The 94,093-nt window shown below is 62.7% G+C and carries 67 protein-coding genes and 3 riboswitches; of the genes, 35 read left to right on the top strand and 32 right to left on the bottom strand.

Going from position 1 to position 94,093, the window contains the following annotated elements; all coding sequences use genetic code 11:
• On the top strand, positions 1-276 hold a 276-nt coding region (locus VGE08_RS02150; RefSeq protein ID WP_331066204.1), incomplete at its 5' end, for a hypothetical protein.
• 82 nt (positions 277-358) lie between these two features.
• On the opposite strand, the gene VGE08_RS02145 is transcribed toward VGE08_RS02150, so the two are convergent.
• The 3 genes from VGE08_RS02145 to VGE08_RS02135 all read right to left on the bottom strand — a co-directional run bounded on the left by VGE08_RS02145 (position 359) and on the right by VGE08_RS02135 (position 6,339).
• Positions 359-1,807, bottom strand: coding sequence for an efflux transporter outer membrane subunit (locus VGE08_RS02145; protein ID WP_331066203.1), 1,449 nt, complete (start codon positions 1,805-1,807; stop codon positions 359-361).
• Positions 1,800-4,979 carry a multidrug efflux RND transporter permease subunit gene (locus tag VGE08_RS02140; RefSeq protein WP_331066202.1) on the bottom strand — a complete coding sequence of 1,060 codons (3,180 nt, stop codon included), beginning with the start codon at positions 4,977-4,979 and terminating at the stop codon, positions 1,800-1,802. The genes VGE08_RS02145 and VGE08_RS02140 overlap by 8 nt, the downstream gene beginning before the upstream one ends.
• 133 nt (positions 4,980-5,112) lie before the next feature.
• Positions 5,113-6,339 (bottom strand): efflux RND transporter periplasmic adaptor subunit, encoded by a 1,227-nt coding sequence (locus tag VGE08_RS02135; protein ID WP_331066201.1) that lies wholly within the window; start codon positions 6,337-6,339, stop codon positions 5,113-5,115.
• A 352-nt stretch (positions 6,340-6,691) separates the two neighbouring features.
• On the opposite strand from VGE08_RS02135, the gene VGE08_RS02130 reads away from it, so the two are divergent.
• Positions 6,692-7,375, top strand: a complete 684-nt coding sequence (locus VGE08_RS02130; protein ID WP_331066200.1) for a glutathione S-transferase — start codon at positions 6,692-6,694, stop codon at positions 7,373-7,375.
• A gap of 59 nt (positions 7,376-7,434) precedes the next feature.
• On the opposite strand, the gene VGE08_RS02125 is transcribed toward VGE08_RS02130, so the two are convergent.
• From VGE08_RS02125 to VGE08_RS02110, 4 genes are all read right to left on the bottom strand, one after another.
• Positions 7,435-8,079, bottom strand: a complete 645-nt coding sequence (locus tag VGE08_RS02125) for an FMN-binding negative transcriptional regulator (RefSeq protein WP_331066199.1) — start codon at positions 8,077-8,079, stop codon at positions 7,435-7,437.
• Positions 8,080-8,292: 213 nt separating this feature from the next.
• Positions 8,293-8,931 carry a DUF1287 domain-containing protein gene (locus VGE08_RS02120; RefSeq protein WP_414717440.1) on the bottom strand — a complete coding sequence of 213 codons (639 nt, stop codon included), beginning with the start codon at positions 8,929-8,931 and terminating at the stop codon, positions 8,293-8,295.
• 77 nt (positions 8,932-9,008) lie between these two features.
• Positions 9,009-9,320 carry a putative signal transducing protein gene (locus VGE08_RS02115; protein WP_331066197.1) on the bottom strand — a complete coding sequence of 104 codons (312 nt, stop codon included), beginning with the start codon at positions 9,318-9,320 and terminating at the stop codon, positions 9,009-9,011.
• Between the two features lie 193 nt (positions 9,321-9,513).
• Positions 9,514-10,506, bottom strand: a complete 993-nt coding sequence (locus VGE08_RS02110) for a LysR family transcriptional regulator (RefSeq protein ID WP_331066196.1) — start codon at positions 10,504-10,506, stop codon at positions 9,514-9,516.
• A gap of 182 nt (positions 10,507-10,688) precedes the next feature.
• On the opposite strand from VGE08_RS02110, the gene VGE08_RS02105 reads away from it, so the two are divergent.
• Positions 10,689-11,564: an NAD(P)H-binding protein gene (locus VGE08_RS02105; protein WP_331066195.1), complete on the top strand. Its 876-nt coding sequence runs from the start codon at positions 10,689-10,691 to the stop codon at positions 11,562-11,564.
• Between the two features lie 61 nt (positions 11,565-11,625).
• Here the strand turns inward: VGE08_RS02105 and VGE08_RS02100 are convergent, their stop codons facing one another.
• The 6 genes from VGE08_RS02100 to VGE08_RS02075 all read right to left on the bottom strand — a co-directional run bounded on the left by VGE08_RS02100 (position 11,626) and on the right by VGE08_RS02075 (position 22,358).
• Positions 11,626-13,836 carry a hypothetical protein gene (locus VGE08_RS02100; RefSeq protein ID WP_331066194.1) on the bottom strand — a complete coding sequence of 737 codons (2,211 nt, stop codon included), beginning with the start codon at positions 13,834-13,836 and terminating at the stop codon, positions 11,626-11,628.
• Between the two features lie 341 nt (positions 13,837-14,177).
• Positions 14,178-15,584, bottom strand: coding sequence for a SpoVR family protein (locus tag VGE08_RS02095; RefSeq protein WP_331066193.1), 1,407 nt, complete (start codon positions 15,582-15,584; stop codon positions 14,178-14,180).
• 5 nt (positions 15,585-15,589) lie between these two features.
• A complete protein-coding gene (locus VGE08_RS02090; RefSeq protein WP_331066192.1) occupies positions 15,590-16,786 on the bottom strand; it encodes a DUF444 family protein in 1,197 nt (398 codons plus the stop codon).
• 143 nt (positions 16,787-16,929) lie between these two features.
• Entirely contained in the window at positions 16,930-18,915 is a 1,986-nt protein-coding gene (locus VGE08_RS02085) for a hypothetical protein (RefSeq protein ID WP_331066191.1), read from the bottom strand.
• A 617-nt stretch (positions 18,916-19,532) separates the two neighbouring features.
• Positions 19,533-21,935, bottom strand: coding sequence for an endopeptidase La (gene lon, locus VGE08_RS02080; RefSeq protein ID WP_331066190.1), 2,403 nt, complete (start codon positions 21,933-21,935; stop codon positions 19,533-19,535).
• 18 nt (positions 21,936-21,953) lie between these two features.
• Positions 21,954-22,358, bottom strand: a complete 405-nt coding sequence (locus VGE08_RS02075; protein WP_331066189.1) for an Hsp20/alpha crystallin family protein — start codon at positions 22,356-22,358, stop codon at positions 21,954-21,956.
• Positions 22,359-22,504: 146 nt separating this feature from the next.
• Here VGE08_RS02075 and VGE08_RS02070 point away from each other — a divergent pair, with 146 nt between their 5' ends.
• Positions 22,505-23,092: a class I SAM-dependent methyltransferase gene (locus VGE08_RS02070; protein WP_331066188.1), complete on the top strand. Its 588-nt coding sequence runs from the start codon at positions 22,505-22,507 to the stop codon at positions 23,090-23,092.
• A 67-nt stretch (positions 23,093-23,159) separates the two neighbouring features.
• On the opposite strand, the gene VGE08_RS02065 is transcribed toward VGE08_RS02070, so the two are convergent.
• Entirely contained in the window at positions 23,160-24,122 is a 963-nt protein-coding gene (locus tag VGE08_RS02065) for a LysR family transcriptional regulator (RefSeq protein ID WP_331066187.1), read from the bottom strand.
• A gap of 414 nt (positions 24,123-24,536) precedes the next feature.
• Here VGE08_RS02065 and VGE08_RS02060 point away from each other — a divergent pair, with 414 nt between their 5' ends.
• The gene (locus VGE08_RS02060) at positions 24,537-25,781 is read left to right on the top strand and encodes a lipid A deacylase LpxR family protein (protein ID WP_331066186.1); all 1,245 of its coding nucleotides are present in this window, start codon (positions 24,537-24,539) and stop codon (positions 25,779-25,781) included.
• 95 nt (positions 25,782-25,876) lie between these two features.
• Here the strand turns inward: VGE08_RS02060 and VGE08_RS02055 are convergent, their stop codons facing one another.
• From VGE08_RS02055 to VGE08_RS02045, 3 genes are all read right to left on the bottom strand, one after another.
• Positions 25,877-28,192 carry a YgiQ family radical SAM protein gene (locus VGE08_RS02055; RefSeq protein WP_331066185.1) on the bottom strand — a complete coding sequence of 772 codons (2,316 nt, stop codon included), beginning with the start codon at positions 28,190-28,192 and terminating at the stop codon, positions 25,877-25,879.
• A gap of 108 nt (positions 28,193-28,300) precedes the next feature.
• On the bottom strand, positions 28,301-28,927 hold the full coding sequence (locus tag VGE08_RS02050; protein ID WP_331066184.1) for a DNA-3-methyladenine glycosylase: 627 nt from the start codon (positions 28,925-28,927) through the stop codon (positions 28,301-28,303).
• 256 nt (positions 28,928-29,183) lie between these two features.
• Positions 29,184-29,756, bottom strand: a complete 573-nt coding sequence (locus tag VGE08_RS02045; protein WP_331066183.1) for a hypothetical protein — start codon at positions 29,754-29,756, stop codon at positions 29,184-29,186.
• A 311-nt stretch (positions 29,757-30,067) separates the two neighbouring features.
• Between VGE08_RS02045 and VGE08_RS02040 the strand changes: the two genes are divergently transcribed.
• The 4 genes from VGE08_RS02040 (at position 30,068) to glpK (ending at position 35,833) form a co-directional block, all read left to right on the top strand.
• Positions 30,068-31,807: a M20/M25/M40 family metallo-hydrolase gene (locus VGE08_RS02040; RefSeq protein ID WP_331066182.1), complete on the top strand. Its 1,740-nt coding sequence runs from the start codon at positions 30,068-30,070 to the stop codon at positions 31,805-31,807.
• A 124-nt stretch (positions 31,808-31,931) separates the two neighbouring features.
• Complete coding sequence (locus VGE08_RS02035) at positions 31,932-33,842, top strand: gamma-glutamyltransferase family protein (protein ID WP_331066181.1); 1,911 nt, start codon at positions 31,932-31,934, stop codon at positions 33,840-33,842.
• A gap of 30 nt (positions 33,843-33,872) precedes the next feature.
• Positions 33,873-34,331 (top strand): hypothetical protein, encoded by a 459-nt coding sequence (locus VGE08_RS02030; protein WP_331066180.1) that lies wholly within the window; start codon positions 33,873-33,875, stop codon positions 34,329-34,331.
• Positions 34,332-34,333: 2 nt separating this feature from the next.
• A complete protein-coding gene (gene glpK, locus VGE08_RS02025; protein ID WP_331066179.1) occupies positions 34,334-35,833 on the top strand; it encodes a glycerol kinase GlpK in 1,500 nt (499 codons plus the stop codon).
• Positions 35,834-35,857: 24 nt separating this feature from the next.
• On the opposite strand, the gene ybaL is transcribed toward glpK, so the two are convergent.
• From ybaL to VGE08_RS02010, 3 genes are all read right to left on the bottom strand, one after another.
• Positions 35,858-37,612, bottom strand: coding sequence for a YbaL family putative K(+) efflux transporter (gene ybaL, locus VGE08_RS02020; RefSeq protein WP_331066178.1), 1,755 nt, complete (start codon positions 37,610-37,612; stop codon positions 35,858-35,860).
• A gap of 115 nt (positions 37,613-37,727) precedes the next feature.
• Positions 37,728-40,046, bottom strand: coding sequence for a penicillin-binding protein 1C (gene pbpC, locus VGE08_RS02015; RefSeq protein ID WP_331066177.1), 2,319 nt, complete (start codon positions 40,044-40,046; stop codon positions 37,728-37,730).
• Positions 40,043-45,916: an MG2 domain-containing protein gene (locus tag VGE08_RS02010; protein ID WP_331066176.1), complete on the bottom strand. Its 5,874-nt coding sequence runs from the start codon at positions 45,914-45,916 to the stop codon at positions 40,043-40,045. The genes pbpC and VGE08_RS02010 overlap by 4 nt, the downstream gene beginning before the upstream one ends.
• Positions 45,917-46,113: 197 nt before the next feature.
• Here VGE08_RS02010 and VGE08_RS02005 point away from each other — a divergent pair, with 197 nt between their 5' ends.
• From VGE08_RS02005 to VGE08_RS01970, 8 genes are all read left to right on the top strand, one after another.
• Positions 46,114-46,575: an OsmC family protein gene (locus VGE08_RS02005; protein ID WP_331066175.1), complete on the top strand. Its 462-nt coding sequence runs from the start codon at positions 46,114-46,116 to the stop codon at positions 46,573-46,575.
• Between the two features lie 83 nt (positions 46,576-46,658).
• Positions 46,659-47,309: a hypothetical protein gene (locus VGE08_RS02000; protein ID WP_331066174.1), complete on the top strand. Its 651-nt coding sequence runs from the start codon at positions 46,659-46,661 to the stop codon at positions 47,307-47,309.
• Positions 47,310-47,320: 11 nt separating this feature from the next.
• The gene (locus VGE08_RS01995; RefSeq protein ID WP_331066173.1) at positions 47,321-49,792 is read left to right on the top strand and encodes a glycogen/starch/alpha-glucan phosphorylase; all 2,472 of its coding nucleotides are present in this window, start codon (positions 47,321-47,323) and stop codon (positions 49,790-49,792) included.
• A 106-nt stretch (positions 49,793-49,898) separates the two neighbouring features.
• Positions 49,899-51,797, top strand: a complete 1,899-nt coding sequence (glgB, locus tag VGE08_RS01990; RefSeq protein WP_331066172.1) for a 1,4-alpha-glucan branching protein GlgB — start codon at positions 49,899-49,901, stop codon at positions 51,795-51,797.
• Between the two features lie 97 nt (positions 51,798-51,894).
• Positions 51,895-54,060: a glycogen debranching protein GlgX gene (glgX, locus tag VGE08_RS01985; protein WP_331066171.1), complete on the top strand. Its 2,166-nt coding sequence runs from the start codon at positions 51,895-51,897 to the stop codon at positions 54,058-54,060.
• Positions 54,061-56,253 (top strand): 4-alpha-glucanotransferase, encoded by a 2,193-nt coding sequence (gene malQ / locus VGE08_RS01980; RefSeq protein WP_331066170.1) that lies wholly within the window; start codon positions 54,061-54,063, stop codon positions 56,251-56,253.
• Positions 56,254-56,348: 95 nt separating this feature from the next.
• Positions 56,349-56,729, top strand: a complete 381-nt coding sequence (locus tag VGE08_RS01975; RefSeq protein WP_331066169.1) for a VOC family protein — start codon at positions 56,349-56,351, stop codon at positions 56,727-56,729.
• Positions 56,730-56,864: 135 nt separating this feature from the next.
• Positions 56,865-57,047 carry a hypothetical protein gene (locus VGE08_RS01970; RefSeq protein WP_331066168.1) on the top strand — a complete coding sequence of 61 codons (183 nt, stop codon included), beginning with the start codon at positions 56,865-56,867 and terminating at the stop codon, positions 57,045-57,047.
• An 89-nt stretch (positions 57,048-57,136) separates the two neighbouring features.
• Here VGE08_RS01970 and VGE08_RS01965 read toward each other — a convergent pair whose 3' ends face one another.
• Positions 57,137-57,814 (bottom strand): cytochrome b/b6 domain-containing protein, encoded by a 678-nt coding sequence (locus tag VGE08_RS01965; RefSeq protein WP_331066167.1) that lies wholly within the window; start codon positions 57,812-57,814, stop codon positions 57,137-57,139.
• 319 nt (positions 57,815-58,133) lie between these two features.
• Between VGE08_RS01965 and VGE08_RS01960 the strand changes: the two genes are divergently transcribed.
• From VGE08_RS01960 to VGE08_RS01945, 5 genes are all read left to right on the top strand, one after another.
• Positions 58,134-58,649, top strand: a complete 516-nt coding sequence (locus VGE08_RS01960; RefSeq protein WP_331066166.1) for a hypothetical protein — start codon at positions 58,134-58,136, stop codon at positions 58,647-58,649.
• Positions 58,586-59,089: a type II toxin-antitoxin system RelE/ParE family toxin gene (locus VGE08_RS26465; protein WP_414717439.1), complete on the top strand. Its 504-nt coding sequence runs from the start codon at positions 58,586-58,588 to the stop codon at positions 59,087-59,089. Before VGE08_RS01960 ends, VGE08_RS26465 begins: the two co-directional genes overlap by 64 nt.
• Positions 59,090-59,341: 252 nt before the next feature.
• Positions 59,342-60,115, top strand: coding sequence for a glucose 1-dehydrogenase (locus tag VGE08_RS01955; protein WP_331066165.1), 774 nt, complete (start codon positions 59,342-59,344; stop codon positions 60,113-60,115).
• A 24-nt stretch (positions 60,116-60,139) separates the two neighbouring features.
• On the top strand, positions 60,140-60,562 hold the full coding sequence (locus VGE08_RS01950; protein ID WP_331066164.1) for a hypothetical protein: 423 nt from the start codon (positions 60,140-60,142) through the stop codon (positions 60,560-60,562).
• A gap of 39 nt (positions 60,563-60,601) precedes the next feature.
• Positions 60,602-61,018: a VOC family protein gene (locus VGE08_RS01945; RefSeq protein WP_331066163.1), complete on the top strand. Its 417-nt coding sequence runs from the start codon at positions 60,602-60,604 to the stop codon at positions 61,016-61,018.
• A 107-nt stretch (positions 61,019-61,125) separates the two neighbouring features.
• On the opposite strand, the gene VGE08_RS01940 is transcribed toward VGE08_RS01945, so the two are convergent.
• Positions 61,126-63,153 carry a TonB family protein gene (locus tag VGE08_RS01940; RefSeq protein ID WP_331066162.1) on the bottom strand — a complete coding sequence of 676 codons (2,028 nt, stop codon included), beginning with the start codon at positions 63,151-63,153 and terminating at the stop codon, positions 61,126-61,128.
• Between the two features lie 423 nt (positions 63,154-63,576).
• Between VGE08_RS01940 and VGE08_RS01935 the strand changes: the two genes are divergently transcribed.
• The 8 genes from VGE08_RS01935 (at position 63,577) to VGE08_RS01900 (ending at position 78,122) form a co-directional block, all read left to right on the top strand.
• Complete coding sequence (locus VGE08_RS01935; protein ID WP_331066161.1) at positions 63,577-65,670, top strand: S9 family peptidase; 2,094 nt, start codon at positions 63,577-63,579, stop codon at positions 65,668-65,670.
• The gene (locus tag VGE08_RS01930) at positions 65,667-66,101 is read left to right on the top strand and encodes a response regulator (RefSeq protein WP_331066160.1); all 435 of its coding nucleotides are present in this window, start codon (positions 65,667-65,669) and stop codon (positions 66,099-66,101) included. The genes VGE08_RS01935 and VGE08_RS01930 overlap by 4 nt, the downstream gene beginning before the upstream one ends.
• A 217-nt stretch (positions 66,102-66,318) precedes the next feature.
• Positions 66,319-69,006, top strand: coding sequence for an HD domain-containing phosphohydrolase (locus VGE08_RS01925; RefSeq protein ID WP_331066159.1), 2,688 nt, complete (start codon positions 66,319-66,321; stop codon positions 69,004-69,006).
• A gap of 204 nt (positions 69,007-69,210) precedes the next feature.
• Positions 69,211-69,312: riboswitch (cyclic di-GMP riboswitch) on the top strand.
• A gap of 170 nt (positions 69,313-69,482) precedes the next feature.
• Positions 69,483-70,931 (top strand): fibronectin type III domain-containing protein, encoded by a 1,449-nt coding sequence (locus tag VGE08_RS01920; protein WP_331066158.1) that lies wholly within the window; start codon positions 69,483-69,485, stop codon positions 70,929-70,931.
• Between the two features lie 302 nt (positions 70,932-71,233).
• Positions 71,234-71,319, top strand: a riboswitch (cyclic di-GMP riboswitch).
• 112 nt (positions 71,320-71,431) lie between these two features.
• A riboswitch (cyclic di-GMP riboswitch) is annotated at positions 71,432-71,535 on the top strand.
• Positions 71,536-71,770: 235 nt separating this feature from the next.
• Positions 71,771-73,600: a putative Ig domain-containing protein gene (locus VGE08_RS01915; protein ID WP_331066157.1), complete on the top strand. Its 1,830-nt coding sequence runs from the start codon at positions 71,771-71,773 to the stop codon at positions 73,598-73,600.
• Between the two features lie 327 nt (positions 73,601-73,927).
• A complete protein-coding gene (locus VGE08_RS01910; protein WP_331066156.1) occupies positions 73,928-75,232 on the top strand; it encodes a pitrilysin family protein in 1,305 nt (434 codons plus the stop codon).
• 11 nt (positions 75,233-75,243) lie between these two features.
• Complete coding sequence (locus VGE08_RS01905; protein ID WP_331066155.1) at positions 75,244-76,725, top strand: pitrilysin family protein; 1,482 nt, start codon at positions 75,244-75,246, stop codon at positions 76,723-76,725.
• A gap of 74 nt (positions 76,726-76,799) precedes the next feature.
• The gene (locus tag VGE08_RS01900; protein ID WP_331066154.1) at positions 76,800-78,122 is read left to right on the top strand and encodes an NTP/NDP exchange transporter; all 1,323 of its coding nucleotides are present in this window, start codon (positions 76,800-76,802) and stop codon (positions 78,120-78,122) included.
• Positions 78,123-78,129: 7 nt separating this feature from the next.
• On the opposite strand, the gene VGE08_RS01895 is transcribed toward VGE08_RS01900, so the two are convergent.
• The 4 genes from VGE08_RS01895 to VGE08_RS01880 form a co-directional block, all read right to left on the bottom strand.
• Positions 78,130-79,950 (bottom strand): TonB family protein, encoded by a 1,821-nt coding sequence (locus tag VGE08_RS01895; RefSeq protein ID WP_331066153.1) that lies wholly within the window; start codon positions 79,948-79,950, stop codon positions 78,130-78,132.
• Positions 79,951-79,969: 19 nt separating this feature from the next.
• Complete coding sequence (locus VGE08_RS01890; protein ID WP_203165900.1) at positions 79,970-80,419, bottom strand: chemotaxis protein CheX; 450 nt, start codon at positions 80,417-80,419, stop codon at positions 79,970-79,972.
• Positions 80,409-80,828, bottom strand: coding sequence for a response regulator transcription factor (locus VGE08_RS01885; protein WP_331066152.1), 420 nt, complete (start codon positions 80,826-80,828; stop codon positions 80,409-80,411). Before VGE08_RS01885 ends, VGE08_RS01890 begins: the two co-directional genes overlap by 11 nt.
• 81 nt (positions 80,829-80,909) lie before the next feature.
• A complete protein-coding gene (locus VGE08_RS01880) occupies positions 80,910-83,183 on the bottom strand; it encodes an ATP-binding protein (protein ID WP_331066151.1) in 2,274 nt (757 codons plus the stop codon).
• Between the two features lie 656 nt (positions 83,184-83,839).
• On the opposite strand from VGE08_RS01880, the gene VGE08_RS01875 reads away from it, so the two are divergent.
• The gene (locus VGE08_RS01875) at positions 83,840-84,322 is read left to right on the top strand and encodes a hypothetical protein (RefSeq protein ID WP_331066150.1); all 483 of its coding nucleotides are present in this window, start codon (positions 83,840-83,842) and stop codon (positions 84,320-84,322) included.
• A 33-nt stretch (positions 84,323-84,355) separates the two neighbouring features.
• Positions 84,356-85,312 carry an endonuclease/exonuclease/phosphatase family protein gene (locus tag VGE08_RS01870; protein ID WP_331066149.1) on the top strand — a complete coding sequence of 319 codons (957 nt, stop codon included), beginning with the start codon at positions 84,356-84,358 and terminating at the stop codon, positions 85,310-85,312.
• Here the strand turns inward: VGE08_RS01870 and VGE08_RS01865 are convergent, their stop codons facing one another.
• From VGE08_RS01865 to VGE08_RS01850, 4 genes are read right to left on the bottom strand one after another with little or no spacing between them, the layout of a single operon-like run.
• Complete coding sequence (locus tag VGE08_RS01865; protein ID WP_331066148.1) at positions 85,313-86,155, bottom strand: NYN domain-containing protein; 843 nt, start codon at positions 86,153-86,155, stop codon at positions 85,313-85,315.
• A complete protein-coding gene (locus tag VGE08_RS01860; protein ID WP_331066147.1) occupies positions 86,155-87,138 on the bottom strand; it encodes a magnesium transporter CorA family protein in 984 nt (327 codons plus the stop codon). Before VGE08_RS01860 ends, VGE08_RS01865 begins: the two co-directional genes overlap by 1 nt.
• Positions 87,139-87,187: 49 nt before the next feature.
• Positions 87,188-88,060 (bottom strand): thiol:disulfide interchange protein DsbA/DsbL, encoded by an 873-nt coding sequence (locus VGE08_RS01855; RefSeq protein WP_331066146.1) that lies wholly within the window; start codon positions 88,058-88,060, stop codon positions 87,188-87,190.
• Between the two features lie 36 nt (positions 88,061-88,096).
• Positions 88,097-88,723 (bottom strand): c-type cytochrome, encoded by a 627-nt coding sequence (locus tag VGE08_RS01850; protein ID WP_331066145.1) that lies wholly within the window; start codon positions 88,721-88,723, stop codon positions 88,097-88,099.
• Between the two features lie 85 nt (positions 88,724-88,808).
• On the opposite strand from VGE08_RS01850, the gene yihA reads away from it, so the two are divergent.
• The gene (yihA, locus tag VGE08_RS01845) at positions 88,809-89,402 is read left to right on the top strand and encodes a ribosome biogenesis GTP-binding protein YihA/YsxC (protein WP_331066144.1); all 594 of its coding nucleotides are present in this window, start codon (positions 88,809-88,811) and stop codon (positions 89,400-89,402) included.
• A gap of 528 nt (positions 89,403-89,930) precedes the next feature.
• Here the strand turns inward: yihA and VGE08_RS01840 are convergent.
• Both VGE08_RS01840 and VGE08_RS01835 read right to left on the bottom strand, forming a co-directional pair.
• Entirely contained in the window at positions 89,931-90,452 is a 522-nt protein-coding gene (locus VGE08_RS01840) for an outer membrane beta-barrel protein (RefSeq protein ID WP_331066143.1), read from the bottom strand.
• 175 nt (positions 90,453-90,627) lie between these two features.
• Complete coding sequence (locus VGE08_RS01835) at positions 90,628-91,533, bottom strand: LysR family transcriptional regulator (RefSeq protein ID WP_331066142.1); 906 nt, start codon at positions 91,531-91,533, stop codon at positions 90,628-90,630.
• Positions 91,534-91,646: 113 nt separating this feature from the next.
• Between VGE08_RS01835 and VGE08_RS01830 the strand changes: the two genes are divergently transcribed.
• Complete coding sequence (locus tag VGE08_RS01830) at positions 91,647-93,776, top strand: TonB-dependent receptor (RefSeq protein WP_331066141.1); 2,130 nt, start codon at positions 91,647-91,649, stop codon at positions 93,774-93,776.
• Between the two features lie 53 nt (positions 93,777-93,829).
• On the top strand, positions 93,830-94,093 hold a 264-nt coding region (locus tag VGE08_RS01825), incomplete at its 3' end, for an AMP-binding protein (RefSeq protein WP_331066140.1).

The following is a 94,093-nucleotide window of genomic DNA, read 5'->3' as shown; positions in this document are numbered from 1 at the left end:
GACGATGGCGCGATCCGGTTCACAACGCCGAACGGAAAATCATTCGATAGCACGCTGCCCGACCACACGCAGCCGCTCGGCGATTGGCATCAGTTGGTCGAAACGAACGAAGCGCAGGGACTGCACATTGATCGCCACACGACCGTGCCCCACTTGGATTGGGCCGGTTACGACCACGGAATGGCCGTCGATAACTTGCTACGCCGCTGGCGTGGCAGGCCGTGGAGAGCCCAGCCGAGCAGGCCTCAGGGTTTGACAGTGAAATTGCTGTCGTAGCCCCGGTCCCGTGGTCCGCGATGCGACGATCACTGCGTTTCCGCGGAAACGTCCGGCTTCATGCCTCGGATCTGGCGGCGCTTCAGCGCGCCGCCTGAGCCGGCAGCGGACGGAAGCCGCCGCCGAGTGCCTTGTAGGTCGCCAGCAGCGCTGTCGCCGTCTGCGTCTGGCTGACGGCGAGCTGATCTTCGGCAGTCAGCGCGCTGCGTTCCGCATCCAGCACCGTGAGGAAGTCGGCGACGCCGCTTTCGTAGCGAGCGCGAGCCAACGTCACGGCTTCCAGCGATGCAGTCGTGCTGTCCTGCAGATGAGCCTGCTTCACCTTGGCCTTCACGTAGGCAGTCATGCTCGCGTCGGTTTCCTCCAGCGCTTGCAGTACCGTCTGCTGATAAGTGGCCAAGGCGCGATCCGTGGCGGCTTCGCGCTGTTTCACGCGTTGACGAACGCGGCCGAGGTCGAACGCGGCCCACTGAATGCTGGGACCGAACGCGTATGTCTCGCTGCTCGCATTGCCGATGTCGCCGCTATCGATGGCGTCGAAGCCCCAGCGTCCCACAAACGAGATGCGCGGGAACAAATCGCCGACCGCAACGCCGATTTGCGCGGTGGCCGACGCCAGCTGACGTTCCGCCACCAAAATGTCGGGGCGACGACGCAACAACAGCTCCGGCGTGCCGATGTTTTGCACCGTCGGCAGCGTTGGCAACTTCTTGACCACTGACAGTTGCGGCAGCAGCGCTTCCGGCGACTGTCCGGTCAGCACACCCAAGCGCAGGATGCTGCTGGTGATCGCAGACTCGAAGTCAGGAATCGTCGCCAGCGTCGCGGACAGCTGCGCTTGCGCTCGCGATGTATCCAGCTGCGTGCCGCGGCCCGCATCCAACCTCGCTTGCGTGATTCGCAACGTTTCTTGCTGGTTCTCGGCATTGCGCTGAGCAACCGCAAGGCGCTGCTGTGAACCGCGCAGCTCGAAGTAGTTGCGCGCAACTTCGGCCGTGATGCTGACCTGAGTGCTGTAAACGCCGGCTTCCGCGGCCTGAACCAACGCCGTGTTTGCTTCGACGTTGCGACGGATGCGACCAAAGAAGTCCAGCTCCCAGAACGCATCGAAGCCTGCGTCGTAATAGTCCTGGTTACGAGGCAGTGCCGCGACCGGCGCCTGACGTTCGCTCACTCGCGACTCGGTGCGACCGCCCGAGGCGGTCACGGTTGGACCGAAGTCCAGGCGCGCTTCGCCACGAATCGCACGCGCTTCCCGCAAGCGTGCGGTGGCGATGCGAATATCGTGGTTGGCAGTCAACGCCTGCTCGATCAGTTGATTCAACGGCTCATCGTTAAAGGACTTCCAAAAATCCCTTTCGAGGTCCGTGCTCGAGAACTGCGCACGGTCGCTGTTCACGAACTGATCGGGTGTCGTCATCTCCGGCCGTTGGTAGTCCGGCCCGACCGCGCACGCGGCGAGCACGGCGCTCACCGCGAGTACGGACAGTTTCTTGCTCAGGCTCGACACTTGTTGTTTCAAGTTACGCATGGGCCGCTCCCTCGATGGCCTCTGGTTGCTTGCGCCCACGGATCTTCTGGATGACTGCGGCGCGTAGCAGGACGTAGAACACTGGGGTCAGGAACAGGCCGAAGAACGTGACGCCGAGCATGCCGGAGAACACGGCAATACCGATGGCGTGACGCATCTCCGCACCTGCCCCCGACGCGAGCACCAGCGGCACCACACCCATGACGAACGCGATCGAGGTCATCAGGATGGGCCGCAGTCGCAGGCGCGCGGCTTCCAACGCGGCGTTGAACGGATCGACGCCGGTCTGCTCGCGGTCCTTGGCGAATTCGACGATCAGGATCGCGTTCTTGCTGGCCAGGCCCACCAGCACGAACAAGGCGATCTGCGTGAAGATGTTGTTGTCGCCACCGGTGATCCAGACACCGAAGATGGCCGACAGCAGCGCCATCGGCACGATGGCGACGATGGCCAGCGGCAGCGTCCAGCTCTCGTACAGCGCGGCGAGCACCAGCACCACCAGCAGCACGCACAGCGGGAACACGAAGATCGAGCTGTTCCCCGCGAGGATTTCCTGGTAGGTCAACTCGGTCCACTCGTACTTCACGCCGTTCGGCAGGTTCTCGGCGAGGATTTGCTCCATCACCGCCTTGGCCTGGCCGGTGGAATAGCCCGGCGCCGGGCCGCCGTTGATGTCGGCCGTCAAATAGCCGTTGTAACGGAACACGCGGTCCGGGCCATACGTCTGCGACACCTGCACGATCGAGCCGAGCGGCAGCATCTCGCCCGCTTCGTTGCGCGTCTGCAGTTGCAGGATGTCTTCAGCCTTGGCGCGGTACGGATAGTCAGCCTGCGCGATCACGCGATAGGTCCGGCCGAAACGATTGAAGTCGTTCACGTACTGGGACGCGAGATACACCTGCAGCGTTTCGAACACGTTGTCGAGCGGCACGCCGTGTTCCTTCGCCTTGACGCGATTCACGTCGGCAAGGATCTGCGGCACGTTCACTTCGTAGTTCGAGAATACGCCCGTCAGCTCGGGCGCCTGACGCGCCTTTGCCAGTATGGTCTGCGTGGCCTTGTACAACTCGTCGTAACCCAGATCGGCGCGGTCTTCGAGCTGCAACCGGAAGCCGCCGAGCGTACCGAGGCCGTTTACCGGTGGCGGCGGGAAGGTCACGATCTGCGCCTCCTTGATCGAGCTGAGCTTGCCATTCAACTGCTTGGCGATGGCGAAGCCCGACAGCTCCGGCGCCTTGCGCTCGTCGAAGTCTTCCAGGCCGAAGAACACGATCGCCGAGTTGGGGCTATTGGTGAAGCCCGCGACCGACAGGCCCGGGAACTGCACCGCCGAGCGCACGCCCGGCACCTTCATGCCGATCTCGCCCACCTGGCGCACGATTTCATCGGTGCGATTCAACGAGGCCGCGTTCGGCAACTGGATCAGCGTGATCAGGTACTGCTTGTCCTGCACTGGAATGAATCCCTTCGGCGTGGCCTGGAACAAGGCCCAGGTCGCGACCAGCAGCAGCGCGAACACGCCCATCGTCATGCTCTTGTGAGCGAGCACGCTGCGCACGCCGCCGACGTACTTGTCGCCGGAGCGATGGAAGAAGTTGTTGAAGGCGCGGAAGAACCGGCCAAACACTTTATCCATGCCACGGGTCAGCACGTCCGGCTTGGCGCCATGCGGCCTCAGCAGCAGAGCGGACAGCGCCGGGCTCAGCGTCAGCGAGTTGATCGCCGAGATCACCGTCGAGATGGCGATGGTCAGCGCGAACTGCTTGTAGAACTCGCCGGTCAAGCCGGTGATGAACGCGATCGGCACGAACACCGCGACCAGCACCAGTGCGATGGCGATGATCGGGCCGCTGACTTCCTCCATGGCTTTGTAGGTCGCTTCACGCGGCGACAATCCGTTCTCGATGTTTCGTTCGACGTTCTCGACCACCACGATGGCGTCGTCGACCACGATGCCGATGGCCAGCACCAGGCCGAACAATGACAATGCGTTGATAGAGAAGCCAAACGCGAGCATCAGCCCGAACGTGCCGATGATTGAGACCGGGACCGCGAGCAACGGAATGACCGATGCGCGCCAGGTCTGCAGGAACACGATCACCACGATGACGACCAGCGCCAACGCTTCCAGCAAGGTATGAACCACGGCCGTGATGGAATCGCGCACGAACACGGTCGGGTCGTAGACGATTTCGTAGCTGACGCCTTCGGGGAAGTTCTTGCTCAGCTCCTTCATGGTCGAACGCACCGCGTCGGACAGCTCGAGCGCGTTGGCGCCCGGCGCCTGCGACACGGGAATCGCCACGGCCGACTGATTGTTCAGCAGGCTGCGCAGCGAGTACTGACCGGCGCCGAGCTCGATGCGGGCCACGTCTTTCAACGTCGTGATCGAGCCGTCGGGCAGGCTTTTCAGAATGATGTCGCCGAACTGCTCTTCAGTGATCAGGCGGCCGGAGGTCGTCACGTTCAGTTGATAGTCGACGTCCTGCGGAGCCGGGTCGGCACCGATGACGCCCGCGGCAACTTGCACGTTCTGCTCACGAATGGCATTCACGACATCGCCCGCGGTCAGGCCGCGGCTCGCGATGCGCTCCGGATCGAGCCAGATGCGCATGGAGTAATCGCCGGCGCCGAACAATCTCACATCGCCCATGCCCGGCAGACGTGCCAGCACGTCGCGAATCTGCAGCGTCGCGTAGTTGCGGAGATAAACCGTGTCGTAACGACCGTCAGGCGAAGTGAGGTGCACGACCAACAACAGGTCGGGCGATGCCTTGAGCGTGGTGACACCGACTCGGCGCACGTCTTCAGGCAAGCGCGGCAGCGCCTGAGCAACCCGGTTCTGCACCTGAACCTGTGCGGTGTCGACGTCCGTTCCCAAGCGGAATGTCACAGTCAGCGTCATCTGACCGTCGCTCATGGCCTGGGAGGACATGTAGAGCATGTTCTCCACGCCATTGATCTCCTGCTCCAGCGGCGCGGCCACTGTTTCGGCGATCACCTTGGGATTGGCACCCGGATACTGCGCGTTCACCACGATCGTGGGCGGCACGACTTCCGGATACTGGCTGATGGGCAGCTGCCACATGGCTATGGCCCCGATCAGGAAAATGATGATCGACAGCACCGCTGCGAAGATCGGCCGGTCGATGAAAAAACGTGCGAATTTCATAAGATTCCCCTCGAAACGGGGGCAAAAGTGTCCCCAGCACCACGGCGCGAGGCCGTGGCGAACAGGTCAACTGCAATTGGCTATGGTATTGCTGCGCGCCCGCCCTCATCGGCGGGGCGGGCGCGCCGGTTGGCTACTGAGTCACACCCGTCGATGCCAGCATCGAGCTCTGGTTCAGGCGAGCATCCATCGCTACCTTTTCGGGAGCGACGACCACGCCCGGGCGCACTCGCTGCAGGCCGTTGACGATCACGTTCTCGCCCGGCTCCAGGCCTTCCTGCACGATGCGCAGGCCATCGGTGAGCCGGCCGACCTTCACGGTGCGATAGGACACCTTGTTGTCGCTATCGACCACGTAAACGAACTTCTGGCTCTGGTCCGTGCCGATGGCACGATCGTCGACCAGCACCGCCGGATGCGAGTTGTGACCGAGCAGCTTCACTCGAGCGAACAAGCCCGGCGTGAGATAGCCATCCTTGTTGTCGAACGCGGCCCGGGCGCGAATCGTGCCGGTGCGCGGATCCACCTGGTTGTCGACGAAGGTCATCACGCCCTGGTGCGGAAAGCCCTCTTCGTTCGCCAGCGCCATCAACACCGGATTGGCAGCATCGCGCGAGCTCGGCCGGTCGCCGCGGCGAGCCAGCTCGGTGTACTTCAGGTACACCTGCTCATCGCCTTCGAACGTCACATAGATCGGATCGATGGAAACGACCGTGGTCAGCAGCGTCGCCTGAGTCGAACCGCCCGTCACCAGGTTGCCCGCGGTGACGATAGCGCGGCTGACGCGGCCGCTGATCGGCGCGGTGACGCGAGTGAATTCGAGATTCAACTTCGCGGCAGCCACCGCCGCCCGCGCGGCTTCGACGTTCGCGTTCGCTTCACGCTGTGCGTTGAGACGCTGGTCATACTCTTCGCGCGATACGGCCTTCACATCCAGCAATTTCTCGCTGCGCTCGACATCGCTGCTGCTCAGCTCGGCGCGCGCAACTGCACGAGCCAGCTCGGCTTGCGCTCTGTCCAACTCGGCGCGATATGGCCGCGGATCGATGACGAACAGCAGATCGCCTTTCTTCACCACGCTGCCTTCGCTGAAGTTCACACTTTCGATATAACCGGTAACGCGCGGCCGGACTTCCACCGATTCCACCGCTTCGAGGCGGCCGGTGAATTCATCCCACTCCTGCACGTCACGTTCGAGCGCGGCGGCCACCGAAACCTGCGGCAGCGGTGCCGCGGCTTCCGTTTGCGCTTCGCTCTTGCAGCCCTGCAGCAGCAGTGTCAGCACCGCGGCGGCGAGTGCTGGCAACACCACGGTCACGAAACGACCGGCGGGCTGGCTGTCGCGAGTTGCATTGTTCATAGAGACTCCCTTTGAACGGAAAACCGAACCTGGAAACAAAAGAGGCAGTGCGCGGAGCACTACCTGACTGAGGCGCAACTGTAGGCGCCCGGCGCAACCCGACAAATCGGGTTGAGTGCACGACATTGATGAAGTCGAATCAGGAATCACGCCGCGCTTGCCCAAACCTGTCAGGAATTGCCCAGAACACTGGCCGGAAATCGGCGGTCCGGCTGTGCCAGCGCGTTGGTTATTTCGATATGCCCGTCCGAAAATCCAACGTGCGGGGCATCCACTCGTCGCCAGATTGCGATAAGGGTGCAATCGCGGCAGTAACGTCGCAGGTCATGAATCGTGACAGGGTCAGCAACCGATGGTCGTCGTGCATCATTTGAACAACTCACGATCGCAGCGCGTGCTGTGGTTGCTCGAAGAGCTGGGCGTTGCTTACGAGATTCAGCGTTACCAGCGTGATACCCGGACCATGCTCGCGCCGCCGGAGCTGAAGAACGTGCATCCATTGGGCAAATCGCCGGTGATCACCGATGACGGCCGCGTCATCGCCGAGTCCGGCGCCATCGTCGAGTATTTGGTGGAGCGCTACGGTGACGGAAGACTGGCGCCTCGCGCTGGGACGGATGAGCGATTGCGCTACACCTATTGGCTGCACTACGCCGAGGGCTCGGCCCTGCCGCCGCTATTGTTGAAGCTGGTGTTCGATCGCATCGAAAGCGGCCCGATGCCGTTCTTCGTGCGCCCGGTGGCCCGAGCCATCGCACGGCAAGTGAAGCACAGCTTCATTACGCCCCAATTACAGCTGCACCTGGATTATCTCGAAGCCGAGCTGGGACGCAGTGAATGGTTCGTTGGCAATGAATTCACGGCGGCGGATATTCAGATGAGCTTTCCGCTGGAAGCGGCTGCTCTTCGTGGCGGCTTGGACCGGAGTCGGTCGCGGCTGTATACATTTCTACAAAAGATTCATTCGCGCCCAGCCTATCAGCGCGCGCTGGAGCGTGGCGGCCGATATGACTTCGGGCCCGTTCAGAGATCTTGAATCGCGCCGTCGCGTCGCTGCGCTACGTGCCAGAGCACGCCGCAGGGATCGTTCCTGCCTCATGCCCGATTTTGGGGAGCGTCGTCCATGAGGTCGGCTATCGCTTGCGCTCCCGCTGAATCCGTAGACCTCAATCCCTCGGCCACGCTTGCTCGATTTCGTGGTGGCTGGTTCTGACTTACTTTCCACTTACCCACCAACCGCGTGATGACCATCTCGATTCCGACGATCGCCCCGAGCAACTTCTCGACGTAGTCTTCCGGCGCATCGGAAACGGCCCAGGGTTCCGCAAAAGGCGCTTCGTTGTGCGTCGTGAGTGCTTCGAGCTGTGTGCGCAACCAATCCTTGTCCTCCACCGGCTTCAGGAAGCCATGCGCATGCACGACCGCATAGTTCCACGTCGGCACAACCTTTCCGGTTTCCTTCTTGGTGGGGTACCACGCCGGAGTGATGTACGCATCGGGACCATGGAATATCGCCAACGCCGGCGCGCCGGTCGCAATATCGGCCAGAATCGGATTGGCGCGAGCCACATGCCCGCGCAGTGTGCCGAAGGGCTCCGGGAGCTCGGCCAGATGGAACGGAATGTGGTTTGCGTCGATCCCAGCGGAGGAAGTCGTCACCAACGTCGCCAATGGATGCGCCCGGATGAGCTCGTGCATCGTCGCGACGTTCAACTCCTCGAAATGCTTGGGAAGGTACATGCCTTAATTTCCGTTCAATCCGTGCTCACCAAGATTCGCAACAATCGTAATTCCGCTGCACCGGATGCGTCCATCCTCCAGCTCAAGAAACATCGAAAAATGAGCACAGGCGCTTGCCAGTCGCAAGTGTTCCCAGCGGTACGAAGAAACGCGCGAGCGCCTCACCCGTTACGCCGCCCTCGATCGCGGAGGTAGGACCTGATCAAAGAAATATTAGCGACTTCGGTTGCCGACATTGCCATTCTCGTCGCGATTTTCAGCCCCAGCGTTCGCGTCGGCGGGAGGGTGATACCGGTAGTGACCGGTGATCGGGTAGTTGAACAACATGTCTTCGATCTCCGGACCGCCTCCGATGTTGTGCACGATCAGCGGGCGCGCTCCGTCTGGCGAGCGCCGATCTGTTACCAATCCAATGTGAGGAAGGTTGCCGGGCAGAACCCAGGTCACCATGTCTCCCGGCAGGTAGTCGCGCGCGTCGCGGCTGATCGAGAGCTGCACGCCGCTGCGGCGAAAATAGGTCTGCAAGTTCGGCACACGCCGATGATCGATGTTGGGGTCCGCGCGTGACAGGCCCCACAGCTGTGGATAGGTCGCGAAGGCCGCCTTCATGTCCTCGTGAACTCGTACTTGGAGATCCACACCAACGGATCGATACGCGCGAATGATGAGATCTGTGCATACTCCGATACTGGCCGGTACATCGCCCCCTGGATACGCAATGCGCCGGTACGAGCCGTCATAGGTGACCGACGTCAAGGTCTGCTCGACTGCCGATTGAATCAATGCTTGCGCGAAGCCTGGTTCCAATCGCGGAGCCGAAGTCGGGGCCTCGCCCGCTGCCGTAGCGACCATCGCCACCGCAAGTATCGCGAGAAGCGCTCTTCCCATTTGTTTCTATTACCCCGCTGATCCGTGTGAGATCGCACCCCTCACTTTACTACTTTGAACCGTGATCGGTCGCGAGGCTTCTTTTTAGACCGCTTCATGTCCTGCCACAGCATTGATTCGTCAGCGAGCTCACTGGTTGGCAGGACGTCCATCAAGGCTTCGCGTGCTTCGCCAGCACGTTCCTCCGGCACCATGATGGTTCTGGTGTTGTACGACTCGATCTGCAACCCCGGCCACAGGCTTCCGAAGTACCGCCCATGCACAAAGCTTTCAATGCCATGCGCTTCGAGCGCTGCCAGCGCGATCGCCAGCTCCGCCTCCGTCTGCGGCCGCAGGATTCCTACTAGCGCCATACGTTCACCGCACAGCTCCGCTGCGCTGTGCGGCCACGACTGTCAGAGCCCAGATCATGTAGGGCGTGGGTCTGACCATGAGGCTTTTCGCGGACATGGGATTACGAGATCAGCGGCGAGATGCGGGTGTGTCGCAAGGTCCGTGCGGCCGGTTGCTGGCACGAACTCCCGCCGTGAATCGTCGCATACCAAATCAAGGCGGCGCGGCCGCCACCATACGTGACGAGCGAGCCGGAATTGCCGCGGGGTCCGTGCTCACGGCACCAAGCGATGGCGCTCGTTCGGGTGTTACCTGCGGGAACAGGCCGCTCACGAATTCGATGAACGCGCGGATCTTGGCGGTCGGCTGTCGGTGCTGCGGATAGACCACGGAGACCGGCCACCACGCACCATCGTTCCAATCGTCCAGCACCGTCTGCAGAAGACCGGAGGCAATCTGCGCTTCCGCGGTGAAATTCAGAGTACGCACGAAACCCGCGCCGCTGATGGCCGCAGCCACCGCCGACTCCGGATCGCTGAATGACAAAGGTGCCGCGGGAATGATGGTGTGATCCACGCCATCCTTTCGAAACATCCAGTCACGAATCTGGTTGCTGCCGGGCCGGAACATGGCGATGCATTGCTCGGGCTTGAGGTCTTCGGGCGTCTTCGGCGGACCGCCCATGCGCTCGATGTATTCCGGCGAGGCACAGGTGACACCGCGCAAACTGCCTACACGGCGCGCGATCAGGCTGGAGTCACTGAGATTGCCGACGCGAAGCGCCGCGTCGATGCCTTCCTGCACCAGGTCGATCACCCGGTCATTCATGCTCATCTGCACCGTCAGCTCAGGATTTTGTTCAATGAATCGTGGCAAGGCGGGCACGATGATCTTGCGACCCAGGGAGATGGGCACGTCCACGCGCAGTTTTCCCCGCGGCACGCCGCGCGATTCCGAGACCTCGTTTTCGGCCTGGTCGAGCTGGCCGAGCGCCTCGCGGCAGCGTTCATAAAAACCGCTACCGAGGTCGGTCAAACTCAGCGATCGCGTGGTACGGTTAAGCAGGCGCGCCCCTAGGCGTTCCTCCAGGCGGGACACAGCCTTGCTTATCGCCGACGGGGACATACCTAGCGTCTGTGCGGCAGCGACGAAGCTATGGGCCTCGACGACACGCACGAAGGCTACTATGTCACTGAAATTGTTCATTCAACGAATTGTTTCCCTGGGGTCACGGAACCGTGACGTGGGCTCATTGTAGGCGCTCCATTGATGACCACAATGCACGAAGATTTTGCTGCCGCGGTGGTTTACCGCCATCCGAAGCTTGCTTAATGTATCGGCGAATTTCGCAACCCTTGATCAAGACCTCATAACCGGGGGATGGAACGATGTTTTTGGTGACGGACGTAACGGGGCATGTAGGCCGAGCAGTGCTCGCCGAGCTGGCCAATCAGCCCGTGGCTGTCCGCGCGCTATTACAGGAACCGGTCGATCTGCCGATCAAGGCGCCCAACATCGAGGCGGTTCGCACCGATCCCGAGGACCCGACCAGTCTGCAACGCGCGGTCGAGGGTGTCGAGGCCGTTTTCCTGGCCTCGGGCTATTCCCCACACATCGCCGAGGCCCATCTCAAAGTCGCCAATGCGGCCAAGGCGGCCGGCGTCAAACGCTTCGTTCAGCTGTCCGGTGTCGGCGCCAATCCGCAAATGTGTTGTGCGCGCATGCTCCGCTGGCTGGGTCAGGCCGAAACCGGCGTTGCTGCCTGCCCCGACGTGCAGCTGACCCGCCTGCGCCCGACTTACATGCTGCAGCTGTTGTTCGAGTTCGCCCCCTCCATTGCCCAGCAAGGCCTGATTGCCGGCCCGTTCCGCTCCACTCCCTGGAGTTGGGTCGATGCCCGCGACGTGGCTGCGGTTGCGGTCGCGGCTTTGAAAGATCCTTCTCATGCGGGGCGCATCTACACGGTGACGGGTTCGGAGTCGCTAAGCTTTCCGCAAATCGCTGACAAGCTCAGTCATATTCTCGGCCGCCCGGTGCGCTACCAGGACATCACCGCGAACGAGGCGCGCGGCTGGCTGCAAGGCAAGGGCCTGTCGCCGGTGATGATTGAAGCCAAGCTCGAGTACTGGGATGCGTGCGCATCCAACATGCTCAATGTCGCGCCCAACTCTGTCGTGCAGGACATTACCGGCCGGCCGCCGCGAACCCTCGAAGAATTCGTGCGGGACTACAAGGCGCGCTTCCTGTCCGCCTCCGCCGCCTGATTCCCGGATCTCAATCTCCACCAAGACGCGCGCCTCCGGCATCAGCCGGGATGCAGGCTTGTTACCAAAGCGCCGCAGGGATCGCGTCGTCGCACGGGGTGGGGCTGCCGTCAGCCATCATTTCTTTCAACACCTGCGCCATCTGCATGCCGTAGAGATCAGCTGCCGGTCCGGGCGACACAGCGCGCTTATGTGCGGCCAGCGCACAAGCGCTCCAGACTTGCACGTTGCTCGGATCTTCCTTCGCCAGTTGCTTGTAGCGTTCGGCGATCGCGTTCGTCTCGTCGTTGCTGGCTTTGAGCTCGACGCTAGCGGCACCGCCGACGCGATGTAGCTGCGAGGGTGCCGCACCTGGCTGATGCGGTCTGAATGCTTCGAGCGTGCGACCGTCGATGACGCGCAATCCATAAACGATATCGACGTTCGAATTATAGAAATGCCAGACGCCGTCGGAGTGCGCTTGGTAACGCGAGACTTTGTTGGGCTCAGTGACGACGAGATCCGCGCCGTCGCGCCTGGCATCGATCGAGTAAGTGCCTCCTTCCATCACATAGGTGCCATCGACGAATGCCGCGGCGCCTGCGCCAGGCGAGGACGAATAGGATGACATCGAATCCGCAGAGCTATCGCGGAATTGTTGAGCGAGGGCGGCACTCTGCTGTTGCATGCGCAGCTGATCGAGTGTGCGCCCGGTTGCCTCACCGAGTTGCGCGTCGGCGCTGCCGCCTCGCGCCTGCGCTATCGATAACTCCTGGCTGAACGTTTCCGCTGCGCCCAGCATGGCGCCGAAGAGCTCGGCGCGCCGTTGCGAGCGCTCCGCTCTGGCGAGGGCCTCGGCGCGGTCGCGCTCTTGCTTGTCGCGTTTGGCCGCCATGCGGATCTTCGGCACCTGCTCGTTGGGCACGGCCGAGAGCGTCCAGGTCCGCTTTGGATCGAGGGAGAAGTCCGTCATGAACTGTAGTTGGCCACTGCTCAGCAGCTCGAGGGAATTCGCAGAGCGCATGCCGAGCGTTCGTTTCGAAACGAAGCTGACCTTGCCGTTCGCATCGACTGCACCGCGCGCATCCCCGTTATAGGGAGGCGACCAGCGCAGGATCAAACTGCCATCGTCGCGCGATGCATGGATGAAGATGGCGTACAGCTGATCGTCATCCAGATAGTGACGAAGCTCGTAGAGCACCTTGCCGGGAATGAGCCAGCCGAAGCTCAGCAACAGCGGCTTGGAGCCCGCGTCGCTGCGAAACGACTGACCTGCGACGTCGACATACGCGCCCCACGTGGAACGTTGCGGGGGAGCGAGCGGCTCCGGCGGAACCGCGAACACCTTGTACGAATAGTTGCTGGCAAAGGTGGCTCCCCAGTGCTCCACCGTGTCCGCATCGATCAGCTTGACGGAATGAGCGCCGAACGACACCTCGCCCGCCTTGCCGATCTTGCCATGCCTCGTACCTTCCATTTTGCTGCCTGCGATGGTGGCGATCAGCCGGCCAGGCTTGCTGTCGGGACGAAGCGTGATGGTGCGCAGTGTTTGCCCCTCGGTGGCGGGTGTCATCGGTCCATATTTCCAGACTTCGACGATTTCCTTGCCTGGCACTGACCAACGCACTGAGATGTCGTAGTACCCGCGCCAATCGCGTCCGACGATGCGGGCGTAGTCGCCCCAAACTGCGACATCAGCAAGGGGATCCGCGGGAGCGGAAGCAGCGGAGACGGCGGTGCTGACCGATGTAACTAATTGGCCCGCCGTGCTCGATGCCGTCGCCGTCGAGGACGGAGCCTCGATCAGCGCAAAGCGTGAGTATTGGGTTGCTGCGGCCAGCGACACGATCTGGCCATCCTTGACCTTGGCGCGGCGAGTCTCGAGATAGCCGTCCTCAGCGAGGCCGATGAGCTGGGCCGCTTTCGTGAGGCCGCGGCCGATGTACAGGACCGCGCCGTCGGGTTGAATCGTGCCGTCCGAGGTGCCACCGCCGAGATGCGGCGCTGATAAGACCAGCTGGCCCGGGCGGGCGCCCAGCGTGATTTTGTGGGTGAACGCAACGGTGCCGGTGGCCGGCGTCGTCCACTGTTCGAGGATTTCCTCGCCGGGCCGGCTCCAGCTCCAGGTCAACCGATAACCGCGCTCGCCTGCTTGGCGCGACGTTCCAACGAGCTGACTATAGACTCCCCACAGTGCTGGGTCCGCTGGCGGCACCGAGGATTCATCGCCATGCGCCGCACCGCCGAGTGCGTACGACGCACAGCCGACCAGAATCACGAGCCATCGAAGCATCACACGCCCAGTCGTGGAAACCAACATGCATCGTAGGCAAACGACGGCGGAGGGACAGGGCATGCATCGCAGATGCCGGCGATCTGAGTCGCAGAGCGAGGTAGTTCCTCTTATCCCCGAGCCGCGTTGACGTGCTTCGGCTGAAGCGGAAGCTGATTGGCGCCGCTCGACCCGACGGCCGCCATTTCAGCTTGGACTCGGCCGTTGAACTTGGCCAGTTGAACTTGGCCAGTTGAACTTGGCCAGTTGAACTTGGCCAGTTGAACTTGGCCAGTTGAACTTGGCCAGTTGAACTTGGCCAGTTGAACTGGGCCGTTGAACTGGGCCGTTGAATTTGGCCGCTAGCGGTTGAAGCCAGGCGTCAGGCCGGGTGACACCGAGATTTCCACGCTGCGCTGATCGTTGTCGACGGTGGTCAGGCTCACGGGCCGTCGCCACACTTTCGCGACGTACTCGAGCACTCTCCTGGCACGCTCCGGATCCAGGCCGCGTCCATCGTTGACGTGGTCGTGGACCAATTCGAGCTTGCCGTCGACGTGCACGCGACCCGCGCTCACTCTCGGCGCGCCAAATCCGTATTTCGGAGCGAGCAGCGCTTCGTGGAGGGCCGGCAAGTCCATTTCCTGAACGGTCAGGGTGCCCGTGGCCGGACCCTTGTAGCGGAACAGCTTCAACTCGGTGGCCAGCTCCTGTGTAAGGTGATTGCGTACGAATGAGAAGTCATCGTCTTCGGCCATGATCCGTCGCGCGGCTTCCAAGCCCTGCGCTGCCACGATCTTCTCCCAGATCGAGAAGCCCAGATGATAGGGATTGGTGGACAGTGCGACGTTTTCGCCACTGGCGGTCGGCCGTACCACGTCAGAATGACACTTGATCGCATCGACATAGGCAGCGGGCGGCAGGAAATCCGCCTCACGCAGCAGCCGTGCGTGCCAGTACGAAGCCCAGCCTTCATTCATGATCTGGCAGGCGAACACCGGATAGAAATAAAACGATTCTTCACGGACCGCGAGAAAGATGTCGCGCTCCCAAGGTTCCATTTCAGGCGCGTATTGAGCGATGAACCACAGCAGGTCGCACTCCGGGTGCGGCGGAATGGGCGCCTTCTTGGCCGGGCCGCTGGGTGCGGGACGCGCGGTGTCCGGCCCCAGTGCCGCGAAACGTTTGGCGAACTCGTCGTTCGCCGGTGGGCTACGTTCCGGCAGGGTTTCCGGATAACGCTGCCGTCGCAAACCTTGATCGATATCGACGTGCTGTTCCAGCGAGAGCGCGGCATCGAGCACGGTTTCCACTCGCTCGAGGCCATGCTCCTCGATGGCCATTGCGATCTGGCGTGCATGTGCCGCCGCTTGTTCCACGATGTGCTCGCCGACCTGCTCCTGGCTGCGCCGGAACAGCATGTTGTTCGCCGAGAAATCGGCATGGCCAAGCACGTGCGCGGTGACGAGAACGTTCTCGGCGGCGCTGTTGCTCTTGGCGAGATACGCGCGCCCGGGATTGCCCGGAAACACCACCTCGAACAGGCGCGACAGCCCCATGCGGTGCTGGATCAACTGATAGATGTAGCGCACGCCGAACGACCAGTGCGGCATGCGCACCGGCAGGCCGTAGATGGCGATCTCGGTCATGAAGCTTTCCGGCACCACCTCGAACTCCACGGGGTGGTACTTCAATCCCTGCGCGCGCGCCAGTTGCTCGATGCGCGAGATGTGGGATTGCCAGTCTTCGGTTGCGGTGGTGGTAGGCATCGACGTCACGAACCCTGAGATGCGTGAGTAAAGAAGTGCCGCACGGCATTCCAGATGTCATCGGTACCGCTGACGCGATACGCGCCGACGCTATCGTCATCCCGGGACAGATCGACGAACAATCGGCCGATCTCGCTGTCCGGCATGGCGCCGGCCAAGGGTGCAACCTCCAGGAAGCCGCAGTAGTTGCAGTCCGCGGCCACTTCCTCCAGCGCAACCTGCGCCTGCGGTTGATCCGAAGGGAAGTTCTCGCCGTCGGAGGCGTAGAACAGATAAATGTTGTACTGACTCGGGCTGTAACGCTGGTCGATGATCTCGCGCACCTTCTTCAGGCCGGCCGATGCGACCGTGCCGCCGGTGCCCGTGACCTTGAAAAACTCGTCCTCTTCGAATTCCCAGGCCTCCGAGGTGTGCGCGACGAACACCAGGTCCAGGTGGCGATACTGCCGGCGCAGGCCCTGGATGGCCCAAAAGAAGAAAGTTTTGGAGATTTGTCGCTCTCGTTCACCCATGCTGCCCGAGACGTCGAGCAGCAGGATCACTACGGCTTGCATGGCCGGTTGCTCGCGCTTGGCGAGCTGGCGGTAACGCAGATCGTCATCGGTGAAAGACGGCGACTCGGCCCCGCTGGCGGCTTGCACGCCACGGCGCTTGATCGATTCCTTCATGGAACGGCGGCGATCGAGGCGCGAACGCGCCCCGCGCCGATCCCAGCCTTCGCGGGTCCAGTCGTCCTCTTTGGCACGGCCGGCTTTCGCTTCCAGGTTCGGCAACTTCATTTCTTCCCAGAGCCAATCGACGATATCGTCGATGCGGAACTCCAGGGTGTATTGCACGCCGCCGTCTTCGTTGCCGCCCTGGCCGCGTTGATTGTCGGAATCCTGTTGCGGCCGGCCGATGCGGTCGCCGGGCTTGGCCTGCCCCTGGCCGACGCCTTGCTGCTCGTTGGAGTTGCGCAACCGGAAACGATAGTGCTCCAGCATCTTTACCGGCACACGCACCGTGGAGGCGCCACCGGAGAGCACATCGGCGCCAGCAACGACTTGCGGCAGATGCTGGCGTACTGCTTCGCGCACCTTGTCGTTATGACGCAGCCAGTCTCGCGCGCCGCGCGAGAAGAGGTCGTACCAACCGGCCTCGCCCGGGCTGCGACTGCCGCCACCTTTTTCGGTATCGGTGGTGCCCGTTGCGTTGTCGCTCATGTCGCTCGCAACCCCCGTCTCAATCGGCCCGCTCGACCGGGCTCATTCAGCAGACTAACTCCTGACAGCTCGTCATGGGTGCCTGTTCAGCGAAAGATCGGCCCGAAAAAAGCGCACGGGGTTACTCCTGTCTCACTCCTGTGTCATTCCTGGGCCAGCAACGTCGTCACGTAGCTTAGCGCCTCCTTGGCGCTGTGATCGTCATAACCATACTCCGACGTCAGGCGGTCCTGAACCGCGGAAATCTTCTTACGGGCTTCGTCGTCCGGCCGCGCCGCCGACGTTACGAGCCGCAATACATCACGACGCTCTTCGAACAGATACTGTTCGATGGCTTCGCGCATGCGCGCATGGCTGTTGAGGGTGAATTTCTCACCAACCTTGTATGCCACCATGGCCTTGCGCACCACTTCCTGGCGGAACGTCAGCTTGCCCGATTCCGATACCTTGATCTTGTCCTCCACCGAGCGCAGGAACCGCTCGTCGGCGGGACGCGATTCGCCGGTGATCGGATCGGTCACTTCGCGGTGATCGAGCGAGGCCTCCACTTCGTCCAGGTACTTGTCCAGCAGTTGTTGCGCTTCGTCCTCGAACGAAGCGAACAGGGCGCGATGCACGTCCTCCTTCACCCAGCGGTTGTAGAAGTCCTTGCGCGCCAGTACCAGATAATCGATCCACAGCTTCTTGGCCTTCGCATCCATGCGCGCATCGGTTTCGATCGAATCCTTGAGCGCGAGCAGCACTTCCATGCTGGTCAGGCTCTTCTTGTCGGTGCGCGTGATGGCATTGGAAATCGAATTGACGATAAAGCGCGGACTGACACCTGTCAGACCTTCCTCGGGCGCTTCTGCGCGCAGCCGTGTGATTTCCGTTTCCGGGAAACCTTCCACGCTCTCGCCCGCGTACAGCCGCAACTTCTTCGACATGTCGAGGCCTTCGCGCTCGGGCTTGTACAGGCGCGTCAGCACGGCGAACACCGCGGCCAGTTTCAACGCGTGCGGGTCGAGATGCACATCTCGAAACGCCGGTGCAGCGGATACCAGCTTGTTATAGATCCGCGCTTCCTCGAGATACGACAGCGTGTAAGGCACCTTGACGATGACCATGCGGTCGAGCAGCGCCTCGTTCTCCTTTTCCTGCAGGAACTTGTGGAACTCCGCGAGGTTGGTGTGCGCGAGGATGGTTTCGTCGAGATAGATCAGCGGGAAGCGCGACACCTTTACGTTCTTTTCCTGTGTCAGCGTCAGCAGCAGATACAGGAACTCACGCTTCACCTTCAGGATTTCGATCATCTCCAGCACGCCGCGGCTCGCGGCATACACCGCGCCCGACCATGACCAGGCGCGCGGATCGCCTTCATCGCCATATTGCGCGACTTTGGACAGGTCAACGGAACCGACCAGGTCCGCGAGGTCAGCGGTGGTGGGGTCGTGTGGCGCGTAGGTGCCGACACCCACGCGTGCGGCTTCGGAAAGGAAGATGCGCTCGACCGGCATGCGCAGGAAGTCGCCCTCGAACTCGCGCTCCAGTCGATCGCGTGCCCAAGGGCTCAACTCACCTTTGATCTCCACGCCATATGTATCGCGGAACTCACCGCGCAGGCTGGCGGGAATGAGATTCAGTGGCGATTCGTGCATCGGCGAGCCCTGCAAGGCATACATGGCGCCTTCGTCGGTATGGCTGTATTCCTCCAGGCCGCGCTTCAAAAGAATGGCCATGGTGGATTTGCCGCCGGACGGCGGACCTAGCAGCAACAGCAAGCGCCTGCCGACATCCGATCCCGCGGCCGCCGCTTTGAAGTAGTCGACGATGCGGCCGAGCGGCTCGTCGATGCCGAACAGCTCGCGCTTGAACAACTCCTTGGCGCCGCCGTCACCGGTGGTGGCAGTGCCACCGTTACCGTTGCCGTTGCTACCCGGAGCGTTCTTGCCGAACCAGTTGAGCATGTCCCATAGATATTCGTGGCTGCTGCGAGCCAGCTGCCGCCCGTTGCCAGGGACAATGGTGCGAAGGAATTCGCCGAAGGTACCCGACCAGTGCTGCGCACGGTGGAACCGGCTGTAGGCGCTCAAGGCCTCGACGAAGCTCTCGCCGCGTTGCGAGCTTCCTCTGGGGCTGTCTGACTGCATCGAACCGCCCTCCAATCAGCAGACCTGTGGTTACAGATGGATTGGATCTGTTTCCGAGTCTGCAGTTCTATATACCCGTTACGACAGTACGCTCCTGGGTGCAGTTCACACTGTCCTCAAGTTTCACACTGTCCGAATTCGTGACCAGCATACTCCCGCACACGCGCGAAGGTGCCATGCGAAGGTGCAGGGGGTGACACTCTTCATCGCTCCCATTCGTCAGGGCGATTGCTGACAACCCTACACTCAAAGACTGATCCATGGCCGAACATGTTCCGTGAGCGTGTGCGCCACGTAGGTGCGTGCCGCGGTGGCATTGATCTGGAAAGACCGCCGGCGCCGACCCATGGAGAACAAAAATAAAGAAGAACCGCTCAGCTCGCGGAACGCGATGCTGGAACGCGCTTAAGTTGCGCATCTCACTCGCTTGAGTGCGGAACATGACTCACTGATTACTCTCTTCGCGCCAATCTTGCAATGCGATTCATGCTGATTTGGTTGCATGGCGCGTGCCAGCTCCCGGCGAGTCCGTGCGCGGTCGCGGGGTTGGAACTGGCGAGATTCAGGACGGGTTCAGGGCCGCGGGCGTTGCTCGCCCGCGGCCCTGTTCACTGCGACTACGCGGCGGCGTCGACCTGAGCCGAGCTCAACTGGATACCCAGCGCTTCGCGGATCACATCTTCGACGCGTTCGCAGAACACGAACTCGACATCGTCGCGCACGCTCTTCGGCACGTCCTCGAGGTCCTTGCGATTGCGTGCTGGCAGCAGCACCTTGCGAATGCCAGCACGATGCGCGGCCACGGTCTTCTCCTTGACGCCGCCGATCGGCAACACCAGCCCTCGCAGGCTGATCTCGCCGGTCATCGCCAGGTCGCTGCGCACCGTCTTGTTGGTAAACAGCGAGACCAGCGACGTAAACATCGAGACACCGGCGCTCGGGCCGTCCTTCGGGATCGCGCCGGCCGGCACGTGGATATGCACGTCGCTCTTGTCGAACAACGTCGTATCGATGCCCAGCCGTGCCGCTTGCGACTTCAGCAGCGACAACGCTGCCTGCGCGCTCTCCTTCATGACATCGCCGAGCTGGCCGGTGAGGATCAGCTTGCCGTTACCCGGCACACGCGTCGATTCGATGAACAGGATGTCGCCACCCACCGGCGTCCATGCCAGGCCGGTCGCCACGCCCGGCACGCTGACACGCATGGCCACTTCGTTCTCGAAGCGCGGCGCGCCCAGGATGCCGGGAAGATCGCCGACATCGATCGTCTGTTGGGTTATCGAGCCTTCGGCAATCTTCACCGCGACGTGACGCAGGACCGAGCCGATCATCCGTTCGAAGTTACGCACACCGGCCTCGCGCGTGTGATCGCGCGCGATCTGGCGAAGCGCGTCATCGGTGATCGATGCCTGCTCCGGCTTCAGGCCGTTGGCGTCGAGCTGCCGGCGCACCAGGTAGCGCTTGGCAATCTCGACCTTCTCGTCCTCGGTGTAGCCGGTGAGCTCGATCACCTCCATACGATCGCGCAGCGGGCCCGGAATGGTGTCGAGCACGTTGGCGGTGGCGATGAACACGATCTTCGACAGGTCGAACGGCACGCCCAGGTAGTTGTCGCGGAACGTATTGTTCTGCTCGGGATCGAGCACCTCCAGCAACGCCGCGGACGGGTCGCCCTGAATGCCGGCGCCGAGCTTGTCGATCTCGTCGAGCATCAGCACCGCGTTTCGAGTGCCGGCCTTGCGCACCGACTGCACGATATTGCCGGGAAGCGCGCCGATGTATGTACGGCGGTGGCCGCGGATCTCGGCCTCGTCATGTACGCCACCAAGACTGACGCGGGCGAACTTCACGCCCAATGCGCGCGCGATGCTCTGACCCAGCGAGGTCTTACCCACGCCCGGCGGGCCCACGAAGCACAGGATCGGGCTGCGGCCCTGCGGATTGAGCTTGCGCACGGCGAGGTACTCGACGATGCGTCGCTTGATCTTCTCCAGGCCATAGTGATCCTCATCGAGCACCTTGCGGGCATGCTCGATCTCGATCGACTCCTTGTCGAGCTTGGACCACGGCAGCTGCACCATCCAATCCAGCCAGGTGCGCAGCATCGAGTATTCGGCGCTGGCATCCGACATGCGCTCGAGGCGCTTCAATTCCTTCTCGGCCTGCTCGCGCGCGTCATCGGGCATCCCGGCCTTCTGAATGGCCTCTCTGAGCTCGGCGATCTCTTCGCCGGCCTCGCCCTCTTCGCCGAGCTCCTTGCGGATCTGGCGCAGCTGTTCGCGCAACAGCACTTCCTTGTGGCGCTCGTCGATGGCATCGCGCGTCTTCTCTTCCAGCTGCCGCTGCAGACGCAACACTTCGATGCGCTTTTGCAGCAGCTCGCTGACGCGCTCCAGCCGCACCTTCAGATCGAGGGTTTCGAGCAGCTCCTGCTTTTCGCTGGGCTTCACGTCCATGAAGCTGGCGACCAGGTCGGCGAGGGTCGAGGCAGATTCCACCGCCTGGATGGCGTTGGACAACTCGGCCGGCGCCTGCGGCAGCAGACCGATGGCTTCGGCGGAGAGGCGCTTCAGGTTGAGCGCACGTGCCTCGACATCGCTGCTGACACTGGTCGGATCGGACAAGTATTCGACGCGCGCCACCATGTACGGCAGACCGTTCTGCCAATCGAGCACACGGAAGCGGCGCTCACCCTGCACGACCAGGTGATGAGTGCCATCGGCACCGGTCACATAGCGCACGATGTTGGCGACCGTGCCGGTCGAGTACAGATCGCTGCCGGTCGGCGCCTGCATATCGGGGTCGTGCTGTAGCAAGAAGCCGAGCTTGCGATTGTTGCGCACGGCTTCCTGCGCGGCCGCGAGCGAGCGGTCGCGATTGATCGCGACCGGCACGACCGTGCCCGGGAACAACACCAGGTTGCGCACCGGAATGATGACCAGCATGTCATCGGTGATGGTGTGCACGCCCTGCTCGTCGCTGTCGAGCGGCTGAGAGTTCTTGCGAGTTGAGTCGGTCATTAGTGAGGCTCCGCGCTATCAGCGTTGTGCCAGTCGAAGGATCAGGCAGCCATTGGCGTACACCTGTTCCAACAATTGATAACGTCCTTCGGGCAGCGCGATGCGCCGTTCGAAGCGACCATATGGAATTTCCAGCCGGTGAACCCCGGTGGCACGGCTGGTCACCGGCAGGGCTCGCGTGGCGCTGATCAGCAGCAGCCCGCTATCGGTGCGGACCTCGATGTGCTCGGCGGCAACGCCGGGTAATGCCACCGCGACCTGGACCTCGTTGCCATAAGCGAGGATGTCGACGGGCGGTTCCCAGCGAGGCTCGGCGGCGACCGTGCGGCCAAAGCGAAAGAACTGGCGCTGCAGCTGTTGAGCTCGCTCCAGCATTTCGCAGGCTTCGGCCCACATCCAGGACGGCGGGTTACGCATGGCCATTGGGTGATTCCGTGTGGTTCATGGCGGATTAGGTGGGGTCGGGCAACGGACTATCAAGAACACCTGCCCCGGAACATTGCCCGGAACGGCGCCTGACAGGAGCAGTAAACTCGCGCCGCCGTCCTTCAGATCCCCGACCGACCCCAATGGCCAACCGCTTCGACGCCCGCTTCTATCAACGCTTCTATATGAATCCCCGCACGCGGGTTACAAGCCGGCAGGAGATGGCCCGCCGGGCCGGCATGGTGGCAGCGCTGGTCAAGCAGCTGGAGCTGCCGGTGCAGCGGATTCTGGACGCCGGCTGCGGGCTGGGCTGGCTGAAGCCGCCGCTGTTGAAGGCCTTCCCCGGGGCCAGCTATGTGGGACTCGAGGTCAGCGAGCATCTATGCACCGAGCATGGCTGGGTGCACGAATCGCTGGCGAAGTACCGGCCGCGCGCCCGTTTCGATCTCATCATTTGCTATGATGTGATGCAGTACCTGTCCGATCGCGAGGCGGCGCAGGCGATGGCGAATCTGGCACGCCTGTCACGCGGCGCCCTGTACTTCCATGCGCCGACACTCGAGGACTGGCGCGACAACGCAGACCTGTCCACGAGCGACAGCGACATCAACCTGCGTAGCGCAAGCTGGTATCGCTCGCGCCTCGCGCGCCATTTCGAGCACGCCGGTTTTGGTGTCCATGTGCGCCGAGGCGTGCCATGGGGGCAGTGGGAACTGGAACGCAGCGAATGAGACAGCTCGGCGCTGGGTAGGCTTCTCGATGGCAGCTGCCTCCGAGCGAGCTCGGTGGATGCGTAGGCTACTTAATAACGGCTACCTCGGTGACCACGCGCGCCGTCGGCTCGGTGTTATTCCAGAATGGGTCCGCGTCCGGGTCCGTTCCCCATCTCCCATCCAGCAACTCGATGAAGCTGCGCACCTTCGTCGCCAGATAGCGACGCTGTGGATAGATCAAATAGATGCCCAGCGAGCCGGCATCGTAGTTGACCAGCACCTGTTGCAGCGTCCCGGCCTTCAATTCCTGGTGCACGTTGAAAGTCGGCTGCAAGGTCACGCCATGACCCCGCAGCGCCGCTTGTTTGAGCAACTCGTTGCTGCTCGCTCGCAAGGTGCCCAGCGCCTGCACCACCGAGTTGCGGCCATCGCGTTCGAAGCGCCATTGCTGGGAAGACGGCGCGTTGTCGGTGAACGCGAGGCAGTTGTGATGAAGAAGATTCTCCGGGATCTCCGGCTGCGGATTCTTCCTCAGATAAGCGGGTGATGCGCACGCCACCAGCCGCGACGTGGCGAGCTTGCGCGTCGTGAGATTGGTGCGCAGATGGCTGCTGGCGCGCACCGCCAGATCGAAACCTTCCTCGGCCAGATCCACGTAGTGATTGCTGACCGTCACTTCGAGCCGGACATCGGGATGACGCGCCGAATAGTCGAGCAGCACCGGCCCGACATGCGACAGATCGAAGGCGCCGGACACACAGATCTTCAATGAGCCTCGCGGCACGGTGTTGTTGGCACCGGCGATGGCTTCGGCCTCTTCGATGTCCTCGAGGATCTGCACACAGCGCTGGTGATAAAGCTGACCGACGTCGGTGAGGCTCAATGAATGGGTGGAGCGATTCAGCAACCGCGAGCCCAGCTCCTGCTCGAGGTGGCCGATGTACTTGGTCACCATCGGCGCGGACACACCCATGCGGCGCGCCGCCTCTGCAAAACTTCCTAATTCGACCACCCTTGCCAATGCCACCATGCAGGTGAACTTGTCCATCTTTCTTTCCCCCCAGGAAAGATTCCATTGCCCGAAAGGCATCGCTCGCGATCGCAGCGAAATCCGCTTCGCCCGGCAGCAATCGACGAGGCTCCATTTTTCACGGCGCGCTCACGGCTGGCCCAACAGCGTGCTCACGCCAACCCGCTAATTTCTGCGCATCACAAGCGGATTAGTGCATTTGCAGCAGTGCGAATGCAATAACGATGCGACGGTGTGGTTGCCGCACGAGTAGTGCGATGCAGGCGGTTGGGGGCGATTCATGACTGGCGATTCATGAATGTCATTCCCTTCGCCGCGTTTATCGGCCGCGATGCTTTGGACACAGTAGCGCCACGGAAAAAGCTGCCAGGGCGCGAGCGCGTGGCAAGCGACGCAAAGCCGAAGGGCAACGCGAACGGGAAGGGTACGGTCATGTTGGCAACGAAAAATATCGAATGGATGGCCCAGCTGCGCTGGGCGACACTGGCGGCGTTAGGCACCGCTGCGTTGGTAGTTGGTGGCAATGAAGCGCAAGCGCAGGCTGAAAGCGACGCCGCGGGTTCGTATGACTTCATACCAGCCATGACGGTCGATAGCGCTGTCCGCGATTCAGCCAGTACCGCTCGGAAGATCGCCGATGAGACAGCGACTGTCGAAAAGCCTGACAGTGTCCGGGACGCCATTGCCGAAGTGGTGGTGTCCGATCAACGACTCGGCTGGTTCGACGGCGTTGATGCGGTGCGCGTGCAGATCGACAACGACCTGTTCGCCGGCGACAACCAGGATCGCGACTACACCGGCGGCATGAGCATCACCATTTCCGGCGAACGCGCCCGCGATGGCCTGCTGTCGCTCGATCCGTTGCTGCGCCGTCTGGATTCGCTCAGCGTCGAGGAGCGGGACGCCGAAGTTCATTACGCGCGGCAGTTCGGCCTGATGGCGTTCACGCCCAGCAACACCTTGGTCGACGAGGTGCAGCCCGACGATCGGCCGTATGCCAGCCTGTTGTTTGTTTCCAATGGCCGCGTGCAGGTCGATGCGGACGACCTCGGTGTCTGGACCAGCAGCCTGACCATCGGTGTGCTCGGCCTGTCGGTGTCGGAACGTTTGCACAGCGCGGTGCATGAGCTGGTCGGTTCGGAGGCGCCGCGTGGGTATGATTATCAGATCTCCGCGGGCGGCGAGCCGACCGCGCGCTACACCCTCGCTCGACAGAAGCTGTGGATCGCCGATCCGAATGGTCGCATCGATGTGAAAACCACGGTTCAGGGCAGTGTCGGATTCCTGACCGAGGCCAGCGCTTCCATCTCGATGCGCGCCGGACGCTTCAACTCGCCCTGGTGGGGTTTCGCGGCCGAGCTGACGGATTACATGTCGGCGCCGGTACCGACCGAGAGCTATCGCGGCGGCCGCGAGCTCTATGTGTTCCTCGGTGCTCGCGTCAAAGCGCGCGGGTACAACGCGTTCCTACAAGGCCAGTTTCGCGATAGCGATGTCCGCTACACCTCGGACGAGGTGCAGCCGCTGCTCGCCGAAGCGTGGATCGGCGTGGTTACGCAGATCCTGGACCAGACGCAGCTCAGCTATGCCCTGCACTACCAGACGGCCGAGCTGCGCGACGGTCCGGCCTCGCGCGATGCCCTCTGGGGCGCGGTACAGCTGACACACGTATTCTGATTGTTTGTTTCTGATTTGTTGTTTCCTCGGCCCCCCAAGCCCCTGCAATCGGCCCACTTCGGTGGGCCTTTTTTTATGGCTCGGCGGCGAGGAATCTACTTGGAGCGAGGCAGGCGCACGCCTTTCAGGCCCGTGTGCTGAGTACGGAAGCGTTGTGGTTGGTTGGCGCCAGTCCGCTTGTCGGGTGCAGCCGCTTTCGGTGCCGAGGTCGCGACGGCTTGACGGCGCGATCCATTCGGCATTCGCCGGCCTTCATGCGCGTCGCCCGTGCCGAGCGGCTGCCAGGCAGGAATCAGATGATGCTTGCCCGGCCCAATGAGATCCGCGCGCCCCATGCGACGCAGCGCTTCTCGCAGGATGGGCCAGTTGTTCGCGTCGTGCCATCGCAAGAACGCTTTGTGCAACCGGCGCACCTTCAATCCCTTCGGAATGTGCACGGCCTCGCTGGTGTGCGTTACCTTGCGTAGCGGATTCTTGCCCGAATGCCACATCGCCGTGGCCGTCGCCATGGGCGAAGGCAGGAATGCCTGCACCTGGTCGGCGCGGTAGCCGTTCTGTTTCAGCCACAGCGCCAGCTCCAGCATGTCTTCATCGGTGGTGCCCGGATGGGCGGCGATGAAGTAGGGAATCAGGTACTGCTCCTTGCCCGCTTCCTTGGAGAATTTCTGGAACAGCTCCTTGAAGCGGTAATACGTGCCGACGCCCGGCTTCATCATCTTCGACAACGGGCCTTCGCCGATCGCCTCCGGCGCGATCTTCAAATAGCCGCCGACGTGATGCTGAACCAGCTCCTTCACGTATTCCGGCGATTCCACCGCCAGGTCATAGCGCACGCCGGAACCGATGAGGATCTTCTTGATGCCCGGCAATGCGCGCGCACGCCGGTACAGATTGATGAGTGGCGCGTGGTTCGTGTTCAGGTTGGGGCAGATGCCCGGATACACGCACGAAGGTTTACGACACGCCGACTCGATCTCGCGCGACTTGCAGGCGAGCCGATACATGTTTGCAGTGGGCCCGCCGAGATCCGAGATCACGCCCGTGAAGCCCGGCACGGAATCGCGGATGGTCTCGATCTCCTTGATGATGGAGTTTTCGGACCGGTTCTGAATGATGCGGCCCTCGTGCTCGGTGATGGAGCAGAAGGTGCAGCCGCCAAAACAGCCACGCTGAATGGCAATCGAGAACCGGATCATCTCGTAGGCGGGAATCTTGTTCGTGCCCTTCTGCTCGCCATAGATGGGATGCGGCACGCGCCGATAGGGCAGCTCGTAGATCGCATCCATCTCTTTCATGGTCAGCGGGATCGGCGGCGGGTTCAACCACACGTCGACATTGCCGTGACGCTGCACGAGCGCCCGCGCATTGCCTGGATTCGATTCGAGATGAAGAATGCGAGACGCGTGCGCGTACAAGACCGGATCGTCGCGCACCGCTTCGAACGACGGCATGCGAATCACAGACTGCGCGCGATCTGCCTTTGGCACGTGACGGTGAAACTTCACCACGCGCGTCACCGGTTGCTGGGTGGCCGTGCTGCATGCTGGCGCGCTAGCAGTTGCGGTGTTTTCGGTCGGCGCGCCGGCCGTCTCGCTGATAACAGCGGCGGGGCCATTCGCTGCTGCCGCCATGGCCGCCTTCGACCTGGCGTCATTCGCCGCGTATGGATCGACCGGTGGATTGAGCGGTCCCGGCTCGTCGATGGTGGTCGAGTCGATCTCGGTCCAGCCATCCGGCACTGCCTGTCGCACGAAGGCCGTGCCGCGCAGATCATTGATCTCTGCGATCGACGCGCCCTTCGCCAGTCGATGCGCGATCTCGACGATCTGCCGTTCGCCATTGCCGTACACGAGCAGATCCGCTTTTGCATCCAGCAGCACCGAACGCCGCACTTTCTCCGACCAATAATCGAAGTGCGCGATACGGCGCAGGCTCGCCTCGATGCCGCCAATGACGATGGGCACATCGCTGAACGCTTCGCGGACCCGCTGGGAGTACACGATCACCGATCGGTCCGGCCGCTTGCCGCCTTCACCGCCCGGTGTATATGCATCATCGCTACGAATGCGCCGGTCCGACGTGTAGCGATTCACCATGGAATCCATGTTGCCGGCGGTGATGCCGAAAAAAAGATTCGGCTTGCCGAGCCGCGCGAAGTCTTCCGTTGCACGCCAATCGGGCTGCGCGATCATGCCGACTCGGAATCCCTGCGCTTCGAGCACGCGGCCGATGATGGCCATGCCGAAGCTCGGGTGGTCTACATAGGCGTCGCCGGTGACGATGATGATGTCGCAACTGTCCCAGCCGAGCGCGTCCATCTCCTCTTTGGACATGGGCAGGAACGGAGCGGTCCCGAAGCGGGACGCCCAGTACTTGCGGTAGGAGAACAATTCGCGCGGTGCAGGCTGCATGGGAAACAGTCGATCACGATCCTGGGTGGCGATCCTCGAGCGGCGGCCGAAGAGCCGGCGGGAAAAGGGGCCGCATACTACGCTATTTCTTTGGGCTATTTCCTCGGGCTATTTACGCGGCAATCTGGCCCGGCCGGGTCCCACCGCCGGTGCCAGCGCTCTCCTACGGGCCGCGGCGCTCACCGTGGACACGTAAGGCGAATCCCTATCGAAGAAGCGCCACGGCTTCTTGGCCCAGTCACCCGCATAGTCCACGCCAATGCGGGGGGCGCGGGCAACCCTCGGCGGCCGATATCGGGCCGGCTTTTCCAGCCACAAGGTATCACCCAGCAGATCCGCGCCGTTCAGCCCACGATCTATATGTAGGGCGCGACACAACAGGCCCGGCCCATGGGTCGTGCTGGTTATGCCCTTTACTGGCTCCAGGCCCCGCAATAGCACCGCGTGGGGTGTGCCGTCCGCTGCCGTCACGATGTTCAGGCAGTTCCAGAATCCATAGATCAGGTACACATAGGCGTGTCCTGGCGGCCCGAACATCACTTCGGTCCGCTTGGTCCGGCCGCGGGATGAATGGGCGGCCAGGTCGTGCGGCCCCTTGTACGCCTCCGTCTCGACGATGCGGCCGACTTGCTCGCCTTCGGGCCCGGCGTGAACCAGGTGCATTCCCAGCAGGTCGCGTGCGACCAGCAGGGTTTCCCGTGCATAGAAATCGCGGCTCAGTTTGGTGGCGGGCATCCGAACATTATAAGAGTGAGCAATTCTGCGAATGGTTCGGCGTCGCAGCGACGGACGGCGAACTCAAGCCAGCCGCGACGGTACATATGAAAGCGAGCGAGGCGAACGGCGGCGATTTCGACATCACCGTCCAGCAGATGCAGCCCGAACATTTGTTTTACTGGCGCCGGCATCAGGGCGCCCTGGTGGGATCAGGCGATCGAACGCCTGCGTGCCATGGTCGAGAAAGAGTGAGGGGCCGAAGCGGACGGGGGTGTCAGCCGGCCGTGTCGTACTGGCTCGGCCAATGCCCGTGCATGTGCATTATGTCGAGCTCCACCAGGCCTTTGGCCAGATCCGCCGACTTGAGCTTCATGCGCATGAATTCGAGCGAGTCGCCGCGCTCGTAATAGTAGAACACCGAGCTGCGGTGCTCGTCGCGGCTGGCTCGGGGGATCACGAACTCGTTGAAGGCGGTTTCGTGGACCAGCGGGCCACAGCTCAACTGCGCGCCGCTGAACTCGACCACGATATGGGCTGCCTCGAGGTCGCTGCCGTCCACGATGCTCTTGCAGGTTATGCGGAAGCGCGGCGGCAGGGCTGCCGCGCTGGGTAGAACGTCGAGGGATGCGCCGACCCGCAAGCTGATGACCTTGCGGGTGCGGTCGACCCGCTGCGAGTCAGCGACTCGGACGGTGGGGGAATCGCGATACACGATGCGGCCGGGACGTGCTGGGGCACGAGTGGCGGTCGCCGGCAGGTGCTGGCGGCGCCAATACACCGCGCCCAGGGCGATGAAGGCGGCCATCAGGCCGACCGCGAGCCATAACTGTTGCAGCACGTATGCCATTTCACATCGAGCCAGGCGGAAGGACCATCCCTGACCTGTTATCGGCAAGTCATCCGCGGAACTGATGTGACCGGCTCCGAGGTCCTGACACTGTTCTGGTCGAAGTGGCCGCGACCCTTCGACACTGCGTGCCGAGTGTCTGGAAGACATGGCGAAAAATCGAGCAACTACGTCACAGCATTCAGGTCGTTCGCAGCGCCTCGATCGGCGTGATAGATCGACCGGCAGCACATGAGGTCGAGTGGCGGACGGTCCCATGGAGGACATCTGCTACAGTTACCGGTCACTTCAACCCATTGACGGAGATCGGAATGTATACAGTTTCGCGACCCGGCCGGTCGCTATCGGCGCTGATCATCTCCGCCGCGCTGCTCACCACGCTGGCGGCCTGTAGTCCCAAAGAGCCGAAGCCGGTGCCGACGCCCGAAGCGGCCAGCCCGGTAAGTGCTGAAGCCCAGACCGCCTCGGCGCAGATCAGCGCCGACTATCTGCGCGACCAGATCGCCACCTTCTCGGCCGACGAATTCGAGGGCCGCGGTCCCGCCACGCCGGCCGATACCAAGGCCCGCCAGTACCTGGTCGAGCAATTGAAGCAGATCGGCTTCGAGCCCGGCGGCAGCGATGGCAGCTACGAGCAGCCGTTCGACGTGGTCGGCGTCACCGCGCAAATGCCCAAGCAATGGTCCTTCAAGAAGGAAGGCAAGACCGCCTCGTTCAAGTGGTGGGATCAATACATCGCCGGCAGCGGCGTGCAGTCGGACAAGGGCGCCATCAAGAACGCCGAGGTGGTGTTCGTGGGCTATGGCATCCAGGCGCCCGAGTTCGGCTGGGACGATTTCAAGGGCCAGGACCTGAAGGGCAAAGTGCTGCTGATGTTGAACAACGATCCCGATTGGGACCCGCAGCTGTTCGCCGGCGACACGCGCCTGTACTACGGCCGCTGGAGCTATAAGTATGAGAGCGCCGCACGCCAGGGCGCGGCCGGCGCCATCATCGTTCATACCACGCCTTCAGCCGGCTATCCGTTCCAGGTGGTGCAGAGCTCCTGGACTGGCGAGCAGGTTGAATTGCCGGCGAGCGGCGAGCCGCGCATTCTAGTCAAAGGCTGGCTCACCGAAGAAGCTTCGCGCGAGCTCGCCAAGCTGGGCGGGCAGGATCTGGATCAGCTGATTGCGGCGGCGAAATCCAAGGATTTCCAGCCGGTGCCGCTCGGCGTCACCACTTCGCTGGAGTTCAAGAACAAGATCAATCGCTCCAGCACCGGCAACGTTTATGGCGTGTTGAAGGGCAGCGATCCGAAGCTCAGCGACGAGTACGTCATCTACACCGCGCACCACGATCATCTTGGCGTGGGCGAGCCCAACGACGCAGGCGACAAGATCTATAACGGCGCCATGGATAACGCTTCGGGCGTCGCGCAGATCCTCGCGATCGGCAAGGCGTTCAAGGCGCTGCCGCAGCCGCCCAAGCGCTCTGTCATGCTGTTGTTCGTTGCGGCCGAAGAACAGGGCCTGCTGGGCTCGAAGTTCTACGCCGAACATCCGACGGTGGCGCCCGGCAAGATCGCCGCGAACATCAACGTCGACGGCGGCAACATCTGGGGCCGCGCCAAGGACATCGTGTTTATCGGCAAGGGCAAGTCGACCATCGACGATTACGTGAATGCGATCGCCAAGCTGCAGGATCGCGTCGTGACTGCCGATCAATTCCCGGATCGCGGTTTCTTCTACCGTTCCGATCAGTTCAACTTCGCCAAGATCGGCGTGCCCGCGCTGTATCTCGACACCGGCACGGACTTCATCGGTAAGCCGGCGGACTGGGGCAAGCAGCAGCACGCCTTGTACGAGGAGAAGCACTATCACCAGCCCTCGGATGAGATCGCCGCGGACTGGAACTACGACGGCATGATCGAAGACGCGCAGTTGTTGTTCCATGTCGGCAACAACGTCGCCAATGCTTCGCCCGCCGATGCTCCGAAGTGGCTGCCGGGCGATGAGTTCGAGGCGGCCCGCAAGGCGGCGCAGGCGGAGCTGGCCACGCAGGCCGAATGAGATACGGCTGAGGTCAGAGGACGAGCGGCGTCTCGGGCGCCGCTTCGTCCCTCATCGCGCTAAGATCCTGCCTTTCGCGCCGCGGACCTGCGGCCGCCAAGGAGCGACGGGGAGGATCATGCCGATGAATTCAAGGTGTTCCATAAGAAGCATCAGCTCACGTCTGGCGATTACGTTGGCGGCCGTTGTCGCCAGTGTGGTGGCGCCGGCCCAGGCCAAGACAGTGAAGCCGCCATTGCACGGGCAGCATTGGGTGGCCGTCACTGGCAAGCCACTGGCCGCGACGGCGGGGGCCCGCATCTTCATCCAGGGAGGCAATGCAGTCGACGCGGCGTGCGCGATGATTGCCGCGACCTCCACGATGTGGGATGTGCTGAGCTGGGGCGGCGAAACGCAGGCGCTCATCTACAACCCGCACACGAGCAAGGTGATCGGCGTGAATGCGCTCGGGGTTGCACCGACCGGTGCGACTCCGGAGTTCTACAAATCCAAAGGTTACGAATATCCGCCGGAGTTCGGGCCGCTCGCAGCCGTCACGCCGGGCACACCGGGCGGCATCATGGTGATGCTCGCGGAGTACGGAAAACTCAGCCTCGCCGAAGTGCTCGCACCGGCCATCGAAATGGCTGACGGCTATCCGATCGAAGCGCAGACCGCGGACCTCATCGAAAAATGGCAGGACGAGTTGCGCAAGTGGCCTGAATCGCGCCGCACGTTCCTGATTCACGAAGGCAAGGACGGCAAGCCGCTGCCCGGATATTCACGCGTCGGTCCCGAGCCCGGTGAGATATTCCGTCAGCCCGACCTCGCCGCCACGTTGCGCAAACTGGTGGATGCCGAGGCCAAGGCGCGCAAAGCGGGCAAGAATCGCAAGCAGGCCATCATGGCCGCCTACGATCGTTTCTATAAAGGTGACATCGCCAGGGAATTCGCGCGGGGCTCGCAGGAGCTCGGCGGTTTGCACACGGCGGAGGATCTCGCCAACTGGCAGGTGCATCTCGAAGCGCCGGTGAGCGTCAACTACAAAGGCATCGAAGTCTACAAGCTCACGCACTGGGTGCAGGGCCCCTCGATGCTGCAGGCCCTGAACATCCTGGAGAACTTCGATCTGCAGTCGATGGGCTACAACAGCGCTCGATATATCCACACGCTGTATCAGTCCATGAGCCTGGCGTTCGCCGATCGCGATTTCTATTACGGCGACCCGCGCTTTCCGCCCGAGGAGCCCATCAAAGGACTGCTCTCGAAGGAATATGCACACGAGCGCGCCAAGCTGATCAACGCAGATCGCAACGATCCCGACATCCGGCCTGGCGATCCGTATCCGTTCCAGGGCGGCACCAATCCTTTCAAAGCGCAGTTGGACGCCTGGCACACCGTCAAATCCGGCAAGGACTCCAAGCCGAACCAGTGGAGTCCGACGGCGCTCGCAGAATTCGATCGCACCTTCCGGCTCGGCACCACCAGTGTCGAAGCGGTGGATAAGGAAGGTTGGGTGGTTTCCGTCACCCCTAGCGGCGGCTGGCTGCCGGCGACCATCGCAGGCAAGACCGGCATCGGCATGAGCCAGCGCATGCAGAGCTTCGTGCTCGATCCGGCCGACAATCCATTCAACGTCGTCGCGCCAGGCAAGCGTCCGCGCGCCACGCTCACGCCATCGATGGCGCTGAAGGATGGCAAACCTTTCCTCGCCTTTGCCGTGCAAGGCGGCGACACGCAGGAACAGAATCTGTTGCAGTTCTTTCTGAACGTGGTCGAGTTCGGCATGACGCCGCAGGAAGCCGCCGAGGGTGCCAACATCACCAGCTATCAACTGCGTGATTCGTTCGGTGCCCACGACTCCTATCCGGGCCGGCTGACGCTCACCAATTCCATACCCGAGTGGGTGCGCAACGAGCTCACACGCAAGGGTTACAAACTGGAATTCACTGCCAACAATTCCGGACCCATCACCGCCATCCAGATCGATGCCAGACACGGCACCTTGTGGGGCGCCGCCGCCTATCACGGCGAGGACTACGGCATCGCCTGGTAACTCCTGCTACAACCGTGGAAGGAATCGCCGATGACAACTCTCGAATCTCAGCGTGCGGTGCTCGATCCGACGTCGTCAGCAACCGATGAGGCCACGATGCGTGCCTTCGAGCAGGGCACGCTCGATCCAGCACAGTTCAGCCATCGCCAGCACCTGGCGCTCGCATGGCGATATCTGCAGCGCGACGGTTTTCCCGAGGGAGCACAACAGTTCCGCTATCACCTGCAGCGCTATGTCGCCAGCGTAGGAGCGGAGGGCAAGTATCACGAAACCGTCACCTGGGCATATCTCGTGCTGCTGAACGAGGAGCGATGCCTGCGATCTCCGCCCGGGGAGAGCTTCGAGGCGATGATCCAGCGACGAGCGGACCTGCTCGATCACCGCAACGGTGCGATCATGCGCTGCTATAGCAAGTCACAGCTGGACTCGCCGGAGGCACGGCGCGTGTTCATGCTGCCGGCCGTCCCGACAGGGGACGAGAGAGGCTAGTCATGACTTCTTTTGTTGGTGCCATCGATCAAGGAACCACCAGCACGCGCTTCATCGTCTTCGATCAAGCGGGCAACATCGTCGCCAGCGCTCAACAGGAACACGCGCAGATCTTCCCGCAGCCCGGCTGGGTCGAGCATGCGCCGATGGAGATCGCGCGCAATACCGACAGCGTGATTGAGCGAGCGCTGCAATCCGCCAGGCTCACGGCGCAGGACCTCGTTGGCATCGGCATCACCAATCAACGTGAAACCACGATGATCTGGGATCGCCGTAGCGGCGAGCCGCTGCACAACGCGCTGGTGTGGCAAGACACGCGCGTCGACCCGCTGGTTGCTTATTTCTCGGCCGAGGGCGGCAAGGATCGGTTTCGCGCCATCACCGGCCTGCCGTTGGCCAGCTATTTCAGTGGCCTGAAGCTGAAGTGGTTGCTGGACCATGTGCCGAATGCGCGAGCGCTCGCCGACGCGGGTCATCTGTTGTTCGGCACGATGGATAGCTGGGTGCTGTGGAATCTTACGGGCGGCGCCAACGGCGGGCTGCATGTCACCGATGTGACTAACGCAAGTCGCACTCAGCTGATGCGGCTCGATACGTTGCAATGGGATGACGAACTGCTCCGCACATTCTCGATTCCACGCAACGTACTGCCGCGGATTGCATCGTCCAGCGAGATCTATGGTGAGGTGGCGAGCGGGCCGCTCAAAGGTGTGCCCATTGCCGGCATCCTGGGTGATCAGCAGGCGGCGTTGGTGGGCCAGACCTGCTTCCAGCCCGGTGAAGCCAAGAACACTTATGGCACCGGTTGCTTCCTGCTCATGAACACGGGCAACAAGCCGGTGTCGTCCGTGGCCGGGCTGGTCACTACAGTGGCGTATCAGCTGGGCAAGGATCCTGCGTGCTTTGCCTTGGAGGGATCGATCGCCATCGCCGGCGCGCTGGTGCAGTGGTTGCGCGATAACCTCGGTCTCATCCAGACCAGCAGTGACATCGACGCGCTCGCGAAGAGCGTGGACGACAATGGCGATGTTTACATCGTGCCGGCGTTCTCCGGATTGTATGCGCCGTACTGGAAGGATGATGCGCGAGGCGTGATCACGGGCCTGACGCGATATGCCCATCGCGGTCACATCGCTCGCGCAACGCTCGAAGCGGTGGCATATCAAACGCGCGACGTGGTGGCGGCAATGGAGCAGGACTCTCGCATTCAATTGCAGGAGCTGCGAGTGGACGGTGGGATGGTCGTCAACGACCTGCTGATGCAGTTCCAGTCGGACATTCTGGATGTGAGCGTGGTGCGGCCGAAAGTGACGGAGACGACTGCGCTCGGCGCGGCGTATGCGGCGGGACTGGCTACAGGCTATTGGAACAGCATCGACGACCTGCGCCGCAACTGGCACGTGTCGCACACGTGGCAGCCAAGCATGAACAAGCAGGATCGCGGGCGATTGTATTCGTCGTGGCGCAAGGCGGTGACTCGCTCGTTCGGCTGGGTGGAGTAACGAGCCCAGCCTAGGACTACGGCCTCACGCCCCCGGATCCTTCGGCGAGCCTGCCACGCCTTCGTTGCGTAGCCATTGAGTCAGCAGTTTGCAGCGTTCTTCGGAGACGCCGAGGCTGCGGAGGGCGTAGTCGGTCATTTCGAGGGCGAGCTCGAGCTCGCCCATGACGGCGCGATCGACGCCCTGGCGGATGAGATATTTCAGTTCGGCGGAGCTGTGAGTGCGCACCACGATGGCGATCTTTGGATTCTTCGCACGGGCCAGCTCGAGAATGCGGCGTGCGTGGAAGCCGTCGGGGGAGGCGATGACGAGCAGGCGTGCGTGTTCGATCTGCGCCAGTTCCAACACACCGTGCGCGGTGGCGTCGCCATACACTGCGGTGATCTTGTCCGCGCGTAGTTGATCGACGACGCGACGGCTCATCTCGATCACAACATACTCGAGCCCCTGCGCTTGCAGCCCATGTCCGACGACGCTGCCGACGCGGCCGTAACCGACGATCACGGCATGATTGCGTAGAGTGGAAACCTTGCTGCCGGTCGGCACGGTGGCGAGCTTGCCGTCCTGGCGTGCAAACCACGAGATCAAGCCCGGCCGTTCGTTCACCCACCGCGCAATGGGTTGAATGGTCGCGAACGCCAACGGGTTCAAAGTAATGGACAACAGCGAGCCCGCCAGAATCAAATCGCGTCCCTCGGGCGGCAACAATCCGAGCGCCACACCCAAGCCGGCAAGAATGAACGAGAACTCGCCGATCTGCGCCAGGCTGGCGGAAATGGTCAGAGCTGTACGGGCCACGTAACCAAACGCCAGCACGATGGCAAACGCCGCCACCGACTTGCCGACCAGGATCACGAACATCACACCGAGCAACTGCAGTGGCTGCTCCAGGATCACGGATGGATCGAACAGCATGCCCACCGACACGAAGAACATGACCGCGAACGCATCCTGCAGCGGCAATGAGTTCTCCGCCGCCTGATGGCTCAGATCCGACTCCGCCAGCATCACGCCAGCAAAGAATGCACCGAGCGCGAAGGACACGTCGAACAGCACCGCCGATCCATAAGCGATGCCCAGTGCAATCGCCAACACCGCCAGCGTGAACAACTCACGCGATCCAGTGCGCGCGATCTGCGCCAGTATCGCCGGCACGATGCGCCGGCCGCCCACCATCATCACCGCAACGAATATTGCAACTTTCAGCGTCGTCACGCCCAGGCTGGTGAGCAGGCTGTTCTGACCGGCTGCGTCGCCGGTGGACGCCAGCGCCGGCAGGAACACCAATGCCAGCACCATGGCCAGGTCCTCGACGATCAGCCAGCCCACCGCGATGCGGCCCTGTTCGGTATCGAGCTCGTTGCGTTGCTCGAGTGCGCGCAGCAGCACGACGGTGCTCGCGACCGACATCGCCAATCCGAACACGATGCCCGCCGCCGTACTCCAACCCCACCAGCGCGCCATGGCCAGGCCGATCAGAGTGGCCACCGTGATCTGCACGACCGCGCCCGGCAATGCAATGGTTCGCACCCTCAGCAATGCTTCGATGGAGAAGTGCAGGCCGACTCCGAACATCAACAGGATCACGCCGATTTCCGCCAGCTGTCCGGCGAGCCCCGCATCCGCGACGAAACCCGGCGTGAACGGACCGATTGCAATGCCGGCGATCAGATAGCCCACCAGCGGCGGCATTCGCAGCTTGGATGCGAAGAAGCCGAACGCCATGGCGAGCACGAAACCCATGGCGATCAGTGCAATCAGGTCGGATTGATGGGGCATGCGCTAGCGATTACCTGGAAGAAGTCTACGAGAGCGCGAACGCAAAGCATCCACGCCGGTTGGCAATAGTAACCGCTCCGGGCGAATCGCCAATGAGTTCCCGCGCTCGAAGGAGCTATCGCACCAGCTCGACCACCAGCTCCCTGCTGTCCGCTCGCCCGCGATCATCCACCGTCCGCACCAGGTAGCGGCCCGCATGCGCCGGCTGCCAGCCGACGGCGACGCCCGGCGTGCCCGTGCCGACGTAGCTTTCATCCACGAACCAATGCAATCGACGCACCTCGCTATCCGCATTCGCCACCAGCGGAATGGTTTCACTGCCGACCTGCCCGCTGCGCACCGTATAAGTCACCGCGATGACTGGCGACGTAATCTGCGGAGCAGTGCCACTCGGCACATCGCGCTGGCATTCAGCGGGCGGCGGGGGTTGCCGCCGCGGCATTCCTGCGCGCGCGAACAGTTGTAACAGATCGGTCGGCCAGAACTCGTAGACCTCACTGCGAGTGAACTTGGGATCGTAGGGCGGGCATGCTTGCTCACCCGTTCGCGTATCCACCCAGACGCGGCGATGAATCTGGCTGACGCGAATCGGCGAGACCCCCGGGATGTACCAAGTGCTCACGACCTGCGGGCATTCCGCATTCGGCAGATCGCCCGATGCGCTGCAGACCTCGACTCGCTCCAATCTCGGTGGCTGACGATAGATCGGTTCGATCAGTTTCTCCCTGGCCGCCAGGGCATCGAGCAGCCGGAAGAACAGCGGCGCCGCGGCCTGCACACCGACGAACGCGGGATTGCCACGACCGTCGAAATTGCCAACCCACACCACCAGCACATAAGGACCGAAGGTGCCCGCGGTCCATGCGTCGCGAAACCCCCAGGACGTGCCGGTCTTCCACGCCGCCTGAACGCCGCTGCGTCGACGAGCAAACGAGTCGTCCGGTCGCGGCGCTGAGCGCAGCATATCCAGCGTCATGAAGCTGGCTTCTTCCGACAACAGACGAACACCTTCGGCTCGCGGCTCGTCGGCGAGGTAACGAATCGGCGCGAGGCGCCCGCGATTCGCGAGCATCGCATAGAGCGTCGCGGCCTCTTCCATGGTGACTTCGCCGCCGCCGAGCGTCAGCGCGAGGCCGTAGTGTTTCGCGCTGGCCATCTTCGTGATGCCGGCGCTGCGCAGAAACTGATAGAACGAGGGCGTCGACAATTGCGATGCCAGTGTCAGTGCGGGCACATTGCGCGAACGAATCAGTGCCTCGCGCGCAGTGATGGGCCCGACGAAGCGGCCGTCGAAGTTCTCTGGATTGAAGGGGCCGAATGCCGTCGGCGTGTCCTTCAGCACCGTTTGCGGATGGATCACACCCTGGTCGATGGCCAGGGCATAAATGAATGGCTTGAGCGCCGAGCCGGGCGAGCGCTTCGCCTGTGTGCCATTGACCTGGCCTTCGATCGCGGCGTCGAAGAAATCGGCCGATCCGACCAAGGCGCGCACCGACAGGTCGCGATAGTCGACCAGCATCGCTGCCGCGTTGTGGATGCCAACGTTGCTGTGTTCGCGGACATAGGTTGCGATGACGCGTTCGAGAGTTTGCTGCGTCTGCAGATCCAACGTCGTATTCACCGAATGGACGGCTGCCGGGCGTGGCCGCTGCAAGACTGCGTTCGTGAAGTGTGGGGCGGCGAATGGAAGATCACGCAGCGAGGCGTAACGCAGCGGCGTCGCGACGTATTCAGCTGCTCCAACCGCCTCGGGATGTTGCTCCACCCATCTTGCGAAGAGCCTCATGCGTGCCGCTCGAAGATCGTCCGGCTCGTCACCTTCCGGCGCTCGGCGCGCAGGCGATTGTGGGATGACGACGAGGGTCAGCGCTTCCGACAGGCCGAGTCCTGCCGCGGACTTATCGAAATAGATCAGACTCGCTGCCCCGACACCCTGGATGTTGCCTCCGTACGGCATCAGGTTCAGATGCGCTTCCAGCAGCTCCCGCTTGGAGTAACACAACTCCAGCTGGACGGCATGGACGATCTGCTCGAGCTTGCCGCTGATGGTTCGTGTGTTGAGGCCATACATCAGACGCGCAAGCTGCATCGTAATCGTCGAGCCGCCAACTCGCGGCCCGCCCGAGTAAGTCGAAACTGCTGCGCGAACCAGCGATGCGACGTTCACGCCTGGATGCCAGTAGAAGTGCTGGTCCTCGTGCAGGAGCAATGCCTCGACCAACTCCGGTGAGATGTCCTCCAGCGGCGTCCACAATCGGTACTGCTGATCGCTTGCGAGCGTGAGACGCAGCAAACGTCCTTGCCGATCGAAGACCGCGGTCGAGGATGCAATCCGCTCGGCCAACGGCTCTCGCGGCCACAGGCGAATGGCTGCCAACGTCATCGCTATGAGAACGATGACGACGGCAACGCCAATCGCCCGACGCCAACTCACGGCCGAGACACCTCGATCTTTCCCGCCGCCGACCGGCCAATCACGCTCCGGTCGTACATCGCCTCGCCATACGCAGGCGGCGTAACAAAGCGTCCAACGTTCGTCGCCTTGATCCGATACACGATCTCGGAGACATCACTCCCCGCGTGGGCATAGAACACGACGCGGTCTTCTCGCATATCCGCGTACTGCAGCGCCGCGGTCACGTTGCCGACGCACACCTGGCAGTGCCATCCGGTGAAGTTCTGTCGCCATGCGCCCGGTTCATCGGGGCTTGCTTCAGCGAAGGGTGTCGCCGCTGCTTCATTCGGCACCACCAGCTCGAACCCGCCTGGTAACAGATCGACCAGTGCGACATTCGACAGCTCACCCTGCTTCAAGCCTCTGAACTTCAGGTGCACATCCACCTGCTGTCCCATCGTGATGCTCGTGATGGGCTTGCCGTTGCTGTCGGTGTATTCGCGCAGGACCTCCAGCCCTTGCTTGATCGCTGCGGTTGGCGGCTTGCGATCGAAGCCCGACTGCTCGATCAGGTAGTAGGCATTGAGACCGCTCATGTTGGTGAACTTCAGCGCTGCCGCCTGATCCGTGAACGCGACCTGCGGGAACAGGCCATCCGGCAGCGTGAGCGCTCGAACGGTCTTGTTCTTCAACACCTCTGCGATCGCCAGGTTGCGCGCCTTGCCTTCCGTTGCCGCGGCATAAGCATCCAGCGCCAGCAACGTGGTGCCAGCCGACAGCGAATGGTAATGACCATCCGTCACCCGCTTCGCCATCGACGTAAACACGTCGCTCGGCAATTTCTCCAGACGCTCCGGGAAGTGCCGCGAGATGACGAACAACAGCAACGCATCCCGTGTCATCGAATCGTTGTACAGCTCATCCGTCGGCACATCGAAGCGCGTGCCCGCTATCAAGCTCTCGGCGTCTCGCTCCTGCCGCATCAAATCCAACGTCGCCGCCAGCCACGCCGCGGTGAGATCCTTCTCCCACTCGCCGCGATAGCGCTCAGCCAGGCGCTTGCGCGCGGCCGCGACTTCGGCCGCCATCCGCTGGCCTTGTCGCGTCAGCAGATACATCGCATAGGCACTCTGCCGCTCGTCGCTGAGATTGTTGCCATCGCGGCGGGCGACCGAGCGCAGATAGTTGTTGCCATTGGTGACCAGATCCCCAGGCACGGCCTGGCCGCGTTCGCCCGCTTCGATGAGCAGATGCTGCGCGTACAGCGAGACGAACTCGACGACGTGATCACCGCCCGGCCACAGTTTGTAGGCGCCGGCATCGTTCTGCCGGGAGCGCAGCTGGCCGATCAAGGACGAAATATTGGAGCCGTCTCGCGACTGCACGTAACCAAACTCGGGCCGCGAGGTCAGCAGCACCGCAGGCATGGTCATGCTCACGATCTGTTCGGTGCACGCATACGGGTAGTTGGACAGATACGCGACGAAGCCATGCGCGAACTGCAGTGGCAGCATCGACGCGCCCGTCTGCAACTTACGATGATGCGGATACATCTCCCGTTCGATACGAATCTCACGATCGCCTCGCTCCAGGACACCCGCGCTGAGCTGCGTCATGAACGGAGTCGCCGGCCGGACACTGAGATCGATACGGCGCTTGCCACTGGCGTTCCCCGCGCTTGCGATAAAGCTCATGTTCGCCGGGCCCGGCACATCCTTGGCGCGCAAGCGGAAGCGAACCGAACCTTCGCGTCCCTCGGCGATGTTCACTTGCCGGCGCGCCTCGCCGACAACTTCGAGGCCGCTGTCCGTTTCCAGGCTCACGGCTACGGACGCGTTCGCACCCGAGCCCTCGGCGTTGTTCGAAACGCCGACGCTCACGTCGAATTCATCGCCAGGCGACACGGTGGTCGGCGCATTTGGCGACAACACGAAGTCGCCGCGAATCACCGTGCGACTCTCATGCACGCCGACGCTATCGTCAGTGACCGCAACTGCCATCACACGCAATGTGCCGTTGAAGTAGTCCGGCACCGTGTACTTCAGCTCGCGCGTGGTCGAATCCGCATCGACGATGCCCGACCAATACACGACTGGCTTCTCGCCTTTGCGACGGAAAGGATTCAGGTGCTTGCCGAGCAACGCTTCGGCGTCGCCGCCAGGCGCGGCCGCCAATCCCAGCTGCCGGAACTCGGGCAGGATGAGATCGAGAATCTGCGCGGTCGAGACCTCCAGTGCCCGCTTCTGGAAGAAATAGCCCAACGGGTCGGGCGTCTTGTACGCGGCCACCTGCAGGATGCCTTCATCGACGGCGAACAACACCAGGCGCGAAGGCCGCGCCGTGCGATAGCGGAGAGTCAGCTCCTGCCCGGGCTTCAGTAGCGATGCGGTCTCGACCGCGACAGGATTGCGTCGCGCATCCACCGCGATCGAGAAGGGCTGCACGCCGTAAGACAACGGGCTCGTGTAGATCTCCGACGAACCTGTATCCCGCACAAACGTGACGGAGATGTATGCGTTGCCTTCGAGGCCTTCCGGCAGCGTGATTCGTTGTACCGAGCTGGTGGTCGAGGTCTTGAACCACTTCCACGCGTACACCCTTTCGCGCTCGATCGTGATCAGACCCGCACCTTCATAAGGAGCGCGAACGGACACTTCGACTTCCTCGCCGGGTGCGTAGTCGCGCTTGGAGAGGGTCAGCTCCAGCTCGGCGTTCTTCTCCAGCGTGCGTGTGACGTTGCCCTCGCCCGCCACTTGATACTCAAAGCGTGCCAGCTGCTGGCCCGAGGCATCCTTCACCACATAGGCGAAGTTGCCGGGCGCATCGGTCGCAAGCGGGAGCGAATGGCCGGTCGCGGGAATCGTCAGCGGCGTATCGCCGAGCGAAGTTTCCTTGCGACGTGACTCGTACTTATAAACGCCGTTCGCCTGACGCATCAGCACAGAGACGAAGCGCGTCTCGAGCCGCGACAGCACCAAGCTGCCGACTTCAGTGCGCTGGGCCTTTGGATCGATCGCAATCAGGTGCACGGTGCGCTTGCCGTTGCGTGGCAGGTAACCCAACTCGCCATCGGGCTTGTAACCAACCAGGTACGGCATGCTCGAAACCAGCTGCGCCGCCTCAGCCGTCACGCCGCGGCCGCCATCGGCTTCGAAGCCTTGCGAGACGAGGTGCACACGGTAGGTTGCCTTGGCGAAGCGCTGCAGATTGAGCGCGAGCGTTGCCTTACCTTGCGCATCCGTCGTCGCATCTTCGAGCCGCTCACTGAAACCTTCGCGAGCGTACTGTGGGTCATGGAACTGATAGTCCGGGTACGCACGGAATGAAGGAATGCTGGGGCTGAGCGTCAGATTCGAGACGATGCGGCGGTTCTCCGCCGGCGTGCCGAACAGATTCTCCAGTTGGATGTGCGCTTCGAGATTGTCCGGCGGCACCCAACCTTCCGCGGACGCTGCCGAGAATGTCGCCTTCATGCGCAGCCGATCCGGCTGGAAGTCGCGCACTTGCACGGTCGTCGAACCGATCAGATCGGCGCGGAACTGATCGCGCACGATGGCTAGCGACAGCGTGTATGTGCCGGTGGCCGATGTTTCTTGCGTCGGCTGCAGGATCTCGCCAAAGCCCGCGGGGCCAGGCTCGAAGGTCTCGCGTCGGATCACAGTGCCCCGTGGGTCGATGACTTCGAGGCGCAGCGGTAAGCCGGAGAGGCCGCGGCTCCAGTCCTGGTTGCGAATCAAGGCGCCGGCGCGAATTTCTTCGCCGGGCCGGTAGATGCCGCGGTCCGAAAAGATGAAAGCGGACAATGCCGCGCGATCCGCACTGCTCTGCACGCCGCCGATATCGAAGCGCGACAGATCCAGCGAGCGGTCGCGCTGATCGAGCGGCAAGAACGAGCTGTCGCCGCCACGCCGCGCCAGATAGAACACTGGCGCGCGCTCGCGCTGAAAGCTTCTCAGGTCCGGGAAGCGCACATGCCCGTCGGCATCGCTGGTTTCGGTCAGCACGGGCAAGCCGTTGCGGCCGATGATCTCCACGGATGCGCCGGCCACCGGTGCGCCGGTCGCAATGGATTGCACGAACACGTCCTGCGAGCCATCGACCGAACGTTTGACGACCATGCCCAGGTCGGTGACGACCAGCAGTCGCGCATCCGCCAGCCGTGCGCCCAACGTTGCATTCCACTCCTCCGGCGCATATTCCAGCGGACGGTCTGTATCGGGGTTCCACGCCTGTACGCGCAGCAGGAATACGCCGCGGCGATCGCCCGCGGTGTCGTCGAGATACTTGCCGAGGTCGACGGATTCGTACTGCGCTTTGCCGGGATCGCCGCCTGGCAGCCGGATCACTTCATAGAATCGTTCCGTGATGTTGGCGGATTCGAACACCCAGCTGTTGAAGCGTGGCGTGGCGAAATTGCCTCTGGTCTGCGTTACCAGGTGTTGCAGCTGACGGGGCAGCAGCCGGCCGATCTCGACACGAATGGCCGGCAGATTGCGCGCGAACAGACTCACTGTCTTCTCGCCCGACATCGAGAGCAGCGAGCCTTCGTGCAGGATGCTCAGTTCGCGCGGGAACTCCGGCACTCGCGTGAGGCGCTCGACAGTGTCGCCGAGCACGTAGCCGCCGAAGGATTTCAGGCCGGCATCGATCTTGATGTACAGGAACCGGCCGGGTGCCGCCTGATAGCGGAAGCTGTGCAGCTCGTAATGTTCCTGCTCGCCGGGAATCTGCTCCAGCTTCAGCTCGTTCTGCGGAGTCAGCACCTCCGGACGGAAGGTCGTATTGCTCCATTGATAGGGTTGGCCGGGGCTGCTGCGCTCGAATTGCGCCTGCAGCGTCGGATCCGGATGTTTCTCTGGCAACAGCCACACTTGCACCTTCGGCGGCAGATCGCGCTCGGGCACCGAGAAGGACGTGTTGATGAGCACGACCTGGTCGGGCTCGTTGCGCTCGTCGCGCACGATGTCGAGCGCGATGTTGGAGATCCTGAGACTGTTGAGTCCGGGCACTTCGACACTGGCGCTCAGCGTATCCTTGGACTCGTTGCCACCGCGCGCGGCGCGCGTGCCGGGCTCGATAGTGATTTGCAAACGCCCCGCCTTGGGCGGCACTTCGAGCTGTGCCGAATGCACGAAGGCGTTCAACTTCAGCTTGTCGTAGATGACGGTGTAGCTCGGCGCGGTCAACTCCTTCTCGATCTTGTCGTTGACCTTGTTGAACATCCTCAGCCGCACGCGCTTCTCGAAGCTTTCCGGCTCGACCGGATGCGAGAAGTTGATGCTCGCGACCACTTTCTTGTTGCCCGCGACCACCGGGTCCTGGTGGAACTCGGTGTTGCTCAGCTTGGCGACGAACGGCGGCGTCTGGAACTCGAACTGGTAACTCTCCAGCGTGACGTGACTCGCCGCGAAGTTCTTGCGCGACAGCCTGACCTCGTAGCGCTGACCGATGGGCCAGTCCGCGGCCGGCTGGAAGCGCAGGGTGCGATCGTCATCCCAGAACCACTGGCCCGCGACGGCCGGACTGATGTCGATGCCCGCTTGCTTGGGGTCGACAGGATGGCCGGCGCGTTCCAGCGTCGCGGTCGACGCCGAGAAATTCAGGATCAAGGGATTCGGTGGGCCGGGCGGCTCGCAGGCATAGCAGGTCAGACCGGGGGCGTTGACCATGAAATGAGTGAGCACGGGTTGCGGTCGATTGACGTACCAGCGCCAGGTGAACACTCCCGCGGCGATCAGGGCGACGACGCCGGCGAGCGCGAGAGCTGCGCCCCGGGGATTGGACCGGATGGAGGCATTCAGACCGGTGGCGCCCCGCCGGACGGCGCCCGTCGACGTGGCGAGCCATCCAGGCGGCTGCCAGTTCAGTTCGCCGAAGATCGTCCTCAGAACGCGCCGGAACCGTTCCATTCAGCAACCTCGTGGGTGTGCCAGATCAATGCTCTAACCGGCCAGGTCGCGGCCTTAGCCGGCATGTTGGGCGGCGATTGTGCCCGAGGCCGGGCGCGAATGTGGCAAACCCATGGCGGGCGGGCGGCGCGCGAGTGACAATGCCGCCCCGCCGGCCAGCCCGGCTCCTCGGCCATCCGCCATGAGGGCCATCCGCCATGAGTGAGTACACCGCGACTGTCTGCTGGCGGCGCCTCGGCGCAGTGTTCACCGACAACAAGTATTCCCGGGCCCACGAATGGCGCTTCGACGGTGGTGTGGTGGTGCCCGGCTCGAGCTCGCCGCATGTGGTCCGAGTGCCCTTGTCCGATCCCACTGCCGTGGATCCCGAGGAGGCCTTCGTGGCCTCCCTGTCGAGCTGTCACATGCTGTTTTTCCTGTCTTTGGCCGCCCAGCAGGGCTTCGTGGTCGACAGTTACGAGGATCGGGCGGTCGGCGTGCTGGCCAGGAACGAGGCCGGCAGGATGGCCATGACGGTGGTCACTTTGCGGCCCAAAGTGGTGTTTTCAGGCCGCGAACCCACGGCCGAGCAGCTGGCCGAGCTGCATCATCGCTCGCACGATGAATGTTTTATCGCCTCGTCGGTCAAAACCGAGGTGCGCTGCGAGCCGGTTGCGTAATATCGCTGCCCGCGTAGCATCCGCCGTTTCTCTGCCGGCAACGGCGCTCTTTCAATCTGGGACTTCGACCATTCGGGACTTCGATGACTGCGACCGCCTGCATGAACGAGACTCGTGACCTGTTGCCCGCGTCCGCCCGGCGCCTGGCTGTCTGCTGTGCCCTGCTGCTGCCGTTGCTGGCCGGCTGCTTCGGCGGCAAGTCCGGGGCGGTGTGCCCGGAGCGGAACGAACCTTACCTCGCCGCGCGCAACAATCCGCCGCTGAGAGTGCCCGAAGGCATGACGCAGCCGAATCGCTCCGAGGCCCTGATCATTCCGGAGGCCAAGGCCAGCACGCCGTCCGGCCGCACCGCATGCCTGGATGAGCCACCATCCTATTTCCGCTCGACCGGGACGACGGCACGCTCGCCGGAGGAAGTGGTCGCGAGCTGGGCGCAGGCTTGGGCAAACCGCGAGGCGGATGCGGTGGTCGCGCTCTATTCTTCCAGCTTCACCGCGCCCACCGACTCCGCTGGCAGCGCGGCCTGGCTGGAGCAGCGTCGCGAGCAGGTGGCCACCGGCCCGACGCCCGATCCGCAAGTCGAAGGTCTGCGAGTCGAGCCCGATGGCGACGACCGGCGCGTCGTGCGGTTCATTCAGAAGTTCGGCACCAATTCGTTGCGCAAGGAGTTGACCCTGGTGCGTGAGGGCGCATCGTGGCGCATCGTCGCGGAGAAGGTGGCCGAAGTTAAGTAAGAGAGGCATTCATGGCGCAGACTTCTGCGATTCGAACGGCGGCGCCGCTGCGCCTCGGCGCCGTCCGGCAAGCGATCATCGATCGCCTGGAACGCGTGATCGGCAAGTCCATCGAGACCGCCAGCCGCCGCGACATCTACGACGCACTCTCCATCGCCGTCCGTGAAGAGCTGGCCGAGCGCTGGATTGCCACCGGCAAGCGGGTGGCGCGCGCGCGCGTGAAGCGCGTCTGCTATTTGTCCGTGGAATTTCTGCTCGGACGCAGCTTGATCAATGCGCTCTCCTCGTTCGACTCGGATCTGCTCACCGAGGTGCGCGAGACACTGGAATCGCTCGGCTACGACCTGGACCAAATCGCTGCCGAGGAAGAGGACCCCGGCCTCGGCAACGGCGGTCTCGGCCGGCTGGCCGCTTGTTTCCTCGACTCGCTGGCCACGCTGGGCTACGCGGCGACCGGGTACGGCATTCGCTACGACTACGGCATTTTCACGCAAGTCATCGAGAAGGACGGCGCGCAGCGCGAAGTCGCGAGCTCCTGGCTGGCCTTTCCCAACTTCTGGGAGAGCGGACAGGGCGCCGTGCGTCACCGTGTGCGCTTCGGCGGCCAATGCCGCGCCACTCGCGAAGAACAAGGCCGCGTCCGTTATGAATGGGTCGATACGCAGGATGTGTGGGCTGTCGGTTATGACTTGTTCATTCCCGGCAATCGCAGCCCGACCGTGAATCACCTGCGCCTCTGGTCGGGACGCGCGATCACGCCGTTTCGTATCGAAGCCTTCAATCAGGGCAACTACGCCGCCGCCGTGGCCGAGCAGATCGAGGCGAAGAATCTCAGCCGCGTGCTGTATCCCGACGATTCCACGCCGCAGGGCAAGGAGCTGCGTTTCAAGCAGCAATATTTCTTTGTCAGCGCGTCGTTGCAGGACTTGCTGGGCCAGCACCTGGCCGAACGCCGGCCGCTGAAGGATCTGTCTTCGGCCATCGCCGTGCAGCTCAACGACACGCACCCGGCGTTGACCGTCGTGGAGCTGATGCGCTTGCTGGTCGATACATACGATATGGAATGGTCGACGGCGTGGAAGATCACGCGCGAAGTGTGCGGCTATACCAACCATACGCTGCTGCCCGAAGCGCTGGAAACCTGGCCGGTGTCGTTCTTCGAACGGCTGCTGCCGCGCCATTTGCAGATCGTGTATCAGATCAATCGCGATTTTCTCGAAGAGGTCAGCGCGAAGTTTCCGCAGGACCTGGATCGCCGCCGGCGGATGTCGCTGATCAACGAGGATGGCGATCGCCGGGTACGCATGGCCTATCTGTCGGTGGTCGGCAGCCATCGCGTGAATGGTGTGGCCAAGCTGCATTCCCGGCTGATGCGCGAGACCATCTTCGCGGATTTCGCCGAGCTGTGGCCCGAGCGGTTCACCAACGTTACCAACGGCATTGCCGTGCGCCGTTGGTTGAAACAAGCCAATCCGCTGTTGTCCGCACTGCTGACCGAGAAGCTGGGGTCGGCGTGGGAGAACGATCTGGAAGATCTGGAGCGGCTGAAGTGGGCCGTCGATGACGGCGAGTTCTTGAATCGTTTCCGCACCATCAAACGCGCCAACAAGGAGCGGCTGGCAAAGACCATCCATCAGCTGCTCGGTGTGACCGTGAGCGTCGACGCCATGTTCGACGTGCAGGTCAAGCGCATTCACGAGTACAAGCGGCAGCTGTTGAACCTGCTGCACGTGATCGCTCGCTATCAGCATCTGCTGGAAAATCCCGGCGATCCGACGCCGGCGCGCGTGGTGATGTTCGCCGGCAAGGCGGCGCCGGGCTATCACATGGCAAAAGCCATCATCAAGCTCATCAACAACGTCGCGCACGTCATCAACAACGATGTGCGGATTGGCGACAGGCTGAAGGTATGTTTTCTGCCGGATTACGACGTGTCGCTGGCGCAGGAGATCATGCCGGCGGCCGATCTGTCGGAGCAGATCTCCACGGCCGGCATGGAGGCTTCGGGCACCGGCAACATGAAGCTGTCGTTGAATGGCGCACTCACTATCGGCACCCTGGACGGCGCCAATATCGAAATCAAAGACGCGGTCGGCGATGAGAATATTTTCATCTTCGGCATGACCACCGAAGAGGTGATCGCGCGCCGGGCGCAGGGCTACTCGCCGGCCGATGCAGTCGCACGCAGTCCCACCTTACGGCGCGCCATCGAGCTGCTCGAGTCGGGCTATTTCACGCCGGACAACATCTTCGATTCCAAGGTGGTCAGCGACCGGCTGCTCAGCCATGGCGAGCATTTCCTGGTGCTGGCGGATTTCCACGACTACATGGCGGCGCAGGCGCGCGTCGATGCCTTGTTCCAGAACCCGGATGAATGGACGCGCAAGTCGGCGATCAATGCGTTGAGCATGGGACCGTTCTCCAGCGATCGCAGCATCCGCGAGTACGCGGATAAGATCTGGGGCATCAAGCCGGTGTTGTAAACCAGTGGCTGGCGGTTTGCGGTTGGTGGTCAGTATGGGAACCTTCATGAGCGCCACATTCTTCTTTCCGCACTATCCACTAACCACCAACCGCTAGCCACCGCTTATGACCTCCGCGCTCTCCGATCTCGATCTGCACTTGTTCGGTGAGGGCAATCATCACCACATCCATCAGAAGCTCGGCGCGCATACCGAGGTTCACGACGGTGTCGCGGGCACGCGCTTCGCGGTGTGGGCACCGAACGCGCGACGCGTCAGTGTGGTCGGCGACTTCAATGATTGGGATGGCAATCGAAACGTGATGCAGCCGCGCGGCCAGTCCGGGGTCTGGGAAACTTTCGTTCCCGGAGCTGGTCCGGGCGCGGCGTACAAATTCGAGATCATCGGCGCGCACGGCCAGCATTTGATGAAGGCCGATCCGTATGCATTCCAGATGCAGCTGCGGCCCGACAGCGCTTCAGTGATCGCGGACATCGACGGATACGACTGGGGTGACGCTGAATGGCTCGATCGCCGCCGCAACTGGGATCCGCTGCGCGCGCCCATCTCGATTTATGAGCTGCATCCGGGCTCCTGGCGCCGCTCGTGGCATCGCAAGCCCGCGTTCCTGACTTGGGACGAGCTGGCCGATCAACTCATTCCATACGTGCTCGACATGGGTTACACCCACATCGAGTTGGTGGGTGTGGCCGAGCATCCATTCGACGGCTCGTGGGGCTATCAGGTGCTCGGGCACTTCGCACCCACGGCTCGGCACGGCACGCCAAAGGATTTCATGCGTTTCGTGGACCGCCTTCATCAGGCGGGCATCGGCGTCTTCATGGACTGGGTGCCAGCGCATTTTCCACGCGACGGGCATGGCCTCGCCGATTTCGACGGCACCGCGCTGTATGAACATGAGGACCCGCGCAGGGGCGAGCACATGGAATGGGGCACGAAGATCTTCAATTACGGCCGCCACGAGGTGCGCAATTTCCTGATCGCGAATGCACTGTTCTGGATCGAGCAGTACCACATCGATGGCCTGCGCGTGGACGCGGTCGCTTCCATGATCTATCTCGACTACGCGCGCGCGCCTGGCCAGTGGACGCCGAATCAGTACGGCGGCCGCGAGAACCTGGAAGCCATCGATTTCCTGAAGCAGCTGAACTGGACCGTGGGCCATTACTTTCCCGGCGTGCTCACCATGGCCGAAGAATCGACGTCCTTTGCCGGCGTGACGCGGCCGGTGCACCTGGGCGGGCTGGGCTTTCATTTCAAATGGAACATGGGCTGGATGAACGACACGTTGCGCTACATGGCGCTCGATCCCATCCACCGCCGGCACAATCACAACCTGATTACGTTCTCGTTCGTGTACGCGTTCTCGGAACATTTCATCCTGCCGCTGTCGCACGATGAAGTGGTGCACGGCAAGCGTTCGCTGCTGGACAAGATGCCCGGCGATGAATGGTGCAAGTTCGCCAACCATCGCTTTCTGGTGGGCTACATGATGACGCATCCGGGCAAGAAGCTGATGTTCATGGGCGGCGAGTTCGGCCAATGGCACGAATGGCGCGACTATGAAGACCTGGCCTGGGCGGCGCTCCAGTATCCACATCACCAGCAGTTGCAATCCTGGTGTCGCTCGCTGAATCGCGTGTATCGCGACTATCCCGAGCTGCACGGCAGCGACAACAGCTGGGAGGGATTTCGCTGGCTGGAGGCGGACAATGCCAACGAGAGCGTATTCGCGTTCATGCGCCAGCGCCTGCCCGGCGAAGGCGGCACGCAGTTGCTGATCATTTTCAATGCCACGCCGGTACCGCGTGACAATTACACATTCGGCGCACCGGTCGCGGGCCGCTATCGAAAGTTGCTCGACAGCGACGCTGTGGAATTCGGCGGCTCGGGCTACTCGAGGCAGAGCGAAGCGCACGCGCACCAGGAGCCGTGGCGTGACTTTCCCGCGCGTATTACGTTGAACCTGCCGCCGTTGTCGGTCGTGATCTGGGCGCGCGATTGAGAATCCGTTAGAAACGGCTCATTGGGGCAAAGTCAATCAGGCACTTTCGCGATTCGCTACTTTTCATGCGGCCCCCGGATCGGTCACCATTCGCGCGATGAACGCTGTACCCGCCGACTACACCGCCGCCCACCTGCAATCCGGATCGCCCGCGCCGCTGGGTGCCACCTGGACTGGCAATGGTGTGAATTTCGCGGTCTACGCCAGCGGCGCCGCGCGCGTCGAGCTGTGCCTGTTCGATGAGAAAGGCGAACGTGAGCTCGTGCGGCTTGCCATGCCTGAACGCACCGAGAACGTCTGGCACGGGTTCCTGCCGGCCCCGCACGGCGTGCCGGGTGTGGTGTACGGCTATCGCGTCGACGGTCCCTTCGATCCTTCATTCGGCTTGCGACACAATCCTCACAAGCTGCTGCTCGATCCGTATGCGCGCGCGCTGGCTGGCAAGTTCGAATGGAATCCGGCGCTGTTCGGCCATCAGCCGGATCAGACGACCGAGCTGCTGAATACCCTGGACAGCGCGCCCTACACGTACAAGGCGCGTGTGGTTCACGCTGAATTTGCGTGGAGCGAGGATTGCCCGCCGGCAGTGCCGTGGCGTGACACCGTGATCTATGAGTTGCACGTCAAAGGATTCACCAAGCTGCATCCGGCGGTGCCCGAACGCGAGCGCGGCAAGTTTCTCGGCCTGGCGCACCCCGCCGTCGTGAACTATTTGAAGCAGCTGGGCGTCACTGCGGTGCAGTTACTGCCGGTGCAGGCGTTCGTTCCCGAGGAATTTCTCGTCAAGCGCGGGCTGGTGAACTACTGGGGCTACAGCTCGCTCGCCTGGTTCGCGCCGCATCCGGACTACGGCGTCGAAGATCCGATCGCCGAATTCCGGACCATGGTGAAGGCGCTGCACGCGGCGGGCATCGAAGTCATTCTGGACGTGGTGTTCAATCACACCGTCGAAGGCAACGAGAAAGGGCCGACGCTCAGCTTGCGCGGCCTCGACAATGCCGCCTACTACAAGCTCGACAGCACCAATCTCAGCCGCTATGTGGATCGCACCGGCACCGGCAACACCGTGAACATCGGTCATGCGGCGGTTCGCAAGCTGGTCGTCGACTGCCTGCGTTATTGGGTCGAAGAGATGCACGTCGATGGCTTCCGCTTCGATCTTGCTGCCACGCTGGGTCGCGATAACGTACCGTTCCGCACCGACGCGGCATTCTTCAAAGCAGTCGCCGCCGAGCCATCGCTGCGCTATGTGAAGCTCATTGCCGAGCCTTGGGACGTAGGTGCCGACGGTTATCAGCTCGGGCGTTTTCCCGCGGGCTGGTCGGAGTGGAACGATTTGTATCGTGACACGGCGCGCGGCTTCTGGCGCGGCAATCCCGGCATTCTCGGCAACTTCGCCGAGCGCTTCGCCGGCTCCAGCGATCTGTTTCGGACCAGCGGCCGGCGGCCGACGGCGAGCATCAACTACATCGCCTGTCACGACGGCTTCACCGCGTATGACGCCACGGCGTACGAACAGAAACACAACGAGGCGAACCTCGAAGGCAATCGCGACGGCCACAATCACAACCTGAGCTGGAATTGCGGCGCCGAAGGGCCGAGCGACGATCCGGCGGTGATCGAGCTGCGCGAACGGCAGATTCGCAATCTGCTGGCCACGTTGCTGCTGTCTCAAGGCGTGCCCATGCTGCTGGCCGGCGATGAGTTCGCGCGCACCCAGTTCGGTAACAACAATGCCTACTGCCAGGACAACGAGATCAGCTGGGTCGACTGGCAGGCCGCCGAGCGGCGCAGCTGGCTGACGGCATTCGTACGGCAACTGCTCACACTGCGGCGTTATGCGGCCGGGCTCCGGCGCGATACCTTCTTGAAGGGCGCGCGCCAGGTCGATCGTGAACACAAGGACATCAGCTGGCGCCATCCGCAAGGCCACGAGCTGACGGCCGGCGATTGGCATGATCCGAATGCACGGGCCATCGGCGTGCTGATCGGCCACGCTTTCACGGATCCTTATGGAACACCGAATGGACATTTGCTGTTTCTGTGCAATGCCGGCCAGCAACCCTGCGATTTCCTGTTGCCCGCGCCAACCACTGGCATGGTCTGGCGAACTGTGTTCGACACGGCGCGCTGGCGTGCCAACGATCTCGGCGACCGTCTCGGCGCCGGACAGAATTGCGTCGTCGCGCCGCATTCGTGCGTGTTGCTCGCGGACGGCGACGCTCCCAGTGCCATACGCAGTGGGTTCTCGCTAAGAACGTAAATGCACAACCCGATCCGCCAACTCGCCCAGTTGCACGGAATCGCGGATTCCTATTTGGATTTTCGTGGCCGGCCCAAAGAGGTCTCGGTCGAATCGCAGGTCGCGATCCTGGCTGCAATGGGCGTCAAGGCCGACGACGATAGGGCGGCCGAGGACGCCATTCATCGCTATGAAACGCAGCGTTGGACCGGGTTCGTGCCGCCGGTCGCCGTGTTCAGTGAAGGCAAGCCGATGTCGGTGCCGATTGCGGCGCCGGTGGATCTGGCGGCCAGGAAGGTCGATTGGAACGTCACGCTCGAAAGCGGTGAGCCGCGCTCGGGCACGGCACCGTTGTCCAAGCTGACGACCATCGAAGAGGCGAGCATCGATGAGCGTTCGTATCGACGCCTGTCCGTGCCGTTACCCAGCTTGCCGTTGGGATATCACACGGCTTCCTTTGCTCTCGACACAGGCTTGCAAGGCACGTTGCGCGTCGTGGTCACGCCCGAGCAATGTTTCGAGGCGCCCGCTATCGCCGAGGGCAAACGGCTTTGGGGCATTGCCGTACAGCTGTATTCGCTGCGCGCTGACGACAACTGGGGCGTCGGCGATTTCCGGGATCTACGTCGCCTGATCCGGCTCTCCGCGCCGCTTGGCTGCAGCATCATCGGTTTGAATCCGCTGCATGCATTGATGCCGGCGAATCCGGCGCACATCAGTCCCTACAGCCCCTCGAATCGGCAGTTTCTCAACGTGCTGTACATCAGCGTCGAGGATGTGCCGGATTTTGCGGAGTGCGAGCCGGCCGGCAGGCGCGTGGCCGAAAAAGCTTTCCAGGACCTGCTGCAAGAGCTGCGCGCCACCAGGAACGTCGATTACGTGCGCGTCGCGGCGGCAAAGTTCGAAATCCTTTCCTTGTTGTACGCGAGTTTTCGCGAGCGTCACCTTGCTCAGAACACGCTGCGGGCGCAGGCATTTCGGCAGTTTCAGGAAATCCAGGGTGCTCCGTTGCGCCTGCACGCCATCTACGATGCGCTCGACGGTCACCTGCGTTTGCAAGGTCCGCAGTATTGGGGCTGGCCGAGTTGGCCCGAGGAGTATCGCGAGCCGACCTCGTCGGCGGTCGAACGCTTCGCACGCGAGCGCGTCGAAGACGTCGAATACTTCGAGTATCTGCAGTGGCTTGCGGCCGAGCAGTTGGCGACCGCGCAGAGCACCGCTCGTGAAGTGGGCATGGCCGTGGGCCTGTACGGCGACATTGCCGTGGGCGCCAATCCCGCGGGATCGGAAACCTGGTCGAACCGACATTTGTATTTGCAAGGTGCGTCGGTCGGTGCACCGCCCGATGCGCTCGCGTTGAAGGGGCAGGACTGGGGCATTCCGCCGCAGGATCCCACCGAGCTGCGCAATCAGCAGTACCAGCCCTTCATCGGTCTGGTCCGCAACATGATGCGTTACGTGGCGGCGCTGCGCTTCGATCACGTGATGACGTTGTATCGATTGTGGTGGGTGCCGCGCGGGTTGCTTTCGAAGGATGGTACGTACGTCCACTATCCGCTGTCCGACCTGATAGCCATCCTGGCGCTGGAGAGTCAGCGGCACCACTGCATCGTCATCGGCGAAGATCTGGGCACAGTGCCAGAGGCCATGACCGAGGCGATGGAGCATTACCGCGCCTACCACTACAAAGTGTTGATGTTCGAACAGTTGCCCGATGGCACGTTCAAGCGGCCCGACGCCTACGTCAAGCATGCGATGGCAGTAGTCACGACGCATGACTTGCCCACGCTGCGCGGGTGGTGGGAAGGCAGTGATATCACATTGCGCGCGCAGCTCGAACTGTATCCGACAGATGAGCTGCGGCAGCAGGCTCACGATGCGCGAGTCCGAGATCGTGTCAGCTTGTTGCGAGCGTTGGTCGAGGCAGGGCTTTGGCACTGGCGTGATGGCGACCCGTTGCCGCCCTATTCCGCTGCGCTGTCTCGCGCTGTGCACGCTTTCATCGGTTTGTCGAGCGCGAATATCGCGCTGGTGCAGATCGAGGATCTGATCGGAATGACGGATCCAGTCAACGTGCCGGGCACCGATACCGAGCATGCGAACTGGCAACGCAAGGTATCCGCGTCACTAGCTGACATATTCTCCAGTGCGGACACTAAAGATATTCTTGCGGCCATGGACACGGCTCGCAAAGGTGTGAACCCGAACGGGTGAGCCGCGTTGCGCTTCTGTTATCGTGCGCGCCGCCAACGACGGGTCCACCCGTCGTAGCGACGGACCGCGGCGATCCAATAGTCAAGGGGAACATCATGCACCGCAGTCGTCTCGCTGGCTTCATCATCGATTGCAAGACCGACGATCTCGAACGGGCCGCGCAATTCTGGTCTGCCGCCTTGGGTTACTCGCTGCGTCCCAAGAGCGAGGAGAACAGCCCGATCTATCGCTGCCTGGAAACCGAAGACCTTGGCCTCCATGTCGAAGTGCAGAGCGTCGACCACGACAGCCGCGTCCACCTCGACATCGAAACGGATGACATCGAAGCCGAAGTGAAGCGCCTCGAGGCGCTGGGCGCCAAACGCATTGGCACGGTGCACACCTGGTGTGTCATGGAAGCACCTACAGGTCAGCGATTCTGTATAGTTCGACCCCAGAACAAAAACTTCGCCGCCACCGCCCACGAGTGGAAATGAGCCGGAAATTGCCGGCCGCGGCAGGGGCATACAAAGGTATTACGTTGTCGGTGGATCCATTGCGCTCTGTCGTGCGTTAGCCCCGGGCGAAAGCAAGACAGCGTGCGAGATGGACCCGCCTGGGAGGAAACAAGCATGATCTTTCGACCGAGACAGTCCGATGCCCTGCCGCTGCGTCCGCGTGTGACGCCCGATCCGGAGCGCGCCGCCGAGTTGCAACGTCGCATCGAGGCACTTCAGTACCAGCCCGAGACCGGCTTTCACCGCGATCGTCTGCAGTTCAAAGCAGAGCGACCGGTGCTGCGGCTGGTCAAGTGACCTGACGCGTCACTGTTGACGCAGCAAAAAGGGCGGTCTTTGCGACCGCCCTTTTTTATTGCCGATTTGTTTCCTCGGTCCGATCGCGCTCAGCTGACCACCCACCACACCACGCCGCTCGCCAGCACGATGCCGGGGATGACGCGCCAGACCGGCACGGGCCGCATCGCATTCATTCGCACGTTCCGGCGCCGGCCCGTCAACATCGCGACGATCAGGTTGTCCCGCTTCACCAGCAGATAAAACAAAATGGCCGTGATGTGCAGGCCGATCAACGTCAGGATCACGTTGAATACGACCTCGTGAATTTCGGCAAGCGTGCGGCTGGTCGCGAAGCTCACGAGGTGCGATAGCGGCCCTGACTCGATACCGTCGACGTCAGTCACGAACAGGCCGATCACTACTTGCGCCAGCATCAGCGCGAGCATCACCGCCACACTCCAGCCGCCCAGCGGGTTGTGACCCGCATCCCGCTGCGCTTCCCGCGATTCGCGCAAATAAGCCATCACTCCTGCTGGCCCGCGCAGGAAATGCGAGAAGCGCGCGCTGGAGCTGCCCACGAATCCCCAATAGATGCGAAAGATGAGCAGCCCCAGCAGCGTGTAGCCGCTGTACTGATGCCACTCCATCTCGTGCTCCTCGGCACTCCACCATGACACCGCTATACAAAGAACGAACAGCCAGTGCGTCAGCCGCACCGGCCAGTCCCAGACCTGGATCGCCGTTGAGTTGTCGCCGATGGCAGCGTCGCGAGAGATGTCGTGCACTATGGGTACCTCCACCGTAACCATAGCATCGTCGGCCGACGGCTCAATCCTCAATTGAGCCCCATGGGCAACTGTGTCATTCTTCGCGCAGCACTGGGTTCACGGACGAACGCTACATGTTTGATACCGACAGCGCTGCCTCGTTCGCTGCGGCATACCGCCCGCCTCGCATTGGTATCGATTCACGCTCAATGATCGTACCGGCATCTCCAGCAGGTACGGTTCCCTCGCTCGCTGCACTCGATGCTGTCGCCTCATGCTCGCGGCGAGAGCGACTTCTCTACTGATCGTTCCAACAGCTCAACCCCGGAGCACCAACATGTACGAAGAACGGCTGGCCGAACTGCGCGCGAAAGGTCTCACGGACGCCAAGAGAATAGAGCGCAAGGACTATGTCAAGAAGGTCCTCCTGGAGAATCGATGGTTCGTCCATTGCTCGACGGTCACACCTCAGCAGGTCTTGTCCGCCGGCGGACTCGATCCCGAAAAATCGGCGGAGCTGTGCTTCAAGCCGGGCGGAGTCCTGATCGGTAAGAAGCGAGGTCGACTCGTGCTGGCGTTTACCTGTGACAATGACAATGCTCCCGTTGCGGCCGGCGCGATCAAGCAGCAGGGGTATCTCGGTAAAGACATCAACAACTTCTATCCCGATGGCTATCTGTATGTATTCCGGCTGCCAAAGGGAAGCCATTACTACTCCAGCTGCAGAGAGGAGCTCGGTGCCAGGAGCGAAACGGCATTCGATTACTTGATCGAAGTGAGACGAATCAAGTGCTTCAACCAGTACAACAAGACGAACAATACGTGTGTGCTGCTTCACAACTGGATCGTCTGAAGACTGTCAGGCCCGAATCAGACAGTTCTCCGAAGCAAGCGCATCGTAGAATTGATCGTTCGGTCGTTTCCGAAGCGTGGCGTCCTGTGGGGGCTCTTGTTCGTAGGTCTGGCGGCAGTGCTGCCTTCGAGTATCCCGGCCGCGGAAGAGGAGCTGTTCGAAGCCGCGAACGATATGAAGCTAGGGCTCCCGGACTCGGTGAGGACTTCATCCTGGAAGTCGAACGCGTCACCGCTGTGCTTACTGAACTGCCCCCGCTTGGCGAGAAGCTTGATGGAGTTCACCGCCGCATCCCGCTGCGGCGCTTTCCGTACGGTCTCATATTCCGCTTCGACGCAGATATTATCCGCGTTGTGGCCGTTGCTCACCGTCGGCGCCGGCCCAGGTATTGGGCGCCTCGTGTCCATGATCGCCAGCAAGCGCCTGCATACGAAGTCTGAACCGCCTTCCGACAGCCGCAAACATGGAACTCAGTGAGTGCGCAGTCGGATTGAAAGCTGACCATGAAGTGGGAGCGGGCAAGAGATAGAAATCTCGAGGACGGGGTCGAGACGGGAAAGACCAGGAAGAATAGCCGTGCACAGCCCGACTCGTGCTCGTGGTGCCGGGGCCGAGATCGGTCTGCGGCAATGAGCGACATCTCTTAGAATCGGTGCCTGGATTACCAATCGGGATCACCGAGGGAAACACACGTGGGACTGTTCGCAGGCAAGGTTGCGCTGGTGACGGGTGGCAGCTCGGGATTGGGGGAAGCTGCGGCGCTGAAGTTCGCGCAGGAGGGCGCCAAGGTCGTTATCGCCGCCAGGCGAGCAGAGCAGAGCGCGAAAGTCGTCGAGCGGATCGTCGCGCTGGGCAGTGAAGGTCTGTTCGTGCCGACCGATGTGAGCCGCGCCGCGGATGTGGAGCGCGTGGTGAAGGCGGCCGTCGAGAAGTTTGGCCGCCTGGACTATGCAGTGAATAACGCCGGTATCGCTGGTCCCCGCTTTACGCCGATCGCCGAAGTGACCGAGGAGCAGTGGGATGAGGTCATGGGCAGCAACCTGAAGGGTGTCTGGCTGTGCATGAAGTACGAAATTCCCGCGATGCTCGCCAACGGTGGCGGTGCGATCGTCAACATTGCGTCGATCTATGGACTCAAGCCGAGCGACATCGGCCATGGCCCGTACGCGACCAGCAAGCACGGCGTGGTCGGGCTCACTCGATCAGCCGCCGCCGACTACGGCCAGCTGTCGATTCGCGTCAACGCGGTAGCACCCGGCTTCACACTGTCCGAAATGGTCGATCCCAAACGGCCGGGCGCGGCGGAGAAGTATCAGGCGCTGGTCGAGCGTCACTCGAGCATGAAACGGCTGGGGCAGGCCGAAGAAACCGCCAACGCAATTACGTGGCTATGCTCCGATGCAGCCAGCTACGTCAACGGCGTCGTTCTACCAGTGGACGGCGGTAGCGCGACCCGCATGTATTGAGCCACCGGCGAGAAAGTGGCATCAATGGAGACGGAACGAAAGATCGAACGACTGCGCCGGCGCCGCAAGACGCTGCTGCAAGCGTATCTCGTTCACGTAGGTTGGCTGACTTCGACATGCGCATTCGCAGCGTCCGGTACAGTGGAGCTGGCGATCACAACGTCGCTCTGGTTGGTTCTGATCACCGTGCCACCCGTGCTCGTCCATACGGTGTCGGTGCACAGAGCCTGCCGGGCAATCGATCCGAGATCTCACACCGTCGGGTGGGTGCCCGTCATCCTGGCCACGATATTTCTCACGCCCTTCGAGTCGGCACTGATACTGCCTGCGAAGAACCTGTGGGTCTCTCGATCCATCCTTCGCGCCTGGGACCTTGCACGGACGCGCTCACTCGAGCCGCGTGCGACAACGCGAGGCTCGAATAGCCGCGCCGCGATAGATGCCTGACAAGCCGATCCACAGCACCGCTTCCATCAGGGGACAAACATGTTCAATCACGTAATGGTGGGTTCGAACGATATCGAGCGCTCGAAGCGCTTCTATGACGCCGTGCTGGGCACGCTGGGAGCCGGCGAACCGTTGCGCAATGTTGCGGCCTCGGGCCACACCCGGCTGTTCTATCGTCACGACGGCAGCACGTTCTGCGTTACCGAGCCGATCAACCGGCAAGCGGCGACGGGGGCGAATGGCGGCACCATCGGGTTCAAGTGCAGCTCCCCCGAGCAGGTTAAACAGTTCCATGACACGGCGGTCGCCCATGGCGGCAAGTCGATCGAAGACCCGCCGGGTCTGCGAAGCAGCAGCCTGGGCCAGATTTATCTGGCGTATGTGCTCGATCCCGATGGGAACAAGCTGTGCGCAATCCATCGCGTGAAGACGCCGACGGCCGACGCGGGACGATAGCAGACCGATGTTTGCTGAATAGTCGGCGGCAACGGGTCGCAGTAGCCCAATAAAAAAGGCGGCCCCAATCGGGGCCGCCTTCATCACATCGTCTTGCAGTAGCGCTGTTACTGCTGCTGCGCGAACTTCAAACGCACCATGGCGCGCTGTTCGATGCGCTGGCCGTTGCGCTCCACCGGTTCGAAGCGCCACTGGCGCACGGCGCGAATGGCCGCGTCGTCGAACACGTCGGCAGGGCTGGCGTTACGAACTTCCACCTGATCCACGGAGCCGTTGGTCTGCACGGTGAAGGCCAGCTCCACCCAACCCTCGATGCCGCGCTTGCGAGCCGAATCCGGATACACCGGCGACACCATGCGCACGCGCTTCAGAGCGGCGGCGGACACGATGTTGTTCTGCTGGCTGCTGGCCTCGCGCGCCGAGGCCAGATCGTTTTCGGCTTGCGTGATGGCCGCGCCGTTGTAGCGCTGGCCAACGTCCTTGGCGGCGGCGATCAGCTGCGCCGAGCGCTCGAATGCTTTGGCGTTCATGGCTTGCCGGCCGGAATCCAGCAGGCGCGTCGACAGAGTGCGCGACAGCTCCTCCAGTTCCGGGCGATTCGGTGAAGCGGCGCGCAGAGCGGCCAATGCATCGCGGGCGCTTTCACCCGGCGGATCGATCAGCTTGCCTTCGGTCAGACGCTGGCGAACCTCGGCGACCATGTTGTCGATGTTCGGACCCGCACCGGCTTGAGAAGGCGCGTTGGTCGCCGGCCGGCGAGCACCCGCAGACTGCGCTGAACCCGAGGTAGACGGACCGGCACCCGCGCGCGTTGCTTCGGCGAGCGAACGTTCGACCGCGGCGAGCGCGCTGCCCGCCGAACCCATCTCACGTGCACTCTGCACATATGCCTGCGCAGTATCGAGGTTGCCGGCGGCGACTGCCTTGCGAGCCTCTTCAGTGAGTTGCGCGGTCAACTCACGAATGGTGGACACAACCACCGGATTCGTCGGATCGAGGCGGCGAGCTTCGAGCAGCGCATCCTGCGCGTTGCCGTTTCTCGGCGAGATCAGCCGGCCGTTGGCAATGCGATCGTTCGCTGCGCTGACGAGCTGACGCACCCGGTTGCCGACTTCCTGCGCCTGGGTCAGCTGTAAACGTTCGCGCTCGCGCGTGACCTGCGCGTCCAGGAACGCGAGGCGCGGATGTGACGAATCGATGTCACGCGCCGTTTCGATCGTTCGAATGGCTTCTTCCAATCGTTCCGCGAGCAGCGCGGCTTCCGCGCGCTCGAGGATCTTGTCGACCACGGAGCGAATACCGTCTTTCGCGTCCTGGCTGTTGGGGTCCAGCGCCAGGGCGCTGCGATACAGATCCAGCGCGCTCTCGCCGGGCGGCTCGATGAGCTTGTTCTGGCTGAACGCTTCCTTGGCCAGCGCCAGCTCGGCCTGGACCGGGTCGGGCCGCTCCGGCAAGCCGCCGGGCTGTTGTGCGCCTGGCACGGACGGCTGATTTACCATCGGCGGCACCTCGGGCTCGCCAGTGAAGCGGCTGACGCCGAACCAGATACCGCCAATCACGACTAGCAGACCCGCGGCGAGCGCGCCGTAGGTCATCACGTAATTCTTGGAACCGCCCTCGCCCGAGGCATTGCCGGCGCTGATGCGCTGCCCCGCGGCGGACAGATCCAGATGCTGTTTCACCGCCGCTTCCAGCGCGAGCCGCGTCTGGCCGTGGGACAGCGGCGTGAGCAGGAACCGGAAGATCCGGCCGGCCGCCGTGAGCTGCATGAGAGAAGAGCTGTCCTCTCGCTTGCCGGCTACCACGACCACCAGTTCAGGGAAATGCTGAGTCAGCTGCGCCACCATGGAAGCCACGTCGGCGGTGCTCGCGGTATCCGCGACCAGCACGCCGGGCTTCAGGTTGGAGAGCTTTTCCGCCACGTGGTCCAGATCCGGCGCAAATGCCACCGGCACCCCGCGCGGCGCGGCCTTTTTGACCGTTTCTACCAGGTTGGCATCACGGCTGAGCACCAGGACGGGCGGCTGATGGCCTTCCTCCAGCGTTCGCAGGCTCTGTGAATCGTCAATTTCCAAGTTGACCTCGTCCTGAGTGTTTCCGTGTCCCGTGGAACGACCGTGTTGCGCGTTGGCCATAGACCCCTCCTGGGGGTTTTAATGCTTGTCGCGTAATACTACTTATGCAAGATCGAACAGCTGAGAACTGTATCTGTCTTTGCCCGCTCACTCGCGTGAACTGCCGCGCAAATTCGCCATGCGCCGTTCAGCAAATGTCCGTGTGCGTTTTCCTCTACCGCCTGCCGCCCCAAATCAGCGCCTGCCGGTGCCGTGCCAGTACGATACTGTGACGATATGTCGTGCCGGCACGATCCTACCTCTTTGCTCGCCGCATGCCAGCGCCAAAGTTGTTGGCAAGTGGCTACGGCCGTCGAACCCGAGGTAGATGAGGACCACAGTTGCCAGCGAGGCGCCGGCACTGCACGATCCGTTCAGTCAACCGCCTTTCTTCATTCAGAAACGTCCCCATTCGTCATCGTGTCCAAGCCGCCACTAGCAGCGATGCGAACACATCGCGTCACCTCTCCCAATGGCGCTCGCGAGGACGTTTATTACTGGCTGCGCGACGACACGCGCAGTGATCCTGAAGTCCTGGCCTATCTCAAGGCCGAGAACCAATACACCGAGGCCATGCTGGCCCCGGTGCAGCCGCTGATCGATCAGCTATATGCGGAAATCGTGGCGCGGCTGAAGCAGGACGATGCGACCGTTCCGGTGCGCTATCGCGGCTACTGGTACGCGGTCCGCTACCAGACGGGGCAGGAATATCCCATCGTGGTGCGCCGGGCGGACCGGCCGGATGCCGAGGAAGTCATCCTGCTCGATGGCAACGCGCTCGCCGCCGGCCAGTCATTCTTTCAATTGGGCGGCTACGAGGTCAGCCCGGACAACCGGCTGCTGGCCTACACCGAGGACACGGTGGGCCGGCGGCAATACCGGCTGCGAGTCAAGGATCTCGTGACTGGCACGTTACTGCCCGATGTCATCGAGAACGTCGAAGGTGGCGTGGCGTGGGCCGATGACAATCGCACCTTGTTGTACGTGGAGAAAGACCCGGTGACGTTGCTCGGACGGCGCGTGCGCCGTCACGAGTTGGGCAGCAGCGGCGAGGATCCGCTGATCTATGAAGAGCCGGACGAGAGCTTTGATCTCACCGTCGAACGCACCAAGTCCGAACGTTATCTGCTGATCGGCTCGGAAAGCACCACTGCGTCGGAGTGGCGTTACGCGCGTACCGATGATCTGTCGTTCGATTTCAAAGTCGTCGTGCCGCGCGAGGAAGATCACGAATATCAGCTCGACCATCTCGACGCCGGCCCGCAGGCGCAAGAGGAAGGGCGGTTCCTCATCCGCAGCAACTGGCAGGCGCTGAATTTCCGCATCGTCGAAGTGCCGGTGGCGCTGGCGGCCGAGCGTGACCACTGGCGCGACGTGGTGCCGCACGATCCGGATGTGTTCATCCAGGATTTCGAAGTTTTCCGCACCTTCATCGCGGTGAGCGAGCGCTCGCGCGGACTCATGAACATTCGGGTGCAGCGCTGGGGCGAGGCGCCGTTTCATCTGACGGCGGACGATCCCGCGTACACGATGGCGCTGGGCCCGAATCCGGAGCTCGACACCACCAAGCTGCGCTATGTGTACACGTCGCTCACCACACCCGGCACCACTTACGACTACGACCTGACCGATGGCTCGCGCACGTTCCTGAAACGTGAGCCGGTGCTGGGCGACTTTGATCCCAACAAATACGCGAGCGAATTCGTGTGGGCACCGGCGCGCGACGGCGAGCGCATTCCTGTCTCCATCGTGTATCGCAAAGGCACGCCGCTGAACGGCACGGCACCGCTGTACCAATATGGCTATGGGTCATATGGGCTGAGCATGGAGCCGGTGTTCAGCTCGTCACGGCTGTCGCTGCTCGATCGCGGCTTCGTGTATGCGATCGCGCATATTCGCGGCGGCCAGGAACTGGGGCGGCGCTGGTACGACACCGGCCGCCTCGAATACAAATGGAACACCTTCAACGATTTCGTCGACGTGACCGACTATCTGGTCGCACGCGGCTACGGTGCACGCGACAAGATTTTTGCGGCGGGCGGCAGCGCGGGCGGATTATTGATGGGCGTGATTGCCAACGTCGCACCCGATCGTTACGCCGCGCTGGTGGCGCACGTGCCGTTCGTGGACATCGTCACCACCATGCTCGACACCAGCATCCCCCTGACCACGCTCGAATACGATGAGTGGGGCAATCCGAACGAAGCCGCTGCCTACGCCTATATGCTTTCCTACTCGCCTTACGACAATATCCGCCACCAGCCCTATCCCGCCATGCTGGTCACCACCGGCCTGTGGGACAGCCAGGTGCAGTACTACGAGCCGGCCAAATGGGTGGCGAAACTGCGCCAGCACAACACCGGCAGCGCGCCGCTGCTGTTGCACGTCAATCTCGAGGCCGGCCACGGGGGCAAATCCGGGAGATATGAGCACATGCGCGAAGTGGCGCGAGAATACGGATTCGTCATCGCTCTGGCTCGAGGCGCGCGGCTCGGCTCGCACATCAGTGCGCCGACCGAATCCGGAGATGCGTCATGAACCACACCGGGTACATTCTGCTTGCCGATGACAATCCCACGGATGCAGAGCTGACCATTCGTGCGCTGGAAATCGGCGGCGTGTCGCAGCAGGTGGTGTGGGTGCAGGACGGTGAAGCGGCCTTGCACTACGTGTTCCGCCAGGGCGTGTACGCGCAGCGTGCATCGGGTAATCCGAAACTGATGCTGCTCGACCTGCACATGCCGAAGATCGACGGCCTGGACGTGCTGGCGCAGATCAAGGCCGATCCCAAGACGCGTTGCACGCCAGTGGTGATCATGTCCTCTTCCGACCAGGAGTCCGACATGATGCGCAGCTACGAGGCGCACGCCAACAGCTACATCGTGAAACCGGTGGACTTCAAGCAGTTCACCGACCAGGTATCGCTGCTCGGGCAGTACTGGACCCGGATCAATCGCGCGGGGCCGTGAGGCGCCGTGCAGCGACTGATGACCAGTTGATGGGGAATGGCCGGAACAGCCGCCGGGGGACGTTTATCCGGCCGTTCATCGGTCCACTCATCGGGCACTTCGGGGCGGAGTGTGCGCTGTGTCTCCCTTTGACCATGCGCAGTTCCTCCCGACCGTGCCATTCCCGGGGCCGGCCTGCATACTTCGTGGGCTCTGAAGGATCCGCTGGAGACGGGGAATGGGTGTCATCCTGATCGCATTCGAGCGCGAATCCGAGCAAAGCGCGCTCGAGACATTGCTGTCGGGTCGCGGTCATCGGGTATTGAAGTCTGCCAACGGTCTGGCGGCGCTGGATGCCGCACGCCGCGAGCCGCCGCATGCCATTGTCTCCGACATCGTCCTGCCCCGCATGGACGGGTTCGCCCTGTGCCGTAAATGGAAGCAGGACGATCGCCTGCAGAACATTCCTTTCGTTTTCTACACGCGCCGGCACGACGATCCGAAATACGAGCGCTTCGCGCTGGAGCTCGGCGCGGAACGCTTCCTTGCGCGCTCCACTCCGCCGGAAAAGCTGCTGACCACGCTCGATGAGTTGCTGCCACCGGGCGGTGGCCATGGCGCGCGCGCTCCGGGTAACGGTGCAAGCAATGGCGCAACGACTGGTCCGGCGAATGGGCCAGGCAATGGCAACGGCAGCAACGGCGCTCATGGCAACGGCCTGAGCGGCAACACGCGTCCCATGAACATGCTCGACACGGCGGCCATGCAGCGCTTCGCCATGCTCGAGAAATCGCAGGCCGATGCCCTGGAGAAAGTGCAGTTCGCGCAGAAGCAGCAGGCAGCGCAAGCCGAGGCACTGGAAAAAGCACAGCGACAGTACGCAGCCCAGACGGAAGCATTGGAAAAAGCGCAGCTGCTGCAAGCCGCCCAGGCCGAAGCTTTGGAGCGTGCTCAGCGGGCGCAAGCCGAAGCCGTCGAACGTGCCGAGCGGGCGCAGATCGAGGCCCAGGAACGGGTAAAGCAGGCGCAAGCCCAGGCCGAGGCGCTGGAGCGGGCCACGCAGGCCCATTCGAAGTTGCGTTCACAACTCAGTGAGCTGGAAGCTTCCAACAAGCGTCTGGCGGACGGCGAGGCGCGTTTCCGTCGCGTCTTCGAAGCCAATCCGCTGCCGCTGTGGATCGCGGACCATGCGACTGGCGGATTCATTGCGGTCAACGACGCCGCGCTGGCGATGTATGGCTATGGCCGTGCCGAATTCCTTGCTTTGCAGGCCAGCGCGCTCGCGATGCCCGCAGGCGATGCAGACAGCGCACCGGCAGAGCCGTCGATCAGCATGCACCGGCGCAAGGATGGCAGTGCGCTCGCCTTGTCGATTTCTTCGCAGCAGATCGAGTTCGATGGCCGCAATGCCGAGTTGGTGGCAGCGGTCGATCTCAGCCACCGTCTGGCAGTCGAACGCCAGCTCAAAGAGCAGGCCAGCAGCGGCGGCAGCGAGCTGCTCGATTCCGCCGCGGACGGCTCGTGGCTGCTCGGCAGCGACGGCCGGATTCTCGAGGTGAACACGGCTTATTGCCGCATGTCCGGCTACAGCAAGGAAGAGCTGTTGAGCATGAACGCCGCCGATATCGAGGATCAGACCTCGGGCGAGACCACCATGCGTCTGCAGCTTGGCCGCGTGCGGGGCGGCGGCCGCTATGAAACCAAGCATCGGCGCAAGGACGGCACGCTATTCGACGTGGAGGTCAGCGTAGGTTTGCTGGAGAACGGCCGCGGCGACAGCCTGGTGCTGATCCGCGAGACCGGCCAGCGTCGCCGCGACCTGATCGCGCAGCGAGTGCTGCAACGTCAATCAGATTTTCTGGTCGAGCTGTTCAAGCAGGCGGATTCGTTCGACGAATCCGCCATTGTCCGGCGTGTGGTCGAGCAGGCGATGGAAGTGACTCGCAGCCCGCTCGGATATTTGTATTTCGCCGATCCCGCGCAGAAGACCATTACCCTCGCGGCGTGGCGCGATGGCAGTCGCCCCCAGGTAGTGATGGCGGATTCCGAGCCACAGCCCATTGGCCGCGCCGTGCTGTTCACCGATTGCGTGCGGGCCAGGCACGCGGTGTCGAGCAATGATCCGAGCCGCAAGCCGCAGAACGATGGATTGCCCGACCTGACCCGCTATGCCGCGGTCCCGATGCTTTCCGGCGACGAGGTCGTTGCCGTGCTAGGCGTCGGCAATCGAGACGCCAACTACAGCGACGAGGATCAACGCGTGCTTGCTTCGCTGGCCGACGGCGTATGGCGCGTGCTGCACTCGAAGCGCGCGCACGCAGTGACTCTCAGCGCTCTGCAACGCACCGACGTGGCTCTGCAGGGCATGATCGATTCGTTTGTGCGCATGAGCGAGCGGCACGATCCTCATACAGCCGGTTCTTCACGCCGCCTGGCCGCGCTGGCCGTGGCGATTGCCCGCGAAGCCGGCCTCGATGGCGAACGTCAGCATGGCTTGCGAGTCGCGGCGCTGTTACACGACATCGGCAACATCGCCGTCCCGGCGTCCATTCTCGGCAAGCCCGGGCCGCTGACCGAGACCGAGCTTGCGCTGATGCGCACTCATGTCGAAGAAGGGTGCCAGCTGCTGGCGGATATCGATTTCGGCGCGCCGGTCGCCGATATCATTTATCAAAGCCACGAGCGTTTCGACGGCAGCGGTTATCCGCGTGGTTTGCAGGGCGAAGACATCATGCTCGAAGCCCGCATTCTTGCGATTGCAGACACCGTCGAGGCCATGTGTTCGCCGCGTCCGTATCGCCCGGCCTTCGGCATGGATGCGGCGCTCGATGAGATCAACCGCGGCGCCGGTAAGGGTTTCGACGAACACCTGGTGGCGGCATGCACGCGTCTCATCCGCGAGCGCGGGTTCATGCTCCCCACGTAACGCTTTTTTCCCGAGAAAAAACAGACTCGACGCAGCGTCGCCGCCGGGCGACGCTTGCGCACACATAAGGCGCTGGCTGCCCTCTCTCCGAGCGTCGCCATAAAGAGTCGCGAAAACTCCCCGGCGTCACATTGCAGGATTTCCTGAAAGATGTTGGGGGGGCGCCCGATATTTCATGATTCCGCCCGCTTGCAGAATGGGTTCCGTCTGTAAGGGCAAAGCCGTTCGAAAGACGGTGACGCAAAGCCTCCGGTCCTCTAGTGCCGCTGTCGCAGCAGCCGCACCATGGATAGCGGGGTTGCCGTTACAACCGGGTCATCCGGGTTGTAACGTGAAGTTTTTCAGTGAGCAGCCCGCGTTTCGAAGCGCCGGCTCAGCAACGCCAGCTTCCCTTGCCAGACACAGGTGCTCGCGCCCCGCACCCATGCGTGTGCCGACGCGAGATGGCATTGGAACTGTGTTCGCTGGAGCTGCTCATGCGTTTTACGTCTACTCTCGTCGCGGTCGCCGCGCTCGCTTCGTTTGCCGGCGTTGCTGGCGCCCAGACCACCAATGAGCCGCCCACCATCAGCGGCACGCCGCCGACCTACGTCAAGGTCTACACCATGTACAACTTCTTGCCCACGGCGAAGGATCCGGAAGGCCGCCGGCTGAAGTTCAGCATCGTGAACCGGCCGCGCTGGATGGCTTTCAGCACCAGCAGCGGGCGCATGACGGGCTACCCCAAGTCGCCAGGCACCTGGAGCAACATCCAGGTTCGCGTCACCGACGGTGTGCACACGGTGTCGTTGCCGGCGTTCACGCTGGTCGCTGGCAAGACTTCGACTGCAACGGCCAATCGCGCTCCGACCATCAGCGGCACGCCGGCGACCACCGCGACCGTCGGCACCGCCTATAGCTTCCAGCCCTCCGCTACGGACGCGGATGGCAACTCGTTGACCTTCAGCATCTCGAATCGTCCGAGCTGGGCCACCTTCAGCACCTCGACCGGCCGCCTGAGCGGCACGCCCACGGCCGCGGGCACGTTTAGCAACATCGTCATTACGGTGAGCGATGGACGCGCGACGACTTCGTTGCCGGCGTTTTCCATCACCGTGAGCAATGTCGCCAACCGCGCTCCAGTGATCAGCGGCACGCCTGCGACCACCGCAACCGTCGGCACCGCCTATAGCTTCCAGCCCTCCGCTGCGGACGCGGATGGCAACTCGTTGGGCTTCAGCATCTCGAATCGTCCGAGCTGGGCCACCTTCAGCACCTCGACCGGCCGTCTGAGCGGCACGCCCACGGCCTCGGGCACGTTTAGCAACATCGTCATCACGGTGAGCGATGGACGCGCGACGGCGTCGTTGCCGGCCTTCTCCATCACCGTGAGCAATGTCGCCAACCGCGCTCCAGTGATCAGCGGCTCGCCGGCTACCAGCGTCAACGCGGGCAGCGCCTATAGCTTCCGTCCCACGGCGAGCGACGCCGATGGCAACACGCTCACCTTCTCGATCGCGAATCGTCCGAGCTGGGCTTCTTTCGACACCAGCACCGGCCGATTGTCCGGCACGCCGACCGCCGCACAGGCGGGCTCGTACGCCAACATCGTCATCAGCGTGAGCGACGGTCGCGCCACGGTTTCGCTGCCTGCGTTCTCCATCAATGTCGTCGGTGCATCTTCCAGCAACGGCGCCGTGCTGAGCTGGACCGCGCCGACCGCGAACACCGATGGCAGCACGCTGACCAACCTCGCCGGCTATCGCATCTTGTACGGCACCAATGCCAGCTCGCTGACGCAGACGATCCAGGTGGCCAACCCGAGCGTGACCAACTACACGATCGACAACCTTGCACCGGGCACTTACTACTTCGCGGTGCGGGCGTACACGAACGCCGGCACGGAGAGCGCGAACTCCAACGTCCAGTCCAAGACCATACGTTGAGCCGCGAGATGACTTGGTAGCACGCGAGTGCACACGCAACGGCGATCGGAGTCTTCCGGTCGCCGTTTGTGTTTGTGGACCGCAGCGCGCAAATCACTGCAATTCCTTTGTTTCGGCAACGTGGCTCGGACAACGTGTCTGGATTTTGACGCCGTTATGTGAATTTGCAGTGACGCTTCGGCTGGCGCGATGTCGGTCTACACCGACAATTGCAAAAACATAATCTCTACGTTTAACTCACATTCGACCGATGTTCTGTTCAACGAAAGTTCCGCTGCGATCGGAACAGTCGCTGCAACAGAGCTTCACCAGGGCATAACCGTCGAAAGACGGCGACGCAAAGCCTCCGGTCCTGACAGCGCATGCTGGGGATAGCGGGGTTGCCGGCCAGCTCTTCTGCGTCACCGAGCTGGCTGTCATCCTTCTCGCCTGTTCCCGTACCTGCCTTGTTCTGATCGCGCCGCGCGCCCTGGAGTGTTGATAAGTCCAGGAGCAGCAGAAAGTGATATCGGCAAACCCGTCGAAAGGCGGGGACGCAAAGCCACCGGTCTACGGGAACGCAACGCCGCTCGCGGCGCGCTCCTACGACAGCGGGGTTGCCACATTCGCGACAGTCGCGCCAGCGAGGCCCCTCGCGCGCGTGTACCTGCACGACTGTGTAACGAACGAGCTGCCGAGGGCGCACCGATGCGTGCGCGCACTTCTTTTCCTGCGCTTCGAGCGTCGCGCTTCAGCCGCGACGGCTGCCTCATTTCCGGAAACCAGCTGCGCTGATCGGTGTCGGTCGCCAGACCGTCGTCGTGGCGCGCGAAGCCAAGGTACGACCAATGATTCCAACAATGTTCGGGAAGACCGTCCTGCAGCGGGTCATGCTCGCGCTGCTCGCCGCCACGTTGAGCGGCTGCTTCGATGATGGCTCCGGCAGCGACAATCCAGTAGGCGGCGCGGTTGCGGAGCAGCCGGCGAGTGGCGATTCGGGCGAGGATACCGATTCGCTGCCGACGCCAGCCAATCAGCCGCCCGAAGTCAGGGGCGAACCGGAGGTGAGCGCGACCGCGGGCCAGCTCTATTCCTTCAAGCCCGAGGCCAGCGATGCCGACGGCGACTTCCTGGAATTCTCCATCACCAACAAACCCTCGTGGGCGACGTTCGACGATGAGACCGGACTGCTGAGCGGCACTCCGGATGATGCGGATGTTGGCGATACCGAAGAAATCACCATCACCGTCACCGACGGTCGCGACACACGGTCAGTCGGTCCATTCCGCATTCGCATCAATGGCCGCACGGATACGCCGTTGCCGGGCAACAATGCGCCGACGATTTCCGGCGCGCCCGCGTCCACGGTCCTGCTCGGTCAGCCTTACAGCTTCAAACCGGAAGCCAGCGATCCGGACGGCGACGAACTGCGGTTCTCCATTTCCAATCGCCCTTCATGGGCCAGCTTCAGCACCGTCACGGGCGAGCTGAGCGGCACGCCGGACAAGGCCGGGCCGTATGCGGACATCGTGATCAGCGTCGACGACGGTAACTTGAAGAGCTCGCTGCCGGCGTTCTCCATCCAGGTGCAGGGCCCCAACAACCGCGCTCCCACCATCAGTGGCTCGCCGGCCACCAAGGTGGAAGCGAGGCAGACCTACAGCTTCCAGGTGAGCGCCAGCGATCCCGACGGCGACCGGCTGGTCTATCGCATCAACCAACGGCCGCGTTGGGCGACCTTCAGCACGTCCAGTGGCCGTCTGCGCGGCACGCCGACAGTCGACGATGTCGGCGTGTATTCGAATCTCATCATCAGCGTCAGTGATGGCACGGTGTCGACATCGCTGCCGCCGTTCTCCATCGAGGTCACCGCGCCGGCCAATCGCGCGCCGACCATTTCCGGCACGGCGGCGACCACGGCGACCGTTGGCGTGGCCTATTCATTCACGCCCGCGGCCAACGATCCGGACGCCGACTCGCTCGGCTTCAGCATCGAGGGCCGTCCGAGCTGGGCGTCGTTCGATACCACGACCGGCCGCTTGAGCGGCACGCCAACCACGGCCGCCACGTTCTCGAACATTGTGATCAGCGTGAACGACGGTCGCCTGTCGGCCGCGCTGCCGGCCTTCTCGATCACAGTGAGCCCGCCGAGCAATCCGGCTCCGGTCATCAGCGGCGTGCCCGCAACGACGGTGACCGCAGGCTCCAACTACAACTTCCTCCCGAACGCCAGCGATGCGAACGGCGATTCGCTGACCTTCAGTGTCCAGAATGCGCCGTCGTGGGCCAACTTCGATACATCGACCGGCCGCTTGTATGGCATGCCGTCGTCCGCCGATACGGGCACGTATGCAAACATCGTGATATCGGTGCGCGATGGCGTGCACACCGTGTCGCTGCCATCGTTCACGATCACGGTGACCTCGCCCAGCACCGGCAGCGCCACTCTGTCCTGGATGCCGCCCACGGAGAACACCGACGGCACCCAGCTGACCAACCTGGCGGGTTATCGCGTATTGTACGGGCGCAATAGCGCCAGCCTCGACCAGGTGAGAGAGGTCGGCTCGAACATGTCGAGCTACACCATCACCGGCCTCACCTCCGGTACCTGGTACTTCGCGGTGAAGGCTTTCAACAGTGCCGGCGTCGAGAGCGATGTGTCGAACACCGGCACGAAGAACATCCCGTAATCGAGGGCTCGAGCGAGCACACGCAAGGACGATCAAGCGCTCGACCCAACGCGCATGATCCTTCCAAGGCCCGCTAGCAGCGGGCCTTTTTTTCGCACTGGCCGCGCCGCGCGGAAGTCGAATGGTTCCGCGATGGCGCGGGCACGGTGTATTCTCGATCGGATACCCAACCGCGTGCCCTGGCACGCGCAGCTTCGATGCAGTAACGGAGTGGTCACCATGCATCCCGCCTGGCCTGACGGTCGAAAGCGGCCGAGGGCCGTTCTATATGTCCACCGGAAGGCGCGACTTTTCGTGGGCTTGTGTCTGTCCCTTGGGTTCGCCGTGGTGCCGACGTCTGCAGCAACTGCTGCGACTCCCGCCCCGGCTCATGTAGATTTTTCCGAGCACAAGCTGAAGAACGGCCTGCGCGTACAACTCGTCGAGGATCACACCACGCCAGTGATCGCGGTCAACGTCGCGTACGACGTCGGCTCGCGCAACGAGCGTCCCGGGCTCACCGGCTTCGCGCACCTGTTCGAACACATGATGTTCAAAGGTTCGAAGAACGTCGGCGACGGCGAGCACTTCTATCAGGTGTTCACCAACGGCGGCTCGATGAACGGCACCACCAGCTCCGACATCACGCTGTACTTCGAAGCCCTGCCGGCCAACCAGCTCGAGCTGGCATTGTTCCTCGAGGCCGATCGCATGCGCTCGCTGGAGATCACCCAGGCCAAGCTCGACAACCAGCGCCAGGCGGTGCAGGAAGAGCGGCGCATGCGCGTCGACAATCAACCGTACGGCCGCTCGTATGAGCGTTTCGATGCAGTGTTCTACGACAAGTTCGCGTACCAGCACTCGACCATCGGCTCGATGCAGGACCTGAACGCGGCCAGCCTGAAAGACGTGGCTGAGTTCTTCCGCATCTACTACGCGCCGAACAATGCCGTGCTCTCGGTGGTGGGCGATTTCAAGCGCGACGAGGCGCTGGCGCTGATCCGCAAGTACTTCGAAGACATTCCCCGGCAGCCGGCGCCGCCGGCCGTGGATTTGATCGATCCGCCGCAGACCGCCGAGCGCCGCGAAACGTTGACCGATCCGCTGGCGCGCGCGCCGCAGATTCTGATCGGTTACAAGACCGAGGCCGGCAATGGTCCCGACCACGCCGCGCTGCAGGTGTTGTCATCGGTGCTCCAGGGCGGCGACAGCTCGCGGCTGTATCAAAGCGTCAGCAAAGAGAAGGAGCTGGTGACCGGCATCGGCGGCTACGTCGAGGAGCGCATCGGCACGGGCGGCTTCTATGTCACCGCCACGGTGCGCCCGGATCGCAAGCCCGAGGACGTCGAGGCAGCGATCTACCAGGAGATCGCGAAGATCATCGAGCAACCGATTGCTGATTGGGAATTGCAGAAGGCGCGCAACGCGACCCGTTTGGGATATCTGCAAAGCATCCGCAGCGCCCAGAACCGCGCCAAGATGCTCGGCACTTATACAGTGCTGTTCAAGGATCCGAACCTGATCAACACGCGCCTGCAGAAGATCGAGGCAGTAACGCGTGCCGACGTGCAGCGCGTCGCGAAGAAATATCTGCAACCCGCGCGCCGCACCGTCCTGACGACATTGCCCGCGCCGGCTGCGCCGGGCCCGTAAGCGAGCAGGTCATGAACATGATTAAACGGCATCTATCCCTGCTCGCCCCATGGTCGGTCCTGTTGTCCGTGCTGCTGTTCGCGCCGGCGGGCGCTCAGGCGCCACAACCGCAGGAAGCTCCCGCTGGCGCCTCGACCAAGGGCGTCGAGTTGAAGGGCAGGGCGCCCGTCAATCCTGAAACGCTGCGCGTGCAATTGCCCAAGCCGCAAGAGGCGGTGCTGTCCAACGGCATGCGCGTCGCGCTGCTCGAAGATCACAAGCTGCCGACGTTCTTTCTGCAGTTGTGGTTCAACGGCGGCGGTCTCGCCGACCCTCCGGAGAAGCGTGGCGTCGCCATGGTGACCGCGAGCCAGTTGCGAGAAGGCACGAAGACGCGCTCGAGCCGCGAGATCGCCGAGCAGCTCGCGGCCCTCGGCGCGAGCTTGACCGCGAGTTCCGGTCCCGCTTCCAGCGAGAGCGTGGTTTCGGTGACCGGGTTGAGCGACTTCGCCGACCAGACCATGGCGCTCGCCGCCGATGTCATTCGCAACCCGACGTTTCCGGCTTCCGAGCTGGACAAGTTTCGCGCCCGTTATCTGGCGCAGCTGCAGATCCAGCGCGCCAATCCGGGCTTTCAAGCGCAAGAGCAGTTCATGCGCGCCATCTATGGCGAGCATCCCGGCGCGCTGGTGGTGCCCAGCGAGGACGTGATCAAACAATTGACCAGCGCGGACCTCGCCGCTTTCCACGCAGCGCGCTTTCGTCCCAACAACGCCCTGCTGCTCGCGCATGGTGACATCGCGTTGAAAGATCTCGTCGCCGGGCTGGAGCGCCATTTCGGCGACTGGCCCAAGGCCGGGCTCGACAAGGTGTCGCTGCCGCCGCCCAAGCCGCCGGAAAAATCGCGGGTGCTGCTGGTGGACCGTCCCGGCTCGGTGCAGACCTCGCTGTGGGTCGGTTCGATGGGCATCGAGCGCGACAGCGACGACTACTTCGCCATGCTGGTCATGAATCACATCCTCGGCGGCGGCCCGGCATCGCGCCTGTTCATGAATCTCCGGGAGGACAAGGGTTATACATACGGCGTCTACAGCTCATTCACCGGCACGACCTTCCCTGGCGTAGTGGTCGCGAGCACGGATGTGCGTACCGCAGTCACCGAAGGGGCCATGCACGAGTTGAGCCTGGAATTGCAGCGTATCGCCAATGAGCCGGTGTCGCCGCAGGAGCTGACGAATGCACGGCGCGCGCTGGTCGGCCGCTTCGCGCTGTCGCTCGATTCGCCGCAGTCGCTGCTGAGCAACCTCGCCACCCAGAAGATCTACGGGCTACCGGCGGACTACTGGGATACCTATCCGCAACGGGTCGCAGCGATCACGCCCGCCGATATCCAGCGAGTCGCGAAAAAATACTATGACCGCGAGCGTTTGCAGATCGTGGCGGTGGGCGACGCCAAGGAAGTGGGGAAGGTGCTGGAGAAGTACGGCACGGTCGAGCCCGCGAGCCCGATGTGACGTGCTCGCTGCATCGATGATGCCGCGTTCGCCCGAAGTGCCCCCCGCCGGCCAATAGTCGAGAACAACGACTGATGAATACGTCCGCGCCTCCGCCCGCTTCGCCGTTCGGCCGGTTGCTGTCCCGGCTCGCACCGATCCACCCCAACGAGATTGCGGCGGTGGTGGCGGCCTTCTTCCTGTTCTTTTTCATGTGGAGCGGCTACTTCTCCGTGCGGCCGGTGCGCGAGACCATAGGCACCATCATCGGTCGCGACAAGCTGGCCGATATCTGGATCATCACATCGGTCGTCTCGGTGTTGATCATTCCGGTGTATGGCGCGGTCGTGGCTCGCTTTCGCCGCAGCGTCTTCCTGCCGTGGGCTTATGGCATCGTGGCCATCGTGCTGCTGATCACCGGCCTGTCGCTGCGGGGCGAGTCCATCAACCTGGGCGCCGGCAAGTTCTTCTACGTGTTCATCAGCGTGGTGAACCTGTTCCTGCTGTCGGTGTTCTGGAGCTTCCTGCTGGAGCTGTTCGATCGCCAGCAGACCAAGCGCCTGTTCGGCGTGATCGCGGCGGGCGGTAGCGCGGGGGCGCTGTGCGGACCGTTGGTGTCGGATCTGGCCGTCCGCTTCATCGGTAACAGTGGAGTGTTGTTCTTCGGCGCGGCGCTGTTCGTGGCGGCCATCTTTTGTCAGCGCGTGTTGCTCGGAGTGTGGTCGGCACGGACCGATGCGGCGAACCGAGCCGAAGACCGTCCGATCGGCGGCAATCCGTTTGCCGGCGTGACATTGATTCTGCGGTCGCCCTATGTGCTGGGCATCGCGCTGTTCGTCGTCTTCATCTCGTGCGTGAATACCTTGTTGTACTTCGAGCAGCTGCGGCTGGTGGAAGAAAACTTCCCGACGCTGGAGAATCGCACCCAGATCTTTGCCCGCTTCGATTGGGTGGTGCAAACCCTCACCGTGCTGTCGCAGGTGTTCCTCACCGGGCGGATCGCGGACAAGTTCGGCGTGAAGGCGCTCATCACCTTCGTTCCAGTCATCATGATCTTCGCCTTCGGCGCGCTGGCGATGTCGGGCGCATTCGCGGTGCTGACTGTTGTGGTGATCCTGCGCCGGTCCATGGAATATGCCTTCGTGCGCCCGGGCCGCGAGATGTTGTGGAGCCCGCTCGATAAGGAGACCAAGTACAAGGCCAAGAACACCGTCGATGTGCCCGTGTATCGCGGTGCCGATGCGTTGTCCGCCCAACTCAACAACTTTGTCGCGGGCGCCGGTTTCGGCGCCGGGGCCGTGGCCTGGCTGGGCGCCGGCGTCGCGGCGTTGTGGGCACTGCTGGGCTGGTGGCTGGGGCGCCGCTTCGAAGACCACGAGAAGCTGCAAGGCGCGCGCGCACCGGCAGCACAGCGCTAGTCGCGCCTCAGTCGTTCAGCACGAACCTGACTTGCAGCATGGCGCGCTGGGCCACCAGCTCGCCATTCCTGCGAATGGGTTCGAAGCGCCACTTGCTCACGGAATCGAGCGCGGCCTTGTCGAAGACTTGCGCGGGTTCGGAGTCGAGAACTTGCAAGTCGCGCGTGCTGCCGTCCGGCGCGATCGTGAATTCGACTTGCACCCAACCTTCGGTGCCAGCTCGCTGCGCTTCTCTCGGATAGACGGGAGGGACCTCGCGAAGTCGCTTCAACGACGCGGCCTGCACGACATTGGTAGCAAAGTCGCGCTCCGCACGAGCCGAGTTCAATTGTTCCTGCAATGTGCGCACGGCCTGCATGCCCGGGATGAGCGTGTTGGCGTGATCGATCAGGGTTGCGGCTTCATCGATGTCGTTGGCGGCCAGCGCGGTGCGCGAACGGTCCAACAATATGAAGGCAAGACGCTGCTGTTCGCTGCGAACCAGCTCCGCATCGGGATAGCGTTGATGCAGGGCCATGACGCTATCGAAGGCGTTGTTGCCGGCGGGAGAGATCAAGGCACCGCGCTCACGAAGTCTCGCGACGGCAGCAATTTCCTCTTCGAGCGACGGACCTTGCTGGATGGGCGCCTCGGCGACTTGCTCCTCCAGCGGCGCACCAGACGCGGCTTCCTGGTCGGCCAGCTCGCGCGCGATGGCTTCAGCGAGCTCGCGTTCGGCTGCATCGGCGTCGATGGGCGCATCACTCGATTCGGATGACGGACTATCCTGCGCGGCCGCCAGGCTCGAATCGCCGATGTTACTCTCAGCGGACGGAACGTTCGCAGCAAGAGAGTCGCTCGCAACTGATTGAGTCTCAGCTTCGACACGCGGGCCAGTGTTGTTCGCAACTGCGGGGCGTTGCGTTCGGGACAGCGCCAGCAACTGCGCACGCAGAGCATCCAAGCGCGGATGATCCGGGGCGGCGCGTTGCAAAGCTGTCCACGCGGTAACGACGCGAGGCGCGCTGCGTTCTTCCAACGCTTTCACGACACGTTGCTCCAACGTATCGATGACCTTGCGTATGCCAGCCTTCGCCTCGGCATGATCCGCCTGTAGTGTCAGCACCCCTTTGTAATATTCCAGCGCGTTGTCGCCGCGAGGATCGATCAATCGGCCGCTGAGATAAGCGATCTGCGCGCTGCCGAGCTTCGCCTTGATCACATCCTCGACCGGTGCGTCGCCTACGTGAGTGGTTTGCAGTGTGGCCGGCAAACCTTGCTCTTGCGACTGCCACAGCGTGAATGCGACGACTGCTGCAAAGATGCCAGCCGCGGCGCCCGCAACCTTGCCGAGGTAAGGCCGCTTGCGCGTCATCGTTCGCACGGCGTGCAGCGCAACCGGTTGGATATCGCGCAGCTCGTTGTGACGACGCGTGGCCGCGTTCAGGAACTGAAAGGCTCGCCCGGGCGAGATGGGCTTGTGCAGGAAACGATAGATGCGCCCGGTGCTGAGCAATGAAGCTACGGCGCCTTCCTCTTCGCGCCGGCCCGTCGCCATGAAGATCAGCTCGGGAAACTGTGCTTGCAGGCGTTCGATGAGCGCGCTCACGTCGCCACCCAAGGTGCCGAGATCGGCAATCAGGACGTCGCAGCGACCGCCGACCAGATGATCGACGGCCGCATTGGCGGAAGGAGCTTCCCAGAGGGCGTGCTCGGACCCCGCGGCGGAGCGCAGGGTCTCGAGCAGGTTGGCATCGGCGCTCAGTACGACGACATCAAGGACCTGACCCGGTCGCGCCGCGGTGGTGCGAACCGTGGAAAGGAAGTCTTCGGGCCGTGTACTGGGCACGTCATTACTCGATCGCCGCTCATTCCAGACACACGACCAGTTGCGCCGAATGACTGCGCCAGTTGATCGGAATGACGAAGGAGCGGATGTTGTCCGGGGTGACGACCTTCTCGGGCTCGCCGGCGACCACCGTCGGCACCGAGATCATGAAGTCCTTGCCGAAATCCCGGCGCGCGTTGCCGGAGATCGTATTGGCGACTTCGCCCACCAGGTCACACATGTTTTCCTGGGTCAATTCCGTTTCACCCATGCGCATCAGCATGACCGTGAGCATGGGCCGCGAAGCAGTGAAGTAGACGATGCCACGGCGTTTGCCGGCGATGGAGATCAGGCCGGTGAACTCCTGGATGGTCGGCTTGCCCTCCTGCACGATGTAGGGCGAACCCACCGATGCAGGCTGGTTGGCCGCGGTGGCGAAGTAGTGCGTCGTTCCCTCGACGAAGGTTTCCAACTCGACTTTAGTCATCATTGCCGGCGCCCCTCAGCAGCTCTTCGAGCGCTTCTGTCAGCTGGCGATCCGTGAACGGTTTGCACAGAAAGCCATTGGCGCCCTTCTTCAAAGCTTCGATGGCGGTGGCCTTGTCGCTGAGCGCCGAAATCACCAGGATGAGAACGTCCGGCTTGATCTTCACCAGGTTCTCCACGCATTCGATGCCGTCCATCTCGGGCATCGTGATGTCCATGGTGACGACGTCGGCCGGCTCCTTGCGGAAGGCCTCGACGGCCTGTTTGCCGTTCGCCGCAGTGGCGATCACTTGCAGACGTTCGATCTGCAATTCCCGCTCGATCTTGCGGCGAATTATGTTCGAATCGTCACAAATCATGAGCTTGAGCTTGCCGTTCGTCAACGGTGGAGCCTTTGCGCTGGCGCTCGCCATTACAGTCCCTCTTTAGTCTTCAGAATTCCACATGAAGCGTTGCATCGATCCGTCACTTCAAGTCCGTTCGCACGGCTCGCATCAGGCCGCCACGGCCCGTTCCGAGACAGGCAGCCAGATCTTGAATTTGGAGAATTTGCCGCCGGCCGAGGCCAGCCCGACGCGACCGCCGAGCTCGGCGACCAGGATGCGCACCAGGTCCATGCCGGCGCCGCGGCCGGCGTCGGTGGTGACGCGGTCGGCGGTGGAGAAGCCGGGACGGAAAATCAGTGCCATGGTCTGGCGCGGGTCGAGCATCGCGGCTTGTGCCGGTGTGATCAGGCCGCGTTCCACGGCCACTTCTTTAATCCGGTCCAACTGCAGGCCGCGGCCATCGTCCTGCACGATGAGCTCGTAGCCGTCGGTGCCGCGCTGCGTGAATTCCACCGCCAGGGAGCCGGTCTCGGCCTTGTTCACCTTGGCGCGCTCGCTGGGCTGCTCGATGCCGTGGACCACGGCGTTGCGGACCAATTGAATGGTGATGTCTTTGACGGCCCGGCGATACGCCTCGGGGACCGCATCCAGGCCGGCGCAACGCAGAGTGACCTGCTTGGACTGGCTGCTCGCCACGCGAGCGGCGAGATCCTCGAGCGTGCGCTCCAGGCCGCCGACTGCACCGGTGGCTTCGGCAACATCGACCGGCGCGGTGAGCGCCTTGGTGACCTGCGTCTGATCCTGCCCGGCCAGCCATTGATCGACCTTCTCGGCGCCCACTTCGGTGCCAGCGGCGCGGCGGCTCGCGATGGCGTGATGCAGATCGACCAGTCGGCTCAGCATCTCGCGCACCTGCGCGAGGTGGTTGAATAGATCGTCCAGCTTCACGACCAGCGGCAGGAAGTCGCTGCCGGACAGCGACGGGCGGCCCTTCAGGTCGTTGAGCGATTCTTCGAAGGCGTGCGCGCGCTGCTCGACGGTCTTGAGGCCAAGCGCCGCCGCTTCGCCCTTGACCGCGTGCACCTGGCGGTAGATGCCGTCGATCTTGGCGCGGAACGCCGATTCTTCGCGGGCCGGCTCCTTGAGGATGGAGTTCACCATCTTCAACGACACGTCGGCGTCGGTGAGGAAGCTGGTCAGGCTGTCCGGCTCCACGTGCAGGATGCGCAGCAGCAGGTCGAGCTGCGCCTGCGCCTTTTCCTGCGATTCCTGCAACTCGCGCGACAGCATCACGCGCTTGGTCACGTCGTTCACCGTCACCAGCAGGTGCGACAGCGAGCCTTCGGACTTCACGCGGTTGAAATCGAATTCCAGGAAGTGGGTGTCGAAGCCACCGGCCGGATTGTCGAAGTGCACTTCGACTTCGTTCAGCGGGTTGATGGTCTTGACCAGCTTCTCGTTGACGCGCTCGCCCCACAGCAGCGCGACGTAGTCCATCGCGGTCTTCAGGGTCTTTTCCGGGACGATGTCCTTGAGCAGCTTGTCAAAGGTCAGGTCCAGGAAGTCCTCGCGGCGGAAGATGTTGTTCAGCGCCAGCGAGCGCTCGCTGCCGAGCTTCAGGTCCTTGTCCAGCAGAAACAGGCCTTCGTTCACGGTGCGCAGAATGTCCTGGGTTTCCTTGCGCTGCCGGTTGGACGCGGCTTCTTCCTTGCGCAGGTTACGGGCGAAGAACAGGAAGATCGCGCCCAGCAACAGCAGGGCCGCGCCCATGCCGCCAACCTGAATGGTTCGCAGCGTGCCGGTCTCGGTGCGGCTATGAGCTTCGACCCGGGTCGAGAGGTCCTTGAACACCTTGGAGAGCTGGCCGTGGGCCGTGTTGCCGTATTCGGTGAGGTCTTTCAGCGCGGCCTGCAGGCGGCGGCCGCGCGGGCTGAGCTGAACGGTCGACGCCGCCGGCGCAGCGGCCGGGGCCGCGGCCGGTGCGGGTTGAGCGCTAACATACGGCGAGCCGGAGAAACGCAGGATGGGGTCGAGCTTGGCCTTGTAGCCGTCCCACAGCTTGCTGCCGGCCTTCAATTGCTCGACCGCTTCCGGCGTGAGCAGGGAGGGCAGCACCAGGATCTCGCCGGCGGTGTCCGTGATCATGCCGCCGGTGATCAGGCCGCTCAGGGCATTGTCGAAAGAAGAGGCCGATTTGCGCAGACTTTCCAGCGCTTCTTCGATCTTCTCGCCGTTCTCCAGACGTTGCGCCAAAAGCACACTGGCGTCATAGACCGCGTGCGGCTGCTGCGCCTGGCTCTCGAGGAAGCGCACGCCCGCGACGTTGTCCGAGAACTGGCCGGCCTTGCCGTGGTTGACGGCCAGGATGACCGCGATGAACACCAGAAATCCGGTGATCGCGAATACGATTCCCTTGTATCGACCCAGATCTAGAATTCCCATGTATCTTCCCCTTGGCCGCGCCCTAAGAGCCGCGCGGACTTACCCTCAAGCCGGAGTGCGCGAAAAGCCAGCCTCCCGCCGCCGTGGCCCCGGAGCCTGAGCCCGAGCCTGCGACGACGTGTCTTCCCAGACTGCGGCTTTCCGCTCCCTGATGAACGAGTAGCTAATCTGACAATAAGCACTTTGACTGTCGCTCGACTCAGTTCCCGTTTTTAAATTACGAAAACTTGCTCCAGTTCAAAGTTTCGCGCAGTGGCTGCGCGAAACGCCGTAGTCCAACTTTCCGGAAAAGCTCAATCCCACAGCCGGAAGCGCCTTACAGAGGCGTGCCGGCGGCGTCCGCATGGTGAGTTGCCGCGGTAATTTTCCGCTCTGATTTGCCGTTTCCGGGGGCTCTTCCGGAATGTGACATCGCTGCAACATGGCGCTGCCGGTACTTTGCCGAAGGCGCTGCAGCAGACAGTTTTGCCTGCAACCACCGGCTCGAGTCAATGGCGCGTTTCTGCGACAAGCAGGCGTTTTCGGCGCCGTTGCCAGCAGTTACGCGCCGGCCGGGGTAATTTGTCACGCTCGACAAGGCCGCCAACCCCGCTCATGATGCGCTCCTCGCCGGAGGCTTGGCGCCTCGGCCGTCGTTCGTCACGAAAGCCTGGGTCATGAGCAAAATAGAATTCAAATCGCATGTCCCCGTTGCGCAGAAGCCGGCGCTGGAAGCGCTGTTGTTCTTCAACTCGTGCCAGGAGCGGGTCAGCGCCTGTATCGCCGATGCCATCGAGAAGTTCGGCACGCCGGAGATCGTGGCGGATCGCGATCGTCTGCGCATTCACATGAAGGAGCTGCCGGAGGTGCAGTCGCTGTTCGCGATCGACACCGTGACCGGCCGGCCGGTTGGCGTGGCGTTGTACGCTCGCCAGGACGTCGAGCATGTAACGGTAGTGCACGTCGGCATCACGGCGGAGTTCGCCAGCGGAGGCTGGCGCGCCAACGAGCAATTGTTGTTGAAGCTGTTGCGTGAGGTCCGGCGCTCGACTCGCCGTGTCAAAGGCATTCGCAGCATGGATCTGTACTACGCCTCGGGCCGCACCTCCACGCCGCGCTGGCGCGCCCAGACCAAGACGATGACCAAAGCGTTGATGTAGCACGCTGGCCGGCTGACTCTGATTTGTTCGAATTTGTTTCTACGAGCCCTCCTTCGAAGCATCCGTAAGCTCGCGATCGCCGGCACGGTTGCCCTGTGGCTGGCCCTGCTGGGTGGATTGCTGGGTCGCCTCGCCTGGCCGTTCGATCTGCTCGCGCACTTTCGCGTGCAATACGCTGCATTGTTTATTTTGCTGGCGTGCGTGTTGCTGGCGTGCCGTCGTTATTGGGTTGCGGCTGCTGCGGCGCTCGGCTGTCTGGTCAGCGCCGTGCCGCTCATGCCTTACATTCTGAGCGAACCAGTCAGCGCGGCGAATGCCACGACGCGAGAAGAAACATTCCGGCTGATGTCGCTCAATGTCTGGTTTCGCAACCCGGACCTGACGGATACCGCGCAGTACCTCGAGCAGTCGCAAGCGGATGCCGTGGTGTTGCTCGAGCTCACACCGCCGCAGGCGAACAAGCTCGTACCCTTGCTGCCGAGCTACCCCTACTATCACATCGAGCCCAGCCGGATGGGTGCGGCGGTGTTTACCAAGTGGCCGGTGCTGTCGGCCGAGTCGGTGCCGCTGGCGGCCGATGGAGCAGTCGCCGCGCGCCTCACGCTGGACTGGCGTGGCACGCCGGTGACTGTGCTCGGTGTGCATTTGAACTGGCCACTCGGGCCGCGCAACGCCAGGTTCAGGAACGAGGAGCTGGCGGCCGTCGTGAGCTTCAGCAAAGCCCAGCGTGGGCCGCTGCTGGTGGCGGGAGATTTCAATCTCACGCCCTGGTCGGAATATTTCAGCGATGCGTTGCAGGAGTCGGGGTTGCACGACGCGGCACGCGGATTCGGGCTGACGCGCAGCTGGCCGGCACAGTTCGCGCCGGTGGGCATCCGCATCGATCATTGTTTGCTGTCGCCGCATTGGCGCAGCGTTGCAAGCCATATCGGCCCTTTCCTGGGCTCGGATCATCTGCCAGTGGTGGCAGATGTAGTGCTACGAAAGTAGTTACTCCGCGCGCGGCTTGCGATGAATGATGTAGCCGCCCGACTTCTGATCCGGCTCGAGCGTCAGCAGATTGCGAGCCTGGGCTTCTTCGAGCAGATCGCTGAAGGTGCGGAAGCCGAAGTAACTTTCGTTGAAGCCGGGATTGCGGCGCTTCAGGGTCTGCTTGACCATGGAGCCCCAGATCTTCTCGTCCTCGCGTTCCTCGGCCAGCGCGTCGATGGTGTCCACCACCAGATCGAAAGCCTGTTGCTTGCGATCTTCCTCGGTCGTTTCCGGCTTCGCTGCCTTTGGCGCATCCGCGGCACCGGTGTGCGCCGGCTTGGCGGCCGCAGGCTGCTTGCGGCGCGCGCGCTGGTGACGTTTCTTTTCTTCCTGGCGCACCAGGTCGTCGTAGTAGATGAACTCGTCGCAGTTGGCGATCAGCAGGTCGGACGTGGAGCTCTTCACGCCAACGCCGATGACCGTCTTGTTGTTCTCGCGCAGTTTGCTGACCAGCGGCGAGAAATCCGAGTCGCCGCTGATGATCACGAACGTATCGACGTGCGCCTTGGTGTAACAGAGATCCAGTGCGTCCACCACGAGGCGAATGTCGGCAGAATTCTTGCCGGAGATCTTCACGTGCGGGATCTCGATCAGCTCGAACGACGCCTCGTGCATCGGCTTCTTGAATTCCTTGTAGCGATCCCAGTCGCAGTAGGCCTTCTTGACCACGATGCTGCCCTTGAGCAGCAGGCGCTCCAGCACGCGATCGATGTCGAACTTGGCGTACTGCGCATCGCGCACGCCGAGCGCGATGTTCTCGAAATCGCAGAACAGCGCCATACTGGTGATGGCGTGGGCCATTACAACCACCCCTTGCGTTTGAACAGTGCGTAAGTGATGCCCATCGAGCCGATCATCAAGCCGATGGAGAACAGGAAATTGCTGTGCTGACCGGGCAGCTGCGGCAGCAGGTGGAAGTTCATGCCGTAGATGCTGGCGATCAAGGTGGGCGGCAGGAACAGCACCGCCGCCACCGAAAAGATCTTGATGATGTTGTTCTGCTCCACGTTGATCAAGCCGAGCGTGGCTTCGAGCAGGAACGAGACTTTCGATCCCAGGAACGACGCGTGATCGGACAGTGACAGCACGTCGCGGCTGATGGATTGAAACCGCTCGCGCTGTTCGCCCGAGATGCCGGGCAGCGATTGCTGCGCGAACATCAGCAGGCGGCCCAAGCTCACCAGGCTCTCACGGCCCTTGCTGTTGAGCTCGCCATTGAAGCCGATGCGTTCGATCATGGCGCGCAGGTCGCGGCTGGTGGGCGTGCCGCTGCCGTTGCGCGCAAAGATGTTGCTGGAAATGTTGTCCAGATCGGCGCCGACCCGCTCGAGCACGTCGGCGATGCGCTCCACGAACGCTTCCATCAAGCCGGCCAGGACAGCCACCGGAGTCTGACACGCTCCCGCGTGCTTGCTGGCGTAGGAGATGAACTGCTGGAACGGCTTGGTATCGAGATAGCGATTGGTCACCAGCCGATTGCTGGTGAGGATGAAAGTCACCGCGGTACTGACCGGCCGGTCCGTGTCCAGCTGCGCGGCCACCGTCATCGTCATGTACAGGGTGCCGTTGTCTTCGTACAGCCGGTTGGAGGTTTCGATCTCCTTCATTTCCTCGCGCGTCGGCACGTCGACGCCGAACGAGGCTTCGACCAGTTTTTCTTCCTCGACCGTGGGCACGAGCAGGTCGACCCAGATGGCCTGCGAGGGAATCGGCGGGCCGTCATCGCCCGAACCGACGGGGACCTTGCTCAGGCCCTGCGCGGTCGGGACGAAGATGTTCAGCATGTGGGAGGGTCGGCGCTACAGCGAGGAGGACCTGGTGGCGCCTTGGGCTTCAGCCGCCGTGCTCGTGAGCCGCCAATTCGTCCATCAACGCGAACAGCTGGCTTTCGCCGCCCGCGGTGCCCACGTCGGTGCTGTACTTGCCATTGACGACTACCGTCGGCACCGACTGGATGCGATAGCGCTTGTTGAGGAAGTCGGCGCGCTGCAGCTTGGACTCGACCGCGAACGACGAGAACGCCTTGGTGAATTCTTCCTTGCTGACGCCGTGCTGCTGAAAGAACGCGGCGATCTTGTCGACGCTGTTCAGCTGGTTGCCGTTCACGTGCAGCTCACGAAAGATCAGCGTGTGCAGCTGATCGAGCTTGCCGAGCAACTCGGCAGTGTAGAAGAGGCGCGCGTGCATGCGCGTGGCTTCGTTCCACATGGCGGGCACGCGCACGAATTCCACATACGCGGGCTTGCCCTTGGAACGCCACGACTCGACCGCCGGATCGAGCGTGAAGCAGTGGCCGCAGCCATACCAGAACACTTCGACCACTTCGACCTTGCCCGGCGCCACGTTGGTCGGCTGCGCCGGCACGATCTTCTGGTAGTTGGCGCCTTCCTTGAACCGCGCTGATGTCGGAGGACCGCCCGCGGGGCCATTGAGCTTGAGCGAAGGCTGGGTCGTCGGCGCGGTCCGCTGCTCGTTCGCCGCCGGCGGCTCGTCATCCACTTCGCTGACGGTTTCGGCGGGCGCGGCGGTCGCAGCCTGGTCGGCGGCGGCCTGATCCGTCGATGCGCTGCCATCACCTTCTGTCGCGGCCGGTGCCGCCGGTTGCTCGGCGGCTGGCGCGGCCGGAGGAGTCGACGGAGCCGATTCCTGCTTGCCGCAGGCCGCCAGCAGAACCAAGGTCGATAGCAGGGCAGCGAGTTTGTTCATGCGTCGTTCCGGGCGACAACTACGAAGGGGATTCGATCAGCGCAGGCCTTGGATGTACGAAGCCACCGCATCGATTTGTTCGTCGCTCAGCGCGGCGGCGACATTCCGCATCATTTGATTCTGATCCGTCTGCCGTGTTCCCGAGCGATACGCCTTCAGCTGCGCGATCGTGTAGGTGGCATGCTGGCCGCGAATCTGTGCATAGCTGGCCGCCGGGTTACCGCCGCCGCTCGGGCCGTGGCACGCGGCGCAGGCCGCAATGCCCTTGGACGCGTCGCCGGCACGGAACAGCTTCTCGCCCAACGCCACTTTCGACGGCTCGGCTTCCAGCGTGCCGGTGGACTTCTGGGCGGCGTAATAGGCGCCGAGATCGGCCATATCCTGCTCGGAGAGCGGCTTGGCCATGGGCGTCATCAGCGGGTTCTGGCGCTCGTCATTCTTGAACGCCTGCAGCTGTCGCCGGATGTAGCTCTCGTGCTGGCCGGCGAGATTCGGCCACTCCGGGTTGACACTATTACCATTGGCACCATGACAGGCGACGCAAGGGGTGGCTTTCGCCTGGCCCTGTTCGGCCGAGCCCACTACAGGCTGTTCGGCCGCGAAGGCAACGCCCGCCTGCAGGCCGCACAGAGCGGTGAGCAGGACCATCGACTGTAACTTCATTATTCGCAACTCCGGTAGCGGCGGCTGGCCAAAAGGCGCGGAATTGTACACTAGCGATACCGCCTGCCTGCAGCCTCCAAGCACCATGCCCCAGTTTCCGCCCGTCGAATTTCTCACCAGCTCCTGGCAGCCGCGCCAATTTCCCCCCGACCAGGGTGCGGAGGTGGCTTTCGCCGGCCGTTCCAATGCCGGCAAATCGAGCGCGCTCAACGCCATTACCGGGCGGAAGGACCTCGCCCGCACCAGCAAGACGCCCGGGCGCACCCAGCTGATCAACTTCTTTGCGCTGAACGAGCAGCAGCGCCTGGCCGACCTGCCGGGCTACGGCTACGCCAAAGTCCCGGAAAAAATGCGCGATCACTGGCGCCAGCTGATGGAGCGCTATGTCGAGACCCGCGCCTCCCTGGCGGGTGTGGTCATCGTGATGGACTCTCGCCACCCGCTGACCGACTTCGACTGGCAGATGCTGGAATGGACCGGCGCGCAGCACCTGCCCGTGCACCTGCTGCTGACCAAGGCCGACAAACTCGGCCGCGGCGAATCCATGGCCACCCTGAAGAAAGTGCGCACTGCCGTCGGCGACGGCGCCACCGCGCAGCTTTTCTCCGCGGTGAACAAGACCGGCGTCGATGAAGCCAGGAAGGAGGTTTTACGGATGCTGGCCGGAAAGCCTGCGTGAACGTCAGAACCGGCGGCCTGAGCTCATCTCGAGCAGCCGTCCCTGGAGCCTCGGCCAGCCGGCACGACCGTGTCCCGGCGTTCGCGCGGTTCGAGGTGACGTCAAGTCACCTCGAACAGGCATCCGCGCTCACCCCGATCAGCGCTTACAAAAAAAGAACCCCGGCGACTTCTGGAGCCACCGGGGCAGTGTTACCCGGCATGGGGATGGACCGGGTTACCGTCCACTCAGGGAGGTCAGCGGACGGGAGCGTCCTGGCCGACGCTCAGGAATTATGACGCCCTTCGGGGCTGAAAGTTCCACGACTTTTTTACCCTGATCGCGTGAAAAATTCTTTATTTTTTCAGGCGTTTAACTGTCACAAAGATGCAACGCGCGAAGCCCTTCCGGAAGCCGCGCGCTGGGCCGGTTTGGTGGCTTTTGTGGCACATGCGCAACAGATTGGCCTGACCACTTTCCGCTAAATTCCGGCAAAAAGAGCCTCAAAATTTATAGATGAACCCCAGCGACAGCATGCTGATCCGGTCTTCACAGGAACGTGTAAGTCACGCCGAGGGACAACATGTTGGCGTCCTTGACGTCATCGATGTCGAACTTCTCGTACTCGGCGCGCACGGCGAGACTGAGGAAGCGGAACTGCACGCCGACGCCGTACGCCAGATCCGTGCCGTCTTCCCGAAAGATGTCGTTCCCGCCATCCAGCTCGACGCTGGTATCGAAGCTGATCAGCCCCGCCTTGGCGAACACGTCCACCGGGCCCACTGGCAGGAAGAACACGCCAAACGCGCTGATGCCATCGGTCTCCGCCGCCAGGATGCCCTGCTCGGCTTCGCCGAAATTCACATAGCTCGCTTCCACGGCAAACCAGTCCAGCGGCCGGAGGCCGACGATGAACTTGAATCCCGTGTCATCACTATCCACTTGCGCGAGACCCTGGTCGATGTCGACATTGGCATCGCCCAGGCTGGCACCGAGATAGAGGCCGTTGTCGGCGGCCATGCTCGCCGTGCTCGCCAACAACAAAGCGGTGACCAGAGTTGCTTTTCGCATGAAAACATCCTTTGTGAAGTGATCAATGACTGATGAATGAACGATTGACAGAGGAAAGGGGTTGCATCAGACCCTTGGCAGGATGCACCAATAACCTGAATCTCCGATGAAACGTTAGCTGCGTGGATTGCGAAATGACCGTGCGCGCCGCGCACTCTGAACGTCAGCGAGCTGGCTAGCCCATGGTCGCGATTTCCTTGCGAATCTCCGTGAGCAGCGCATCGGCTGCGGGCGCCAGGTTGTGAAGTGCGACGGTAGCGATCACGAGTGATATCGGGAACTCGAACTCCGGCAGAGCCACGCGCGAGAACACTCCCTGTTCCAATTCGCTCTTGATCGAGCGCGGCGCAGCGGCGGCGAGCGCGTCGCTATTGCGGACGACCTGACGGATGATGCCGAAGTCGGTCGTCAGCAAATACGCGGGCAGCCTGACCTGAGCGCCGCTCGGATCGCGAATGATCCTCTCGACCCGCTTCCTGAGCCAGAGCGAAGCCTTCGGCACGACCAGGGGAAAACGGAAACACTCGCGCGGTGTCACGCGCTGGCTCTGCATGAGGCTATGGCCCGAGCGGCCAAAAATGATGAATGGCGGCAGCTCGTAATCCTCGGTAACGATGTGCGTGTCCATCGCGTCGTAAGGGAAGCCGATATACACATCCACTTCTCGTGCGAGCAGTCGCGCCTGAAGCGCTTCCCACCCGCCCAACTCCAGCGTGAATTCCAGATGAGGGTAATCGCGCAATAACCGGATGAGCGCTGGCGCCACTATCGGCTCCGCGAAGTACGGATCGCAACCGATGATGAGCCGGCCAGCCGCGAGCTTCTGCATCAGGCGGATCTGCCGGCGCATGTGCGTGACCTTTGAAATCGTCGCGCGCGCCGTCTCGACCACCACCTCGCCGTACGCGGTGGGTGTCACATCTCCGGGGCGCCGCTCGAAGAGCAGCACGCCGTAGGCCTCCTCGATCTTCTGGATGCTCTGCGTCAGTGCCGCCTGCGTGATGCCGATAGCCTCGGCCGCGCGGCCGAAATGCTTGTGCTCCGCCAGGGCGGCGATGTGCCTGAATTGACGAATGTCCACGATAAGTCGCGCTTATCAAATTGCCCGGGAGAATCAATTAGACGAACGAGCATAAGCGAAGTTAAATCCTTGCGCAGCAGCTTCAGCACAAAGTGCTCAGCAGGGGGAAGATCATGTACAGAATGGCAAGTGCAATCGCGATCCTTGCGGCGACCACCATGGCGGGCGCCGACGCGGTCGCCCAGACAGGTGAGATCCTCCTCGAGGAGGTCGTGGTCAGCGGTCGCAAGATGGGCAAGCTGGAAGCGGCGCAGGACGTGCCGCTGGCGGTGACTGCGTTCGGTGCGGCACAGCTCGACGCTGCGTTCGTTCGCAATGTCGAGAACCTGTCGTTTGCTGCGCCCAACGTCAGTCTGGACAGCGTCGGAGTCACGCCGGGCGTCCAGAACTTCGCCATCCGCGGCCTCGGCCTGAACAGCTCCATTCCCTCGATCGATCCGACGGTGGGACTGTTCGTCGACGAGATCTATCTCGGCGTGACCTTCGGCGTCGTGCTCGACATGTTCGATCTGGAAGCGGTCGAGATCCTGCGCGGCCCGCAGGGTCTGCTGTTCGGCAGGAACGTGACCGGCGGCGCGGTACTGGTCCGCACCAAGCGGCCCAGTGGCGAGTACGGCGCGAACTTCAAGCTCGCTGCCGAGAGCGGGCCCGAGCTCGTGCTCGCCGGCAGCATCGAAGGTCCGCTGTCGCCTCGCGTGGCAGCGAAGCTGACTGCCTATGGCAAGGACGACAGCGGGTACTTCGACAATGTGACCACCGGCAGTGACGATTACGGCGCAGAGCGGACGTGGTTCGTGCGCCCCTCGTTCCTGTTTACTCCGACCGACACCACCGAGATCGTACTGCGCTTCGAACATGGCAAGACGACAGGCGATGGCGGCGTCGTGCAGAACATGAACAGCTACACCGGTTTCGATACGGGGCCGGGCTCGGAGGGTTCGATCGACATCGCCTGGGATCAAGCGGTCGTGGAAGCGAACTGGGATGTGGGCAACGGCAGGATCACCGGCGTCTTCGGCTGGCGGGACCTGGAGCATCTGGGCGAGACCGATATCGACGGCCTGTCCCCTGTGCTGTTCCACGGCGGCATCAAGACGCTGCAGGACCAGTTCAGCGGCGAGCTGCGCTACACGGGCACGGTGTCGCCGGCCGTCGTTGCGACCGCCGGCGTGTATTACTTCACGCAGGACATTCTCTATCGCGAGCAGCGCATCCTGGCGAACGGAGCGCTGCGCTCCGCGCTGGGCGGCGACCAGGATCACTGGAGCTGGGCGGCCTTCTCCGCGGCCGATGTTTCTTTGACCGACGCCTTCACGCTGAACCTGGGACTGCGTTACACCAAGGAGAGCAAGTCCGCGAAGATCGCCACGTTCAACGCGCTGAATTCGCCTTGCGATTTCGCGACCAACGTGTGCGCATTCGACTTCCGCGATGAGCACGACTGGACGAGCTGGATTCCGAAGCTCGGTTTCCAATGGCGGCTCGATCCGCAAGTGCAGGTGTATTCGTTCTGGACCAAGGGCGTGCGCAGCGGCGGCTACAATTTCCGCAACGTCAATCCGCTGGTGGCCGCCGGACCGACCGCCGAGGAAGAGCAGGATGCGTACGAGCTCGGCATCAAGTCCGACTGGGCGCAGGGCCGGCTGCGGCTGAATCTCGCGGCGTTCCACAACGAGATCGCCGATCTGCAGCGCGAGGTCGTGACCGTCGATCCGATCGCCGGCGTTGCGCAAGTGATCCGCAATTCCGCCGACGCCCGCCTGCGCGGCCTGGAGATCGAGGCGCACGCCGCCGCGACCGACAGGCTCACCGTCACGGCGTCGGCCGGCTATACCGATGCGGAGTACACCAAGATTCACATGGACCTGAACGGCGACCTGGTGATCGACGCGGCCGACAAGTCGCTGCGACTGCCGCGCGTGTCCCCATGGACTTACAACGCGGGAGTTACCTACGACCTTCCGCTGGGCGCGCTGGGAGATACGTCCTGGCGCGTGCAATACGCTCACCGCGACGAGGCCGCCTTCACCGACAACAACTCGGCCTTCCTCTCGAAGGTCGACCTGGTCGATGCCAGCATCACGTACCGGCGTCCGGCCGGCGATCTGTCGTTCTCCGTGTACGGGCGCAACCTGACCGATGAGGACTACGCCGGCGCCGTCACGCCGTTGCCTTTCGGCGTCATACGTTATCTCAACAAAGGCCGGCGTTATGGGCTGGAGCTCAACGTCTCGTTCCGGTGAGCCGATGCGAGATCAACACGAGGAGCGGTGCCAGCAGAGTGCGAGATAAAGCAATGTGCAACTCCAATGCATTCGAGCCGACGCTGTGCGACATCTTCGAGCTGCACGGCAAGTGGCGCGCCGAGCGCAGCGCGATCATCTTCCAGCAGCAACGCCTCACCTGGGGGCAACTGTCGGCGCGGATCAACCAGGTGGCGAATGGTCTGCACGGCTTCGGGGTGGGCAGCGGCCACAAGGTCGCCGCCCTCATCGACAATCGTTTCGAAACGGCGGAGGCGGTGCTCGGTGTCATGCGCAGCGGCGCCGCCATCGCGCCG

It is taken from the genome of Steroidobacter sp. (assembly GCF_036406195.1).
Taxonomy (GTDB): domain Bacteria; phylum Pseudomonadota; class Gammaproteobacteria; order Steroidobacterales; family Steroidobacteraceae; genus Steroidobacter.
The sequence above is the reverse complement of the archived record's forward strand: the minus strand, read 5'-3'. Positions and strand labels throughout refer to the sequence as shown.

Coding starts and splice junctions, on each gene's coding strand:
- VGE08_RS02145 (WP_331066203.1), bottom strand. CDS start 1,807: ATGCGTAACTTGAAACAACAAGTGTCGAGCCTGAGCAAGAAACTGTCC.
- VGE08_RS02140 (WP_331066202.1), bottom strand. CDS start 4,979: ATGAAATTCGCACGTTTTTTCATCGACCGGCCGATCTTCGCAGCGGTG.
- VGE08_RS02135 (WP_331066201.1), bottom strand. CDS start 6,339: ATGAACAATGCAACTCGCGACAGCCAGCCCGCCGGTCGTTTCGTGACC.
- VGE08_RS02130 (WP_331066200.1), top strand. CDS start 6,692: ATGGTCGTCGTGCATCATTTGAACAACTCACGATCGCAGCGCGTGCTG.
- VGE08_RS02125 (WP_331066199.1), bottom strand. CDS start 8,079: ATGTACCTTCCCAAGCATTTCGAGGAGTTGAACGTCGCGACGATGCAC.
- VGE08_RS02120 (WP_414717440.1), bottom strand. CDS start 8,931: ATGGTCGCTACGGCAGCGGGCGAGGCCCCGACTTCGGCTCCGCGATTG.
- VGE08_RS02115 (WP_331066197.1), bottom strand. CDS start 9,320: ATGGCGCTAGTAGGAATCCTGCGGCCGCAGACGGAGGCGGAGCTGGCG.
- VGE08_RS02110 (WP_331066196.1), bottom strand. CDS start 10,506: ATGAACAATTTCAGTGACATAGTAGCCTTCGTGCGTGTCGTCGAGGCC.
- VGE08_RS02105 (WP_331066195.1), top strand. CDS start 10,689: ATGTTTTTGGTGACGGACGTAACGGGGCATGTAGGCCGAGCAGTGCTC.
- VGE08_RS02100 (WP_331066194.1), bottom strand. CDS start 13,836: ATGCTTCGATGGCTCGTGATTCTGGTCGGCTGTGCGTCGTACGCACTC.
- VGE08_RS02095 (WP_331066193.1), bottom strand. CDS start 15,584: ATGCCTACCACCACCGCAACCGAAGACTGGCAATCCCACATCTCGCGC.
- VGE08_RS02090 (WP_331066192.1), bottom strand. CDS start 16,786: ATGAGCGACAACGCAACGGGCACCACCGATACCGAAAAAGGTGGCGGC.
- VGE08_RS02085 (WP_331066191.1), bottom strand. CDS start 18,915: ATGCAGTCAGACAGCCCCAGAGGAAGCTCGCAACGCGGCGAGAGCTTC.
- lon (WP_331066190.1), bottom strand. CDS start 21,935: ATGACCGACTCAACTCGCAAGAACTCTCAGCCGCTCGACAGCGACGAG.
- VGE08_RS02075 (WP_331066189.1), bottom strand. CDS start 22,358: ATGGCCATGCGTAACCCGCCGTCCTGGATGTGGGCCGAAGCCTGCGAA.
- VGE08_RS02070 (WP_331066188.1), top strand. CDS start 22,505: ATGGCCAACCGCTTCGACGCCCGCTTCTATCAACGCTTCTATATGAAT.
- VGE08_RS02065 (WP_331066187.1), bottom strand. CDS start 24,122: ATGGACAAGTTCACCTGCATGGTGGCATTGGCAAGGGTGGTCGAATTA.
- VGE08_RS02060 (WP_331066186.1), top strand. CDS start 24,537: ATGTTGGCAACGAAAAATATCGAATGGATGGCCCAGCTGCGCTGGGCG.
- VGE08_RS02055 (WP_331066185.1), bottom strand. CDS start 28,192: ATGCAGCCTGCACCGCGCGAATTGTTCTCCTACCGCAAGTACTGGGCG.
- VGE08_RS02050 (WP_331066184.1), bottom strand. CDS start 28,927: ATGCCCGCCACCAAACTGAGCCGCGATTTCTATGCACGGGAAACCCTG.
- VGE08_RS02045 (WP_331066183.1), bottom strand. CDS start 29,756: ATGGCATACGTGCTGCAACAGTTATGGCTCGCGGTCGGCCTGATGGCC.
- VGE08_RS02040 (WP_331066182.1), top strand. CDS start 30,068: ATGTATACAGTTTCGCGACCCGGCCGGTCGCTATCGGCGCTGATCATC.
- VGE08_RS02035 (WP_331066181.1), top strand. CDS start 31,932: ATGAATTCAAGGTGTTCCATAAGAAGCATCAGCTCACGTCTGGCGATT.
- VGE08_RS02030 (WP_331066180.1), top strand. CDS start 33,873: ATGACAACTCTCGAATCTCAGCGTGCGGTGCTCGATCCGACGTCGTCA.
- glpK (WP_331066179.1), top strand. CDS start 34,334: ATGACTTCTTTTGTTGGTGCCATCGATCAAGGAACCACCAGCACGCGC.
- ybaL (WP_331066178.1), bottom strand. CDS start 37,612: ATGCCCCATCAATCCGACCTGATTGCACTGATCGCCATGGGTTTCGTG.
- VGE08_RS02010 (WP_331066176.1), bottom strand. CDS start 45,916: ATGGAACGGTTCCGGCGCGTTCTGAGGACGATCTTCGGCGAACTGAAC.
- VGE08_RS02005 (WP_331066175.1), top strand. CDS start 46,114: ATGAGTGAGTACACCGCGACTGTCTGCTGGCGGCGCCTCGGCGCAGTG.
- VGE08_RS02000 (WP_331066174.1), top strand. CDS start 46,659: ATGACTGCGACCGCCTGCATGAACGAGACTCGTGACCTGTTGCCCGCG.
- VGE08_RS01995 (WP_331066173.1), top strand. CDS start 47,321: ATGGCGCAGACTTCTGCGATTCGAACGGCGGCGCCGCTGCGCCTCGGC.
- glgB (WP_331066172.1), top strand. CDS start 49,899: ATGACCTCCGCGCTCTCCGATCTCGATCTGCACTTGTTCGGTGAGGGC.
- glgX (WP_331066171.1), top strand. CDS start 51,895: ATGAACGCTGTACCCGCCGACTACACCGCCGCCCACCTGCAATCCGGA.
- malQ (WP_331066170.1), top strand. CDS start 54,061: ATGCACAACCCGATCCGCCAACTCGCCCAGTTGCACGGAATCGCGGAT.
- VGE08_RS01975 (WP_331066169.1), top strand. CDS start 56,349: ATGCACCGCAGTCGTCTCGCTGGCTTCATCATCGATTGCAAGACCGAC.
- VGE08_RS01970 (WP_331066168.1), top strand. CDS start 56,865: ATGATCTTTCGACCGAGACAGTCCGATGCCCTGCCGCTGCGTCCGCGT.
- VGE08_RS01960 (WP_331066166.1), top strand. CDS start 58,134: ATGTACGAAGAACGGCTGGCCGAACTGCGCGCGAAAGGTCTCACGGAC.
- VGE08_RS01950 (WP_331066164.1), top strand. CDS start 60,140: ATGGAGACGGAACGAAAGATCGAACGACTGCGCCGGCGCCGCAAGACG.
- VGE08_RS01945 (WP_331066163.1), top strand. CDS start 60,602: ATGTTCAATCACGTAATGGTGGGTTCGAACGATATCGAGCGCTCGAAG.
- VGE08_RS01940 (WP_331066162.1), bottom strand. CDS start 63,153: ATGGCCAACGCGCAACACGGTCGTTCCACGGGACACGGAAACACTCAG.
- VGE08_RS01935 (WP_331066161.1), top strand. CDS start 63,577: ATGCGAACACATCGCGTCACCTCTCCCAATGGCGCTCGCGAGGACGTT.
- VGE08_RS01930 (WP_331066160.1), top strand. CDS start 65,667: ATGAACCACACCGGGTACATTCTGCTTGCCGATGACAATCCCACGGAT.
- VGE08_RS01925 (WP_331066159.1), top strand. CDS start 66,319: ATGGGTGTCATCCTGATCGCATTCGAGCGCGAATCCGAGCAAAGCGCG.
- VGE08_RS01920 (WP_331066158.1), top strand. CDS start 69,483: ATGCGTTTTACGTCTACTCTCGTCGCGGTCGCCGCGCTCGCTTCGTTT.
- VGE08_RS01915 (WP_331066157.1), top strand. CDS start 71,771: ATGTTCGGGAAGACCGTCCTGCAGCGGGTCATGCTCGCGCTGCTCGCC.
- VGE08_RS01905 (WP_331066155.1), top strand. CDS start 75,244: ATGAACATGATTAAACGGCATCTATCCCTGCTCGCCCCATGGTCGGTC.
- VGE08_RS01900 (WP_331066154.1), top strand. CDS start 76,800: ATGAATACGTCCGCGCCTCCGCCCGCTTCGCCGTTCGGCCGGTTGCTG.
- VGE08_RS01890 (WP_203165900.1), bottom strand. CDS start 80,419: ATGATGACTAAAGTCGAGTTGGAAACCTTCGTCGAGGGAACGACGCAC.
- VGE08_RS01885 (WP_331066152.1), bottom strand. CDS start 80,828: ATGGCGAGCGCCAGCGCAAAGGCTCCACCGTTGACGAACGGCAAGCTC.
- VGE08_RS01880 (WP_331066151.1), bottom strand. CDS start 83,183: ATGGGAATTCTAGATCTGGGTCGATACAAGGGAATCGTATTCGCGATC.
- VGE08_RS01875 (WP_331066150.1), top strand. CDS start 83,840: ATGAGCAAAATAGAATTCAAATCGCATGTCCCCGTTGCGCAGAAGCCG.
- VGE08_RS01865 (WP_331066148.1), bottom strand. CDS start 86,155: ATGGCCCACGCCATCACCAGTATGGCGCTGTTCTGCGATTTCGAGAAC.
- VGE08_RS01860 (WP_331066147.1), bottom strand. CDS start 87,138: ATGCTGAACATCTTCGTCCCGACCGCGCAGGGCCTGAGCAAGGTCCCC.
- VGE08_RS01855 (WP_331066146.1), bottom strand. CDS start 88,060: ATGAACAAACTCGCTGCCCTGCTATCGACCTTGGTTCTGCTGGCGGCC.
- VGE08_RS01850 (WP_331066145.1), bottom strand. CDS start 88,723: ATGAAGTTACAGTCGATGGTCCTGCTCACCGCTCTGTGCGGCCTGCAG.
- yihA (WP_331066144.1), top strand. CDS start 88,809: ATGCCCCAGTTTCCGCCCGTCGAATTTCTCACCAGCTCCTGGCAGCCG.
- VGE08_RS01840 (WP_331066143.1), bottom strand. CDS start 90,452: ATGCGAAAAGCAACTCTGGTCACCGCTTTGTTGTTGGCGAGCACGGCG.
- VGE08_RS01830 (WP_331066141.1), top strand. CDS start 91,647: ATGTACAGAATGGCAAGTGCAATCGCGATCCTTGCGGCGACCACCATG.